This window comes from Rhizobium sp. K33 (assembly GCF_056501445.1).
Genome location: NZ_CP096478.1, coordinates 511024 through 623989 on the forward strand (window position 1 = coordinate 511024; position 112966 = coordinate 623989).

At 62.8% G+C, this 112966-nt stretch carries 113 protein-coding genes and 1 pseudogene (1 of these 114 cut by a window edge); 62 read left to right on the forward strand and 52 right to left on the reverse strand.

Going from position 1 to position 112966, the window contains the following annotated elements; all coding sequences use genetic code 11:
• The first annotated feature begins 396 nt into the window (after positions 1-396).
• From M1E12_RS02390 to M1E12_RS02410, 5 genes are all read left to right on the forward strand, one after another.
• A complete protein-coding gene (locus M1E12_RS02390; RefSeq protein ID WP_479563611.1) occupies positions 397-2175 on the forward strand; it encodes an acyl-CoA dehydrogenase in 1779 nt (592 codons plus the stop codon).
• 155 nt (positions 2176-2330) lie between these two features.
• Positions 2331-3089: a crotonase/enoyl-CoA hydratase family protein gene (locus M1E12_RS02395; RefSeq protein ID WP_479563612.1), complete on the forward strand. Its 759-nt coding sequence runs from the start codon at positions 2331-2333 to the stop codon at positions 3087-3089.
• A 190-nt stretch (positions 3090-3279) separates the two neighbouring features.
• Positions 3280-5370 (forward strand): methyl-accepting chemotaxis protein McpU, encoded by a 2091-nt coding sequence (gene mcpU, locus M1E12_RS02400; RefSeq protein WP_479563613.1) that lies wholly within the window; start codon positions 3280-3282, stop codon positions 5368-5370.
• A 214-nt stretch (positions 5371-5584) separates the two neighbouring features.
• Positions 5585-5890: a hypothetical protein gene (locus tag M1E12_RS02405; protein ID WP_310240798.1), complete on the forward strand. Its 306-nt coding sequence runs from the start codon at positions 5585-5587 to the stop codon at positions 5888-5890.
• A 96-nt stretch (positions 5891-5986) separates the two neighbouring features.
• Positions 5987-6808, forward strand: coding sequence for an alpha/beta fold hydrolase (locus M1E12_RS02410; protein WP_479563614.1), 822 nt, complete (start codon positions 5987-5989; stop codon positions 6806-6808).
• Positions 6809-6847: 39 nt separating this feature from the next.
• Here M1E12_RS02410 and M1E12_RS02415 read toward each other — a convergent pair whose 3' ends face one another.
• The 4 genes from M1E12_RS02415 to M1E12_RS02430 all read right to left on the reverse strand — a co-directional run bounded on the left by M1E12_RS02415 (position 6848) and on the right by M1E12_RS02430 (position 11281).
• The gene (locus tag M1E12_RS02415; RefSeq protein WP_479563615.1) at positions 6848-8353 is read right to left on the reverse strand and encodes a peroxidase family protein; all 1506 of its coding nucleotides are present in this window, start codon (positions 8351-8353) and stop codon (positions 6848-6850) included.
• A 155-nt stretch (positions 8354-8508) separates the two neighbouring features.
• Positions 8509-9759, reverse strand: coding sequence for a class I SAM-dependent RNA methyltransferase (locus M1E12_RS02420; protein WP_479563616.1), 1251 nt, complete (start codon positions 9757-9759; stop codon positions 8509-8511).
• Positions 9756-10562 (reverse strand): TlyA family RNA methyltransferase, encoded by an 807-nt coding sequence (locus M1E12_RS02425; RefSeq protein WP_479563617.1) that lies wholly within the window; start codon positions 10560-10562, stop codon positions 9756-9758. The genes M1E12_RS02420 and M1E12_RS02425 overlap by 4 nt, the downstream gene beginning before the upstream one ends.
• A 317-nt stretch (positions 10563-10879) precedes the next feature.
• Positions 10880-11281 (reverse strand): acyl-CoA thioesterase, encoded by a 402-nt coding sequence (locus M1E12_RS02430; RefSeq protein ID WP_136542205.1) that lies wholly within the window; start codon positions 11279-11281, stop codon positions 10880-10882.
• Positions 11282-11458: 177 nt separating this feature from the next.
• Here M1E12_RS02430 and M1E12_RS02435 point away from each other — a divergent pair, with 177 nt between their 5' ends.
• Together M1E12_RS02435 and M1E12_RS02440 are read left to right on the forward strand one after the other, a co-directional pair.
• Positions 11459-12394 (forward strand): histone deacetylase family protein, encoded by a 936-nt coding sequence (locus tag M1E12_RS02435; protein ID WP_479564803.1) that lies wholly within the window; start codon positions 11459-11461, stop codon positions 12392-12394.
• Between the two features lie 2 nt (positions 12395-12396).
• Positions 12397-12648 carry an exodeoxyribonuclease VII small subunit gene (locus M1E12_RS02440; RefSeq protein ID WP_479563618.1) on the forward strand — a complete coding sequence of 84 codons (252 nt, stop codon included), beginning with the start codon at positions 12397-12399 and terminating at the stop codon, positions 12646-12648.
• Between the two features lie 96 nt (positions 12649-12744).
• Here the strand turns inward: M1E12_RS02440 and M1E12_RS02445 are convergent, their stop codons facing one another.
• Entirely contained in the window at positions 12745-13716 is a 972-nt protein-coding gene (locus tag M1E12_RS02445) for a TerC family protein (RefSeq protein ID WP_479564804.1), read from the reverse strand.
• Between the two features lie 429 nt (positions 13717-14145).
• Here M1E12_RS02445 and M1E12_RS02450 point away from each other — a divergent pair, with 429 nt between their 5' ends.
• From M1E12_RS02450 to M1E12_RS02460, 3 genes are all read left to right on the forward strand, one after another.
• Entirely contained in the window at positions 14146-15102 is a 957-nt protein-coding gene (locus M1E12_RS02450) for a TAXI family TRAP transporter solute-binding subunit (RefSeq protein ID WP_479563619.1), read from the forward strand.
• 92 nt (positions 15103-15194) lie between these two features.
• On the forward strand, positions 15195-17327 hold the full coding sequence (locus tag M1E12_RS02455; protein ID WP_479563620.1) for a TRAP transporter permease: 2133 nt from the start codon (positions 15195-15197) through the stop codon (positions 17325-17327).
• Positions 17324-17698, forward strand: coding sequence for a DUF1850 domain-containing protein (locus M1E12_RS02460; protein WP_479563621.1), 375 nt, complete (start codon positions 17324-17326; stop codon positions 17696-17698). The genes M1E12_RS02455 and M1E12_RS02460 overlap by 4 nt, the downstream gene beginning before the upstream one ends.
• Positions 17699-17735: 37 nt before the next feature.
• Here the strand turns inward: M1E12_RS02460 and M1E12_RS02465 are convergent, their stop codons facing one another.
• A complete protein-coding gene (locus M1E12_RS02465; protein WP_113460694.1) occupies positions 17736-18101 on the reverse strand; it encodes a response regulator in 366 nt (121 codons plus the stop codon).
• 243 nt (positions 18102-18344) lie between these two features.
• On the opposite strand from M1E12_RS02465, the gene M1E12_RS02470 reads away from it, so the two are divergent.
• From M1E12_RS02470 to M1E12_RS02480, 3 genes are all read left to right on the forward strand, one after another.
• Complete coding sequence (locus M1E12_RS02470) at positions 18345-19271, forward strand: pirin family protein (RefSeq protein ID WP_479563622.1); 927 nt, start codon at positions 18345-18347, stop codon at positions 19269-19271.
• A gap of 89 nt (positions 19272-19360) precedes the next feature.
• A complete protein-coding gene (gene dxs, locus M1E12_RS02475; protein ID WP_113460623.1) occupies positions 19361-21280 on the forward strand; it encodes a 1-deoxy-D-xylulose-5-phosphate synthase in 1920 nt (639 codons plus the stop codon).
• Positions 21281-21347: 67 nt separating this feature from the next.
• Positions 21348-21659 (forward strand): helix-turn-helix domain-containing protein, encoded by a 312-nt coding sequence (locus M1E12_RS02480; protein ID WP_479563623.1) that lies wholly within the window; start codon positions 21348-21350, stop codon positions 21657-21659.
• On the opposite strand, the gene M1E12_RS02485 is transcribed toward M1E12_RS02480, so the two are convergent.
• Positions 21656-21997, reverse strand: coding sequence for a type II toxin-antitoxin system RelE/ParE family toxin (locus M1E12_RS02485; RefSeq protein WP_479563624.1), 342 nt, complete (start codon positions 21995-21997; stop codon positions 21656-21658). The two genes, M1E12_RS02480 and M1E12_RS02485, sit on opposite strands and share 4 nt — an antisense overlap.
• A 154-nt stretch (positions 21998-22151) precedes the next feature.
• Here M1E12_RS02485 and M1E12_RS02490 point away from each other — a divergent pair, with 154 nt between their 5' ends.
• The gene (locus tag M1E12_RS02490; protein ID WP_479563625.1) at positions 22152-23336 is read left to right on the forward strand and encodes an MFS transporter; all 1185 of its coding nucleotides are present in this window, start codon (positions 22152-22154) and stop codon (positions 23334-23336) included.
• 4 nt (positions 23337-23340) lie between these two features.
• Positions 23341-23682: a YkgJ family cysteine cluster protein gene (locus M1E12_RS02495; protein ID WP_479563626.1), complete on the forward strand. Its 342-nt coding sequence runs from the start codon at positions 23341-23343 to the stop codon at positions 23680-23682.
• Between the two features lie 4 nt (positions 23683-23686).
• Here the strand turns inward: M1E12_RS02495 and M1E12_RS02500 are convergent, their stop codons facing one another.
• Positions 23687-24016 (reverse strand): hypothetical protein, encoded by a 330-nt coding sequence (locus M1E12_RS02500; protein ID WP_479563627.1) that lies wholly within the window; start codon positions 24014-24016, stop codon positions 23687-23689.
• Between the two features lie 195 nt (positions 24017-24211).
• Here M1E12_RS02500 and M1E12_RS02505 point away from each other — a divergent pair, with 195 nt between their 5' ends.
• From M1E12_RS02505 to M1E12_RS02515, 3 genes are all read left to right on the forward strand, one after another.
• Positions 24212-24814, forward strand: a complete 603-nt coding sequence (locus M1E12_RS02505) for a superoxide dismutase (RefSeq protein ID WP_479563628.1) — start codon at positions 24212-24214, stop codon at positions 24812-24814.
• A gap of 156 nt (positions 24815-24970) precedes the next feature.
• Complete coding sequence (locus M1E12_RS02510; protein ID WP_136538351.1) at positions 24971-25294, forward strand: hypothetical protein; 324 nt, start codon at positions 24971-24973, stop codon at positions 25292-25294.
• 9 nt (positions 25295-25303) lie between these two features.
• Positions 25304-25561: a DUF2188 domain-containing protein gene (locus M1E12_RS02515; protein ID WP_479563629.1), complete on the forward strand. Its 258-nt coding sequence runs from the start codon at positions 25304-25306 to the stop codon at positions 25559-25561.
• An 82-nt stretch (positions 25562-25643) separates the two neighbouring features.
• On the opposite strand, the gene M1E12_RS02520 is transcribed toward M1E12_RS02515, so the two are convergent.
• The 7 genes from M1E12_RS02520 to M1E12_RS02550 all read right to left on the reverse strand — a co-directional run bounded on the left by M1E12_RS02520 (position 25644) and on the right by M1E12_RS02550 (position 33599).
• Entirely contained in the window at positions 25644-27488 is a 1845-nt protein-coding gene (locus tag M1E12_RS02520; RefSeq protein WP_479563630.1) for a methyl-accepting chemotaxis protein, read from the reverse strand.
• A gap of 171 nt (positions 27489-27659) precedes the next feature.
• The gene (locus tag M1E12_RS02525) at positions 27660-29669 is read right to left on the reverse strand and encodes a methyl-accepting chemotaxis protein (protein WP_479563631.1); all 2010 of its coding nucleotides are present in this window, start codon (positions 29667-29669) and stop codon (positions 27660-27662) included.
• Between the two features lie 223 nt (positions 29670-29892).
• The gene (locus M1E12_RS02530) at positions 29893-30921 is read right to left on the reverse strand and encodes a DUF4424 domain-containing protein (protein ID WP_479563632.1); all 1029 of its coding nucleotides are present in this window, start codon (positions 30919-30921) and stop codon (positions 29893-29895) included.
• Positions 30922-31002: 81 nt separating this feature from the next.
• Positions 31003-31566, reverse strand: coding sequence for a biotin transporter BioY (locus M1E12_RS02535; RefSeq protein ID WP_479563633.1), 564 nt, complete (start codon positions 31564-31566; stop codon positions 31003-31005).
• A gap of 29 nt (positions 31567-31595) precedes the next feature.
• Entirely contained in the window at positions 31596-32201 is a 606-nt protein-coding gene (locus M1E12_RS02540) for an energy-coupling factor transporter transmembrane component T family protein (RefSeq protein WP_479563634.1), read from the reverse strand.
• Complete coding sequence (locus tag M1E12_RS02545) at positions 32195-32875, reverse strand: energy-coupling factor ABC transporter ATP-binding protein (protein WP_479563635.1); 681 nt, start codon at positions 32873-32875, stop codon at positions 32195-32197. The genes M1E12_RS02540 and M1E12_RS02545 overlap by 7 nt, the downstream gene beginning before the upstream one ends.
• Positions 32876-33131: 256 nt before the next feature.
• A complete protein-coding gene (locus M1E12_RS02550; protein WP_479563636.1) occupies positions 33132-33599 on the reverse strand; it encodes a hypothetical protein in 468 nt (155 codons plus the stop codon).
• A gap of 56 nt (positions 33600-33655) precedes the next feature.
• Between M1E12_RS02550 and M1E12_RS02555 the strand changes: the two genes are divergently transcribed.
• The 4 genes from M1E12_RS02555 to M1E12_RS02570 all read left to right on the forward strand — a co-directional run bounded on the left by M1E12_RS02555 (position 33656) and on the right by M1E12_RS02570 (position 36485).
• Positions 33656-34843: a winged helix-turn-helix domain-containing protein gene (locus tag M1E12_RS02555; RefSeq protein ID WP_479563637.1), complete on the forward strand. Its 1188-nt coding sequence runs from the start codon at positions 33656-33658 to the stop codon at positions 34841-34843.
• Positions 34844-34933: 90 nt separating this feature from the next.
• A complete protein-coding gene (locus M1E12_RS02560) occupies positions 34934-35293 on the forward strand; it encodes a GNAT family N-acetyltransferase (RefSeq protein WP_479564805.1) in 360 nt (119 codons plus the stop codon).
• 61 nt (positions 35294-35354) lie between these two features.
• Positions 35355-35786, forward strand: a complete 432-nt coding sequence (locus M1E12_RS02565) for an antitoxin Xre-like helix-turn-helix domain-containing protein (RefSeq protein WP_479563638.1) — start codon at positions 35355-35357, stop codon at positions 35784-35786.
• A gap of 21 nt (positions 35787-35807) precedes the next feature.
• Positions 35808-36485: an RES family NAD+ phosphorylase gene (locus M1E12_RS02570; protein WP_479563639.1), complete on the forward strand. Its 678-nt coding sequence runs from the start codon at positions 35808-35810 to the stop codon at positions 36483-36485.
• A 278-nt stretch (positions 36486-36763) separates the two neighbouring features.
• Here the strand turns inward: M1E12_RS02570 and ribB are convergent, their stop codons facing one another.
• The 3 genes from ribB to M1E12_RS02585 form a co-directional block, all read right to left on the reverse strand.
• The gene (ribB, locus tag M1E12_RS02575) at positions 36764-37864 is read right to left on the reverse strand and encodes a 3,4-dihydroxy-2-butanone-4-phosphate synthase (RefSeq protein ID WP_479563640.1); all 1101 of its coding nucleotides are present in this window, start codon (positions 37862-37864) and stop codon (positions 36764-36766) included.
• Between the two features lie 11 nt (positions 37865-37875).
• Complete coding sequence (gene aroC / locus M1E12_RS02580) at positions 37876-38970, reverse strand: chorismate synthase (RefSeq protein WP_479563641.1); 1095 nt, start codon at positions 38968-38970, stop codon at positions 37876-37878.
• A gap of 175 nt (positions 38971-39145) precedes the next feature.
• On the reverse strand, positions 39146-42199 hold the full coding sequence (locus tag M1E12_RS02585) for a bifunctional diguanylate cyclase/phosphodiesterase (protein WP_479563642.1): 3054 nt from the start codon (positions 42197-42199) through the stop codon (positions 39146-39148).
• A gap of 307 nt (positions 42200-42506) precedes the next feature.
• On the opposite strand from M1E12_RS02585, the gene M1E12_RS02590 reads away from it, so the two are divergent.
• Entirely contained in the window at positions 42507-42767 is a 261-nt protein-coding gene (locus M1E12_RS02590) for a DUF1344 domain-containing protein (protein WP_113460690.1), read from the forward strand.
• A gap of 43 nt (positions 42768-42810) precedes the next feature.
• Here M1E12_RS02590 and M1E12_RS02595 read toward each other — a convergent pair whose 3' ends face one another.
• Both M1E12_RS02595 and fabI read right to left on the reverse strand, forming a co-directional pair.
• A complete protein-coding gene (locus tag M1E12_RS02595) occupies positions 42811-43401 on the reverse strand; it encodes a histidine phosphatase family protein (protein ID WP_479563643.1) in 591 nt (196 codons plus the stop codon).
• A gap of 16 nt (positions 43402-43417) precedes the next feature.
• A complete protein-coding gene (gene fabI / locus M1E12_RS02600; RefSeq protein WP_113460604.1) occupies positions 43418-44236 on the reverse strand; it encodes an enoyl-ACP reductase FabI in 819 nt (272 codons plus the stop codon).
• A gap of 244 nt (positions 44237-44480) precedes the next feature.
• Here fabI and M1E12_RS02605 point away from each other — a divergent pair, with 244 nt between their 5' ends.
• The gene (locus tag M1E12_RS02605) at positions 44481-45269 is read left to right on the forward strand and encodes a DUF2243 domain-containing protein (protein WP_479563644.1); all 789 of its coding nucleotides are present in this window, start codon (positions 44481-44483) and stop codon (positions 45267-45269) included.
• An 18-nt stretch (positions 45270-45287) separates the two neighbouring features.
• Here the strand turns inward: M1E12_RS02605 and M1E12_RS02610 are convergent, their stop codons facing one another.
• Together M1E12_RS02610 and M1E12_RS02615 are read right to left on the reverse strand one after the other, a co-directional pair.
• A complete protein-coding gene (locus M1E12_RS02610) occupies positions 45288-46559 on the reverse strand; it encodes a DnaJ domain-containing protein (protein ID WP_479563645.1) in 1272 nt (423 codons plus the stop codon).
• 222 nt (positions 46560-46781) lie between these two features.
• Positions 46782-47237 (reverse strand): RT0821/Lpp0805 family surface protein, encoded by a 456-nt coding sequence (locus M1E12_RS02615; protein ID WP_167494874.1) that lies wholly within the window; start codon positions 47235-47237, stop codon positions 46782-46784.
• Between the two features lie 65 nt (positions 47238-47302).
• Here M1E12_RS02615 and pdxH point away from each other — a divergent pair, with 65 nt between their 5' ends.
• Entirely contained in the window at positions 47303-47917 is a 615-nt protein-coding gene (pdxH, locus tag M1E12_RS02620; RefSeq protein ID WP_136538368.1) for a pyridoxamine 5'-phosphate oxidase, read from the forward strand.
• Positions 47918-47932: 15 nt separating this feature from the next.
• Here pdxH and M1E12_RS02625 read toward each other — a convergent pair whose 3' ends face one another.
• Positions 47933-48979 carry a polysaccharide deacetylase family protein gene (locus M1E12_RS02625; RefSeq protein ID WP_479563646.1) on the reverse strand — a complete coding sequence of 349 codons (1047 nt, stop codon included), beginning with the start codon at positions 48977-48979 and terminating at the stop codon, positions 47933-47935.
• Between the two features lie 79 nt (positions 48980-49058).
• Positions 49059-50537 (reverse strand): MFS transporter, encoded by a 1479-nt coding sequence (locus M1E12_RS02630; protein ID WP_479563647.1) that lies wholly within the window; start codon positions 50535-50537, stop codon positions 49059-49061.
• 77 nt (positions 50538-50614) lie between these two features.
• On the opposite strand from M1E12_RS02630, the gene soxR reads away from it, so the two are divergent.
• Entirely contained in the window at positions 50615-51088 is a 474-nt protein-coding gene (gene soxR, locus M1E12_RS02635) for a redox-sensitive transcriptional activator SoxR (RefSeq protein WP_479563648.1), read from the forward strand.
• A 171-nt stretch (positions 51089-51259) separates the two neighbouring features.
• Complete coding sequence (locus M1E12_RS02640; protein WP_479563649.1) at positions 51260-52579, forward strand: serine hydrolase; 1320 nt, start codon at positions 51260-51262, stop codon at positions 52577-52579.
• Between the two features lie 50 nt (positions 52580-52629).
• On the opposite strand, the gene M1E12_RS02645 is transcribed toward M1E12_RS02640, so the two are convergent.
• The 5 genes from M1E12_RS02645 to M1E12_RS02665 all read right to left on the reverse strand — a co-directional run bounded on the left by M1E12_RS02645 (position 52630) and on the right by M1E12_RS02665 (position 55811).
• The gene (locus M1E12_RS02645; RefSeq protein WP_479563650.1) at positions 52630-53028 is read right to left on the reverse strand and encodes a type II toxin-antitoxin system VapC family toxin; all 399 of its coding nucleotides are present in this window, start codon (positions 53026-53028) and stop codon (positions 52630-52632) included.
• A complete protein-coding gene (locus M1E12_RS02650) occupies positions 53025-53276 on the reverse strand; it encodes an AbrB/MazE/SpoVT family DNA-binding domain-containing protein (RefSeq protein WP_113460596.1) in 252 nt (83 codons plus the stop codon). Before M1E12_RS02650 ends, M1E12_RS02645 begins: the two co-directional genes overlap by 4 nt.
• Positions 53277-53328: 52 nt before the next feature.
• Positions 53329-53751 (reverse strand): bleomycin resistance protein, encoded by a 423-nt coding sequence (locus M1E12_RS02655; RefSeq protein ID WP_479564806.1) that lies wholly within the window; start codon positions 53749-53751, stop codon positions 53329-53331.
• Complete coding sequence (gene tldD / locus M1E12_RS02660) at positions 53751-55166, reverse strand: metalloprotease TldD (protein WP_479563651.1); 1416 nt, start codon at positions 55164-55166, stop codon at positions 53751-53753. Before tldD ends, M1E12_RS02655 begins: the two co-directional genes overlap by 1 nt.
• Positions 55167-55280: 114 nt before the next feature.
• On the reverse strand, positions 55281-55811 hold the full coding sequence (locus tag M1E12_RS02665) for an invasion associated locus B family protein (protein ID WP_113460688.1): 531 nt from the start codon (positions 55809-55811) through the stop codon (positions 55281-55283).
• A 326-nt stretch (positions 55812-56137) separates the two neighbouring features.
• Here M1E12_RS02665 and coxB point away from each other — a divergent pair, with 326 nt between their 5' ends.
• The 15 genes and pseudogenes from coxB to M1E12_RS02740 all read left to right on the forward strand — a co-directional run bounded on the left by coxB (position 56138) and on the right by M1E12_RS02740 (position 66827).
• On the forward strand, positions 56138-57025 hold the full coding sequence (gene coxB / locus M1E12_RS02670; RefSeq protein ID WP_136538377.1) for a cytochrome c oxidase subunit II: 888 nt from the start codon (positions 56138-56140) through the stop codon (positions 57023-57025).
• Positions 57026-57039: 14 nt separating this feature from the next.
• Entirely contained in the window at positions 57040-58707 is a 1668-nt protein-coding gene (gene ctaD, locus M1E12_RS02675; RefSeq protein WP_113460593.1) for a cytochrome c oxidase subunit I, read from the forward strand.
• Between the two features lie 90 nt (positions 58708-58797).
• Positions 58798-59754: a heme o synthase gene (locus tag M1E12_RS02680; protein ID WP_136538379.1), complete on the forward strand. Its 957-nt coding sequence runs from the start codon at positions 58798-58800 to the stop codon at positions 59752-59754.
• Positions 59754-59888, forward strand: coding sequence for a hypothetical protein (locus M1E12_RS02685; RefSeq protein WP_113460591.1), 135 nt, complete (start codon positions 59754-59756; stop codon positions 59886-59888). The genes M1E12_RS02680 and M1E12_RS02685 overlap by 1 nt, the downstream gene beginning before the upstream one ends.
• Positions 59889-59902: 14 nt before the next feature.
• A complete protein-coding gene (locus M1E12_RS02690) occupies positions 59903-60511 on the forward strand; it encodes a cytochrome c oxidase assembly protein (protein WP_113460590.1) in 609 nt (202 codons plus the stop codon).
• Positions 60512-60566: 55 nt separating this feature from the next.
• Entirely contained in the window at positions 60567-61442 is an 876-nt protein-coding gene (locus M1E12_RS02695; protein ID WP_113460589.1) for a cytochrome c oxidase subunit 3, read from the forward strand.
• A 140-nt stretch (positions 61443-61582) separates the two neighbouring features.
• Positions 61583-61966, forward strand: coding sequence for a DUF983 domain-containing protein (locus tag M1E12_RS02700; protein ID WP_113460588.1), 384 nt, complete (start codon positions 61583-61585; stop codon positions 61964-61966).
• 7 nt (positions 61967-61973) lie between these two features.
• Positions 61974-62717, forward strand: coding sequence for an SURF1 family protein (locus M1E12_RS02705; RefSeq protein WP_479564807.1), 744 nt, complete (start codon positions 61974-61976; stop codon positions 62715-62717).
• 73 nt (positions 62718-62790) lie between these two features.
• Positions 62791-63156 (forward strand): DUF1304 domain-containing protein, encoded by a 366-nt coding sequence (locus M1E12_RS02710; RefSeq protein WP_113460586.1) that lies wholly within the window; start codon positions 62791-62793, stop codon positions 63154-63156.
• 10 nt (positions 63157-63166) lie between these two features.
• The gene (ispH, locus tag M1E12_RS02715) at positions 63167-64165 is read left to right on the forward strand and encodes a 4-hydroxy-3-methylbut-2-enyl diphosphate reductase (RefSeq protein ID WP_479564808.1); all 999 of its coding nucleotides are present in this window, start codon (positions 63167-63169) and stop codon (positions 64163-64165) included.
• A gap of 84 nt (positions 64166-64249) precedes the next feature.
• Positions 64250-64437: pseudogene (locus M1E12_RS02720) on the forward strand (type II toxin-antitoxin system HicA family toxin).
• Between the two features lie 3 nt (positions 64438-64440).
• Positions 64441-64875, forward strand: a complete 435-nt coding sequence (locus M1E12_RS02725) for a type II toxin-antitoxin system HicB family antitoxin (protein ID WP_479563652.1) — start codon at positions 64441-64443, stop codon at positions 64873-64875.
• A gap of 116 nt (positions 64876-64991) precedes the next feature.
• Positions 64992-65957: a homoserine kinase gene (locus M1E12_RS02730; RefSeq protein WP_479563653.1), complete on the forward strand. Its 966-nt coding sequence runs from the start codon at positions 64992-64994 to the stop codon at positions 65955-65957.
• On the forward strand, positions 65954-66424 hold the full coding sequence (gene rnhA, locus M1E12_RS02735; RefSeq protein ID WP_113460582.1) for a ribonuclease HI: 471 nt from the start codon (positions 65954-65956) through the stop codon (positions 66422-66424). The genes M1E12_RS02730 and rnhA overlap by 4 nt, the downstream gene beginning before the upstream one ends.
• 94 nt (positions 66425-66518) lie before the next feature.
• A complete protein-coding gene (locus tag M1E12_RS02740) occupies positions 66519-66827 on the forward strand; it encodes a Dabb family protein (protein ID WP_136538387.1) in 309 nt (102 codons plus the stop codon).
• Positions 66828-66894: 67 nt separating this feature from the next.
• On the opposite strand, the gene M1E12_RS02745 is transcribed toward M1E12_RS02740, so the two are convergent.
• A complete protein-coding gene (locus tag M1E12_RS02745; protein ID WP_113460580.1) occupies positions 66895-67386 on the reverse strand; it encodes a peroxiredoxin in 492 nt (163 codons plus the stop codon).
• A 69-nt stretch (positions 67387-67455) separates the two neighbouring features.
• The gene (locus tag M1E12_RS02750; protein WP_479563654.1) at positions 67456-68286 is read right to left on the reverse strand and encodes a protein-disulfide reductase DsbD domain-containing protein; all 831 of its coding nucleotides are present in this window, start codon (positions 68284-68286) and stop codon (positions 67456-67458) included.
• A gap of 205 nt (positions 68287-68491) precedes the next feature.
• Between M1E12_RS02750 and M1E12_RS02755 the strand changes: the two genes are divergently transcribed.
• Positions 68492-69097 carry a YqgE/AlgH family protein gene (locus M1E12_RS02755; protein WP_136538389.1) on the forward strand — a complete coding sequence of 202 codons (606 nt, stop codon included), beginning with the start codon at positions 68492-68494 and terminating at the stop codon, positions 69095-69097.
• A gap of 30 nt (positions 69098-69127) precedes the next feature.
• Here the strand turns inward: M1E12_RS02755 and M1E12_RS02760 are convergent, their stop codons facing one another.
• The 4 genes from M1E12_RS02760 to thrC form a co-directional block, all read right to left on the reverse strand.
• Positions 69128-72040, reverse strand: coding sequence for an EAL domain-containing protein (locus tag M1E12_RS02760; RefSeq protein WP_479563655.1), 2913 nt, complete (start codon positions 72038-72040; stop codon positions 69128-69130).
• The gene (locus M1E12_RS02765) at positions 72037-72648 is read right to left on the reverse strand and encodes a GNAT family N-acetyltransferase (protein WP_113460576.1); all 612 of its coding nucleotides are present in this window, start codon (positions 72646-72648) and stop codon (positions 72037-72039) included. Before M1E12_RS02765 ends, M1E12_RS02760 begins: the two co-directional genes overlap by 4 nt.
• A gap of 61 nt (positions 72649-72709) precedes the next feature.
• Positions 72710-74008 carry a M16 family metallopeptidase gene (locus M1E12_RS02770; RefSeq protein ID WP_479563656.1) on the reverse strand — a complete coding sequence of 433 codons (1299 nt, stop codon included), beginning with the start codon at positions 74006-74008 and terminating at the stop codon, positions 72710-72712.
• Between the two features lie 20 nt (positions 74009-74028).
• Positions 74029-75435 carry a threonine synthase gene (thrC, locus tag M1E12_RS02775; RefSeq protein ID WP_479563657.1) on the reverse strand — a complete coding sequence of 469 codons (1407 nt, stop codon included), beginning with the start codon at positions 75433-75435 and terminating at the stop codon, positions 74029-74031.
• A 303-nt stretch (positions 75436-75738) separates the two neighbouring features.
• On the opposite strand from thrC, the gene M1E12_RS02780 reads away from it, so the two are divergent.
• A complete protein-coding gene (locus M1E12_RS02780; RefSeq protein WP_136538393.1) occupies positions 75739-76299 on the forward strand; it encodes a hypothetical protein in 561 nt (186 codons plus the stop codon).
• A 37-nt stretch (positions 76300-76336) separates the two neighbouring features.
• Here M1E12_RS02780 and M1E12_RS02785 read toward each other — a convergent pair whose 3' ends face one another.
• Entirely contained in the window at positions 76337-76735 is a 399-nt protein-coding gene (locus tag M1E12_RS02785; RefSeq protein WP_310240902.1) for a hypothetical protein, read from the reverse strand.
• Between the two features lie 84 nt (positions 76736-76819).
• Positions 76820-77413, reverse strand: a complete 594-nt coding sequence (locus M1E12_RS02790) for a helix-turn-helix domain-containing protein (RefSeq protein ID WP_479563658.1) — start codon at positions 77411-77413, stop codon at positions 76820-76822.
• Positions 77414-77529: 116 nt separating this feature from the next.
• Here M1E12_RS02790 and M1E12_RS02795 point away from each other — a divergent pair, with 116 nt between their 5' ends.
• Both M1E12_RS02795 and M1E12_RS02800 read left to right on the forward strand, forming a co-directional pair.
• Positions 77530-78894 (forward strand): LLM class flavin-dependent oxidoreductase, encoded by a 1365-nt coding sequence (locus M1E12_RS02795; RefSeq protein WP_479563659.1) that lies wholly within the window; start codon positions 77530-77532, stop codon positions 78892-78894.
• A 175-nt stretch (positions 78895-79069) separates the two neighbouring features.
• A complete protein-coding gene (locus tag M1E12_RS02800) occupies positions 79070-79990 on the forward strand; it encodes a diacylglycerol/lipid kinase family protein (RefSeq protein ID WP_479563660.1) in 921 nt (306 codons plus the stop codon).
• An 18-nt stretch (positions 79991-80008) separates the two neighbouring features.
• Here M1E12_RS02800 and M1E12_RS02805 read toward each other — a convergent pair whose 3' ends face one another.
• The 4 genes from M1E12_RS02805 to M1E12_RS02820 all read right to left on the reverse strand — a co-directional run bounded on the left by M1E12_RS02805 (position 80009) and on the right by M1E12_RS02820 (position 82523).
• Positions 80009-80698: an HAD family hydrolase gene (locus M1E12_RS02805; RefSeq protein WP_136538397.1), complete on the reverse strand. Its 690-nt coding sequence runs from the start codon at positions 80696-80698 to the stop codon at positions 80009-80011.
• Positions 80699-80818: 120 nt separating this feature from the next.
• A complete protein-coding gene (locus M1E12_RS02810) occupies positions 80819-81409 on the reverse strand; it encodes a TetR/AcrR family transcriptional regulator (protein WP_479563661.1) in 591 nt (196 codons plus the stop codon).
• Positions 81409-81753 carry a DMT family transporter gene (locus M1E12_RS02815; RefSeq protein ID WP_185809428.1) on the reverse strand — a complete coding sequence of 115 codons (345 nt, stop codon included), beginning with the start codon at positions 81751-81753 and terminating at the stop codon, positions 81409-81411. Before M1E12_RS02815 ends, M1E12_RS02810 begins: the two co-directional genes overlap by 1 nt.
• Before the next feature lie 83 nt (positions 81754-81836).
• Positions 81837-82523 (reverse strand): ArsR/SmtB family transcription factor, encoded by a 687-nt coding sequence (locus M1E12_RS02820; RefSeq protein ID WP_479563662.1) that lies wholly within the window; start codon positions 82521-82523, stop codon positions 81837-81839.
• Between the two features lie 168 nt (positions 82524-82691).
• On the opposite strand from M1E12_RS02820, the gene M1E12_RS02825 reads away from it, so the two are divergent.
• The 5 genes from M1E12_RS02825 (at position 82692) to M1E12_RS02845 (ending at position 85895) form a co-directional block, all read left to right on the forward strand.
• Positions 82692-83021: an NIPSNAP family protein gene (locus tag M1E12_RS02825; protein ID WP_136538401.1), complete on the forward strand. Its 330-nt coding sequence runs from the start codon at positions 82692-82694 to the stop codon at positions 83019-83021.
• Positions 83018-83362 (forward strand): antibiotic biosynthesis monooxygenase family protein, encoded by a 345-nt coding sequence (locus tag M1E12_RS02830; protein WP_113460564.1) that lies wholly within the window; start codon positions 83018-83020, stop codon positions 83360-83362. Before M1E12_RS02825 ends, M1E12_RS02830 begins: the two co-directional genes overlap by 4 nt.
• A gap of 74 nt (positions 83363-83436) precedes the next feature.
• The gene (locus M1E12_RS02835; RefSeq protein ID WP_136538403.1) at positions 83437-84117 is read left to right on the forward strand and encodes a GntR family transcriptional regulator; all 681 of its coding nucleotides are present in this window, start codon (positions 83437-83439) and stop codon (positions 84115-84117) included.
• A gap of 687 nt (positions 84118-84804) precedes the next feature.
• The gene (locus M1E12_RS02840) at positions 84805-85395 is read left to right on the forward strand and encodes a biotin transporter BioY (protein ID WP_479563663.1); all 591 of its coding nucleotides are present in this window, start codon (positions 84805-84807) and stop codon (positions 85393-85395) included.
• Between the two features lie 26 nt (positions 85396-85421).
• Positions 85422-85895 (forward strand): DUF1284 domain-containing protein, encoded by a 474-nt coding sequence (locus M1E12_RS02845; protein ID WP_479563664.1) that lies wholly within the window; start codon positions 85422-85424, stop codon positions 85893-85895.
• On the opposite strand, the gene M1E12_RS02850 is transcribed toward M1E12_RS02845, so the two are convergent.
• The gene (locus tag M1E12_RS02850) at positions 85882-87099 is read right to left on the reverse strand and encodes an SEL1-like repeat protein (protein WP_479563665.1); all 1218 of its coding nucleotides are present in this window, start codon (positions 87097-87099) and stop codon (positions 85882-85884) included. The genes M1E12_RS02845 and M1E12_RS02850 overlap by 14 nt on opposite strands.
• Before the next feature lie 283 nt (positions 87100-87382).
• On the opposite strand from M1E12_RS02850, the gene M1E12_RS02855 reads away from it, so the two are divergent.
• On the forward strand, positions 87383-87724 hold the full coding sequence (locus M1E12_RS02855; protein WP_479563666.1) for an MmcQ/YjbR family DNA-binding protein: 342 nt from the start codon (positions 87383-87385) through the stop codon (positions 87722-87724).
• A gap of 33 nt (positions 87725-87757) precedes the next feature.
• Here M1E12_RS02855 and M1E12_RS02860 read toward each other — a convergent pair whose 3' ends face one another.
• The 3 genes from M1E12_RS02860 to M1E12_RS02870 form a co-directional block, all read right to left on the reverse strand.
• Positions 87758-88693, reverse strand: a complete 936-nt coding sequence (locus tag M1E12_RS02860) for a sensor histidine kinase (protein WP_479563667.1) — start codon at positions 88691-88693, stop codon at positions 87758-87760.
• 404 nt (positions 88694-89097) lie between these two features.
• On the reverse strand, positions 89098-89391 hold the full coding sequence (locus M1E12_RS02865) for a type II toxin-antitoxin system RelE/ParE family toxin (RefSeq protein WP_136538409.1): 294 nt from the start codon (positions 89389-89391) through the stop codon (positions 89098-89100).
• Positions 89388-89636, reverse strand: coding sequence for a type II toxin-antitoxin system ParD family antitoxin (locus M1E12_RS02870; RefSeq protein WP_136538410.1), 249 nt, complete (start codon positions 89634-89636; stop codon positions 89388-89390). The genes M1E12_RS02865 and M1E12_RS02870 overlap by 4 nt, the downstream gene beginning before the upstream one ends.
• A 262-nt stretch (positions 89637-89898) precedes the next feature.
• On the opposite strand from M1E12_RS02870, the gene M1E12_RS02875 reads away from it, so the two are divergent.
• A complete protein-coding gene (locus M1E12_RS02875) occupies positions 89899-91029 on the forward strand; it encodes a DNA methyltransferase (protein ID WP_479563668.1) in 1131 nt (376 codons plus the stop codon).
• Between the two features lie 179 nt (positions 91030-91208).
• Here the strand turns inward: M1E12_RS02875 and M1E12_RS02880 are convergent, their stop codons facing one another.
• Both M1E12_RS02880 and mutY read right to left on the reverse strand, forming a co-directional pair.
• Positions 91209-91820, reverse strand: a complete 612-nt coding sequence (locus M1E12_RS02880) for an HAD family hydrolase (protein WP_479563669.1) — start codon at positions 91818-91820, stop codon at positions 91209-91211.
• A gap of 3 nt (positions 91821-91823) precedes the next feature.
• Complete coding sequence (mutY, locus tag M1E12_RS02885) at positions 91824-92900, reverse strand: A/G-specific adenine glycosylase (RefSeq protein ID WP_479563670.1); 1077 nt, start codon at positions 92898-92900, stop codon at positions 91824-91826.
• Between the two features lie 77 nt (positions 92901-92977).
• Here mutY and M1E12_RS02890 point away from each other — a divergent pair, with 77 nt between their 5' ends.
• The 4 genes from M1E12_RS02890 to M1E12_RS02905 all read left to right on the forward strand — a co-directional run bounded on the left by M1E12_RS02890 (position 92978) and on the right by M1E12_RS02905 (position 99434).
• Entirely contained in the window at positions 92978-94204 is a 1227-nt protein-coding gene (locus tag M1E12_RS02890) for an O-antigen ligase family protein (protein WP_479563671.1), read from the forward strand.
• Positions 94185-94688, forward strand: coding sequence for a DUF721 domain-containing protein (locus M1E12_RS02895; RefSeq protein ID WP_136538417.1), 504 nt, complete (start codon positions 94185-94187; stop codon positions 94686-94688). Before M1E12_RS02890 ends, M1E12_RS02895 begins: the two co-directional genes overlap by 20 nt.
• 190 nt (positions 94689-94878) lie before the next feature.
• Complete coding sequence (locus tag M1E12_RS02900) at positions 94879-97149, forward strand: SulP family inorganic anion transporter (protein ID WP_479563672.1); 2271 nt, start codon at positions 94879-94881, stop codon at positions 97147-97149.
• A 14-nt stretch (positions 97150-97163) separates the two neighbouring features.
• Positions 97164-99434 (forward strand): SulP family inorganic anion transporter, encoded by a 2271-nt coding sequence (locus tag M1E12_RS02905; protein WP_479563673.1) that lies wholly within the window; start codon positions 97164-97166, stop codon positions 99432-99434.
• A gap of 5 nt (positions 99435-99439) precedes the next feature.
• Here the strand turns inward: M1E12_RS02905 and M1E12_RS02910 are convergent, their stop codons facing one another.
• From M1E12_RS02910 to M1E12_RS02920, 3 genes are read right to left on the reverse strand one after another with little or no spacing between them, the layout of a single operon-like run.
• Entirely contained in the window at positions 99440-101638 is a 2199-nt protein-coding gene (locus tag M1E12_RS02910) for a CHASE2 domain-containing protein (protein ID WP_479563674.1), read from the reverse strand.
• A gap of 8 nt (positions 101639-101646) precedes the next feature.
• Complete coding sequence (locus tag M1E12_RS02915; protein ID WP_479563675.1) at positions 101647-104196, reverse strand: FecR family protein; 2550 nt, start codon at positions 104194-104196, stop codon at positions 101647-101649.
• 7 nt (positions 104197-104203) lie between these two features.
• The gene (locus M1E12_RS02920) at positions 104204-105553 is read right to left on the reverse strand and encodes a tetratricopeptide repeat protein (RefSeq protein WP_479563676.1); all 1350 of its coding nucleotides are present in this window, start codon (positions 105551-105553) and stop codon (positions 104204-104206) included.
• Positions 105554-105954: 401 nt separating this feature from the next.
• On the opposite strand from M1E12_RS02920, the gene M1E12_RS02925 reads away from it, so the two are divergent.
• Together M1E12_RS02925 and M1E12_RS02930 are read left to right on the forward strand one after the other, a co-directional pair.
• A complete protein-coding gene (locus M1E12_RS02925; RefSeq protein ID WP_113458303.1) occupies positions 105955-106704 on the forward strand; it encodes a thioredoxin domain-containing protein in 750 nt (249 codons plus the stop codon).
• 435 nt (positions 106705-107139) lie between these two features.
• Positions 107140-110604: a chromosome segregation SMC family protein gene (locus M1E12_RS02930; RefSeq protein WP_479563677.1), complete on the forward strand. Its 3465-nt coding sequence runs from the start codon at positions 107140-107142 to the stop codon at positions 110602-110604.
• On the opposite strand, the gene M1E12_RS02935 is transcribed toward M1E12_RS02930, so the two are convergent.
• Positions 110605-110871, reverse strand: coding sequence for a hypothetical protein (locus M1E12_RS02935; protein WP_479563678.1), 267 nt, complete (start codon positions 110869-110871; stop codon positions 110605-110607).
• 103 nt (positions 110872-110974) lie between these two features.
• Between M1E12_RS02935 and M1E12_RS02940 the strand changes: the two genes are divergently transcribed.
• Genes M1E12_RS02940 through M1E12_RS02950 form a run of 3 tightly spaced genes read left to right on the forward strand, consistent with a single transcriptional unit; the run spans position 110975 to position 112086 of the window.
• Complete coding sequence (locus tag M1E12_RS02940) at positions 110975-111283, forward strand: type II toxin-antitoxin system HigB family toxin (protein WP_479563679.1); 309 nt, start codon at positions 110975-110977, stop codon at positions 111281-111283.
• Positions 111284-111292: 9 nt separating this feature from the next.
• Positions 111293-111670 (forward strand): helix-turn-helix domain-containing protein, encoded by a 378-nt coding sequence (locus M1E12_RS02945; RefSeq protein ID WP_479563680.1) that lies wholly within the window; start codon positions 111293-111295, stop codon positions 111668-111670.
• A complete protein-coding gene (locus tag M1E12_RS02950) occupies positions 111670-112086 on the forward strand; it encodes an Ivy family c-type lysozyme inhibitor (protein WP_479563681.1) in 417 nt (138 codons plus the stop codon). The genes M1E12_RS02945 and M1E12_RS02950 overlap by 1 nt, the downstream gene beginning before the upstream one ends.
• Positions 112087-112089: 3 nt before the next feature.
• On the opposite strand, the gene M1E12_RS02955 is transcribed toward M1E12_RS02950, so the two are convergent.
• A protein-coding gene (locus M1E12_RS02955; protein ID WP_479563682.1) for an MFS transporter crosses the window boundary here: on the reverse strand, positions 112090-112966 show its 3' portion. It continues 287 nt past the right edge of the window; the window shows 877 of its 1164 coding nt (coding positions 288-1164); its start codon lies beyond the right edge, outside the window; it ends in the stop codon at positions 112090-112092.

The window sequence follows — 112966 nt, forward strand, 5'->3', positions numbered from 1 at the left end:
GCCTCCTTTGGTTGAAGTCCACCCTCCGACTAGTCAGCCCTGATAACAGTGATGTGACGAAATCCGGGCAGAGCGCTAGTTGTGAAAAGCCTGAATTAGGAACTCGCAGCGGTCACTTCCCGCCTTGCAGATGTAAGTCCTTGGCCCGCCTAAGGCTTTGGTAAGCCGCCCCGAATATCGTTGCACCGCGGGTGTCCTGCAGTTCACACAGCTTTGTCCCGTGTCTGGCCCGATCCCTGTTCAAGCCTGGATCCGACCGTGGGGGAGGCCTTCTGCCCAATGCAAAAGATTTGACGTTTACGTAAAAATCAATTAGCCAGAAGGAGAATGAGCCGCGCCTCCTGGGTGGGAGTCTGGGCGTGGCCTTGAACCATACGCCAGTTGGAGGAGCACGTCATGTACAAGGCGCCCGTTGAAGAGATCGCGTTCACCCTGAAGCACGTCGCGGGCCTGACCAAGGCCATCGAAGACGGCAAGCTGGGCGAATTGAGCGACGACCTTGTCGATGCCATTCTCTCCGAAGCCGGACGTTTTGCCAGTGACGAAGTCGCACCGCTCGCCGAGATCGGTGACCGCCAGGGCGCACGCTTGGTCGACGGCAAGGTCATCGTGCCCGATGGCTGGGACACACTCTACCGCGCCTGGGCCGAAGGCGGCTGGAACTCCTTGACGGCATCGGAAGATTTCGGCGGGCAGGGGCTCCCCCATATGCTCAACGTGGCAGCGCTCGAAATGTGGAACTCCGGCTCCATGGGCTTTGCGCTCGGCCCGACGCTCACCATGGGTGCCGTCGATGCCTTGACGGCCCACGGCGCTGAAGAATTGAAGGCGAAGTACCTGCCGAAGATGGTCTCCGGCGAATGGACCGGCACCATGAACCTGACGGAGCCCCATGCCGGTTCCGATCTCGGGGTCATGAAATCCCGCGCCGAGCGTCGTGATGACGGCACCTACCGCATCTTCGGCCAGAAGATCTATATCACCTGGGGCGAGCACGACATCACCGAGAACATCATCCATCTCGTTCTCGCGCGCCTGCCCGATGCCCCTGCCGGCACCCGCGGCATTTCGCTCTTCCTCGTGCCGAAATATCTCGTCAACGACGATGGGTCGATCGGCGCTCGCAATGACCTCTACTGCCATTCGCTGGAGCACAAGGTCGGCATCCATGGCTCGCCGACCTGCACCATGATCTACGGCGACGGCAAGTATGGCGACGAAGCCGGCGCGATCGGCTATCTGATCGGTGAGGAAAACAAGGGCCTCGCCTGCATGTTCACCATGATGAACAATGCCCGTCTCGCGGTCGGCATGCAGGGTGTCGCCATCTGCGAGGCCGCCACCCAGAAGGCCGTGCAGTATGCGAAGGAGCGCACCCAGGGCAAGGCGCCCGGTTGGACGGGGCAGGGTATGTCGCCGATCATCGAGCATCCGGATGTCGCCCGCATGCTGGTGACGATGAAGGCGCTGACTCAAGGGTCCCGCGCGATCTGCTATGTTTGCGCCCACGCCACCGACATGAGCCATCATGCCGAAGGCGACGAGGCCCGTCACTGGGCCGAACGCGCCGCCTTGCTCACCCCGATCGCCAAGTCCTTCGCCACCGATGCCGGCGTCGATGTCGCCTCGCTCGGCATCCAGACCCATGGCGGCATGGGCTTCATCGAGGAAACCGGTGCTGCTCGCTTCTGGCGCGACAGCCGCATCGCCCCGATCTATGAGGGCACCAACGGCATCCAGGCCGCCGACCTCGTGACGCGCAAGCTGCCGCTGTCGAACGGCAACCATGTCCGCGGCTACATCACCGAGCTGAAGCAGGTGGTCAACGCCGTGCGCGCTTCCAACCTCGAGGCTTTCGGCGAAACCGCCGCCCGTCTGGATGCCAGCCTGTCTGATCTGGAAGACACCACCGAATGGCTGCTCTCCCAGCTCGCCGCCGGCAATGCCTCGGCAGCGCTCGCAGGCGCAACCCCTTACCAGCGTCTCTTCGGCCTCGCTCTGACCGGCGTTTACCTCGCAAAGGGCGCCCTTGCCGACGAGGAACAGGGCCGCGACAACCGCCTGGCGCTCTGCCGCTTCGCCGCCGAGAACCTGATCGCCGAGACCGCAGCCCTCAAGGACCGCGTCATCAACGGCGAGGCAAGCCTCAACGCAGCGAGAGCGCTGTTCGCCTGATCTCCCACCTCCCCCTCGAGGGGGGAGGTCGCCGCAAAGCGGCGGGTGGGGGTGACCCTACCAAAACCAGCATATGTCGTTGTTCACCCCACCCCGGAGCTTCGCTCCGACCCTCCCCCTCAAGGGGAGGGTGGGGACCACCCGAGGAAGCCGAGATGACCGACCACATTGAGATCACCCGCCCGGAAGCCCATCCCGGCGTGCTCGTCCTGCGCTTCAACCGGCCGGACAAGAAAAACGCCATCACACAGGCGATGTACGAGAAGCTGACCGCTGGGCTGCTCGAAGGCGAGAATGACGAAGCGATCCGCGCCATCGTCTTCCTCGGCACCGAGGGCTGCTTTTCCGCCGGCAACGACATGGCCGATTTCCTGAGCTTCGCCATGGCCGGCGCGGTCGGCGAACCGGCGGCCTTCGGCCTTCTCAAGGCGCTGACCGAAGTCACCAAGCCGTTGGTCTCTGGCGTGGACGGTCTGGCAATCGGGATCGGCACGACGCTGCACATGCATTGCGACCTGACGGTCGCCTCCGACCGCAGCCTGTTCAAGACCCCCTTCGTCGATCTGGCGCTGATCCCGGAAGCCGCCTCCAGCCTGATCGCCCCGCGCATCATGGGCCACCAGCGCGCGTTCGCCATGCTCGCCGCCAGCGAAGGTTTTTCCGCCGTTGAGGCGCGTGAGGCCGGCCTTATCTGGAAGGTCGTCTCGCCGGATCAGGTCGAGGCCGAAACCCTGAAGCTCGCCTCCTCGCTTGCATCCAAGCCCCCGGCCGCGATGAGGATCGCCCGTGCCCTGGTCAAAGGCAGCGCCGACGAAGTCCGCGCCCGCATGCAGGAAGAGCTTCAGCACTTCGTCTCCCAGCTGAAAAGCGCAGAAGCACGTGCCGCATTCGAAGCGTTCATGATGAAACGCTGAAAAAGCGATGTGTCGTATGTGAGGCCTACTTATTTTTCGGTCTTCGCTTAAGTACCCATTAAATCCTGCAGGGTATTCGTGGGGTAGCGGGATATCCACCGCTTCCTCACCATGATGGTGCCGTGATCGCACAATGCCCCATGACATCCCCGCGCCGCAGTTGCGCGGAGAGTTTTTGCAGGACCGTACCGTGAAGACCAGTTCCAACCTGATGACCAAGATCCTGGTGGTCGCCTCCCTCGTGGTGGTCGCCGCCCTGTCCGGCTTCTCCTTCTATATTGACAGCCTCCAGCGCAACGCGACGAGTGCGGCCGTCAAGAGCGAGATCGATAGCTCCGGTCTCCAGGCCTCGCAGAGTATCGCGAACTGGCTCGGCGCCCGCGTGATGCTGACCGAGCTTGCCGGCAATGCCGCGGCTAAGGCGCCCGATGCGGCTGCCATCACCGCCGCTTTCGACAACCCGGTCCTGATCCGTGAATTCATGTCGACCTATGTCGGCGACGAGCAGGGCGTGTTCACCAGCGTACCGAACCAGCCCTTGCCGGAAGGTTATGACCCCCGCAAGCGCCCGTGGTATCAGGACGCAGTCAAGGCCGACAAGATGGTCCTGACGGACCCCTATGCCGACGCCTCGACCGGCAACCTGATCATCAGCGCCGCGATCCCGGTGAAGAAGGACGGCAAGCTTTACGGTGTGGCCGCTTCCGACTTTTCGCTCACCTCGCTCGTCGACATGGTCAATTCCGTCGACATGGGCGGCAAGGGCTCCGCCTTCCTCGTCAAGCAGGACGGCACTATCCTCGTCCATCGCGATGGCAACCTCGTCACCAAGACGCTGAAGGACGCCTTCCCGACCAACACGCCATCCGTCGGCGCCGGCATCACGGAAACCACCTTCGCCGATGCCAACGTGCTGGTCTCCTTCCTGCCGATCAAGGGCCTGCCGCGCGACGACTGGTATCTCGGCGTCCAGATCAACCGCGATCTCGCCTTTGCCGCCATCGGTGAATTCCGCACGGCCGCAGCCGTCGCCACCCTTGTCGGCGTTGTCGCCATGATCGGCATTCTCGCTGCCCTGCTGTCGCGCCTCGTGGTTCGTCCGGTGGTCGAGATGACCGGCGTCATGGGTAAGCTCGCCGGCGGCGATGTCTCGGCAGAGATCCCGGGCACCGCTCGCAAGGACGAGATCGGCCAGATGGCCGCTGCCGTCGCCGTCTTCCGCGACAACATTATCGAGCGTGGCCGCCTGGCCCGCGAAGCGGATGAAACCCGCACGATGACAGAACAGGAGCGCCGTGAACGCGAAGCCGCCAAGGCGCGTGAGGCCGAGCAGGTGTCCTTCGCCGTGCATTCGCTGGCCGATGGCCTCGGCCGCCTCGCCAATGGCGACCTCGTCTCGCGCATCGAAACCCCGTTTGCCGGTGACCTCGACCGCCTGCGCGTCGACTTCAACGCCTCCGTCGAAAAGCTGCATGATGCGCTCGCCACCGTCGGCCGCAATGCCCGCGCCATCGACGGCGGTGCTGCGGAAATTCGCTCGTCCGCCGACAACCTCGCCCGCCGCACGGAGCAGCAGGCAGCCTCGGTCGAAGAGACGGCCGCAGCGCTGGAAGAGATCACCACCACCGTCAAGGACAGTGCCCGCCGTGCCGAGGAAGTCGGCCAGCTGGTGACCCGCGCCCGTGCCGGTGCGGAGAAGTCCGGCGAGATCGTCGAACGCGCTGTCGATGCCATGCAGGGCATCGAGAAGTCCTCCGGCGAGATCTCGAACATCATCGGCGTGATCGACGAGATCGCCTTCCAGACCAACTTGCTCGCGCTCAATGCCGGCGTTGAAGCCGCACGCGCCGGTGAAGCCGGCAAGGGCTTTGCCGTCGTTGCCCAGGAAGTGCGCGAACTCGCCCAGCGTTCGGCGACTGCCGCCAAGGAGATCAAGGCCCTGATCAGCGCCTCGGGCGACCAGGTCAAGCATGGCGTCGAACTCGTCAACGAGACCGGCAAGGCGCTCGACGTGATCGTCCGCGAGGTCCAGGAGATCAACGGCCACGTCAACGCCATCGTCACCGCCTCGCGCGAACAGTCGACCGGCCTGCAGGAGATCAACACCGCCGTCAACACCATGGACCAGGGCACTCAGCAGAACGCCGCCATGGTTGAAGAACAGACGGCGGCAAGCCATGGCCTGGCCCAGGAAGCGGCAGCGCTGACAGCGCTCCTCAACCAGTTCCGCATCGATGATCGGGCTGCTGGAAGCTCCGCAGGCCAGCGTCGCGCCGCCTGATCCGGCACACGAACGACCTACATGGGAACGGCGCCGCTCTGGCGCCGTTTCTGTTTTCGAGCTGGACGGTGGTTCAGCCTGTGTTCAGTCTTTGACGCTAATCTCTGCAACCATGTTGGCGCTCGGCTGTTCGGGTCTTATCCGTGGTGGCCCGAGGGTCGTCGTTTTCTTCGAAGTCCAGCTGTCAGCTGTCACCTGTTTTGCCGAGGTTTTTATGTTGCGTTTGTTCTGTGTCGCACTCAGCCTGCTCGTCATCGCCGCACCGGCTTCCGCCGAGATGGCCGTAAGCCCTTCGCTCCCGCTCGTGCTCGTCAACGACTCCAACGACGTGATCAGCGAGACGCAGAACACCCCGCGTCAGAACCGGCCGGTCCGCCCCCAGCGCTATATCTGCGTCATCGACCAGTCCGGCAGCATCGGCGGTGGCGGACAGGTGTCCTGCCCGGCAAACCCCGGTCGGGTCGGCGGTCGCTGCCGTTGCTCGAACGTCACTGGATCGGGCACGCTTCTGACCTACTGAGGCCTGCCAGCTCTCTTTCGTCGCCGTGAGCGCCTTGGCGCGGAACCGCTGCGAGCGTCACCCGTTCCCTGTTCGCAACAAGCGAAAGGTGACGCAATGCCCCGTATCAAAACCCGCGATGGTGTCGAGCTCTATGTCAAGGATTGGGGCGAGGGCCGTCCGGTTGTCCTTCTGCATGGCTGGCCTTTGACGGCAGACACCTTCGATGATCTTTCCAAGGCCATCGCCGATGCGGGCATGCGGGCGATCTCCTATGATCGCCGTGGCTTCGGCCGTTCCGAACAGCCCTTCGACGGCTACAATTACGACACGCTGTCCGACGATCTCGCCGATGTCATGAGCTGGGTCGGCGCCACGGACGCAACCCTTCTCGGCTTCTCCATGGGCGGCGGCGAGGTGGCCCGCTACATGTCGCGTCATCGCGGTGCCAATCTGCGTTCCGCCATCCTCGTGTCATCCGTGGTGCCCTACATGCTGAAGACCGAGGACAATCCGCAAGGGACCCCGCAGGAAACCTTCGATCAGATGACCGAGGGCATGGTCGAAGACCGCGCCCATTTCTTCGCAGGCTTCTTCAAGGACTTTTTCGGCGTGGCCATGTTCGACAAGGCCGTCAGCGACGAGATGCTCGAATGGGCAGAACGCCAGGCGATGATGGCAGGGCTCGAGCCGACGCTGGCCTGCGCCAAGGCCTTCGCGACGACGGACTTCCGCCCTGATCTCGCAAGCTTCAATGTCCCGACCCTGGTCATCCATGGCACGGACGACAAAACGGTGCCGATCGATGCCGCCGGTCGCGCCGCGGCCAAAGGCATCGCCCAGTCGACCCTGATCGAATATGAGGGCGCCCCCCACGGGCTGTTTGCCACCCACAAGCAGCGCTTCATCGAGGACGTGGTGAACTTCCTGCGCCGCTAAACGTCGAAGGCCTCCCCGGTTTTGCCGGGGAGGCGGAAATCAAGCCTCCCCTTTGCCATCCCCCACCGGGTTGATGTCATCGACGAATTTGACCAGGTCCGCCATGGTGAAATCACCGGGCGTGTCTCCCAGATGCGGCGTCCAGTTCGAGCGTTTTTGCATGAAAGAGTTTTGATCGCCATGGACGAGGCCGAGGAAGGTTTCGGCGATGATCGTTGACCCGACGGGACCGAGCCTCGTTCCGCTGTGCAGCTGTTCGGCTTCTTTTAGGATGTAGTACCAGAGCGGCGTTGCCTTGTGGAAACCAAGCCGCGCGGCCGTCTCGCCGTCATCCCCCATGGCCAGCTTTGCTTCGCTCAATGGTTCGAAACCCATGGCGCGCGCCACGTCCTGTCCTGACGGAAGACCTATTTGCGAACCGCGCCTTAAGTTGCGGAAAGGCAGCACAAACCGCCGTGCGGCTACGGTCGTCATGTCCGCCGGATGGTCGGGGAGCGTGTGCAGGGCGGGCACGATGAGCGGATCGATCCGGCGGGCGCGATTGAGTGTGAAATCGTCTTGAGGAGGCGTGTTAAGGTCGAAAAAGCGTCGCCAGTCGATGACCCAATTGGAGGGAAGAGCACGCAGGGGGCCGAGCGGGGAAGGAGGTGTCTCCGGTGCCAGCTCGCCCGCGATTTGCCCGGATTTGCCTGTGAAAATGAACATGAGGTCCAAAGTGCCATCCGTGAACCCGCCCGGTCGGAAAACGGCATTGTGGCTGTAGCTCTCGCGAACCATGGAATGCCCCAGCCGATAGGCGGCCGCAGCGAACTCCGCCGGCATATAGGGCCGACTGCGGAAGCGATAGAATCGTCGGCCTTCATGCTTGATCCGTCGGATCAGCCCGCGCTCGGTCAGGCGCTCGACGAAATCAAAGAGCACGATCCACTGGTAGTGCCAGGTGACGATGCGCCGAGCTTCGGTAAACAGTTCCTCGTCGGACAGGCCTTTGGTCGTCTTTTTCACATGCTCGACCACGGCATTGTGGAATTTAAGCATCAGCAGGTGAAACTGCGCCACCAGCAGGTTTTCGTCATTGCGCTCGTCGAAGATCAGCGCGCGGCCGTGGGCGTTGCGCGGCAGGTCGTTGCGCAGTTCCGGGATTGTCCCATTGAAGCCCGCGGAGGCCACGGCCTTCCCGATGAGGAATTTCGGGCCCGGTTGCTTGCGGATGTCCTCCTTGGCGTAAAGATAAGGGTGCAGGCCTGGTCCGTCGCCATAAAGCGAATCGAGATCCAGCGCTGGGGTGCGGAAGTTTTGCGTCGCGAGCGGATCGGCGCGCTGCTTGTCTAGCGGCGTCGTGTCGAGCGTGATGTCGTGATCGACGAATTGGCCAAGATAAGTGTAGCCGGCGGGCAGCTCCGGATGATCATCGGTGTCGCCCCTGGTATCGCGCATCGCCTTTGCCAGCTCAAAAAGCGCGTCGTCCTCGGCATGAAGCGACCGAAGCCGCGGAAACATTTTGCCGAACTTTCCGGGATCGCCATTGCCGGCGAGCGCCTGCAAGGATTCACGGCTCATGCCGCGAACGCCATGTCCGTGGGCTGCGACTTCAGACATCGTCATTCCCCCTCTGATGACATACTTCTCTAGCAAGCCATCAGAGATGAATATCTTGGGTGGCGCAAGAAACTTAACGCAACCCAAAGGCGCATCAATTGCTATTTCTTGCTGAGGGTGGCCACAGCCTCGACATGCGGGGACCAGAGGAACTGGTCGATCGGCGTCACCTGATCGATGCGGTAGCCGCCGGCAGTCAGGATCGCGAGATCGCGTGCCAGCGTCAGCGGATTGCAGCTGACCGCCACAATCTTCTTCACCTGGCTTTTCGCAAGCTCTGCACACTGAGCCTCGGCACCCGCCCGGGGCGGGTCGAAGACGACGGCGTCGAAGGCCTTGAATTCGGAGGTCATCAACGGACGCCGGAAAAGGTCGCGCCGCTCCACGGTCAAGGGCTTCAGGCCTTGCGTGTTGCGGGCGGCAAAGTCGAGCGACTTCACGGCCTTTTCATCCGATTCCACCGCATGCACGGCAGATGAGCGCGCCAGCCGCAGGGCAAACGTGCCGATGCCTGAGAAGAGGTCCGCGACCTTCTTCGCCTTGCCGATATGGGCAATCGCAAGGGCTGCCATGTGGTCCTCTGCCTCGCGCGTCGCCTGGGTGAAGCCGCCGGGCGGCAGCACGACGCGGGCCCCGGCAAAGTCGAGCAGCGGCTTCTGCGGCTCGATGACGATTTCGCCATTGGCCGAAACGCGGGCAATGCCCTTCAGCTTGATCACCGCATTGGTCACCGCGCGCCGCGCCTGATCGCCAAGCCCGCCCCGCAGGCCATCGAGCGAGATGTCGAGGCCGGTGGTCGTTTCGGTGACCGTGATGCGGAAGTGTTCCGCCCCGCAGGCATTGGCTATGATCTTGATCGCGTCTAGGCGGGAGATCAGCCCGTCCGATGCGATGGGACATTCCTCGACCGGCACGACATGATGGGTCTCTGCCTGCATGAAACCCATGACCAAGCCGTCACCGCGACGTCGTGCCGTGAAGACGAGGCGCCGCCGCTGATGCGGATGAGCCTCGAAGATCTCGCCCACCGGCGCCTCGATCCCCTTCGACTTCAAGGCATCGATCAGCACCTGCCGCTTGAAGGTATTGTAGGCGGGCTTGGCCATATGCTGGAGCGAACAGCCGCCGCAGACACCACCGACGCCATCGGGCCCGAAATGCTTGCAGGGCGGCTGAACCCGGTCGGGTGAGGGGCTCGCGATCGACATGATCGTGCCCTCGTTCTTCACCCGCGCGATGGAAACGGTCTCGCCCGGCAGCGAGAAGGGCACGAAGACCGGGCCATCCGAGCCATGGGCAATGCCATCGCCCTTGGCGCCGAGACTGGAAATGGTGACGGTTTCGGCGCTCATGCCTCGTCCTCTTCAGCGTCGAGATCATCGTCGTCGTTCCGGTCCCCGTCGAGCGGCTTGACGCCGGCAAGCAGGAATTCCTCGTTGCCATCGCCGCCAGCGATCGGGGAGGGGATGAGACCAAGGCTCGTCCAGCCCATGTCTTCCGTCAGCCAGCGCTCGAGTTCGGCCGCCACGAGCGGTGCCGTCTCCGGTTCTTTCAGCAGGCCCGCCTTGCTGATCGCCTCGCGACCGGCCTCGAACTGCGGCTTGACGAGCAAGAGGCAGTGCGCACCGGGCTCGGCCTGCTCGAGCGCAGGGGCCAGTGCCAGCTTCAGCGAGATGAAGGAGACGTCGGAGACGAGGAAGTCGAAGGGCTCCTCGTCATAATCTTCCGGCTCGAGATAACGGGCATTGAGCCCTTCGAGATTGGTCACGCGCGGATCGCTGGCCAGTCGCGGGTGCAGCTGATCATGCCCGACATCGATGGCCGTCACATGGGCAGCACCACGCTTCAACAGCACTTCGGTGAAGCCGCCGGTGGAGGCGCCGACATCGAGACAGTGGCAGCCCTCCGGCGACAGGCCGAAATGATCCAGCGCTGCAACGAGTTTGAGGGCCGCGCGCGAGACGTAATCCTGCGCAGGATCGTCGATTTCGAACTGATGGGTGGCGGCAAAGACGAGGCTGGGCTTCGACACCACCTTGCCGTCCACCTTGACTGTGCCGCGCTGGATGGCGTCACGGGAGCGGGATCGGCTGGCGAAGAGGCCGAGGGCGACCAGGAGCTGGTCGAGGCGCTGGGGTTCAGGGAGCTTTTTCATGCACCGTCAATGCGGTGAGATCCGCCGCCGCGCAAGTGTTTTTCGCCGCATCGACCCATCACCCGACCTTACGCTCACAGGAGAGTTGCGATTTTCAATCGGCCGTCCATTCAGGGTTTCATTAGCGATGCTTTAAGCAATTGGTTCTAATGTTCACAGGCCGGCGCGATGCGATCCTCCCTCCCAAGAAGCGTGCTCCGACAAAGACTGCAGGCCTCCTCCTCCTTCTGGCCCGCAGGAATAGAAGCCCCCCGGTTTCGGGCCCGGGGGGCTTCATTCGTTTTTGGGGCTATCGTTGAGAAGCGGGTGCCCAGGGGCTAGGGCACATACCGATACAGCCAGTCGCGGATGTCTTCGGGCAGCGCGACTGGTTCTGCCGTTTCGCCGTCTCGCGCCGTCCAGGTGATGTCGACTTCGGCCACGGTCTGGCCGTCCTTCTCCATCTGCACCTCGAAGCCGACTGATTTGCCGCCAATCTTGTCGACCTGCACGATCATGCGCACTTCATCTTCGACGCGCAGCGGCTGGTGCAGACGAACCTCGAACTTGGTCGGGCTGTATTGCGGCTCGTCTTCGAGCGGCGGGCGGTAGCGCCAGAAATGCCGGACCGCCTCTTCGGCGTGAACGACATAGGCCGCGGCCTGCATCTCGCCGGTCGGGCCGATATCGCGATAGGCAACGACAAGCCCGCTCACCTCCACCCGCTCGATCTCGTCCATGCCCTCTCCCGAAATCTTCTTCTGTTGCCGGCATTTAACGGCATCGCGGCCGGCTTCACAAGGGAGCGCCGTTTCGACCGCTGGGTGAGGAGCGCACGCAACTGGGTAAAACCGGGATGCGAGGTGGAAGATGACATGGCAGAGCATTATGTTCTGCCGGACCCCGGAAGGATCCCCATGGCCACCCGTCTTTACGAGAACCCGATCTTCCTCGAGCACAACACGCCCGAAGGCCACCCGGAAAGGGCCGATCGGTTGCGCTCGCTCAACATTGCGCTGGAGCATCCGAACTTCGCCCGGCTGGAGCGGATCGAGGCAAGCCAGGCGAATGAGGACCTGGTGACGCTCGCCCATCCCGAAGAGCATCTCACCGCCGTCATGCGCGAGATTCCGGAAGAAGAGGATCGCATCAACCAGCTCGAGGCAGACACCTATGCCTCGCAAAAGAGCCTGCAGGTTGCGTTGACCGCCATCGGCGGCGCGATTGCAGCTGTCGACGACGTGATGACCGGCAAGGCCGACAATGCCTTCGTCGCGGGGCGCCCACCCGGCCACCATGCCGAAAAGACCAAGGCCATGGGCTTTTGCCTGTTCAACACGGTGGCAATCGCCGCCCGCCATGTGCAGAAGACCTACGGCGTCGAGCGCGTCGCGATCGTCGACTGGGACGTGCATCATGGCAACGGCACGCAGGACATTTTCTGGGATGATCCGTCCGTGCTCTTCTGCTCGACCCACCAGATGCCGCTTTATCCCGGCACGGGCGCCAAGGATGAGACGGGTAAGCACCGCAACATCGTCAACGCGCCGCTCTCGCCCAATGTCGGCTCGGACCATTTCCGCGAGGCCTTCAAGGGCCGCGTGCTTCCTGCGCTGCAGGATTTCGCGCCCGACTTCATTCTGATCTCCGCCGGTTTCGACGCCCATCACCGCGATCCCTTGGCGCAGATCAATCTGGTCGGCGAGGATTTCGACTGGGCGACGGGCAGGCTGCTCGAAGTCGCCGACCGTTTCGCCCATAACCGGGTCGTCAGCCTGCTCGAAGGCGGCTATGATCTCGAAGGCCTCGCCGAATCGGCAGGCCTGCACATCTTGAGACTGATGAAGGGTTGAGTATGTCCGACGCCGTAACCGCCGATCTCTCCGGCTATTCCTTCGAAAAGGCCGTGGCCGAGCTCGAAAGCATCGTCGCCCGCCTCGAACGCGGCGACGTGGCGCTCGACGAATCCATCGCGATCTACGAGCGCGGCGAACTGTTGAAGAAGCATTGCGAGACGCTCTTGTCGGCCGCTGAAAACCGCATCGAAAAAATCCGCCTCGACCGCGCCGGCAAGCCGACCGGCACCGAGCCGCTCGACGGCGCCTGATCAGCGTGCGGGTTTCCGCCCGCTTTTCTCCGCTGACATCACACGCAAATGGCCCCTTTCGGGGCCATTCGTCGTTTATGGATGTCAGTTTGCGGATCACTCGGCCGGGTTCCTGACTTCGACGGTCTTGGGCTCTGCCTTAACTGCACCGGTCCCGGTCTTCCACAGCGAATAGCCGACTCCGACACCGAGGATCAGGAAGGTGATGCCGAGCGACCACTCCGGCGGGAACTTCTCCCAGCCCATGCCCCAGGCGATGAAGATCTTCGAGCCGATGAACATCAGCAGCACCGAGAGCGCATATTTGAGATAGGCGAAGCGGTGCAGGATGGCATCCAGCGCGAAATAGAGGGCGCGCAAACCCAGGATCGCGAAGATGTTCGAGGTATAGACGATGTAGGGGTCGGTCGTGATCGTGAAGACGGCCGGTACGGAGTCGACGGCGAACACCAGGTCGGCGATCTCGATCATGACCAGTGCCAGGAGGAGGGGCGTCGCAAACCGCCTGATCTTGCCCGTCACGGGATCCGGCTTCTTCACGATGAAGTCGTGGCCATGGATCTCTTCCGTCACGTTCATCCGGCGCTTCAGGAAGCGGATGAGGCCGTTCTCCTCGATCTTGTGCTCCTTGTCGGCAACGAAGAGCATCTTGATGCCCGTGAGGATCAGGAAGCCGGCGAAGAAGTAGAGAACCCAGTGATACTGGTCGACGATGGTGGCACCGAGCCCGATCATGATGCCGCGCAGCACGATCACGCCCAGAATGCCCCAGAACAGCACGCGGTGCTGGTATTCGCGCGGGATGGCGAAGAAGCTGAAGATCAGCGCGATGACGAAGATATTGTCCATCGCCAACGTCTTCTCGACGACGAAGGCGGTCAGATACTGCGCCGTCGCGGTCGTATCCATCTGCCAGTAGATGAAGCCGGAGAAGGCGAGACCCAGGGTGATATACATGGCCGAAAGCTTGAGGCTCTCGGCAATGCCGATTTCATGGTCGTTCTTGTTGAGAACGCCGAGGTCGAAGGCAAGAAGCGCCACGACCAGCAGGATGAACAGCAACCACATCCACAGTGGCTTGCCGAGAAACAGAATGAGCAGGAGTTCCAAGTGTTTGACCTCTGTTGCATTGATCCGGCTCGATGCAATGCACGCACGGGTTCGCGAAGGAGAGGTCCGGTCCGGGCATGACATCGAGCGTGCTCGATGCGGTCCGACATCACGAGGGTAATCCGTCGTCAGAGGGGCCCGGTCCGCTCGCGATAGATCGTGATACGCCTCCAGTCTTTCAAGGGTGCCGGACAATAAAATGCACAAGAAAGCCACAATTGGCTTTTGCCGATATCTCCAGCCGTCCCAGCGGATGTCGGTTGCAAAACAGACTGTTCGGGTCGTGAGCCGGGCGGCCATTCGCCCGAACTGTCAATTTGTCGATTGACGCCCCTGTCTCGCCTCACCATGATGTCGCAATTGCAAACATTGTTTGGGAGGACAATCATGCATTTTTCAAGACTTAGCACCTTGGCCGCTGCCGCTCTGGCCGCGTCTGTCGCATTTGGCACATCCGGCGCGCGCGCCGAGCAATTCGTCAACGTGCTGACCGGCGGCACCTCGGGCGTCTATTATCCGCTGGGTGTCGCACTGTCGAAGATCTACGGCGAGAAGATCCCGGATGTCCGCACCCAGGTGCAGGCGACCAAGGCGTCGGTCGAAAATCTCAATCTTCTGCAGCAGGGCAAGGGCGAAATCGGCTTCTCGCTCGGCGACAGCGTCAAGCTGGCGGCCGAGGGCAATGCCGATGCCGGCTTCAAGGCGCCGCTCGACAAGCTGCGCGGCATCGCGGCCATCTATCCGAACTATATCCAGATCGTCGCCACCAAGGATTCCGGTGTCACCTCGCTGGCCGACCTCAAGGGCAAGAGCCTGTCGGTCGGTGCGCCCAAGTCCGGCACCGAGCTCAATGCCCGCGCCATTCTCGGGGCGGCCAGCATGAGCTACGAGGATCTCGGCAAGACCGAATATCTGCCCTTTGCCGAATCCGTCGAACTGATCAAGAACCGCCAGCTCGACGCGACGCTGCAGTCCGCCGGTCTCGGCGTGGCCTCGCTGAAGGACCTGTCGACCTCGCTGCCGGTCTCGCTGGTCGCCGTTCCCGCTGAAGTCGCCAATGCGCTGGGCGCTCCCTATATCGCCGCGACCATTCCGGCCGGCACCTACGAGGGCCAGACGGAAGACGTGCCGACGGTTGCCGTCGTCAACTTCCTGGTGACCCATTCCGAGGTGTCGGATGATCTCGCCTACGAGATGACCAAGCAGCTCTTCGAGAACCTGCCGGAGATGCAGGCTGCGCATAATGCGGCCAAGGACATCAAGCTGGAGGACGCCACCAAGGGCATGCCGATCCCGCTGCATCCGGGCGCCGAGCGCTATTACAAGGAAAAGGGCATGCTGTGAGCCCGCGGGCCTCTAAAGCTTTCTGAAGGGACTGGGCGGGTGCCATGCCGCCCGGTCCTTTGCCCTCGGCTTACCTTTTCGGACGGATATCCATGAGCGCCTCGACTGCGGACCAGACCCTGTCGCATGAACCGAACACCCACGAGCAGCATTTCCCGGCCAGCGCCGAAGGCAAGCTGCTCTATGGCATTGCGGTTGCCTTTTCGCTGTTCCAGATCGCGACCGCCGCGCATCTGATCGACATGCCGAGCCAGTTGGTGCGCTCCACCCACGTTGCCTTCCTGCTGCTTCTCGGCTTTCCTCTGGTTGCTGCCAATGTCCGCAAAGGGGCCTTCTACACCGCGGGCGCCTGGGCGCTGGCGACGGCGGGTGTCGCCGTTGCCGTCTACCAATATGTCGAATACGAGCCGCTGATCCTGCGCGCCGGCGATCTCATCACCCTGGATCTCTATGTCGGCGTGGTGGCCATCGCGACCGTCTTCATCGGCGCCTGGGTGATCATGGGCCCCGCATTGCCGATCATCTCGGGCCTTTTCCTGGCCTATTGTTTCTTCGGCCAGTATCTCCCGTCGCCGCTCAATCACCGCGGCTATGACTTCGCCCAGGTCATCGACCACATGGCCTATGGCACCGAAGGCATCTACGGCGTCCCGACCTATGTGTCCTCTTCCTACATCTTCCTGTTCATCCTGTTCGGCTCCTTCCTGGAGCGCGCTGGCATGATCAAGCTCTTCACCGACATCTCGCTCGGTCTCGTCGGTCACAAGCAGGGCGGCCCGGCCAAGGTCTCGGTCATCTCGTCCGGCCTGATGGGCACGATCTCCGGCTCCGGTGTCGCCAATGTCGTGACAACAGGCCAGTTCACCATCCCGCTCATGAAGCGCTTCGGCTATCGCCCGGCCTTTGCCGGCGGCGTCGAGGCGACGTCGTCGATGGGCGGTCAGATCATGCCGCCCGTGATGGGCGCTGTCGCCTTCATCATGGCCGAGACGCTCGGCGTGGAATATGCCGAAATCGTCAAGGCAGCGCTGATCCCGGCGATCCTCTATTTCGCCTCGGTCTTCTGGATGGTCCATCTCGAAGCCGGCAAGCGGGGCTTGAGCGGTCTCGACCCCAAGGACTTGCCCTCCGCCTCCGCCGCCATCCGCCGACAGTGGTATCTGCTGCTGCCGCTCGCTGCCCTCGTCTGGCTGCTCTTCTCCGGCTACACGCCGCTCTTTGCCGGAACCGCCGGCCTCGCCCTCACCATGCTGCTTATCCTCGGCAGCTCGATCGCCATCGGTATGTCGAATACGGCCATCCGCACCATCTTCTGGATCGGTATCGGCATCGCCGGTGCCTCCTTCTTCCAGTATGGCTTCCGCGCTGTCTTGATCGCCATCCTGGTGCTGATTGCCTGGAATTTTCTGGTCAAGGGCGGCCGGCAGGCGCTGAAGCTCAGCGTCGACAGCCTCGCCGATGGTGCCAAGACCGCACTTCCCGTCGGCATCGCCTGTGCCGTCGTCGGCATCATCGTCGGCACCATGACACTGACGGGTGCGGCCAACACCTTCGGCCAGTTCGTCGTCGCGGTCGGCGAGCACAGCCTTTTCCTCTCGCTGATCCTGACCATGCTGACCTGCATCGTGCTCGGCATGGGCATTCCGACAATCCCCAACTACATCATCACCTCGTCGATCGCCGGGCCGGCACTGCTCGAGCTCGGCGTGCCGCTGATCGTCAGCCACATGTTCGTCTTCTATTTCGGCATCCTCGCCGATCTGACGCCACCGGTGGCGCTCGCCTGTTTCGCCGCCGCACCGATCGCGCGGGAATCGGGGCTCCGCATCTCCTTCGAGGCGGTGAAGGTGGCCGCTGCCGGTTTCGTCATTCCCTTCATGGCGGTCTACACGCCGGCCCTGATGCTGCAGGACGGAGGCCCGCTGGCCGAGGCTATTGGCTATCCGCTCGCCGTCCTCTACATCGTCGTCAAGGCCAGCCTGTCGATCGGTCTCTGGGGTGTGGCGGTCATCGGTTATCTCAACCGTCCGCTGCCGCTGTTGCACCGTCTGGTCGCTGCGGCCGCCGCCTTCTTCCTCGTTGCGGCCTTGCCGATTACAGACGAGATCGGCGGCGCACTGGTGCTGCTCTTCGGCCTGCTCGTATGGAAATTCCCCGGCAAGGCGCCCGCGCCGGTCGGCAACGCGCCACCCAAGATCGAGACTCCCAAGATCGAGACGTCATGAGCCTCTGCATCGCCCTTGCTGCCACCGTCCTAACGATCCCGACCACGAGCTTCACGCTGTCCTGGGTCCACTCGGTCGAAAAGGTCGAGTGGCGGGAGGAGTGGGCGGTGACGTCTGACGGGCTGCAGCTGAAGCAGGCGAGCGTCAAGGGATCGGGGGCCGGCATGGAGCCGGGGGAGGGGGCAATCCTCGAAGACGGCTGGTGGCGCTGGACGCCGCCACTGCCGCCACTTCCAGAGCTGCGGCTGGCCGCGTCTGGAAAAACGCCTGGCGGTTGGACACTTTGCCACGACGCTGGATGCATGACCTTGGGCATGAAGGCTGGCGAGGACAGCGTGATTACCGCCTGCACCCCGTCTGCCTCTCCCTGAGGTGTACCGCGTCGCAAGCAAGCTTCGCGCGGCCTCCTCAGCCACTCAACCGTCCCACGGTGTCGACAAGTTTGGCCGCTTCGAACGGCTTGACGATCCAGCCAGTTGCACCGGCCTTGCGGGCGCGCTCCCGCTTCTGAGGATCGTTTTCCGTCGTCAGCACGAGGATGGGAATGGCTCGGTAACGATCGCTGCGGCGGATACGCTCGATGAAGCCGAAACCGTCGAGCCTTGGCATGTTGATGTCGGTGATGATGAGGTCCGGAGCATTGCCTTCCAGAACTTCCAGCCCCTGAATGCCATCTTCTGCCTGCAGCGTCTCGTAGCCGGCGTTTTCAAGCGTCTGGGTCACCATGGACAGGATGGTCCTGGAATCATCAACGGCCAGAATTTTCTTCACCAAGATTGCCTCGCTTTCGTCGCGCTTCGCTGGAGCCATACTCAACCGTTCGAGAGGCTGCGACGACAATAGTTAGATATGCCTTATTTAGGATTAATTGACTTGAGTGCCGATCCAGACGCTGTAGCGCGATGGATGCCGCTGATGGGCTGAAAGTGAACGATGCGTCACCCGCGGACCGTCGATCCGTCCTATGATCCGGCCGGAGACCTGATAACCTGAGACGATCTAAAACGGAGGTTTCCCATGTCCTTCTTCCCCGGCAATGACCCGGTCCCCGGTGATGCCTTTGCCTGCGACGCGATCGAGCACCTGATCATCCCCCGTTCAAGCGACATCGGTGGTTTTGCCGTGCGCCGCGCGCTTCCCTCCGTGCGCCGCCGTTTGGTCGGTCCCTTCATCTTCTTCGATCGCATGGGGCCCGCCGTCCTGAAGGCGGACGAGGCCATGGACGTGCGTCCGCACCCGCATATCGGTCTGTCCACCGTCACCTATCTCTTCGACGGCGAGATCAAGCATCGCGACAGTCTTGGCACAGAACTCGTGATCGCACCTGGCGACATCAATCTGATGACCGCCGGCTCCGGCATCGTCCATTCCGAGCGCACGCCGGAAAATCTGCGCGGCCACCCGCTTTCCATGTCCGGTCTCCAGACCTGGATCGCGCTTCCGGATCACCTGGAGGAAATCGATCCATCCTTCGCCCATACGGCCAAGGCGGATCTGCCGACCTTCAATGATCGCGGTGCTTCGGGCCGTGTGGTGATCGGGGGATTGGGCGGCCTGCGCTCACCGGTCACGACCTTCTCCGAAACACTTTACGTGGATCTGACGCTCGAGCCCGGCGCACGCTTTCCCTTCGACGCGAGCCAGGAGGAGCGCGCGCTCTACATTCTCTCCGGCGAGATCGAGGTCGCCGGCGATCGCTTCGCGCAGGACCAGCTTCTGGTCTTCCGCCCCGGAGACGAGATCACTCTGATCGGGGGCGCCGCCGGCTGTCACGTCATGCTCTTTGGTGGCGCGGCGATGGAAACGAAGAAACATATCTGGTGGAACTTTGTTTCGTCGTCCAAGGAGCGCATCGAACAGGCCAAGGAAGAGTGGAGAACCGGCCGTTTTGATATCGTTCCCGGTGACGAAGACGAGTTCGTGCCTTTGCCGGAGGGCCGTTGACAGCTATATAAGCGCTTGATGACGTGGAATTGCCCTGATCGTCGGGGGATGGTATCGCGCATCCAAACAGACTGAAGAGGCATCAGCCCGTGACATCCCTGCCCGATACGCCGCTCCTGGACAAGGTCAAGTTTCCCAAGGACCTGAAGACCATCGAGGATCGCGACCTGCCGCAGCTGGCGCGCGAGGTCCGTGACGAGATGATCGACGCGGTGTCGAAGACGGGTGGACATCTGGGCGCCGGCCTCGGCGTCGTCGAGCTGACGATTGCCATCCACAAGGTCTTCGAGACGCCGGATGACCGGCTGATTTTCGACGTCGGTCACCAGTGCTATCCGCACAAGATCCTGACCGGCCGCCGCGAGCGCATCCGCACGCTGCGCCAGGAAGATGGCCTGTCCGGCTTCACCAAGCGCGCCGAAAGCGAATACGACCCCTTCGGTGCCGCCCATTCCTCGACCTCGATTTCCGCCGGCCTCGGCATGGCGGTCGCAGCCGAGCTTTCGAAGTCGGACCGCAAGGTGATCGCCGTCATCGGCGACGGCGCCATGTCGGCGGGCATGGCCTATGAAGCCCTGAACAACGCCGGTGCGCTCGACGCCCGCCTGATCGTCATCTTGAACGACAACGACATGTCGATCGCGCCGCCGACGGGTGCCATGAGCGCCTATCTCGCGCGCCTTGCCTCCGGCCGGACCTATATGGGCTTCCGTGAATTCGGCAAGAAACTGACCGCCTATCTCGGCAAGGGTTTTGACCGCGCGATCACCCGCGCCGTCGAGCACGCCCGCGGCTATGTCACCGGCGGCACCATGTTCGAGGAACTTGGCTTCTACCATATCGGCCCGATCGACGGTCATTCCTTCGACCATCTCCTGCCGGTGCTGCGCAATGTGCGCGATAACCAGAAGGGCCCGGTGCTGATCCATGTGGTAACGCAGAAGGGCAAGGGCTACCCGCCGGCAGAAGCCGCAGCCGACAAATATCATGGCGTCAACAAGTTCGACGTGATCACCGGCACCCAGGCCAAGGCCAAGCCGAATGCCCCGGCCTACACCTCCGTTTTCGCCGAGGCTCTCGTCGAGGAAGCCCGCCACGACGAGAAGATCGTCGGCATCACCGCGGCCATGCCCTCGGGCACCGGCCTCGACAAGTTGCAGAACCTGTTCCCTGAGCGCACCTTTGACGTCGGGATCGCCGAGCAGCATGCGGTGACCTTTGCAGCCGGGCTTGCCGCCGAAGGTTACAAGCCCTTCTGCGCGCTCTATTCGACCTTCCTGCAGCGTGGCTATGACCAGGTCGTCCACGATGTCGGCATCCAGAAGCTGCCGGTTCGTTTCCCGATCGACCGCGCCGGCTTCGTCGGCGCCGATGGCCCGACCCATGCCGGTTCCTTCGATACCGGCTTTCTCGCAGCCCTTCCGGGCTTCGTGGTCATGGCCGCCGCGGACGAAGCGGAGCTGAAGCACATGGTCCGCACCGCCGCCGCCTATGACGAGGGCCCGATCTCCTTCCGTTATCCGCGCGGCGAAGGTGTGGGCGTGCCCCTGCCGGAGCGCGGCGACATTCTCGAGATCGGCAAGGGCCGTATCGTCAAGCAAGGCTCGAAAGTCGCACTCCTCTCCTTCGGCACGCGCCTGGCCGACTGTCTGCTCGCTGCCGAAGACCTGGATGCCGCAGGCCTCTCGACCACGGTTGCCGACGCCCGCTTCGCCAAGCCCTTGGATCACGACCTCATCCGCCAGCTCGCCCGCCACCATGCAGTGGTGGTGACCGTCGAAGAAGGCGCCGTCGGCGGCTTCGGCAGTCAGGTCGTGCATTTCCTCGTCAACGAGGGCCTGCTCGACAACGGCCTAAAGGTCCGCTCGCTGGTGCTGCCGGATGTCTGGATGGACCAGGCCAAGCCCGAAGTGATGTACGCCAAGGCAGGACTGGATGCGGCGGGTATCCTGAAGACGGTGTTCGCGGCGCTGGGCCAGGACGTGCCGGGTGTCATCGCGGCGGGTTGAGGCAGGTTGACACTGCGCCGAGGACGACGGATTATACGTAAATCCGTATAAATCTCACAGGTGCGCGGTGGAACGTCTCGAATACGATAACATCTTTGACGCAATGGCAGAGAGCCCGGCGGAAGCTGCTGATCTCCAGTTTCGCGCCGATCTGATGTTGACCCTCCGCAAGTTGCTTGAGGAAAGAAAGCTGCGGCAGGCAGAGATGGCAGAGGCGCTCGGCGTGTCTCAGCCGCGCGTCAGCGAATTGATGCGCGGCAAGATCGACCTCTTCTCCGCCGACAAACTGATTGGTCTGCTTGCGCGCCTGAATGTACGGCTTCGGCCGTCTGTCGACGCGGATGGTCGAGTTGTTTGTGAGGTCGTTCAGGCGGCTTAAGGCTTTGCTCTCAGCATTTGCAGCATGAGCTTGTATCGTTCCGCAGCCGTTCTCATGGCATGTCTGTCAACGCTGTTGGTGGTCTTGGTAAAGGTGTGTAGGATGTAGACCGTCTCCGCGAACTTGGCGCAGTAGATCGTACGATAAGCATTGGGTGCATTCTCGATCAGTTCTATGGCGCCCGGGCCGACTGTCTCGGTCAGATGCTTCCAGCGTGAAAACGGCGGTTCACCCCTTTGCACTGCCTGCAGGTCGGTGCCGAACTGGCGCTGGATCTCCCTTGGCAGATCGAGAAAGGCGCGTTTGGCCGCTTCGTTGACAAAGACGAACTTCTTCATGCGTCCACCCAACCGCGCAATCCAAATAGACTTCAGGTTGCATCTCCGCATATCCGCGTAGAAACGGCAAGTCCGCCCCACTCTGGACTTCCCCCGATCCCCCCGCTAGACCGGAGCCTCATCAGCAGACCCTCATAGGGGTTCTGGAGGCTTCATGCAGACGGCTCACACCACGGATATCGCACCGGACGTCGCGCCCGACTGGGCGGCGATTGCGGTCGTGATCTTGGGCGTCACGGCCTTTGCGGTGGGGCAGGGGCTCACCTATCCGCTGATCTCGCTGATCCTCGAAAGCCGGGGCGTCTCCTCCAGCATGGCGGGCTTGAACGCCTCGGTCTTTGCGCTCGGCCTCGCCTCCTCGACGCTTCTGATCGGCAGGCTGACGCAGGTTGTGCGCGGCGACAGGCTGATCGTTGCCTCGTTGTGCGGCGTCTCCCTCTGTCTTGCCACCTTCTCCGCCTTCGACAGTCTCACCGTCTGGTTCGTCGCCCGCTTCCTGCTCGGCTTCTGCACCAGCATCATCTACACCGTCTCCGAAGCCTGGTTGAACACCGCCTGTCCGGATCGCCTGCGCGGCCGCGTATCCGGTGCCTATAGTGCCGGCATGTGCGCAGGCTTTGCCGCCGGGCCGCTTGCCATTCCGCTTGTCGGCATCGAGGACGGTTTCGCCTTCGCGATGACGGCGGCCTATGTCGCGCTCGTCGCCTTTGCTTCGGTCATGCTGGGGCGTTATGCCAAGACGAAGCCGGAAGCTTCGGAAGCCGGCGGGCTCCTGACCTTCGTCAGGCTCGCCCCGGTGCTGACGCTGATGGTCGTCGCCTTCGGCTTTTCGGATATCGCGGCGATCTCGATGATCCCGCTCTATTTCGTCGAGCGTGGCTACAGCCAGAATTTCGCAGCCTTCGTCGTCACCATGGTGGCGCTGCCGACGGCGCTCGCCCAGCCCTTCGTCGGCTGGCTCCTGGATCGCCTGTCGCGGCCCGTGATCGCCGTTTGCGGCTCGCTGGTCACGGCGGTTGCCTTCCTGGCGCTGCCCGTGATGACGTCGCAGGCAGCCCTGCTGATCACCATCTCGATCCTCGGTGCCGCGAGCTTCTCACTCTACACGGCGGCCCTCACTTTGCTCGGCGAACGCTTTCGTGGTGGCCTGCTGGTCTCAGGCGCCGCCGTCTTCGCGCTCGCTTACGCGATTGGCAGTGCCGCCGGCTCCGGCAGCACGGGCCTCACCATGGATCTCGTCTCTGTCGATGCGGGGCCTGCCTTCGTCGGCCTGCTGATGCTGGGCTTCACCGGCTTCTTCGCCCTGAACCTGATGCGCATTCGCGCCTCGAAGGGCTGAGCTCATGCTCGAGACATCGCCGCCCGAGATCTTCGATTGCCAGACCTGCGGCGCCTGCTGCGCCTATTCTGCCGACTGGCCGCGCTTTTCCATGGAAAGCGACGAGGAAATCGCCGCCATCCCCGAAGCGATGATCGCCAGGGATGAGAGCGGCATGAAGTTCGAGAACGGACGCTGCGCGGCCCTCACAGGCGGGGTTGGCAAGCATGTCGGCTGCGCCGTCTACCTCGTTCGGCCGCATGTCTGCCGCACCTGCATGCCCGGCGACGAGGAATGCAAGATCGCCCGCGCTGGATTTGGCTTTCCGATCGACGACTTGCCGGAACCGGAGGCCTACGAGGCCTGACACGTCAGGGAATGGTGATCGTCACCTGGTCGGACGGCAATTCTCCTCCGATTTCAGCCGTTTGCGTCTTCTTGTCATAGACGCAGATCGAGCTGACGACTGCACCCGCCCCGACGGCCTTGCCGGTCAGGATGGCCACGCCATAGCTCTCCGTCCCGAAGGGATCGACGACCACTTTCGGCTGCTCCATGCGGCCTTCGGCGAGCGCTGTGCATTTGGCCGCAACATCCTTAGCGAACTCCTCCCAGGCGGCATCGGAAGAGGCGAGCGCCGCAAAGCCGCTGGGCAGGCTCAGCAGGACAGAGGCAAGGACGAGGCGGGGAAAACGGGACATGGCGAACCTTTGCGTGACGGGCAGGGTGCAGGCAAGATCGGGCGCAAACCGACTGCCTTCAAGTCCAAAAACGAAAGACATTTCTTTCGCCGACAGGCCGGATTTTGGAAGGGCAACGGTTGCCTGAGCGATGTTCCGCACCTATGTTCCCGTCACCTGCCAAAACGCAATCCATTTGCCAAAAGGAGATCTCACATGGCCTTCGAATTGCCCGCCCTCCCGTACGCTTACGACTCGCTGGCACCGTTCATGTCGGCTGAAACGCTCGAGTTTCACCACGACAAGCACCACCAGGCCTATGTGACGAACGGCAACAACCTCCTGAAGGATTCCGGTCTCGAAGGCCTGTCGCTCGAAGAAGTCGTCAAGCAGTCCTATGGCAAGAATGCCGGCCTCTTCAACAATGCCGGCCAGCACTACAATCACATCCACTTCTGGAACTGGATGAAGAAGGACGGCGGCGGCACCAAGCTGCCTGGCAAGCTGCAGGCTGCCATCGACAGCGACCTCGGCGGCTATGACAAGTTCAAGGCCGATTTCGTTGCAGCCGGCACCACGCAGTTCGGCTCCGGCTGGGCCTGGCTCTCCGTCAAGGACGGCAAGCTCGAAATCTCCAAGACCCCGAACGGCGAGAACCCGCTGGTCCACGGCGCGTCCCCGATCCTCGGCGTCGACGTCTGGGAACACTCCTACTACATCGACTACCGCAATGCGCGTCCGAAGTATCTGGAAGCCTTCGTCGACAGCCTGATCAACTGGGACTACGTGCTCGAAATGTACGAAGCCGCAACGAAGTAAGCGGTATCGCCACTTCATGAGTTCGAAACGCCCGGTGCCCAGCGCCGGGCGTTTTGCTTTGCAGCAACATTTGGCCCAACGGTTCTAAGCAGTGGAACCATCGCGCGTCGCTCACGTTTCTTGGGCAAGATCCCGAAACAAGAAAAGGAGCCGACCATGGCGACGTCCAACCTGCAGGCAGAACTGCGTGAACTGCGCGAACAGATGACCGAGTTGAAGGATGTCATCGGCCGCCAGGCCTCGCGCACCGGCTATGATGCGCGCCACCGCGCAGCCGAAGCATGGCATGGTGCCGCCCGTGCGGCAGGCACTGTCGCCGATTATGCCCGTGACGGTGCAGACAGCGTGGCCGGCGTCGCCCGCCGCCATCCGGCCGCCACCTCCACGGCACTCATCACACTCGGCATCATCGGCGGTGTCATCGGTTATCTCGTTGCCACCTCGACGCCGGCACGTGACAACCGTTGGCGCTGGCACTGAGGTCGCCGCATGGTAAAGGTGACCTATCACGTTGTCGCTCACGACGAAGGCTATGCCTACCGCCTGGGTGACGTCTATTCCGAGCCCTATCCGACACATGACGAAGCGCTTGCCGCCGCAAGGCAGGCAGCCGGGGCTCAGCAACTCGCAGATGGCGATGCCGAAATCAGCTGGCAGGACGCCGAAGGTGAGTGGCATCACGAACATGCGGACGGTGCGGACCGCCCCATGACGGACGTCGTCGACGATGTCGAGGACGACCGGTAGCCTGACTGTTCTGAGTCCAGGCAAAAGGGAAAGCCCGTGGCGCGAGCCGCGGGCTTTCTCGTGTTCATATGGCAGAGAGATCTCAGGCCGCGCGGCGATAGGCGTGGCTGCTGCCGGGTAGCTTGAAGCGCTGGATCATCTCGCTCAGGGAGCCGGCTTCCGCGGCCAGCCGGTTGGCTTCACTGCTCGACTGTTCGGACACCTGGGCATTCTGCTGCGTGACGATATCGAGCGTATCCACCGCGCCACCAATATCGCGCAGATTGCTCGCCTGATCGCGTGTGAAGTCTGCGATCGCGTCCATATGCTCGTTCATTTTCTGGATCAGATCACCGATCTGCAGCAGCGTCTCGCCGGTGCCATGGACCAGCTGTACGCCATTCGCCACCTGAGCGGTCGAATTCTGGATCAGGGCCTTGATCTCCTTCGCGGCATTTGCCGAGCGCTGGGCAAGTTCACGAACTTCCTGAGCGACCACGGCAAAACCTTTGCCGGCTTCGCCCGCACGCGCGGCTTCGACGCCCGCATTCAGGGCGAGCAGGTTCGTCTGGAAGGCGATTTCGTCGATCACACCGATGATGTTGGAGATCTGCTGCGCACTCTCCTCGATCCGGTGCATGGCGTCTTCCGCTTCGGTCACGACCTTGCCGGAGGCGAGAGCGCTGTCATTGGCCTTCTTGGCAACGCTTTGCGCTTCCGCAACACGCTGATTGGCGGCCGAAACCGTCGAATTGATCTCCTTCAGGGACGCGGCGGTCTGCTCGAGCGATGCCGCCTGGCTTTCGGTCCGTCGGGCCAGTTCACGTGCGCCGTCGGCGATGGTCGCGCTACCACCGTCAATCGTGCCGGCAGTCTCGCGGATCCGGTCCATCGTCGCCGCCAGTTCGCGGACCGACGAGTTGAAGTCGTGCCGCAGCGTTTCGAAGTTCTCCGCAAAGGGCTGGTCGATCTGGAAGGCGAGGTCGCCGGAAGCGAGCCTTCTCAGACCACCGGCAAGACCTGCAGTGGCGACACGCAAACGCTCGGCGGCTTCTTCTTCGGCGCGGCGCTCGACGTCCAGCCGATGCGCCTCCGCCTTCTGCCGTGCCTGTTCGGCTTCGACTTCCAGCGACTTGTTGCGCCGCAGGTTGTCGCGGAAGACTTCGAGCGCGCGCGCCATGATGCCCAATTCGTCGCTGCGCTCGCGATTGCCGATCTCGATGTCGAGATGGCCATTGGCCAGCTTTTCCGTCGCCTGGGTCAGGTTGCGCAGCGGGTTGATGGCCGTCAGACGCAGCATGGCAACGACCAGAACGATCATGAGACCGATCGCACCGGCTCCGATACAGATGCGGGTCCAGACATTGTCCCGCCAGGCGGCGAGCTCCGGTGCGAGATCCACTTCGGCACTATAGACGCCGATCACTTCACCCGGATTGATGTTCATCTGCGCGGTATGACAGGTCGCGCATTTCTCGTCGGAGGCGCTGCCCTGACCAAGGACGACAGGGCGCGTCATCCGGAATGTCTCGCCTTCGAGGCTGTTCAGCTTCTGCAGCTTGTCGATCGTCTGCTGGTCGAGTGCGTCACGCGGGCTCTCGAACTCCGTCTCGCCCTGCGCCTTCTGGAAGTCGATGACCTTCGGCCCCATCACCAGCCAGATTTTGACGCTGCCACCGGCATTGGAGAACTGCTCCATCGTGCCATCGAGAGTCTCGATGGCGGGATCATCTTCTCCGACTTCCTTGCGGTTCAACATCGCCTGCGTGTGCACCGACTCGAGCATGTCGAGGGCCGCATCGCCGCGCTTGGCTGCCTTGTCGGTCAGGCTCAGGCGCTCGGCGGAAATTTCATAAGCCGCGGTTCCCGCCTGAATGGCGGCCACCGCGATCCCGATCCCGAGCACCATCTGCACCGAGAGCGGTATTCTCTTCAACGATTTCAACATTTGTGTCCCATCCCCACGGCTGCGGGCGCAGCCCTGTCAATGGCGCGAGAATGGGGGACATTGGTTAATTCTTTGGCTGAAAACTATTAGATTTCGCGGCTGACTTTAAGTTTTTGTTCTCACGTCGCCGGGGCTGGGATCAAAGCCGGGCATTGCTGCCCGGCCCGAGCATCAGAATTCCGTCCAGTCCTGCTTGGCTGGTTCCGCTTGCGCCGCCGATGCCATCCCGAAGGCACGGCCGAGCTTGCCGGCAAGAGCCCGGGCCGGCGAGGGAGCCGGCGCATGCCCCGCGGATGCGGCCGCCGGTTGGCGCGGTGCAGCTTTCGGTCCTGCAGTCACCCCAGCGGGCGATGCCACCCGATGAGGCTGCCCGGAAGGTGCCGGGATGGCATTCCCCTGGCCGAGGCGGAACTGGGCAAGCAGCGTGTTGAGCGAATCCGCTTCTGCGGCAAGCGTGTGCGACGCTGCCGTCTGCTCTTCGACCATGGCGGCGTTCTGCTGCGTGCCCTGATCCATCGCCGTCACCGCAAGATTGATCTCCTGCAGACCGGTGGACTGTTCGCGGGCCGCAACCACGATCGCGCCGACATGATGGCTGATCTCCTGCACGGCGCTGACGATCTTCTCGAGTTCAACGCCGGTTTCGCCGACAAGAGCCACGCCGTTGCCGACCTGTGCGGTCGACCGCGAAATGAGCGACTTGATCTCCTTGGCGGCATTTGCCGAGCGCTGCGCCAGTTCACGCACCTCCTGCGCGACGACGGCAAAGCCCTTGCCGGCCTCGCCCGCGCGAGCGGCCTCGACGCCGGCATTCAGCGCCAGAAGGTTCGTCTGGAAGGCGATATCCTCGATCACGCCGATGATGCTGGAAATCGACTGCGAGGACTGCTCGATCTCGGTCATTGCCGACACCGCATTGCGCACGACCTCGCCGGATCGCTCGGCGCCGGAACGGGTGCTTTCGACCAGCTGCCCGACATCTTCGGCGCGCTTGGCGGTATCGCGCACGGTCTTGGTCACCTGTTCGACGGCGGCTGCGGTTTCCTCGACGGAGGCCGCTTGCTGTTCGGTGCGTCGGGCAAGGTCATCGGCGGAGGCGCGAATTTCGGCAGCACCCGCATGGATGGCATGCGCGTTGGCGCCGACGGTTCTGAGAGCCGCGTGCAGCTTCTCAAGCGAGTCGTTGAAGTTGCCGCGCAGGCTGTCGAGATGGGCCGCAAACGGCTTCTCCAGCCGGAAGACCACGTCGCCATCGGAGAGTGCGGCGAGACCCTTGGCCAGTTCGGTCATGGCAAAGCGGACTTCCTCTGCCTCGCGGGCCTTCTCGGCCTCGGCCTTCTGGCGATCCGCCTCGGCCTGTTCGCGCATCGTGCGACGTTCTTCGGCCATGCGGGCGCTGTCGATCGCTGCGTCCTTGAACACCAGCACGGCCTTCGCCATGCGGCCGACTTCATCCCCACGGTCGACGGCCGGCACTTCCACGGCATGATCGCCGGCGGCGAGACGGCTCATCGCATTGGTCATGCCGGTGATCGGCGTGACAATCGAGCGGGCAAGCAACCAGATCAGGCCGACGGCAAAGACGCCCGCGACGCCAGCGCCAAGCACCAGCGCCATTTCAAGCGCAAAATGCGCGCCGTCCACGCGGGCGCGGGTCGCGGCCGTTTCGGCGGCAAGGGCAGTCTTGATGTCGGCGGCGGCAGCCCGGAAGGCATCGAGAGCGCCAGCTGCGCCAGACGCGCCAATGGTTGCGATCTCTTCGAGAGAGGTCTGGCCGGCCTTGCGGGCGGCAATCTGCGGATCCGCGACTTCGGTTGCATAGGTCTGAGCGGCCGCGCGCATGGCATCCAGGCGCGCCAGGAGCGCACTGTCATCGGCCGCCAACGTCCGGGCTTCGGTGATGGCAGCATCGAGCGCCTGCCGCTCGGTTGTGACGGCGGCAAGCGTGCTTTCGCTGCCGAACAGCAGATAGCCGCGTTCGTTGGCTGCCTGCTCGGCCATAGCGGTTTTTGCGGCGTCGACGAGAGTGACGATGCGCTGGGCGCGGTCCTGGTCGATCAATGCGGTCTTGGCCGTATAGGCCTGAACGAAGACCACGACGGAGGCCAGGAAACATCCGGCCATGATGGTGCAAAAGGTAAGGATCAGCTTCTTGCTGAGAGAAAGGTTCTTGAGAAACATGTCTGGACTTTCGGGCGCGCGAAGAGGGCAGGACAGCCGGAGAGACGGCGTCGCACTGCTGCGATGACATGATCCGTTCGGGCGTTTGCGTCTCCATCATGGAGCGCTCAGGGGGACACCGGAAGCGACCGATCGCGGTGATCCTGTCGGAAACGATTTTACAAGCCGTTACCGCGACAAGGCAGAATTGTCGCAGTCGATGATTTAGTCGCGGTTGCGACCGTCACTCGGCATCCTGCATGGCGACCTTGTTCGACACGACGAGCAGGACGTGGAGATCCTGTTCCGGGTAGTAGTCCTTGGCGCGCATCTCGAAGGTGGTCGGGCCGGTCTTCTTCACCCCTTGGCCGCAGAAGCTGACGATCGTTTCGGTGTTCAGCTTGTCGACGGTCAGGCGAAAATCACCGATCGGTCCAAACCAGTTGTTGCCGGTGGTGAGGATGTAGGAGAGCCACTGCTCGAAATAGTAGATCCCGGCATCGGGGTTCTGCCTCTTTTCGAGCTTGGTCGCGGCGTTGAGGAAAGCCTCGTCGGCGCAGTAGCGCTTCTGAACCTCTGCGAAATACTCCGTCGGCTTTCCATCCCAGACAAAGCTGAGACCGGAAATGCCGCCAACGCTTGGCTTGTATCTGTGCTCGACCGCGACATCGGCACCGGCCGGGAAGGTCGTCTCCCACCAATAGATCGATTCGAGTTCCCAGACAGGCGCGTATTCGGGCTCCACGTCGCTGCCCGACCCGGCATTGATGTCGACGATCAGGCCCTTGGCGAGCCAATCCTCGATGACATCAGGCTGAAGCGTCTTCAGCGCCTCCGTCGTTTCCCCCGCGAGCGGTTGAAGCGGGATCTCCTGGTCTTCCACCTCGGTGGTGAAATCGATGCCGCGCACCAGCACCCGCTGCTGCAGGTTCGGCTCGATCTCCTCGCCGTCCTGCGTCACGGAAAAGTCCATGAAGTTGTCGCTCTGTTCGTCCGGCACCGCCGACATGATCTCGACCGAGCCGCCGATCTTCGGCATGGGGAAGGCGACGATGGTGCTGACCGGCTTGTCGCTGGTGTTGCGATAGAGGTATTTCACCTCCACTTTTTCCGGCGAGATATAGAGATCCTCCCGCGCCATGGTGATCTCTTCGCTGCGGGTAAAGACCAGGCCGCCGGCCTCCAGCGTCGCCATCGTGTCATTGGCCAGCACGGATGTCGTGGCAAGCGCCGGCAAGGCGCAGGCGAGCAGCAGTCTCGGCAGTGTCGTCACGGTCCAAATCCCCCGGAACCTGAAACAGAAAATGCCACCTTAGCGGTGGCATTTCGATTCTTGAACGACGCTTTCTGGGTGTTATGCGCGGGCCGGCAGAAGCGGGTAGCCGGCAATCACGGCGCGGGCTGCAAGCGTGGCAATCGCCGCCTTGACTAGGTCGCCCGGAATGAAGGCGAGCGAGCCGAGAACCACCTTGTCGAAAGGCGTGCCGGCCACGACCGAAAGCCACGGCATGCCGCAGAGATAGACGACGCCGATGCCCCCGACGACGGAGGCGATGAAAAAGCCAGCCATCTGCCTGGCCGCCGACTGGCCTTCGCGCACGAGCTTTTCGGCAAGGAAGCCGGTGACGAAGGTGCCGATGATCCAGCCGAAGATGTAGCCGCCCGTTGGGCCCATCAGCACGTTGAGGCCGCCACGACCACCGGAGAGAACCGGCAGACCAACGGCGACGAGCACCACGAGCAGCGCATAGGCGGCCGCACCGCGCTTGGCGCCGATGATGCAGCCGGCAAGCATGACGCCCATGGACTGGGCGGTGATCGGGACCGGCAGCAACGGGATCGGCACGGGCGGAATGAAGCCCAGGACGATGATGATGGCAGTGAAGAGGGCGGAAAGGACGATGTCTCTGGTGGTCATGCAAGGGGTCCCCGGTAACTTTGAGGGTTTTAGTGACCCCTAATCCCCCGCGCGTCAATCGCCTCGGCGATCCGGTCCGCATCCTTCAACGTCGAAATGATCAGCGGGCCCAGCATGCGCGACAGCCTGACCGGGATGCCGCGCGCGGCATGCGCTTCTTTCAGCGCCTCATAACGCGCGGCAATCTCGGGCACGAAACGCAAGACCAGCCCAAGCGCCAGCCCGAGATCTGAAGCCTTGATCAGCCCCAGCCGCTCCAGCGGCCGGGCGAGATCCGTGATCGCGGCCATGAAGTCGGCAATGGTGGTTGAAGCCGTAACGGCAGCCGCGAGGAAAACGATGGCAACGAGCCGCAGCGTGATCACGAGCGCCTCGAGCGGCGGCAAGAGCAGCAGATTGACGGCGGCGAGAAAGGCGATGGTAAAGAGCACCGGCTTCAGCCGCCGCAGCCCTTCGAGAAGACCGACACCCGTGGAGAGATAGAAGAGGCCGGACAGGGCGAGCGCGGCGCCCAGCACCCATGGCCGGTCGACGAAATAGAGCGCGAGCCCGAAGGCCATCAGCCCTGCAAGCTTCGGCTTCACCGAAAGACGATGCAGCGGGCTTGTACCCTCGATATGCAGGCTCGTCAGCATCCGGCGATCTCCCGGTAGCGTGTGATGGCCGCTTGGCCAGCACCATCGAAGGCGAGCGCTCCCTGATCGAAGACCAGCACCCGCTCGAAATCTGCGACGAGGTCGAGATCGTGGCTGATGACAACGGCCTGCTCGGCCAGCCCCTCGATCGCGGTCTTGACGCGGGCGCGGTTTTTCAGATCCAGCTGGTTGGTCGGTTCGTCGAAGATCACCAGCTCCGGACGGTTCACGCAGACGGCAGCGAGTGCCGCGAGCTGCAACTCGCCGCCGGAAAGCTCATGCGGCCGCCGCGCGCCAAGCGCGCGGATGCCGAACCTGTCCAGCGCCACATCCACCAGGCGCTCGACCTCGCCCGCGGCAAGTCCCCGCGACTTCGGCCCGAGTGCGATATCCTCGCGAATATTGGGCAAGATGATCTGGTTGCCCGGGTTCTGGAAAATGAACCCCGTCTTCGCCCGCGCTTCCTTTTCGTCGGCAACGGTATCCAGCCCATCCAGCGTCACCTGTCCCGACGTCGGCTTGGCGAGCCCCGCGATCAGCCGCGCAAAGCTCGTCTTGCCCGAACCGTTCAAGCCGATGACGCCGATGCGTCGCTCCACCAGCGACAGCGTCAGCGGCAAGAGGGCCACGCGGTCGCCGAAGCGCAGCTCGGTCTGGTCGAAACGGATATGCAAGGCGGATGGTCTCCGGGAGCAAGAGATGCCTCTATAGCGATGGGGACCGCGGAGGGGAATGTCCAAGGCATCCGGTTCAGCCGGAAATCAGTTCGATTTCTTGACATCTGGCCGCAGATTTCCGATATTTATGGCATAAGTTTCGAGGTGGGAACGGCCTCCCCACGCACCCGCAAGGGTCAGTAGCCGCAAGGTGAAGAGATCCGGGCTTTGGCGCCCCGGCGAGAATGGAAAGCCCCGCTTCACGCGGGGTTTTCTATGAGGTCTTGATCAGGTGCCCTTTGCGCAGACGGTTGGCGAGTTTGTTCTGGTCGATCGGATAGACCGATTTGACGAGGTAGACGCCCCGTCGGCTCGGCCTGATCAGCACTGCTACGAGAATGATGAGTTCGGATTGTCGAGCTTCCCGTATCAGCTCGAAACCCTCCGCCGCATGTTTCGGTGACTGGCCGACATGGCTGGGGTCGACAACGGCCTGAGAAACAAATGGCAGGCAGGACATGAAGGTGTCCGGGTGAGACTTGAAAGCGTGTTTCTGAGCCGGGATGGAGAAGCTGACGAGGCCGGGATTAAGGTCCAGGCCGAAACGGCGAAGTTGATGAACCGGTAGCTCTCCCAAGATCAATGGCTTGAAACGTGGCCAATGTCTCGGCTCCTTCAACGCTATCGCCTCCAGACTGAAAAAGTAATTTCTCTCATGAGTTGTATCCGGTTTTTTCGGCACGGACTAGACGGCCAGAACCCATTGAACAAATCGCGAACGTGTCCTAGCCTCATGCCATGTCGATTCCCGTCCCCAATGCTCTCGCGCGCAAAATCTTCCTCGAACGGCAGGGCCTGTCGCGCTCGCCGACCAAGGCGCTCGGGCGTGAGGGGCTCTACGACCTGATCCATGATCTGGGCTTTGTTCAGGTCGACAGCATCCAGTGGGTCGAGCGGGCGCATCACCAGATCCTCTTTTCGCGCAATCAGACCTATCGAACGAAGGATCTCCAGCATCTCCTGGAAAAGGACCGCACGCTCTTCGAACACTGGACGCATGACGCCTCCGTCATTCCTTCAGCCTTCTTTCCCTATTGGAAGCACCGCTTCGTCCGCCGCGAGGCGCGCATCCGGCAGAACTGGGCGAAGTGGCAGGGGGAGGGCTTCGATCAGGCCTTCGAGGAGACCTATGCCCGCATCCGCGACCATGGCCCCGTCATGGCCCGCGACGTGAAGGCCGAGGATCACAAGTCCGGCGGCTGGTGGAACTGGCACCCCTCGAAGACGGCGCTCGAATTCTTGTGGCATACCGGCAAGCTCTCCATTGCCCGCCGCGAGGGTTTCCAAAAGGTCTATGACCTTTCTGAGCGCGTCATCCCTGCCGAACATCACGCGGCCGAAGTCGAACACGAGAGCTTTGTCGACTGGGCCTGCCGGGCGGCTCTCACCCGTCTCGGCTTTGCGACCTCGGGCGAGATCGCCGCCTTCTTCGATATCGTCACCCCCGACGAGGCCAAGGCCTGGGTGACGTCCCATCGCGATGAACTCGAGGAGCTGCAGCTCGAAACGGTCGACGGCAAGCCACGCGCCTCCTTCGCCTTCGCCGACCGGGTCGCAAGCCTTCTCGACGCGCCCGAGCCACCGGCACGCATCCGCGTACTCTCGCCCTTCGATCCCCTGATCCGTGACCGAAACCGCACCGAACGCCTCTTCGGCTTCTTCTACCGCATCGAGGTCTTCGTGCCCGAGCCGAAGCGGCAATACGGCTATTATGTCTTCCCGCTCTTGGAAGGGGACCGGCTGATCGGCCGGATCGACATGAAGGCCGAGCGCAAGGACGGTGTGCTCGATGTCCGCCGCCTCTGGCTGGAGCCGGGCGTCAAACCCTCTGCCGGCCGCATCGAAAAGCTGGAAGCCGAATTGCAGCGCGTTGCCCGCTTCGCCGGCATGGAGGCCGTGCGCCTTCAGCCCGGCTGGCTCGCCTGATCATCAGCAACACCGACGAGAAAGTCTCCTGACGTGACCGACAACAGTGCCTACCGCATCGAACTCCGAGTGCCCGCCATAGACGATTACATGCGGCTACGCCTCGAATCCGGGCTGACACCCTTTTCCCGTGAAGCCGCCGAGAAAGGCCTGCCGAACTCGATCTTCGGCGTCAGCCTGATGCTGGGCGACGAGACCGTCGGCATGGGCCGCATCATCGGCGATGGCGGCTGCTTCTTCCAGGTGACCGACATCGCCATTCTGCCGGGTCATCAGGGCAGGGGCCTCGCAAAATGGATCATGCAGGCGCTGTCGGACTTCATCGCGACACTGCCGAAGACGGCCTATGTCAGCCTCATCGCCGATGTCCCGGCCAATCGCCTCTACAGCCAGTTCGGCTTCGACGAGACGGCACCGCGGTCCGTCGGCATGGCGCGCCGGGTTTTGTAGTCGCCTTGAAAAACACCTTCAAATGACGTATATTGTCACTGTCAACTGAAGGAACTTGATCGTGCTTCACGCTGCTGAAAATCCTCTGGTTTCGGTTCCGCGATCGGCGGGCTTTGCCGACGAAGCCGATCGCAGGCGCCTGTCGCAGACGGCGCTCAAGGCCTTTCGCCGCCTCGTCACCCACTGGGACCTCACCAGTCAGCAGTCGGCGGCTCTACTGGGCGTGTCGCTCAGCACCTGGGAGCGCTTGAAGCCGGATACTGCGACCAAGACCCTGAGCCAGGACCAGATGACCCGCATCTCCGCACTCACGGGCATCTACAAGGCGCTGCACCTGCTCTTTGCCGATGCCATGGCCGATCGCTGGCCGATGCTGGAAAACAGCGGCCCGCTCTTTGATCGCCGCACGCCCGTGGCCGCGATGATCGAGGGTGGCATCCCGCATATGCTTGAAGTCCGCCGCTATCTCGATGCGGTGCGCGGAGGTCTCTGAGTGGAGGTGTCAGGCCTCCCGGTGGTGACTGTCGCTCATCCGAGGACGGTGCGGCTTGTCTCCACGGCTCGCCTTCGCGCGCCGGTGCTCGCGCCGCTGGCCGATAGCGATGACGAACTCTCTGAACTCGCGGAGATCGAGGCGGCGACCTCCAGCCGCATGCAGGCGCAGGTGACGGGCATCTCAGGTCTGGCGGCCAATGAACTCGTCTATGACGTGCCGCACGCCCATTTCATCAATGCGAGCTTCGCCTATGCCAAGCCCCGCGAGCCGAACCGCTTCAATGGCGAGACGCGTGGTGCCTGGTATGCGGCGCTCGCCGTCGAGACCTGCCTCGCCGAAATCACCTTTCACATGACAGACTTCCTCGCCCGCACCGGTGTCTTCGAGGCGGTGGCCGAATATGCCGAGATGTTCTGCAGCGTTTCCGGCGAGTTTCTCGACCTCAGACCGATGCCTGCCCATCCGGCGCTGTCGGCGGACAAGACCCGCGGCTATCCCGAGGGCAATCGCCTCGCGCTGGAAGCAAGACGGGCCGGGCTGAACGGCATCGTCTACCCATCCGTCCGCCATCCCGGCGGCACCTGCTTTGCCATCCTGCGCCCGGCGGCGGTCCAGTCCGTGCGGCAGGGCGATGTCTGGCGGCTGACCTGGAAGGGCAGGCCGGAGCCGGTGGTGGAGGGGCCGGTCGGGTCTTGATCGTTGTCTACGTATTTGTGGGAGGCCTTTAAGCCTTTTGCCCTTCCCACAGCACCGGGTCACCCCCACCCGACGCTCCGCGTCGACCTCCCCCCTCTAGGGGGAGGTGGGAGGCCGCCGGTTGCGGCGATGACATACGTGAGGGGCGGCGGGAGCCCTGCCGCATTTTCCACCCTCCCCTTAAGGGGGAGGGTCGGACCGAAGGTCCGGGGTGGGGTGATCAGGCGGCTGCAAGCCGCCGCCACAACATCGATGGATCAAGGAAGACCCACAAAGCCTTAGACGATCTCCGTCGCCGCAATCCGAATCCCGAAGCCTTCGAGACCGACATAGTGGCGTTCGCGCGACGAAAACAGCCGGATCGAGGTAACCCCGAGATCCTTGAGGATCTGGGCACCCAAACCGATCTCCAGCCATTCGCTTTCACGCGCCTGGGCTTCCGAATGATCTTCGCGATCCTGCTTGCCGCTGCGCGCCGTGGTCGAGACACCAACGCCGACAGAGCCTTCCCGCAGATAGACGATCACGCCGCGGCCCTTGTCGGCGATCCGCTTCATGATCCCGTCGATCTGCCTGTCGGTCCCGAACACGTCCTTGCCGACATGCTCGAGATGCAGGCGCACCGGAATGTCCTCGCCATCGCGGATGTCCCCGAAGACGACGGCGAGATGCTGCATCGGATCCCAGGGCAGCGAATAGGCATAGGCCTTGGCCGGACCATAGGGCGTCTGCAGGTCGAACTTGGAGACGAGCTGGATCAGCGTCTCCTTGCGCTGGCGATAGGCGATGAGATCGGCGACCGAGACCTGCTTGAGGCCATGCTTCACCGCGAAGTCCGCCACCTGCTGGCCACGGGTCACGGTGCCTTCATCGTTGACGAGTTCGCAGATGACGCCGATCGGCGGCAGACCGGCGAGCTTGCAGAGGTCGACGGCCGCTTCCGTGTGGCCGGAACGCATGAGAACACCGCCTTCGCGCGCGACCAGCGGGAAGATGTGACCCGGGCGCACGAAATCGGAGGGGCCGACATTCGGATTGGCGAGGTTACGCACCGTCAGCGTGCGGTCGTCAGCGGAAATCCCGGTCGTCGTGCCATGCTTGAAGTCGACGGAGACCGTGAAGGCCGTCGTATGGGCACTGTCGTTTTCCGCAACCATGGCCGAAAGGTTCAGTCGCTTGGCCTCTTCCTTCGGCATCGGGGCGCAGACGATCCCCGAGGTATGGCGCACGATGAAGGCCATCTTCTCCGCCGTGCAGTGGACCGCGGCGACGATCAGGTCGCCTTCGTTCTCGCGCCCGTCATCATCGGTCACGACGACGATTTCGCCGGCTTCGAAGGCGCGGATCGCCTCGACGACGCGCTTCTGGTCATAGCTCATGGGGCAAGTCCTTATCTGGTCCGGCCGTTCTGGCCGCGGTCTCTCAGGATATGATCGAGCAGGATGCAGGCGAGCATCGCTTCGCCGACGGGCACGGCGCGGATGCCGACGCAGGGGTCGTGGCGGCCCTTGGTGCGCACATCGACCTCATTGCCGTCGGCATCGATCGAGCGCTTTTCGGTCAGGATCGAAGACGTCGGCTTGATGGCAAAGCGCGCAACGATCGGCTCGCCGGTCGAGATCCCGCCCAGCACGCCGCCGGCATGGTTGGACAGGAAGACCGGCTTGCCATCGGCGCCGATCCGCATCTCGTCCGCATTTTCCTCGCCGGTGATTTCGGCAGCCTGGAAGCCATTGCCGACTTCGACGCCCTTGACGGCGTTGATCGACATGAGACCTGCGGCGATATCCTGGTCGAGCTTGCCGTAGACGGGCGCACCGATCCCGGCCGGAACACCCTCTGCGACCACTTCGATCACCGCGCCAACGGAGGAGCCGGCCTTGCGGATGCCGTCGAGATAGTCCTCGAACACGGGCACCATCGCCGCATCAGGGCAGAAGAACGGGTTCTGGTCGACCTGCGCCCAATCCCAGTTGTCGCGATTGATCTTGTGCGTCCCGATCTGCACCAGCGCGCCGCGAATGGTCACACCAGGCATGGCAAGCCTTGCCAGCGCACCGGCCGCAACGCGGGCTGCCGTCTCGCGGGCAGACGAACGTCCGCCGCCGCGATAGTCGCGGATCCCGTACTTCAGATCATAGGTGTAATCGGCATGGCCGGGGCGATAACGCTTGGCGATCTCACCATAGTCCTTGGAGCGCTGGTCGGTGTTCTCGATGAAGAGCGACACGGGCGTGCCGGTCGTGATCATCGTCCCGTCTTCCTGCGGCATCACGCCGGACAAGACCTTCACGATGTCGTCCTCGCGCCTCTGCGTCACGAAACGCGACTGGCCGGGCTTGCGCTTGTCCATGAAGACCTGCAGGTCCTCCTGGGCGAAGCGGACGCCGGGAGGGCAGCCGTCGACGACCGCGCCGAGCGCCGGCCCATGGCTTTCGCCCCAGGTGGTGACGCGGAAGAGGTGACCGAAGGTATTGTGCGACATGCGTGAGCTACCGTTCCATTCTCGTCCACCGGAACGTCTTCCGGCGGGCCCTGCCTTGGATGGCGTCACTCATAGAGCAAATCCGCGAAGGCTGTGAAGCGCTTTTGCGCCCGTTGCCGCCGATTTGCGACAACACAGTGTCACCGCAGGCGCAATGATCCGAAGCCGGGGAGCCTTACGAGGCCTTGCGCTGCGGCAAGCGGTCGACGAAGCGGGTGAAGTCCTCGAAGGAAAGCGGCTTGGCGAAGGCATAACCCTGGAGATAGTCGCAGCCGAGCTGCCGCAGGATGCCGGCATGCTCGTGTGTTTCCACGCCTTCTGCAACCGTTTCGATGCCGAGTGACCGGGCGATCTCGACGATGTTGCGCACCAGGCTGCGCTCCTGCGGCTGCTGGGTCACCGGCATCACAAGCTGCCGATCGATCTTCAGCCGCTTTGGCTTGAGCTTCAACAGCGAGACGATCGAGGTATGGCCGGTGCCGAAATCGTCGATTTCGATGTCGATCCCGAGCGCCTTGATCTTCTCGATATTGTCGGATGCCAGCGTATCGCTCTCGTCGAGGAAGATGGATTCCACCAGCTCGAAGCAGATCGAACCGGGCGTGATCGCAAGCCCTGTCAGCTGGTCGATCAGATTGTCGTCATGCAGGCGCCTGGAGGACACGTTGACGGAAATGCGCGGCACCTGCATGCCAAGCGCTGTCCAGCGCATCTGGTCCTTCAGCGCCGTCTGCAGCACCAGTTCGTCGATGCGGGCCATGACGTTCAGGTCTTCCGCCACTTTCAGGAAGTTGCCGGAGGCGAGAATGCCGCGGTCGGGATGGCGCCAGCGGATGAGGGCTTCCGCACCGCAGAGCTGCATGCTCGAGGCGTCGAATTGTGGCTGGTAGAAAACGACGAATTCATCCCGGTCGAGCCCGGCCAGCATGTCGTCGGCCATGCGCTTCTTGGCAACGATATTAGCCTGCAGGTCCGGCGTGAAGAACTCGTAGCAGTTTCGGCCCTTTTCCTTGGCCTGATAGAGCGCGATATCGGCATTGATCAGGACCTTACGCGCATCCGGCGCGGGTCCATGCGCCTGCGCGATGCCGATCGACACGCCGCAGCGACAGTCGAATCCTTCGAAGTCGAGCGGCTGGCGCATTTCCTCGATGATCTTGTTCGACAGGGTTGCGAGTTCATCCACCGTCGTCTGGCGGCGGGCCAGAACCACGAACTCGTCGCCGCCGATACGTGCCACGAGATCACCGCGCGGTACATGCTTCATCAGGATGCGAGAGGCATGGACCAGCATCGCGTCGCCCGCGGCATGGCCCAGCGTGTCGTTGATTTCCTTGAAACGGTCGAGGTCGAGATGGAGGATCGCGAATTTGGCGGACTGACGGTCGCCGCTGCGCGCCAGCGTGTCCAGCTCGAGATCGAGCTTGCGGCGGTTTGCCAGCGAGGTGAGCGGATCGTGCAGCGCGTTGAATTCGATCCGGTTCTTGGCCAGTTCCAGTTCGATGTTGCGCATGTCGGCTTCCGCCTTGGCGGTACGCAGCTGTTCGGCAAGCAGCGCATCGGCGGTCACGTCGAAGGCAATCCCGATCAGCTTCTTCTTGCCGTCACGGCCGACATGCGGCTGCCCGACGGAGCGAATATAGCGCATCTCGCCATTTTGCAGCACCACGCGCTGGGTGGTGTTGATGACCTGGTCGAGGGTGACAGCGCGCTTGGTGGCGAGCTGGATCTCGCCCCGGTCGTCGGGATGAAGGCGCGAAAGCCACACATGTTCGGGAACGGCCTTGTCGCTGAAGGGCACGCCATAGAGCTGGTGCATGCGCTCGTCCCAGATCGCGCTGCGCGTAACCGGATCGCCTTCCCAGGTGCCGCAATTGTAGGAGCCGAGTGCGAGGTCGAGACGCTGTGACGCTTCGGCAAGCTGATGCTCGCGGCTGGAAAGCTCCTCGAGCGCGAGCTCGAGTTCGGCATTCTTGATGTCGCTGTTTTCCTTCGCCTTGCTGAGCGACTGGGTGACGAGGGTATCGGTCGTGACGTCGCAGACGATACCGGTGATGTTGCCGTCCAGCGTTCGTGCACCCACGGAGCGAAGATAGCGGAAGCTGTCGTCGGATAGGGGAACCCGATAGTGGATGTCCCACTGGTCGGCGGACGCGGCGATGACACAGTCAAAGTAAAGCTGCTCGGCGCGCCCGATATCATCCGCATGCAGCGAAGCGAACCAGTCCGCGAGCCTGTCTTCGTCTTCGGCGAGACTTTCGGGAAGACCGTGCAGTCCGGCGCTGCGGCTATCCCAGATCAGGGCATGGGTTACCGTGTCGATCTCCCAGATGCCGATATTGGAGGTTTCAAGCGCCAGCTGAAAGCGCTCCGACAATTCGAGCAGGCGCTGCTCGCGCCCCCTCAGGCGGGCAATGTTGAGATTGCGCTCGCGCAGCAGGTAAACGGCAAGAAGGACCGAGATCATCATCGCGACCACGCCGGCTAGGACCAGAAGGCGGCTCGGAAGCAGACGGTTCATTGCCGCATCCCAGCCGTCTGTGGGTACGCCGTAGATCCGGAACGGCAGTCCATCCACCGTGAAGGCCAACGATACCGGCTGCTCATCGAAAAGCGAGGCGTCACCGAAGACGATATCATTGCCGCTCGTCGACGGCAGTGTCACCGCCAGCTTCGTGTGGTCATGGTCTTCCTGGCCGGGCAAGACCTCTTCTGCGAGAAGCCGATTGGTGCCGAAAAAGCCATCTCCGTCGATGTCGACGATCAGCGAAATCCAGCTTTGCTGGCCTTGCCAAGGCAGGGGAGGCACGGGGATGTCGATCGTGAAGCCGCGTTCTGCCTGGCTGATCAGGGCCGTGAACGCCATGCGCTTGGGGTCGGTCAGGGGCGCGAAACGGATGGAGCGGAAATGGCTGTTGACCTTCAGCATCCGTTCGATCGTGCGGTTCAGCTCCGGCGGCGACATCATGCCGTCGTCCGCGATGTCATCGGCCAGCGCCAGCGCCAGATCAATGTCCCGCGCGATCTGCGTCTCGATTTCGGACTTCGCATGTTGCAGACGCTCAAGCACCGTCTGCTCCACCCGGCCGCGTTCGCTGAGCGCCGTCTGCCGGTCGATCATGAACCCTGCGGAAACGATCAGGACGCTGAGTAAAGCGCCGCCGATCAGCCAGAGCATGCCGTTGCCCCACCTGCTATCGGCCCGCGAGTCCTTCATCAATTTACGCAAGTCTAGGTATCCCCTGATCCCGTTCCCGCTAAGTCTATGGCCCGGCGGTTAATTTAGGATTTCGGGAGACGCTGGCTTTTTTCCGTCGCTCTACTTTATCGCGGGCACACCAGTTGCTTGTGGATCACGGCAAAGAAATACAATCGAGGTCTATTCACCCAAGGATAACCCGAGCGCAGCGCTTGATCCGGGGCTCCATTCGGGTCAACAATCCCATTGAAAAGTCATGATCGCGGGCGAATTCCGCCACATTCGGGAGGCTAGTTTGAAGTCGTTTTCAGCATTGATTTGGTCGAAGGTGGTTCGCATGCGTGTCGTGATATCCCTGCTTCTTGCCACGGCAAGCTTCCTCTCCCCCGTCGCCGTCCTCGCCGGCAGCGCCGATGTCGAAGCCACGATCCGTGACGTGAACATCGAAGGCATGAGCCTCGAACTCGATGACGGCAAGAGCTATGCCGTCCCGGCCGAATTCAACTTCGAGGGTCTGGAGCCGGGTCAGAAGGTCATCGTCTTCTACACGGAAGTGGACGGCAAGCGCGTCGTCGACGATCTGGAAGTCCTGCAGTGACTTGAAGCTCGGGTTGCTGATCTCCGGCAGCCCGCAGTCGCGATCAGATCCAGCCGATGCGCTTCTGGTCGCGATCGATCTTCAGAATACGGTCCTGCGGAATGTTCATCTCGCAGGCCTCGTCTTCACCGACATCGCCGATCAGCCGGAAGCAACTGCGGATGACGCCGCCATGGCTGACGCAGACGGTCGGCATCTCCACTGATTTCAGCCAGGCCCCGATCCGCCAGGACAGGATCTCGTAGCTCTCGGCATCGTCGCCGGGCGGAATGAAACCCCATTTCTGCCGTGCCCGCTCCGCCACGCGCTCCGGCGACACCTGCGCCAGTTCCGGCAGCGTTGAGCCTTCCCAGTCGCCGAAGGAGAGCTCCTTCAGCCGATCATCCATGCGGTATTGGGTGGGGTCGAGGCCCATGGCGGCACGCAGCCGCTCCATGGTGTCACGGGTCCGCCCCAGAGGCGAGCTGACAAAATCGAAATCCCCGGCGCTGTCGCCAATGATCTGTGCGAGTTTGCGGCCGTTTTCGCTCGCCTGCTGGCGGCCGATCTCGTTGAGGCCGATATCCTTCTGGCCCTGCATCCGGCCTTCGGCATTCCAGTCGGTCTGGCCGTGGCGGATCATGTAGATGAGCACGGCGCAGTCTCCGATGTCAGTCCTTGCCGAGAACGATGTCGGGCGCGTCGACCGACTTCATGCCGACGGTGTGATACCCGCAGTCGACATGATGCACCTCGCCGGAAACCCCCGTCGAAAGATCGGACAAGAGATACATGCCCGACTTGCCCACCTCGTCGGTCGTGACGTTGCGCTTGAGCGGCGAGTGATACTCGTTCCACTTGAGGATATAGCGGAAGTCGCCGATGCCGGAAGCTGCCAGCGTCTTGATCGGGCCCGCCGAGATCGCGTTGACGCGGATACCGCGACCGCCCATGTCGACGGCAAGATAGCGAACAGAGGCCTCGAGCGCGGCCTTGGCGACACCCATGACGTTGTAATGCGGCATGACCTTTTCGGCGCCGTAATAGGTCAGCGTCAAAAGCGAGCCGCCGTCGTTCATGATTTTTTCAGCGCGCGCTGCGACTGCCGTGAATGAATAGACGGAGATGTCCATGGTGCGCGCAAAGTTGTCGCGCGTCGTCTCGATGTAGCGGCCGGTCAGCTCGTCCTTGTCGGAAAATGCGATGGCATGCACGACGAAGTCGATCTTGCCCCACTTGGCCTCGATATTGTTGAAGACGGCGTCGATGCTGTCGAGATTGGTGACGTCGCAGTCTCCGGCGAGGAAGGCATCGAGTTCCTGGGCGAGCGGCTCGACACGCTTTTTCAGCGCGTCGCCTTGCCAGGTCAGAGCAATCTCTGCGCCCTGATCGCGGCAAGCCTTCGCGATGCCCCAAGCGATGGAGCGATTGTTGGCAACACCCATGATGACGCCGCGCTTGCCTGCCATAAGGCCGGAACCCTGAACCATATCGAGACCCTTTGAGACTTTCGGTGGACTTGCCTATGGCATAGGCCGTTCCGGCGTTCAAGATTGAAGCAGATCATCGAAAGGCCGACAGGGAACATTGGCTGTATACTTCAAAAATCCCTCATAAATCAGCGAGCAAGCTTCCGGCACTTGCCTGTGTCGCGTCGCAACGCTCCGCGCATTCGACGAATCTGGAACTCTCCGTCGCTCCTGCTGTTGGGGTCTCCTTGCAGGAGGGCATGAGATGAACAAGATATCGAAGGCAGGACGACAGGCGGGTTACGCGGCCATGGCGTCCGGTGCCTTGGGCTTTGCGCTTGGAGGCTTCTTCGACGGCATTCTGTTGCACCAGATCCTGCAATGGCACCATCTCCTGAGCGGCCTGCCGCAGGCGGCGGCCGACCTGCGCTTCCTGATCCTGACGGACGGGCTCTTTCATCTCGCCATGTATCTTGTTGCAGCTCTCGGGCTGTTGTGGTTGTGGCGCGGCCGGGCGGCGGTCCTTGCGCCGGCTGCCGGTCGCCTCGGCCTCGCCTGGGGGCTTATCGGCTTCGGCTCCTGGCACATCACCGATGCCCTCCTCTCCCACTGGCTTCTCGGCATTCATCGTATTCGCATGGATAGCGATATGCCGCTGGTCTGGGACCTTCTCTGGCTGTGTCTCTTCGGTCTCGCGCCGGCTCTTCTAGGTGTCTGGCTCAAACGCGGGGGCAGGGGGAGCGGTTTCCATGCAGCACCGCTCGCTCTGGCAGTGATCACCGTCGCCGCGGGCGCGGTCCAGGCCTTTCCACCGGCCTCCGAGGGCCCGGTTGTCGTTCTCTTTCGATCGGGCATGGATGAGACGGGCGTGATGGCGGCGATCGCGGCCGTTGACGGATCGCTTGCGGGCCGAGACCCCTCCGGCACGCTCTGGGCCGTCGCTTTGCCCGAAGGCGCTCCTGCAAGCAGCCTTTATGCTCATGGTGCGCTGGTGGTGAGCGGCGCCGGTTTGCCGGCGGGCTGCCTTGATTACACGCTGCCCGAAGAGGCCTGAGGCGCGCTCAGGGCGAGATCAGATGTAAAGCCCCTCGCGCATCAGGCGCATGAGGTCCGTCACCTTCTCGTCCGGCTTTTCCCACAGCATGACGCGCAACTCGACCACAAGCGCACCGCGCCCGCCTTCGCCATTGGGAAGGCCGAGTTCGTCGATGCGGATCACCTGATCGGAATTGGACCATGCCGGAACCGTCACGGGCACCATGGTGCCGTCGGGGCCTTCCACCTGGCTTTCGCAACCGAGCACGGCATTTTCGAGCGTGATCGGCAGCACGGTGCGGATGTCGAACTGGTCAACGAGGAAACGCTCCGCCTTTGCCACCTTGATGGTCACGGCAACATCGCCCCGCTGCAGACCCTGGAATTTTAGGCCCTGGTTCTTCAGGCGAACGACATGGCCGTCGGTCACCCCTTCGAGCGGCACGCGCACTTCGCGACCGTCGTTCAGCGTGATCGGCACGGATTTCTGGTCGAGCAGATCGGTAATCGCAACCACGGCCTCGGCAAAGATGTCAGGGGCCTTTTCCGGCAGCGGTGGCGGCGCGCCCCGCAGGCGACGGACAAGCGAGCTGAAGAGTTCGATCGGCGCGAGCAGCGGCGAGGCAGCAGGCTTGAGGGGCAGCCCCTCGGAAAGATCCGCCGCCTCCTGTTCGCGCCGCAGGTTCTCCGCGGCTGCAGCCGCTTCGGGGCTGTCGCCGAAGATGCGAGAGACCGTTTCCTCGGTGCCGGACGCCGTCCCTCCGACCGATGCCGTCGCCCCTTGTGAGGCGCCGGCAGAGGCGCCGCCTGCTGCCGCCTTCTGAGCGCCGGAGGCAGCGGTCGTCTCGGCGCTGTCGCTCGACGTGCTGGCCTGTGCCTGCGCTTTAGCCTTGGCCTCGGCGGCCTGATCCTTCGCGGCCTTGGCTTTTGCCGCCTGAGCGGCCTGCGCGGCATCTGCCTTGGCTTTCTCCGCCTCGGCGCGGGCGAGTTCTTCCAGCACGCGTTCGGCATTCGCCTTGGCCTGCTTCGCCTTTTCGGCTGCCTCGCGCGCTGCCTGGCGCTGCTGCATGATCGTCTGTTCGCGTTCCAAGGCTTCGACCTTCATGCGTTGTTGATCATACCGGCTGCGTTTGGCCGGATCCTTGAGCACTTCATAGGCACGGCCGATCTCGGCAAAGCGGTTATGCGCCTGCGGATCGTCCCGGTTCTGGTCCGGATGCACTGTCTTCGCCTTGGTCCGCCAGGCGGCCTTGATCTCATCTGCGCCGGCATCGCGCTTCACGCCGAGGATCGAGTAGAAATCACGCATCGAGGACACCAACACACCTCATGCGGAAGAGCCCGATCATGGCGCCCATCCGCGAAATTTTACGCCGCTCCGCGAAATTCATGCGGAGACGATTGCTACAGTTGGAAGGAGCGTCGCACGGGAGTTGCTAATCGAAGGTTACGCCGCATCAGGGCGGGGCGGGCTATTTCTTCGAGTTTGCTTAAGCAAATCTTTCGAATGCGACCGAAATCGATCCGCCGTTTACGATTGGCGGTCGAAGCTCATGAGCTGCCAGTTGCCGGTGCCGGAGGTGCAGGTCTTGCCGGAGAAATAGGCGATGCCCTCATAGGAATGGCGCGTGGTGGAGAAGTTGCGGCAGATGACGCCGTCACCCTTTTCCTCCTGGATCGCGGTGACCACGCCGGCGCTGCCGGTCGTGGCATTCGCCCAGGGCAAAGGCTTTCCGTCCGTCTTGGAAAGGTCGGCCGAAGACACCGCGCTCTGCACCGTGAGTTCGTCGGAATGACTCGTGCCATTGCCCTTCTTGGCGATAGTGGAGGTGGAAATCGAGCTGTCGACGGTATCTGAACCAAAGAGGTCCATGCTGCTGCCGAAGCACCCGCTGAGCGGAAGTGTCGCAGCGATGACGAGCAAGATCGAGCTTCTACGCATGCACCAACCCTTTGTACGCTCGACCGACTTTGCTATGTCTTTCAACGGGCCTAGGATCCAGTGCTTCGTCATCCGCGGCCAATATGCATATCGGGAGCATTTTACACAATATGTCAGATATCGGGTTAACAAGTGGTGACTTCACCGAAGAGAGCGAACCCTTTGCCCTCTTCGCGACCTGGCTAAAGGATGCCGAGGCCTCGGAGATCAACGATCCCAATGCGGTGGCGCTCGCTACCGTGGATGAGGACGGGCTTCCGAATGTACGTATGGTGCTTCTCAAGGGGTTCGATGCTAGAGGCTTTGTGTTTTACACGAATTTCGAGAGCCAGAAGGGACAGGAAATTCTCGGCCAGAAGAAGGCAGCAATGTGTTTTCATTGGAAATCACTGCGCCGCCAGATCCGCCTGAGGGGTGATGTCGAGGTGGTTTCCGACGCCGAAGCCGACGAATATTACCAGTCCCGCCCGCTCGGCAGCCGCATCGGTGCCTGGGCGTCGAAGCAGTCGCGCCCGCTGGAAGGCCGGTTCGCGCTGGAAAAGGCAGTCGCCGAATACACGGCGAAATACGCGCTCGGCAACGTGCCGCGTCCGCCCCATTGGTCGGGCTTCCGCATCATCCCGCGATCGATCGAATTCTGGCACGACCGCAAGTTCCGCCTGCACGACCGCATCGAATTCCGCCGCGACGGCGACGGCTGGTCGAAGGTCCGGATGTATCCTTGAGCAGAGGGCAGGGGCTCAGCCGCCGACGAGCTTCGACGGCAGCCCGGATGCCAGCGCCTCGACATAGCGGGGCTTCTGGTAGAGCCCGTTGAGCGAGATCCGCGGCAGAAGCTGCGGGCTCGCCATGGCAGCCGGTGTCAGCGTACCCGGCCGGGTCGTCACTGAGAGCTTGAAACCTGCCCAATCGGCGTATCCCGCCGTCCGCACCGTTGCGCTGCGCGCATCGCCGTAGGGGTAGGCGAAGGTGACGGGCCGCGTGCCGGTGATGCCGGCCACATATTCGGCGCTGTCATTGTATTCTCTGAGCAGGTCTTCGTCGTTCAAGTCGGCAAGACCGCGATGGCTGACGGTATGAGCGCCGTAGGAGACGAGCGGGTTTCGGCCAAGCGCTGCCAGTTCCTCCCGGTCCATCACCGCTTCGGAGACCAGCGCATGCGGATTGATGCCCGCGGCATTGGCTACCGCATCGAGTTGCGCCACACCCTTCGCCTCGTCTCCCGCCATCAGCAGGCGGGCAACCGCATCGAACGCCGCCGTCTTGGCCTTCAGAGAACTGCAATCGAGGTCGATCCGCCCCGCCGGCAGGCAAAGCGCCACCCGCGGCCGGGCTGCAATCAGCGCGGCAAGCGTATCCCACCACATCGTATGGCTGCGTTCGGAAAGCCCCTTGCAGACGAAGATCGTAAAGGGCACGCCATGCCGCTCGAAGACCGGCAAGGCATGGTCGCGGTTGTCGCGGAAACCGTCATCGAGCGTGAAGACGGCGAAGGGCTGAGCCCCATCCGGCTCGGCAAGGGCGGCCGGCACCTCATCCAGGCGGATGAAACGATAGCCGCGCCCGGCCAGGGTGCGGATCGCGGCATCGAGAAAGTCCGGCGTGATGGAAAGATGCCGGTTCGGCTGAAAGCTGTCGTTCGTTTCAGGATGAACGTGATGGAGCGTAAAAATCACGCCACGCCCTTGAAGACTGCGCGTGGCGCCGAGCCTGGACAGCAGGAAGGAAAACTCCAACCCAGCCGTGATCGACGCTCGCTTCAGCGCCTGTTTGAACCGTCCCGCCATGACCCCGCCTGAAACATCATTGTCCGCAATATCAGGCAGGCTACCCCTCGAGTCCTTAAGCGAGGTTCAACACATCGCCTCAATATTGTGGGGAATGCGGCAGCTCCGCAGCCAGTCGGGTGGCACGCCGGGCCAGCAGCATGGCAGGGATCGTCCACAGCACCGGAATGAGGAATGTTGCCGAGAACGCGACCCGCGACGTGTCGCTTGCCGTCGCCTCTGCCAAGCCCAGACTGTTGCCCGCCAGACCGGCAAAGGCCGCACCGATCGCAAAGCCCGCCGATTGAAGCGTCGGAATGAGCCCCGACGTCTTGTCGCGCTCGCCAGGAATGCTCGCTTCCATCAACATCTGGCTGAGAAAGGCCCAGCTTGCGCCGAAGGCCGCGCCCACGACGATCTGCCCTGCAACGAGGAGCGGCAGCGTGCTCCAGTGGAACCCTGCAGCAACGATCACCATCCCGGCAAACTGCAGCACCGGACCCGCCTCGATGGCCCGGCGGCGCGCGCCTGCGGTCCCGACATGGGCAATGAGAACCGCAACCAGGCTCCAGCTCATCGCCATGATGGCCCCAAGACCGCCGGCGGCGAGCGGACCGAAACCGAAGCCACGCTGCAGACCGAAGACGAAATAGACGCCGCTTGTGGCCTGCGCCACCGGCATCAGCAGCACCAGCCAAAGCCCGGCTCCGACCGTGGACGTCAGGCCAAACGCGGTATGCGGCATCAGGCTTGAGCGCGATCTCCGATCCTGGCGAACACTGAGGCCAAGCAGCGCGAGTCCGAAGACCACCAGCATGGCGGAAAGCCATGCTTCCTGGGCTACACCGGATGACAGGATCATGAGCAGACCCACAGCGAGCATCACCAGCGGAGCGATCGGCACCGGCGACTGCTCGCCAAGGCTTTCGCGTGTACGCGCTGTGATCAAAGCGAGCAGCAAGAAGACGAGCCCCAGGGGCAAGTTGATCAGGAAGGCGGTCCGCCAGGAAAAGCTTTCGGCAAGCCAGCCGGCCGCAAACGGTCCGCCGAACGAAGCGCAGGTCCACACGATGGCTTCGACACCGAAGACCTTGGGCACCAGGCGCGACGGATAGAGCGCCGGGATGAGCGCATAGCAGATGGCGGCAACCACCCCTTCGCCGAGCCCCTGTCCGACCCGCCCGAGGAGGACTTGCTCCATGGTTTCGGCAAGAGCGGCCGTCAGTGTTCCGCCAAGAAAGACAAGGGTCGCGACAACAAGCACGCGACGCGCACCGAAGCGCTGCTTGAGCCGGGCAGCCGTCACGCCTGCGACGATCGAGCCGATCAGATAAAGCGACACCGACCAGGCAATGAGATGACCACCGCCGATCTCGGCGATCGCACTTGGCAGTACGGTCGAGACGAAGAAGCTGTTGAAGGCGAAGAGGGCGACACCCATGCTCAACATCAGGGTCGTTGCAAGATGCGCTGGCTGAAGCAACTCGTGCCATCCGCCATTGGTGCGGATCGCTGATGGAGGCTCCGCGCTGCCGTTTTCGGAAAGGTCGACAACGGTGCCGGTGGCGGTTTCGGTCATGGAGGCTCTCTCTGCAGACTGCGATTGGACGCGATTTCGGGTCATGCTACAACCTCAACCGAAGTTGAGGTAAAGCCATGGGCACACAAAAAATGCGTCTGACCGTCGGAGACGTTGCCAGACGCACCGGTCTCGCCGTTTCGGCCATCCATTTCTACGAGCGAAAGGGCCTGATCTCGGCCGACCGGACCGGCGGAAACCAGCGTCGCTACAGCCGCGACGTGCTGCGTCGGCTCGCCCTGATCCGGGCCGGGCAGGAAGTGGGGCTACCGTTGTCGGAGGTCGCGGATGCCTTGTCGGCACTTCCGGAAGGCAGAACGCCGACAGCGGAAGACTGGCGGCAGATTGCGACGGGATGGGCGTCGAAGCTCGATGCGCGCATCCGGGTACTCGAACGGCTGCGCAATGATCTCGACGGCTGCATCGGTTGCGGCTGCTTGTCGATGCAGCGCTGCCAATTGATCAATCCCTCGGACGTACTCGCCGGGCAGGGTACCGGTGCCGTCACGCTGACGGTCCCCGACACTGTCAGCATTCGCCCAGGCGATTAACCTTCCATTCACCATGTTCGAGCGACGTTATGTGGAATGACGGTCGCATTTGATCCCGATCGGCTGATTGTCGCCCCATTCTTGCCATAGGGCCTCAACCTCAAGACGGCGGATCGATCGAATCGAGCCTGTCACAGTCATCATTGAAATCCGGGCGGCATTGGAGTTTTCATGAGCAAGTTGTTGATCGCGTTCTCGTTTTGCGTGGCGATCCTCTCCCTCTCGAGCGCAGCTCACGCAGGCAGTGCCCAACTCCTTCTCGATGCCCGCACCGGCGAAGTTCTTGCCTCCGAAAATCCCGACGTGCTCAATCATCCGGCCTCTCTCACGAAGATGATGTCGGTCTACATGGTCTTCGACGCCATCAAGGCAGGCAAGCTCAGCTGGGACAGCCCGGTTCCCTTTTCGAAACATGCCGCCTCTCGCCCGCCGACCAAGCTTTTCGTGAAGGCCGGTGACTCGATCACCGTGCGCGAGGCGGTTCTCGCCATGATCGTGAAGTCTGCCAACGATGCGGCGGCCGCCGTCGGCGAAAAGCTGGGCGGCAGCGAGGAAGGCTTTGCCGCGCTGATGACGCGCAAGGCCCGTTCGCTCGGCATGATGAATACCACCTTCTTCAATGCCTCCGGTCTGCCGCATGACCAGCAGTTCACCACGGCCCGCGACATGTCGACCCTCGGTGTCGCCCTGATGCGCGACTTTCCGAAGGAATACGAACTCTTCGCCACCAAGAGCTTCAAGTTCCGCGGCAAGACGATCAGTGGCCACAACAACCTGATGTATCGCTACAAGGGCATGGACGGCATCAAGACCGGCTATACCAATGCATCCGGTTTCAATCTCGTGAGCGCCGTGGAAAAGGATGGCCGCCGGGTGATCGGCGTGGTGATGGGCGGTCGCACTGCCGCCAGCCGCGACAAGATCATGGAGCGGCTGATCGACGCCAACATCAAGAAGGCCTCGACCGGCAGCCAGCTCCTCGTTTCCCGCTCGACGGGCGTTCAGATGGATCTCGCCCGTCTCGGCGATGAAGTGCCGGTTCCGGCGTCGCGCCAGTCGGCACTTGCCGCAGTCCAGAGCCTGGCCGGCGTCACCGGCGTCGCCGCGCCCGAAACCGCATCGGCTTATGCTCCCTCGGCGGGCACGCCTGTCCCGGCAGACCTCGTGCCCACCCCGGCAAGCCGTTTCGCCCCTGTCGATCCGCAGCACACCGCAAGCACGCTCCCGGCCTCGACCGAGCGCAAGTGGCAGATCCAGATCGCCGCCGCGACCTCCGCCCAGGCAGCGATGGATCTCCTCTCCCAGGCCCGCCAGAAGGTCGGCGGCCCGCTGCAGGACCTCGACACCTATACCGAAATGGTCACCCGCAACGGCATCACCTTCTACCGCGCCCGCTTCACCGGCTTCGACAACAAGGAAGAAGCCCGCACCGCCTGCGACAAGCTGGTCCGCCAGCGCTACGACTGCGTGTTGATGCCGGCACGGGGGTGAGTGTTCGGCCCACTCGGATCGTCATTTGACAGCTTGGTCCGATCAGCAGGTTAGTCAGGGATGTCTGCAGGCTGACCGATCTTCGTCAGCAGTGCGACCGCGTCCTTGTCGAACGAATAGAACAATTCGCCGCCTAGCCATCTGCCCTCATGAGCGATCACGCCATCGGCGAAATCGCCGCCTGCCTCCAGCATGGCCAACCCGGCCTCGACTGCCGGACGGTTCATCGCAACATTCTCCGTTTCCAGGAGATCGCGGATCGACTGCCCCACTTCGATCACAGAGAGTTTCGCACCGCGTCTGAGAACCCAGACGAATTCGCAGAGGCAGGGCAGGGAGATCGCGATCAGCGAGGCCTCGGACATGATCCTGGCTGCAGCCGCTCCCTGAACGGGGTCATCTTGCAGAACGGCGCGGATCAGGACATTCGTGTCGACCGAAATGTTCATTTCTCGCCGGCCCAGCCGGACGCTGCAATCTCATTGATCTCGTCAACAGTGAGCGGCTTCTTCATCTTGCCGGCGTGACGACCGATAAACGATGAGATGGTTCCTGCTGGACGTTCAGCTCGAACACGCAACTCACCCCCCGGCAACTTCTCCAGCGCGATCCTCTCTCCCGGCTTGATCCCGAGATGCTGCAGAAGCTCCCGCTTCAGCGTAACCTGACCCTTCATGGTGACCGTAAGCGATGTCATGGGACACTCCTTCACCCGAATTGTAATGGAAAATTACATTCCGGCAAGCTGCTCAAGGCAGGGCACGGGGTCCCATGTCCTCGAACAGCCGCAGCAAGTAGCCATCCGGATCCGCAACGACGAATTGACGGTTGCCGATTTCGTGGTCGTCGCGCCGATACCATTTCTCTTCGAGCGGCAGATAAAGCGGCACCCCTGCCGCAGCGAGGCGGGTGAGGATGTCATTTACGTTCGGCACCAGGATCTGCAGATTAAGCCCGCGCCCGAAAGGCCGTTCCAAAGGCGCCTCATCGATCTCGAACGTGCGCCCAATGCCGATCTGATCGATCATCAGCTGTGCCTCACCAAGCGTCAGGTAGCTGAAGCCTTCCTCCGGCCGCTCATAGGCGACGTCGAAGCCGATCAGATCGAGATAGAAGGCGCGGCTCGTGCGCCAGTCGCTGACGCCAAGCTCGGGAACCAGCGCATTGTCGATCAAGCCTTAGTCCCGCCAACCGTGATCTGGTCCATCCGGAGATGCGGTTGACCGACACCGACGGGCACCCACTGGCCGGCCTTGCCGCAATTGCCGATGCCCGTGTCGAGCTTCGTGTCGTTGCCGATCATGGTGATGCGCTTCATGGCGTCGGGCCCATTGCCGATCAGCATGGCGCCCTTGACCGGCGCGCCGATCTTGCCGTTTTCGATCAGATAGGCCTCGGTGCAGCCAAAGACGAACTTGCCGGAGGTGATGTCCACCTGGCCGCCGCCGAAGGAAACGGCATAGATGCCCTTCTTCACGGACGCGATGATCTCTTCCGGCGTCTTGTCGCCCGAGAGCATGTAGGTGTTGGTCATGCGGGGCATCGGCTGGTGGGCATAACCCTGGCGGCGGCCATTGCCGGTCGCCTTCATGCCCATCAGGCGGGCATTCTGCCGGTCCTGCATGTAGCCGACGAGTTTGCCGTTCTCGATCAGCACGTTATAGCCGGAGGGTGTGCCCTCGTCGTCCACGGTGATCGACCCGCGCCGATCGTTGATCGTGCCGTCGTCGACGACGGTCACGCCGGGGGCGGCCACCATCTCGCCCATCAGCCCGGCAAAGGCCGATGTCTTCTTGCGGTTGAAGTCGCCTTCCAGCCCGTGGCCGACCGCCTCGTGCAGCATGACGCCCGGCCAGCCATTGCCGAGCACGATGTCCATCGTACCAGCAGGCGCTTCCTCGGCTTCGAGATTGACCAGTGCCTGCCGCAGCGCCTCGTCGGCACCGCGACGCCAGCTCTCTTCGGTCAGGAAATCCTGAAAGCCCATGCGCCCGCCGACCCCGAAGGAGCCGCTTTCCTGGCGGTCTCCCGTACCCGTGACGACCGAAATGTTGATGCGAGTCATCGGGCGGATGTCGCGCACCCGGTGTCCGTCGGCGCGCAGGATCTCGACCACCTGCCAGCTGGCGCCGACGGTCGCCGTCACCTGCCGCACCTTGGGGTCCTTGTCGCGCAGATAGGCGTCGATCTCGGACAGGAGCTTCACCTTCTCCTCGAAGGTCGGCGAGCCGATCGGGTTGCCGTCGCCATAGAGCTTGGCGTTGGTCCGCTGCGGCGCCGTTGCATAGGAGCCGGAATAGCCATGTGTCACCGCGCCAACAGCATCGGCCGCCCGGGAGAGGGCAGAGAGCGAGAGTTCGCCAGAATGGGCATAACCCACGGCCTCATCGGCGACAGCCCGCAGGCCAAAACCCTGGTCGGTGTTGAACGAGCCACCCTTCAGGCGCCCATTGTCGAAGGTGAGCGATTCCGCCTGCGCATGCTCGACGAAGAGCTCGCCGTCGTCTGCGCCCTTGAGTGCATCGGCGACGCGGCGCGTCAGCGTGGCTTCGTCGCAATCGAAGAGGGAGAGAAGGTCCTGGGTCATGCAAGTCTCCTTGGGCGCGGGTCCCTGCATGTAGGCGCGCCACGAAAAAGGGGCAAGCCTGCCGGACTTGCCCCTGGATAGAATGTCATCACGATCCGGCGACCGGATGCGGCTTCAGGGCAGCTTGTCGTAACCTTCTCCGAAGCCCGCCAATTCGATCGGGATGCCGACGCGGTCCTGGTCAGCAGATTCGCGCAGCGCAAAGACCGCGGCCTTGCCGGCGCGCAGGATCTTCATCAGCTCCTCGTCGATCTCGACCTCGACATAGCAGCCTTCCGAGAAGCAGCGGGTGAAATAGGCGCGCCCGATATTGTTGCCGTCGACGAAGAGCTCCATCCCGTCCTTCAAGAGCACGCCGAGCGGGGCGAGAATGCGCAGGATGCGGGCCTTGCGGTCGGCCGTCTTCAACACGACGACCGAGAGACCAACCTCCGGCCGGTCTTCGGCGATGACGTTCTGCATCAGGGCGCACTGCTCTTCGGCAGCGCCCGCCGGCTTGTCGCAGATGACAGACCAGGCGCCATGATTGGAACGGATCGAGCCCGGCTGTTGTTGGGGTTGCTGGCTCTGGGCTGGTGTGGCGAGTGCAGCGATCAGCACGGCGCTCGCGGTCAGGCTGGACCAGGCAAGTCTTGGCAGACCCATGAAAACCTCTGGAAAACGAATCATTGCCGACATTCTTGTCGCCGGGGGGTGCAAATGGGAAGCCCCGATGCCTGTTTTAAGGCCGAGTGCGGCATAATTGGGACTTCGCATGTCGGGTGGAAGCGCAATCATGCGCCTCCTGCGGGTGCATCTGGGGAAAGCCTGTGCATCACGGGCGCATGTATTTGATGAAGCGCAAAAATGCCGCACCGGCTTTCGCGCGGGCGTATTGCGATTGCGGCCAATCTGTGATTTGAAACGGCGACACTAGCATGATTTTTGCGCTATGGTTTGATGTGGATCAAGCGCTTGTGGGAGACCAAACCGTGATGAAGAGAACCTATGCAGCCTTGGCCGGCTTGGCCTGTCTGCTTTTCGCTTCTGTAGGCTTCGCCGATCAGCCGAGGCCCTGGCAGATGGGTATGCAGGAACCAGCGACCTCCATCATGGAGTTCAACAGCTGGTTCGAGCAGTACACTCTGTGGTTCATCGTTCCGATCACCATCTTTGTTCTGATTCTTTTGATCCTCGTGGTCGTGAAGTTCCGCGCCGCCGCCAATCCGGTGCCGTCGAAGACGAGCCACAACACGGCGATCGAAATCGTCTGGACGGTGGCTCCTGTCCTCATTCTCTTCGCCATCGCGATCCCGTCCTTCAACCTGCTGACCTATCAGTTGAAGATGCCGGAAAATCCCGACGTCACCATCAAGGCGACCGCCACCCAGTGGCTGTGGTCCTATGAGTATGAAGGCGAGCAGGCCGTCTCCTTCGACAGCTACATGCTGAAGGACACCGACCGTGCAGCCATCGGCAAGGAAGACGTCGCTCGCTATCCGCGTCTCCTGGCTGTGGACAACGAAGTCGTCGTACCCGTCGGCAAGACGGTTCGCCTCCTCGTGACCGCTGCCCCGACAGACGTTATCCACGCCTTTGCGATGCCGGCTTTCGGTATCAAGATCGACGCCATCCCGGGCCGTCTGAACGAGACCTGGTTCCGCGCCGATCGCGAAGGCCTCTACTACGGCCAGTGTTCGGAGCTGTGCGGCAAGGACCATGCGTTCATGCCTATCGCCATCCGCGTGGTCTCCGACGAGCAGTATGCGACCTGGCTCCAGGCCGCGACCTCGGATCTCTCCGGCGCCAACCGCGCTCTTATGGCTGCTGTCGATGGCGCTCCCGCCGCCGTCCAGACGGCTGAAAACATCACGAACTGAGAGGAGTGAGGTCAATGGCTGGCTCTGTTGCCCACGACGAACACGCGCACGGCGCACATCACGACCATAAGCCGAGCTTCTTTGCTCGCTGGTTCCTGTCGACCAACCACAAGGACATCGGTACCCTCTATCTGATCTTCGCGATCATGGCGGGTATCGTCGGTGCCGCTCTCTCGGTTGCCATGCGCATGGAGCTGCAGGATCCGGGCATCCAGATCTTCCACGGTCTGGCGTCCATGGTCTACGGCTTCGAAGGTGACGCTGCCATCGATGGCGGCAAGCACATGTACAACGTCTTCACGACGGCGCACGCCCTGATCATGATCTTCTTCATGGTCATGCCGGCGCTGATCGGCGGCTTTGCCAACTGGATGATCCCGATCATGATCGGCGCTCCGGACATGGCTTTCCCGCGCCTCAACAACATCTCCTTCTGGCTGATCGTCCCGGCCTTCCTGCTGCTTGTGCTTTCGATGTTCGTCGAAGGTCCGGCAGGCGCCTATGGCGTCGGCGGTGGCTGGACGCTCTATCCGCCTCTTGCGACCTCGGGCCAGCCCGGGCCGGCCGTTGACCTTGCGATCTTTGCGCTCCACGTCTCCGGTGCGTCCTCGATCCTCGGTGCGATCAACTTCATCACCACGATCCTGAACATGCGCGCTCCGGGCATGACGCTGCACAAGATGCCGCTCTTCGCCTGGGCTGTTCTGGTCACTGCCTTCCTTCTGCTGCTGTCGCTCCCGGTTCTCGCCGGCGGCATCACCATGCTCCTGACCGACCGCAACTTCGGCACGACCTTCTTCTCTCCTGAAGGCGGTGGTGACCCGGTTCTCTACCAGCACCTGTTCTGGTTCTTCGGTCACCCGGAAGTCTACATCCTGATCCTCCCCGGCTTCGGCATCGTCAGCCACATCGTCTCGACCTTCTCGAAGAAGCCGGTCTTCGGCTACCTCGGCATGGCCTATGCCATGGTCGGCATCGGCGCCGTCGGCTTCGTCGTCTGGGCCCACCACATGTATACGGTTGGCCTGTCGCTTGCCGCCCAGCGCTACTTCCTCTTCGCAACCATGGTCATCGCGGTGCCGACCGGCATCAAGATCTTCTCCTGGATCGCGACGATGTGGGGTGGTTCGCTGAGCTTCAAGACCCCGATGGTCTGGGCGATCGGCTTCATCTTCCTCTTCACCGTCGGTGGCGTCACGGGCGTCCAGCTCGCCAACGCCGGTCTCGACCGCTCGCTGCATGACACCTACTACGTCGTGGCTCACTTCCACTACGTTCTGTCGCTCGGCGCCGTCTTCGCGATCTTCGCCGGCTGGTACTACTGGTTCCCGAAGATCACCGGCTACATGTACAACGAGTTCGTCGGCAAGCTGCACTTCTGGATCATGTTCATCGGCGTCAACCTGGTGTTCTTCCCGCAGCACTTCCTCGGCCTCGCCGGCATGCCGCGCCGCTACATCGACTATCCGGATGCCTATGCCGGCTGGAACTATGTCTCGTCGATCGGCTCCTACATCTCGGCCTTTGCGGTTCTCGTCTTCCTCTACGGCGTCTTCGAAGCCTTCGCCAAGAAGCGCGTCGCCGGCGACAACCCCTGGGGTGAAGGTGCGACCACGCTGGAATGGCAGCTGTCTTCGCCGCCGCCGTACCACCAGTGGGAACAGCTGCCGAAGATCAAGTAAGCAGCACCGGATCTGCCCAATGATATCGGGCGCCGCGGTCTTCAAGGATCGCGGCGCCCGCAAAACCAACGAAAGACGGAATTCGAAAGCATGACGGTCATCGACAATCGCGACGTATTCGGCATCGAAGGCGAAGTCCGCCTGTCCGAAGCCGGCCCGCGCGATTTCTTCGCGCTCCTCAAGCCGCGTGTCATGTCGCTCGTCGTCTTTACGGCGCTTGCAGGCCTTGTCCTCGCGCCGGGCGAAATCAATCCCATCATCGGCTTCATCGCCATTCTCTGCATCGCGGTCGGGGCAGGGGCCTCCGGCGCGCTCAACATGTGGTACGATGCCGATATCGATGCCGTCATGAGCCGCACGGCGACCCGCCCGGTTCCCGCAGGCCGCGTCACGCCGGAAGAGGCGCTTGCCTTCGGTCTCGTTCTCTCGGTCTTCTCGGTCGGTCTGCTTGGCCTCGCGGTCAACTGGTTCGCAGCCGGCCTGCTCGCCTTCACGATCTTCTTCTACGCCGTCGTCTACACGATGTGGCTAAAGCGCTCGACGCCGCAGAACATCGTGATCGGCGGTGCGGCCGGGGCCTTCCCGCCCATGGTCGGCTGGGCCTGCGTCACCGGCGGCGTGTCGCTCGACAGCTTCATCCTGTTCATGATCATCTTCCTCTGGACGCCGGCGCATTTCTGGGCGCTCGCGCTCTTCAAGATGAAGGACTACGGCGCGGTCGGCGTGCCGATGATGCCGAATGTCGCGGGCATCCCCTCGACCAAGCGCCAGATCGCGGTCTATGCCGTGCTGACCGCCGTCACCGGCGTATTGCCGACCTTCACCGGCCTGTCCTCGATCGGGTACGGCATTGTCGCAGCCCTTCTCGGCGCCGTCTTCATCCACTGTTCCATCGCCGTCTGGCGCATGGCCGACGGCGATGAAAAGATGGTCCCGGCCAAGAAGCTCTTTGCCTATTCGATCTTCTATCTCTTCGCGATCTTCTCGGCTCTGATGATCGACTTCTATGTCGCGCCGCTCGCGGCAAGCTTCGGAGGTGCCGCCTGATGGACACCGTGGAATTGAACGAGAAGCAGAAGAAGTCGCGCCGCGGCCGCAACATCGCGCTCGGCGTGGTCCTCGCAGCGCTGGTGGTCATCTTCTATGTCGTGACCATCATCAAGATCGGTAACGTGGGTTAACGAGGCTTCGCACCGTGACTGTACAGAACGACAACACGAAGGTTTCGAACCGCCGCAATATCGGCGTGGCGACCGCTTGCGTCGTCTTCGTCGGTGGCATGGTCGGCATGGCCTATGCGGCCGTTCCGCTCTATCAGCTCTTCTGCCAGGTCACCGGTTATGGCGGCACGACTCAGCGCGTCGAGCAGATGTCGGATGTGGTCCTGGATCGGACGATCAACGTCACCTTCGACGCCAATGCCTCTTCCGGTCTGAACTGGGATTTCAAGGCGGTCGACAAGAAGGTCACGCCAAGGATCGGCGAGACCGTCCAGATCATGTACACCGCGACCAACAATTCCTCCCACCCGGTCACGGGTGAGGCGATCTTCAACGTCACCCCCGGCGAAGCCGGTGCCTACTTTAACAAGGTCCAGTGCTTCTGCTTCACCGAGACCACGTTGCAGCCGGGCGAGACACTCGAAATGCCTGTTGTCTTCTTTGTCGATCCCGCCATTGTCGAGGCGGAGGAGACCAAGGGCATCGGCACGATTACCCTGTCCTACACCTTCTACCCGCGCGATGATCAGGAGCCGGTGGCCGCATTGTCGGTCGGGGAAGACAAGGAACAGCCGAAACTGTGAGAGGGCTCCGGTTCGCCGGAACTCGTAATGAAATTGACATTCGGGGATTGCTGAAATGGCCGAAGCGCACCAGAAGAACCACGACTACCACATCATCGACCCGAGCCCCTGGCCGCTTCTGGCCTCGATCGGTGCCTTCGTCCTTACCTTCGGTGGCGTCGGCTACATGCGCTACCTCAACGGCGGCTCGCTGAACCTGTTCGGCATCGATTTCGCCACGCCGTGGCTCTTCTTCATCGGCCTTGCCATCGTGCTCTTCACGATGTTCGCCTGGTGGGCCGACACGATCAAGGAAGCCCACGACGGGCACCACACCCGCGTCGTGTCGCTGCATCTGCGCTACGGCATGATCATGTTCATCGCTTCTGAAGTGATGTTCTTCGTTGCCTGGTTCTGGGCCTTCTTCGACGCCAGCCTCTTCGCCAACGAGGCGATCCAGGCCAGCCGCGTCGAGTTCACCGGCGGCCAGTGGCCCCCGGTTGGCATCGAAGTTGTCGATCCCTGGCACCTGCCGCTCTACAACACCGTCATCCTGCTGCTGTCGGGCACCTGCGTGACCTGGGCGCACCATGCGATGCTGCACAACGACCGCAAGGGCCTCGTTTCCGGCCTCGTGCTGACCGTTCTGCTCGGCATCCTGTTCTCGTTCGTCCAGGCCTACGAGTACATTCACTCGCCGTTCGACTTCAAGAACTCGATCTATGGCGCCACGTTCTTCATGGCGACCGGCTTCCATGGCTTCCACGTTCTGGTCGGTACGATCTTCCTGATCGTGTGCCTGTTCCGCGCCATGGCCGGCCACTTCACCCCGCAGCAGCATTTCGGCTTCGAAGCCGCTGCCTGGTACTGGCACTTCGTTGACGTCGTCTGGCTGTTCCTCTTCTTCGCCATCTACATCTGGGGCGATTGGGGTGCACCGCTCGCCCATTGATCCGGGTGATGAAAGTCTTGGAAGGGCGGCGAAAGCCGCCCTTCATGCGTTAAGGCCTGCGACGATCCGGCGCTCGCCGGGAACCCCGGCTTCCTCTAAGGGTTGGCCGGGGACGAGAAGCAGCATGAAGGAGAGGTCTGATGACCGAAGACAACGCGAAATTTCCGCCGGTAGATCCGGTCAAGGCGGCGCTGACGGCGTCCTGCCCGCGCTGCGGCAATGGCAAGCTCTTTGACGGTTTCACCAAGCCGAAGGCTCGCTGCAATTCCTGCGGCCTTGACCTCTCCTGGGTGGATGCGGGCGACGGCCCAGCGATCTTCGTCATTCTGCTCGCCGACCTGCTTGTCGTCGGATTCGCCGTCTGGGTGGAGCTCACCTACCAGCCCTCCGTCTGGCTCCACATCCTGGTCTTCGCGCCACTCGGTGTGGCGCTCACGCTCTGGCTCATGCGTTTCCTCAAGGCGTTGCTCATTGCCCTGCAATACAAGCACAACGCCTCCCAAGGGGTAATCGACCGTGGCTGACACGCGGCTGACCGGGGAAAAGGGTGCCGAGAACCGCCGCACCTGGCGCTTCTGGGCAGGCTTGGTGCTTGTGCCCATTGCCCTCGTGATCCTGTTGTCGCTCGGCACCTGGCAGGTCAACCGGCTGCACTGGAAGGAAACCCTGCTCACGGACATCCAGCAGCGCAGCACGGCTGCTCCGGTGGATGTCGCCGAGCTGGAACGCCTGATCGCAGCAGGAGAGCCCATCGACTACCGCCATGCCACGGCAAGCGGTGAGTACCTGCACGACAAGGAGCGCCACTTCCTCGCGACCTTCAAAGGCCAATCAGGCTTCTATCTTTACACGCCGCTGCAGCTTGCCGACGGCCGCTACCTCTTCGTCAACCGCGGCTTCGTGCCCTATGACCGCAAGGATCCCGCCAGTCGTCCGGAAAGCCTGGTGGCGGGCGAGCAGACCGTTACAGGTCTCGCGCGGGCGGAACTTCAGGAAAAGCCTTCGTCCCTGGTGCCCGACAATGACGAGCGGGCCAACATCTTCTACTGGAAGGACCGCGCCCGAATGGCAGCCTCCGTCGACCTGCCGGAGGGCCGCGTGCTGCCCTTCTTCCTGGATGCGGACGCAAGTCCGGTCGCAGGTGGTCTGCCGAAGGGCGGAGTGACGCAGATCGACCTGCCGAACAACCATCTGCAATATGCGATCACCTGGTACGGCCTTGCCGTCGCGCTGGTCGCGGTCACCATCGCGGGCCTTGTTAAGCGCAGAAGCTGATGGTCGCTCGCGAGCTTTTCCGCTAGAGACATCGGACAGACCGCCGGAATCGCAGGCGGGCAGGGGGAACTGCATGTCCTATATCGCATCGACACTGGTCGCGCTCGTCGCGCTCGAACACATCTACATCCTCGTCCTCGAGATGTTTCTCTGGACGACCCCGACCGGCCGCCGCGCCTTTGGCCTGAAGCCGGAACAGGCAGAGGCCACCAAGGTGATGGCTGCGAACCAAGGTCTCTACAACGGCTTCCTCGCCGCCGGCCTGATCTGGGGCCTGCTGCATCCCGATCTGGCCTTCGGCTATCAAATCCAGTTGTTTTTCCTTGGCTGTGTGCTGGTCGCGGGCCTATATGGGGGTGCAACGGCCTCGCGGAAGATCTTCGTCATCCAGGCGCTTCCGGCGGCCATCGCCATCCTTGCTGTCCTGATTGCCGGCTGACCACATGAACATGCACATGAACCGCCCCCCTCTGACGATCAGGCTTTGCGGCCCGCGCGGCTTCTGCGCCGGCGTCGACCGCGCCATCCAGATCGTCGTTTTGGCTTTGAAGCGCTACGGAGCGCCGGTTTATGTGCGTCACGAGATCGTCCACAACAGGTATGTCGTGGAGGGGCTTGAGGCCAAGGGCGCAATTTTTGTCGAGGAGCTCGATGAGATCCCCGCCGAGCACCGGGAGCAGCCGGTCGTCTTCTCGGCGCATGGCGTTCCGAAATCGGTTCCCGAAGATGCGGCGAGCCGGAACCTCTTTTACCTCGACGCCACTTGTCCTCTGGTCTCCAAGGTGCACAAGCAGGCCATGCGGCACCAGCGCCTCGGCCGTCACGTGATCCTGATCGGCCATGCCGGTCATCCGGAAGTGATCGGCACCATGGGCCAGCTGCCGGAAGGTACCGTCTCGCTGGTCGAAACCGTCGAGGATGCCGCTGCCTATCAGCCCGCCGATCCTGACAATCTCGGTTACGTCACGCAGACCACGCTTTCCGTCGACGACACCGCCGGTGTCATCGCCAAGCTGTCGGAGCGTTTCCCCAATCTCACGGCCCCCTCGGCCGACAGCATCTGCTACGCCACCACCAATCGCCAGGAAGCGGTGAAGCACGCGGCTCCAGGCTGCGACCTCTTCATCGTCGTCGGTGCGCCGAATTCTTCGAATTCCAAGCGTCTCGTCGAGGTGGCCTTGCGGGCCGGAGCCACCCGCTCGCTCCTCGTGCAGCGCGCCTCGGAAATCGATTGGGCCGAGATCGGCGAGATCAAGACGCTCGGCATCTCCGCCGGCGCCTCGGCGCCGGAGGTCATCGTCGACGAAATCATCGACGCCTTCCGCGAACGCTTCGACGCCAGGGTCGAACTGGCGATCACGGCGGAAGAGAACGAGCATTTCCTCGTCAATCGCGAACTGCGCGACGTGGAGCTCACCCGCGAGGACATGGCCTGGGTAAATGGCTGAGGCATTGCGGATGGCTGTCCGCCGTCCGTGACTCTCGCAGCGACGCGTTTGCAGAATCCACACTGAGTGTGTATTATCTTCGGCATGAAGAGCGCTGATGTCATTGCGGCATTGAAGGCGGATGGATGGTTCGTGTCTCAACAAAAGGGAGCCACGTGCAGTTCAAGCATGCTCAGAAGCCCGGTCGGGTTACCGTCCCTCATCCAAAGCGGGATCTGCCGATCGGCACGCTCAAGAGTATCGAGAGACAGGCAGCTTTGAAGCTGAGGTGAACCATGCGCAGCTACATCGGATTGATTCATAAGGAGCCGGAGAGCGACTACGGCGTATCCTTTCCAGATTTTCCTGGCATCGCGACTGCCGGTACCAGTCTGGACGATGCACGCCAGATGGCAGAGGAGGCGCTCGCCTTCCATGTCGAGGGCATGGTCGAGGACGGTGAAGCAATCCCGGAGCCTTCCTCACTAGAGCAGATCATGGCCGACCCGGCCAACATGGATGCTGTTGCGGTCCTCATTCCGCTCAAGAGCCAGGCAAGAAAATCCGTCAGGCTGAATATAACGCTGCCCGAGGATGTCCTGCGGGAAATCGACGCCTATGCCGAAGCTCATGGCCTCACGCGTTCGGGCTTTCTTGCCCAGGCCGCAAAACGGCAGATGAAAGACGATGGTAATCCCGGCAATGCCAAAGGCTATGCACTTTCTGCATGAAACTGCTCTGCCGGTGACGCCCCATTTCCTGTGCCCCATGTCGTTCCAGGGCTGGCACAGTCGGCCGGCCCGTTATAGGACTCGGGACCTTATCGAAGCGGCACGGAACCTCACCTGTGGCAGTTTATACGGATATCAACGAAGTCGACCTCAAGGCCTTCCTGGCTGAGTATGATGCCGGCGAGCTCCTTTCCTACAAGGGCATCGCGGAAGGTGTCGAGAACACCAATTTCCTGCTCCACACGTCAAAGCAGCCGCTGATCCTGACGCTCTACGAAAAGCGGGTCGATCGCAATGATCTGCCCTTTTTCCTGGGGCTGATGCATCACCTCTCCGAGCGTGGGCTGTCCTGCCCGCTGCCTCTGCCGCGCAAGGATGGCGAATTGCTGGGCGAACTCTCCGGTCGCCCAGCTGCGCTCATTTCCTTCCTGGAGGGCATGTGGCTGCGCAAGCCCGAAGCCCAGCACTGCCGCGAAGTCGGCAAGGCGCTCGCCGGCATGCATGTCGCGGGCGAGGGGTTTGAACTCACCCGCCCGAATGCCCTGTCGCTTGAAGGCTGGCAGACGCTTTGGGCCAAATCCGAGGCGCGTGCCGACGAGGTGGAAACCGGGCTTGAGGAAGAAATCGGCGCCGAACTCGATTTCCTCGCCGCCCACTGGCCTGGGGATCTGCCGGCAGGCGTCATCCATGCCGATCTCTTCCCCGACAACGTCTTCTTCCTCGGCGATGATCTCTCGGGACTGATCGACTTCTATTTTGCCTGCAACGACTTCCTCGTCTACGATCTCTCGATCTGCCTCAATGCCTGGTGCTTCGAGAAGGACGGTGCCTACAACATCACCAAGGGCAAGGCGATGATCGAGGGCTACCTCTCGGTCCGCCCGCTTTCGGCCGAAGAGATCGCGGCCTTGCCCGTGCTCTGCCGTGGCTCGGCCCTCCGCTTCTTCCTCACCCGCCTCTACGACTGGCTGACGACGCCGGAAGGGGCGCTGGTGGTGAAGAAGGATCCGCTCGAATATCTGAAGAAGCTGCGCTTCCACCGCGCGGTGACCAATGCCTCCGAATACGGACTGATTTCATGAAACATGTCGAGATCTTCACCGATGGCGCCTGCTCGGGCAATCCCGGTCCCGGTGGCTGGGGCGCGGTGCTGCGTTATGGCGAGGTTGAAAAGGAACTCTCCGGCGGCGAAGCGGATACCACCAACAACCGCATGGAGCTGCTTGCCACCATCACGGCGCTCAACGCGCTGAAGGACGCTTGTGAGGTCGATCTCTACACCGACAGCAAATACGTCATGGACGGCATTTCCAAGTGGATCTTCGGCTGGAAGAAGAACGGCTGGAAAACCGCCGACAAGAAGCCGGTGAAGAATGGCGAACTCTGGCAGGCGCTCGACGCCGCCAACCAGCGTCACAAGGTCAAGTGGCACTGGGTCAAGGGCCATGCCGGCCATCCGGAGAACGAACGCGCCGATGAACTCGCCCGAAAAGGCATGGAGCCGTTCAAGAAGTCGGGCGGCTTCCCGAAGTCCCTGATGGTGAAGTGATCGAAGGGGCGGGGGAGCGCGCCACGCATCATCCCCTTGCCCTTTCCCCCGATGCCCCTATGCTCCCGTCAAAACAACATCACGGGAGACATCCATGATCCAGCACTGCGTGTTCCTGCGCTTCAAGGCCGCCGTTCAGGAAGCCGAGAAGCAGGCGATCTATGCGGCCATCGCCGACCTGAAGGATGTGGTGCCGGGCATGATCGAGGTGAAGTCAGGCTCGAATGTCTCGCCCGAGGGCCTGAGCGGCGGCTATAATGACGGCTTCATCGTCACCTTCGAGGACGAGATGGTGCGCGACTATTATCTCAAGCATCCGAAGCATGTCGAAGTGGGCGAACGCATCGTCAGCGCCACCGATGGCGGCCTTGCCGGTATCCTCGTCTTCGATCTTGCCCACTGACCTCGGTCTGAAACGAAAAGAGGCCCGGTTTCCCGAGCCTCCACAATCTGTAGCGTAAGACGGCGCCTCAGGCGCCGAGCTGCTCGATCATCGTCGCGGCAGAGGAAACGGTCGCCTGGCCCGGGTTTTCCTCGACATTCAGGCTCTTCAGCACGCCGTCTTCCACCAGCATGGAATAGCGCTTCGAGCGGACGCCGAGACCGCCTGCCGAGAGATCGGCATCGAGGCCGAGCGCCTTGGTGAAGGAGGCATCCCAGTCGGCGAGGAAGTGGATCTTGCCCATGCCGCCCGAATGCTGGGCCCAGGCGCCCATCACGTGCCAGTCGTTGACGGCAACCACGGCAATGTCGTCCACGCCACGCGCCATCAGCGCATCACGGTTTTCGAGATAGCCGGGCAGATGGTTCAGCGTGCAGGTCGGGGTAAAGGCGCCGGGAACGGCGAAGACGACGACCTTCTTGCCGGCAAACAGCTGCTCCGTGGTGATCTCTACCGGACCGTCAGCGGTCTTTTCCTTGAAGGTGGCCTGCGGAAGCTTGTCGCCAATGGCAATGGTCATGAAACTCGTCCTCGCTTGGTTGCGCCATCCAGAACCCCTCGGGATGGATGACGCGAATATAGGAACGGGTCATTCAAAGGCAAGCGTGGTTTCCATCGCCCGATCGCCGCTGACCACCAGAATGCCCCATGTCTTCCCGGCGATCCTGTACTTCTTCGGCAGCTTGCCGATCGGCAGTGTCAGAAGCGTTTCACCGTCCGCGTCTTGGGACGCGGCGGCGTCGATGAAAACATGGCCGCTCGGCCCGCTGACAAAGGCCTTCGGAGTGGCTGCGCCCTTGGGCATCTTGAGCCGCACCAGCAATTCCTTCTGGTCGCTACTCAGCCGATGGTCGACGACATGGAAGTCGGCTGACGGCCCAGGCGGCACCTGCGCCTCGGCCGAGCGCACGAGCGCGGCCTCGACGGGATTGGCCACCCCCGCAGCATCCGGCGCTACGCTGAGATCGGCCTGGAACGGGATGCAGATATTCTGGCAGACACCGACAAAGGCGCTCAAGGTCACCGCTTCACCGTTCGGCGCTCCCTTGAGTGTCAGCGGCAGCGTGACCGGGTGATCGTAGCCGACATCCATCATGTCGCCGCTCATGAGCACCTTGGGCACGGGGAAACCCAAGCTCTGGACGGTATACTGCGCCCCCGGCGCAGGGGTGATGGCCGGCGGAATGCCGACATCGCCGGGCTCCTTCCAATAGGTGATCCAGCCCGGCTTCGGCTCGACGACCAGCGCACCGTGCCTCAGACCATCGCCGTCTTCCGGCAGCAGGATCAGCCGCATCCGGCCGCCTTCGTTCACGGCCCAGTCGCTGCTCGCAGCCACAGCCGGATCGGTGGGCAACAGCGAGACGAGAGCAACGGCCGCTGACAGCGCCAACACTGTCAGGCGGGAATTCGTCCGCAACAGGGCGGAACAAGACGGTTGTTTTCGTGTTTTCAAGCTCATGCTTTCGGCTCTAGAAGATCGCCGTGACCTTGGCCAGTCACGCTTGCTTCATGGTCATCATTTTGGGTTGATCGGAACCTGCTTCTGCCCCATCTTGAATAAGAGACCACATCTGAACCACGCATGAAGCCGATTGCCCACGAGGCAAACCAGGGAGGCAGGCATGGCATTGTCGTCGAAAACCGATCTGAGAGAACGCGGCTTCCTGGATGGCCAGTTGCTGATTGCCATGCCCGGCATGGCCGACGGCAACTTCGCCCGCGCGGTCGTCTATATCTGCGCCCATTCCGACGCCGGCGCCATGGGCTTCATCATCAACCGGTCGCAATCCGTGACCTTTGCCGATCTGCTGCTGCATCTGGAACTGATCGACCGAAACGACGCGATCATGCTGCCCGATCACGCCCGCCATTTCCCCATTCAGTGCGGCGGCCCCGTTGAACAGAACCGCGGCTTCGTCCTCCACTCGGACGATTATCTGTCCGACAGCTCCATCCCCGTCAGCGACGACATCTCGCTCACCGCCACCCTCGATATAGTCCGCGCGATCTCGGATGGCCGTGGCCCGCGCCACGCCACCATGCTGCTCGGCTATGCCGGCTGGGGACCCGGTCAGCTGGAAGAGGAAATTGCCCAGAACGGCTGGCTGCATTGCGCGGCCACCGAAAGCCTGATCTTCGACCGCAGCCTCGACAACAAATACGACCGTGCTCTGGCCCTGATGGGTATCAACCCGGCCATGCTGTCGATGGATGCAGGACACGCGTGAGGCTGACGGAAGAGGCGCCTGAGCGCCTCGTCACGCCCGCTTCATCAGCGGAAAGCGCTCCTTGAGCAACCTCAGAACCGACTCGGCGCCCAGTGGCGGGCCGAAGAGGTAGCTCTGGCCGTAGTCGCAGCCCATCATCGCGAGGTCTGCGGCGTCCTGGTCGCTCTGGATACCCTCGGCCACGACCTGCATGTCGAGCCCGCGCGCCATCGAGACGACGGAGCGCAGGAGAACCGAACGCTTGTCGGACTGGTCGCAGACCAGCGCCTTGTCGAGCTTGATCGTGTCGAAGGGGAAGCGGGTGAGATAGGCGAGCGACGAATAGCCGGTGCCGAAATCATCGAGCGCCAGGCTGATGCCGGTGTCCTTCAGCTTTTCCAGCATCAGGCGCGCCTGCTCCGGATTTTCCATCACGACGCTTTCCGTCAGCTCCAGCTTGATCCGCCTTGGATCGCATTGCGTCTTCACCAGCATGGCGCGGATGTCGTTGTAGATATCGCTCGAGATCAGCTGGGCCGAGGAGAGGTTCACGGAAACAAAGATCGGCAGTTCGCCGGTCTGGCGTTCCCAATCCATCAGGTCGCTCGAGGAGCGTTCCAGCGCGAACATGCCGAGCGGCTCGATCAGGTCGGACATCTCGGCAATCGGAATGAATTCCGTCGGCGAGATGTTGCCGCGCTTGGGATGATCCCAGCGCATCAGCGCCTCGAAACCGGCGATTTCGCCATTGGCGAGCTTGACGATCGGCTGATAGGCCATCGACAGCTCCTTACGCTCGATGGCGCGGCGAAGATCGGTTTCGAGCTGCAGGCGATCGGTGCTGACGGTCCGGAAGGCCGGGCGGAAGGGCTCCACGCGGTTCCCACCGGTCCGTTTTGCCCTGAACATCGCAAGCTCGGCATCCGCAAGCAGGCTCGCCGCACTTTCCTGCTGATCGACCCAGGAAACCAGCCCGATCGAAGCGGTGAGGCTGATCTCGCGATTGGCGAAGTTGAGCGGCACCATGATCGCCTTGGAGACGGCATCGGCGAAGTCGGCGATCTTGGCGGGATCCTTTTCTGACACCAGGATCAGACCGAATTCATCGCCGGAAAGCCGCGCAAGCGTATCCTGTGGCTTCAGGAGCCGGCGCAGGCGGCGCGTGATCGCGATCAGGATGTTGTCGCCGGCCGCAATCCCGAGTGCATCGTTCACCTGCTTATAGCGGTCGATATCGATCGCCAGCACCGTCGGTCGAACGCTCTCGGATGAACCGGCGAGCGAGAGGATCGCCTGGAGGCGATCGAGGAAGACCTCGCGGTTCGGCAGGCCCGTCAGATTGTCATGCATGGCGTCGACGAGGAGCCGGTCGATCGAGTTCTTCTGCTCGGTTACGTCGATGATCGTGCCGACGCAGCGGATGACTTCGCCGTTCGAACCGAGCACGGGCCGCGCGCGGATCTTCAGCCAGTGGAAGTGGCCATCCTCGGCGCGAATGCGGAATTCGTGGCTGAGCCGCCCCTTGCGATGTTCGAGAAGCACGTCGAGCGTGGCGCGAAAACGGTCGCGATCGTCAGGGTGCAGGCGCGGCAGCCAGTTGCGCGCCGGTCCATGCATCGTTCCAGGTGACAAGCCAAGCCGCAGCGACACATCGGGGCTTGTGACGACACGGTCGCGCGCCACGTCCCAGTCCCAGACGGTGTCGCCGGAGCCGGTGAGCGCCAGCGATTGACGCTCGAGATCGGAGAACAGGCCCTGCTGATAGGCGCCGCCGGCAAAGGCGTGCTGCATGACGGTAAAACCGATCAGAAGAACGATGAGAACGAGACCACCGCCCAGCGCCGGCTGGATGATGTCGTTGTCCAGCTGACCCGTCACCGTCATCCAGCCGCCGAACAGCCAGACAAGGATCAGCGCCCAGGTGGGCACCAGCAGCACCGCACGGTCATAGCGGTTGATGCCGAGATAGATGATGAGGCCGATGCCGACCACGCCCGTCAGCGCGAAGGACACGCGCGCAATGCCGGCTGCGATCGACGGATCGAAGATCGCCACCCCGAACAGCACCGAAAGCCCCAGCATCCAGGCAAGCGTCGCATAGCCCAGATGCACGTGCCATCGGTTGAGGTTGAGATAGGTGAAGAGGAAGATCACGAGCGAGGAGGCAAGCGCAACTTCAGCCCCGGCACGCCATATGCGCACATCGGACGAGGTGAGCGAGATCAGCTTTTCAAGGAAGCCGAAGTCGACGCAGATATAGGCGAGCACCGCCCAGGCCAGTGCCGCTGCCGCCGGTAGCATCGAGGTGCCCTTGACCACGAAGAGGATGGTGAGGAACACCGCCAGCAGGCCCGCAATGCCGAGCACGATGCCGCGATAAAGGGTAAAGGCGTTGACCGTATCCTTGTAGGCGTCGGGTTCCCACAGATAGATCTGCGGCAGTTCCGGCGTCGCGAGTTCGGCCACGAAGGTGATCACCGTGCCCGGGTTCAGCGTGATGCGGAAGACATCTGCATCCGGGCTCGCGACGCGATCGAGTGCAAAGCCTTCCGAGGGCGTGATCGCCATGATCCGCTGCGACCCCAGGTCCGGCCAGAACATCCGGGACCCGGAGAGGCGGAAATGCGGAGCTACGATCACGCGCTCCAGCTGCTCTTCGGAGACGTTGGCAAGCGCGAAGACGGCCCAGTCGCCCTGATGCTCCGGCGAGCTCGAGCGCACCTCGATGCGCCGGCGAATGCCGTCGGCCCCGGCGGCTGTGGAAACCTGGAAGGCCTCGCCCTGGTTCGTATAGATCTCGGTGGTCGCGGTCAGGTCCAGCGCATTGTCGTCGCGCGCAATCTTGACGGGCTCGACGGCCAGAGCCGCAGACGCGGCGAGCGAGATCGTGAGCGCAGTGAGGGCCGCGAGACAAAAGGCAGCGAGGCGTGACAGGGCGCGCCAGGAGGTTTCTGTACTGGTCATAAGGGCGTCTTGCCGTTCCGCGCCCGATGGCCGCCGATCAGGGAATAGAGCAGGTGATCGCGCCATTCCCCGTTGATTTTCAGATAATCCCGCAAAAGACCTTCCCGCTCAAATCCCGTTTTTTCGAGTAGCCTCAGGCTGTTGACGTTGTCCGGAATACAGGCTGCTTCGATACGGTGCAACTCGAGTGGCCCGAAGATGTACGGAATTGCCAGTTGAAGTGCGGCAAACATGTGGCCTTGGCCCGCATGCCGCTGCCCCATCCAGTAGCCGATCATGCAGCTTTGCGCGGCTCCACGGCGGATCAAACCGATCGTAAGCCCGCCGAGCAAGGCGCTTTCCTCCCGATCGAAGAGAAAGAAGGGCACCGCCATGCCGGAGTGAAATTCCTGTTCATTACGCAGAACGCGCTGCCGGAAGGCGCGCTCGGTCAGCTCGTCGGCGCGCCAGGTCGGCTCCCAGGGCTGGAGGAAGGCGCGGCTTTCGCGGCGCAACTGGTGCCATGGCTCGAAGTCGCGAAAACGCGGGAGGCGCAGAAGATGCCGGTCGCTGTGAAGCTCCGGCATGTCCGGCTGCCGGGACAGAAACCGAAAGACCGAGCGCGTCATCTTCAATCCCCGAGCGACAACCGGCGAGGATGCCGCCGGTAGAATTCAATGGATGCGGCGATCAGCCGACAGCCTTGCGGGCACCAGCCGGCTGATGGGTGAGGGCGCCTGCGATTTCATTCAGCGACACCAGCTGGTCGACAGGGCCGATCGCCGAAAGCGTCGGGGCCGTATCGAAGAACAGGCGTCCGGCAAGATCGGTGAGCCGCTGCGTCGTGATCCCGGCAATGCGCTCCATCATTTCCTGGTTCGGAATGGTGCGACCATAGAGCATCATCTGGCGAGCGATCTGGCCGGCGCGGGCGGCAGGGCTTTCCTGGCCCATCAGGAGCTGGGCGCGGATCTGCGCCCGCGAGCGCTCGATTTCCTGACCGTCGATATGCTCCGACGCCTTGCGCAGCTCCTCGATGATCACAGGCACGAGCTCCGGCAGGTTTTCGCCCCCGGTCGCAGCGTGAATGCCGAAGATGCCGGTATCTGAAAAGCCCCAATGAAAGGCATAGACCGAATAGCAGAGACCACGGATCTCGCGCACTTCCTGGAACAGACGCGACGACATGCCGCCGCCCAGAATGTTGGCGAGGATCTGCGAACAGTAGAAGTCCCGCATGTGATAGGCCTTGCCCTCGAAACCGAGCAGGACCTGCGTGTCCATGAGATCACGTTCGACGCGGGACTCACCGCCTGTGTAACGAGCCGCGTCCATCACCGGTGTCGAAGACGGGGTCGTCGGGAGCGAAGCGAAGCGCTGCTCGACCTGCTTGACGAAGGCGTCGTGGTCCACCTTGCCGGCGGCAACGACGAACATCCGGTCGGTCGTGTAATTGCGCGAGAGATAGTTGCGGATCTGGCCGCTGGTAAAGGACTGAACCGTTTCCGGCGTCCCGAGAATGCTGCGTCCGATCGTCTGGCCCCAATAGGCCTGCTCGGAGAAGCGGTCGAAGACGACATCGTCAGGCGTATCATCGGCCGCGCCGATTTCCTGCAGGATCACGTGTTTTTCGCGCTCCAGTTCCTCTTCGTCGAAGACGCTGTCCGTCAGGATGTCGGCGAGTATATCGACCGCGAGCGGGACGTTGTCCTTCAACACGCGGGCGTAATAGGAGGTCGTCTCGGTCGAGGTCGCGGCGTTCACTTCGCCCCCGACATTCTCGATTTCCTCGGCAATCTGTCGGGCGGTCCGCTGGTTGGTGCCCTTGAACGCCATGTGTTCGAGCAGATGCGCGATGCCATGTTCGGCTTCCGTCTCGTTGCGCGAGCCGGATTTGATCCAGGTGCCGAGTGCCACGCTTTCCAGATGCGGCATGTTCTCGGTTACGACAGTCAAACCCGATGGAAGCCGGGTGCACTCAACATTCATGGTCCGTCTTTCCGCGCTTCCTACCTGACTGCCCTCGCATGTTCACTGATAAAGCCTTCGACGGCTTTCAGTTCCGCGGGCAGGACTTCGAAGCGCTCCTCCCTGTCCATCAGATCAGCAAGCCACGCCGGAAGCGCGGGGTCAATACCGGAGGCCGATTTTACTGCCGCCGGGAATTTCGCCGGATGGGCAGTGGCGAGCACGACCATGGGGCTCTGCGGCTTCTCGAATTTCTTCGCGACATGCACGCCAACCGCGGTATGCGGGTCGAGCAGATAGCCGGTCTGGTCGAGCACGGCCCGGATCGTCTTGGCGACCTCCTTTTGCGTTGCGCGGCCGGCGCGGAAGTCCTTGCGAATGAACTTGAGTGCCTCCGGCTTGATCTCGAAGGCGCCGGACTGCTTCAGGCCCTCCATCGAGGAGCGGATGGCGGAGGCATCGCGGCCGTAGGCCTCGAACAGCAGGCGTTCGAAGTTCGAAGAGATCTGGATGTCCATCGAAGGCGAGGTGGTGGCAGACACGCCCTTCATCTCGTAGCGGCCGGTCTTCATCGTGCGCGCCAGGATGTCGTTGTCATTGGTGGCAATCACCAGCTTGTCGATCGGCAGGCCCATCTTCTTGGCGACGTAACCGGCAAAGATATCGCCGAAATTGCCGGTCGGCACGGTGAAGGAGACCTTGCGGTCCGGCGCGCCGAGCGCGACGGCAGAGGTGAAGTAATAGACCACCTGCGCCATGATGCGCGCCCAGTTAATCGAGTTGACGCCCGAAAGCCCGACGCGATCGCGGAAGGGCACGTCGTTGAACATCGCCTTCACCAGGTTCTGGCAGTCGTCGAAATTGCCCTCGACGGCAATCGCATGCACGTTTTCATCCTTGGACGAGGTCATCTGGCGCTGCTGCACCGGCGAGACTTTGCCATGCGGGAAGAGGATGAAGATGTCCGTGCGCGACCGTCCGGCAAAGGCGTCGATTGCGGCGCCGCCGGTGTCGCCCGACGTCGCGCCGACGATGGTCGCGCGCTCGCCACGCTTTTCCAGAACATGGTCCATCAGGCGGGCGAGCAACTGCATTGCCACATCCTTGAAGGCGAGCGTGGTGCCGTGGAAGAGTTCGAGCACGAAGGCGTTGGGTCCGGTCTGCACCAGCGGTGCAACGGCCGGGTGCTTGAAGGTCGCATAGGCTTCGTCGATCATCGTCCGGAAAGTGTCGGGCTCGATCTCGCCATTGGTGAAGGGCAGCAGAACCTCGAAGGCGACCTCTTCATAGGTTTTGCCGCGCAGTCCGCGGATTGCCTTCTTCGACATCTGCGGCCATTCGCGCGGCACATAAAGGCCGCCGTCACGGGCGAGACCCGCCAGAAGCGCGTCACAAAAGCCGAGGCTCGGAGCCTCGCCGCGGGTCGAGATATATTCCACGTCGCTCATCCCTATAGTTCAAGAAGTCGGAGCCGAAGCCGCCGTCAAACCTATGGCGTTTCCGATAAAGAGGTTTGCCCGTTTGCGCCAGTGCGCCGGCCAGGATTTCGCAAGCCCGGCAATTGGCTGTGGCCTCGTCGATGTCGGCCAGTGTGCCGGCTGTTGCGGAGCAATCGAATTTTGACTCAAATTGCCGGCTACCCAATCGATTTTTGTCTTGGCCGCTGGTATAGACCATCCGCGAGGGCGCTGAAAAGCCTCAAGTTTGACTGTTTTTCGGCCTCTGGCCGAGCATGCGGAAGGTGAAGTCTCGTGTCTGTAAACGTGTCGCGCGGTGTTGTCGCCGTCTCGCTGATGATGGTTCTTTCAGGTTGCAACGCCGGCGGTCTCGGCAGCGGCCTTGGCCTTTCTTCGTCTCAGCCCGCCGCGGCGACCCCGGCAGCAGCACCCGGGCAGGCGGCTTTCGTCCAGGGCTTCTGCCCGCAGATCGCATTGCGTGACGGCACCTCCTTCTACCGCAGCTATGTTCGCGGCAAGGACGGCGACGCCGAGCAGGTGATCTTCCAGGCCTCGCTCGCCGACACCACGCGCTCCTGCGCCCGCACCGAAACGACACTCACCATCAATGCGCTGGTTCAGGGCCGCCTCGTTGCCGGTCCGCAGGGCAAGGCCGGCACGATCAACCTGCCGGTGCGCGTCACCGTCATGGATGGTGATCAGGAAGTGTTCAATGAGGTCGAGCAGTATCCGGTGACGCTTGCCGATGTGAACCTGCCGACGCAGTTCATCTACAGCAAGGCCGTGAACGTCCCCGGCAACGTCTCGGGCACGACCCGCGTCACGATCGGCTTCGAACAGCCGAAGAAGAAGTAAGGTCTCAGACCAAGTCAGGCATGCGTGCCCGCCGGCGTCAGCCGAGGGAGAGCTTTCTCTCCACGGCGCTGAGCCGTGCATCCACGTCTTCTGCAATTCTAAACGCGTTTGACGCATCCTGAAGTGCGGTCAGGACCTCGTTGTACTGACCGACGACTTCGATCTGTGTTCTCTTGATGTCGCGGGAGCGCTCATCGAGAAGTGACTCGGTTTCGTCGATTCTGGAGATGATCGCTTCGAGTCGGCTGGATGTCTCGCTGTGCTGCCGAGACGAAAGCTCGTGCAGAGAGTTCATCTTTCGATTGAGCTTGGTGATCTCGGTCTCGACTGTGCTGAACTTCTCGATGGCCGCTTCGACCATGGTCAGCGTCCGCTTCTGCCCGTTGAAGAGCGCTTCGATGAGTGCGAGCAGTTTGGTCTCGTCCGAACCGGTCATGCCAAAGATCCTCAATCTCCGGCACAATATGGCATCCTCTTGGTTCAACCACAAGAATTGCTGCCTCGTTGCTGACGATCGCAGCTAAGCCCGCCGCGTCAGCGCCACCAGATAGGTCGTTGCGCGCCCGCTTTCATTGACGAAAACACAGTCGGCAGGCGCGCCGAGTTGCAGGCAGTCGCCCGCCGAGAGCCGATGGCTGCGCACTCCTTCGACGAATTCGAGTTCGCCGTCCAGCACGTAGATCTGCTGGTGCTGGAAGCTGAAGGCTGAGGCCGGATAGGGGATCCTGACGCCCGCGGGGAGCACCACTTCCAGCAGTTCCAGCTGCCCGCCATTCGCCGGCGAAAGCGTGCGTCGCGTGTAACCGGTCTCCGGATCGGTCCAGACCGGCTGCTCGAGACGTCGAGCCAGTCTCTCGCCTTCACCCTCCGCCAGAGCCAGCAAGACCGAGAGCGGCAGGCCGAAGGCACCCGACAGTCGACCGAGCACCGTCGCCGTCGGGCTTGCCTCGCAACGCTCCACCTTGCTGATCATCGCCTTCGAAACGCCGGACCGCGCCGCGAGCTCGGCAAGCGACCAGCCCCGATCCTCGCGTTCGCGCCGGATCCGATCGGCGATGGCGCGCGCCTGGCGATCCTCGTCTCGCGCATCGTGCCTGCGTGCCGTCTCTCTCATCTTAAGCCCTTGCAAAAACCAAAAGGTCCGTCTTCTATAGTGGACAGAAGAATAAGATGGATGACGGGGCGTCCACAAGCCTCGGGTCCGGCAAAACGACAAGAGGGGCTATCATCATGACGCGCGAGATCCGTTTCAACGCCTTCGACATGAACTGCGTCGGTCACATTCAGCAGGGCCTCTGGAGCCATCCCCGCGATCGCTCCATGGAGTATCGCAGTCTCGCTTATTGGACGGATTATGCCAAGCGCCTGGAAGCCGGCCTGTTCGACGGGATCTTCCTCGCCGATGTCGTCGGCATCTACGATGTGTTGAGCGGCAGTCCCGCGCCGGCACTGCGCGGCGCCGTGCAGGTGCCGGTTAACGACCCGATGATGCTGGTCCCGGCCATGGCCTCGGTCACCCAGCATCTGGCTTTCGGTGTCACCGCCAACCTGATGTATGAGCAGCCTTTCCTCTTTGCCCGCCGCATGGCAACGCTCGACCATCTGACGGGTGGCCGAATCGGCTGGAACATCGTCACCGGATACCTGGACAGTGCGGCCCGTGCGATCGGCCTCGACGGCCAGATGGCCCATGACGATCGCTACGATCTGGCCGACGAATATATGGAGGTGGTCTACAAGCTCTGGGAAGGCAGCTGGGAAGAGGGAGCCGTCGTTGCCGACAAGGCGGGCCAGATCTATGCCGATCCGGACAAGGTGCACCCCGTCCACCATCATGGACGCCAATACCGGGTGGACGCCTACCACCTTTCGGAACCGTCGCCGCAGCGCACGCCGGTTCTCTATCAGGCGGGCTCTTCCCCCCGCGGCCGCCAGTTTGCCGCCACCCATGCCGAATGCGTCTTCGTCAACGGTCAGAAGAAGGAGGGCGTGCGCGAGATCGTCACCGACATCCGCAGCCGTGCCGAAGCGATCGGCAGACGGGGCGACGATATCAAGGTCTTTCTCGGTGCCACCATTGTCACCGGCCGGACCGAGAAGGAAGCGCAGGAGAAGTTCGAGGATTACAAGCGTTACGTTAGCTCAGAGGCTGCCCTGACCCACGCTGCCGCCTCCATGGGCATCGACTTCGACAAGTTCGACATGGACGAGCCGGTCGAGACCGGCAAGAGCCAGGCGATCACCTCCAACATCAAGGCCATGGACCGGGCCGCCGGACCGCAATGGACCAAGCGCAAGTTGCTCGAGCAGATGGTGCTCGGTAGCCGCCAGCCGCCGCTCGTCGCCTCCGCCGATCAGGTGGTGGACTGGCTCAAGGACTGGGTGGAGGAAACCGGCGTCGACGGCTTCAATCTCTCGCGCACCGTCGTTCCGGAATGCTTCGACGATATCGTCGAACTGATCGTGCCACGCCTGCAGGAGCGCGGCCTCTACAAGACGGAATATCGCGAGGGACCGCTGCGCGAAAAGCTCTTCGGCGCGCCCCGCCTGAGCGAGCGCCATGTTGCATCGAGCCACCGGTGGGGACGGAGCTGACGCATAGAGATCGCCGTGCACGGGCGCGCTCCCTTGAGCGGCCTGCCTTGCCCTCCGCGCGGGCCAAGTGCTAGCGTGGCGCAAATCCGGCGATGGCGCGACAGGCGTCACGACGTCCGGGACAAAATGAGCGGGAGGCATTGCGTCGATCATGTCTCTCTCGGGGGAGGCCTGATTGAGAATTGCAGTCGTGAGAAACCCCATTGCGGGTGGCCGCGCAGGTCAGAAGCAATGGGCCCCTTTGCGTGCCGCCTTCAGCAACCGCTTCCCCGATCTGGAAATCCACGAAAGCCGCTCAAGCGGAGACGCCCGCCGGCTTGCGCGCGAGCTGGCTGCGGGCCCCTATGATCTCCTGGTGGTCGCCGGCGGCGACGGCACGATCAGCGATGTCGTCGATGGCGTCTTGATGTCGACCAACCCGGACATGCCGCTCGCCTTCCTGCCGACCGGCACAGGCTGCGATTTCATCCGCAACTTCAATCTTCCGAGCGATCCGGCAGCCCTGGCCGAACACATTGCGCAGGCACCTCTGCGCAAGATCGACGCCGGGCTGCTGATCTCCCGTGATGCCGGGGGCAACGAGCAGCGCCGTCACTTCGCTAACATCACCAGCGTCGGCATATCCGGCGAAATCGTCGAGGCCGTCAACGCGCCCGGCAGAAGGCGCATTCTCAACGGACCCATCCGTTTCCTCTTCCATTCCGTCCTCGCAATCCTGCGCTACCGGCCCTATGATTTCGAAGTGCTGATCGATGGCATGCGCGTGCATCACGGCAAGCTCGCTTTGACGGCGATCGCCAATGGTGGCTGGTTCGGCGGCGGCATGCACATTACGCCGGACGCCGATGTCGCCGACGGACGGTTCGAAATTGCCGTCATGCGCGAGGAGAAGGTTCTGGGCCTTCTGAATTTACTGGGACGCCTGCATAAGGCCGGTCATGTCGGCCATCCGCTCCTGAGCTTCCACAAGGGGCGCCGTGTCGAGCTTCGCCCGCGGGATCCTGCCCGTTTCCCGGTCGACGTCGATGGCGAGACCGCCATTCGCGGCGGCTTCATCGCCGAAATCCTGCCCGGGGTCCTGACCGTCAGGACCTGAGATCTGAGGCCTTTCGCCTCAGAATGCGCCTTCCCATTCCGCCATGGCGGCGATCACGCCCGGCAGATCGTTCATGCGCGAAATGACGGTTTCCGCGCCGGCATCCGTCAGCTTGTCGGCATGCGACGGATAGGTGTGCGAGGCGCCGGTGAAGCCGACCACGCGCATGCCCGCCTCACGCGCGGCATGAACACCATGCACGGAATCTTCCACGACGATGCATTTGCTGGGGCTGACGCCGAACTGGCTGGCGGCATGCAGGAAGATGTCCGGCTTCGGCTTCACCCTGTCAGCACCGAGATCCTTGGCCGAATAGATATGCGGCGCGAAGAACTCCTTGAGCCCGACCTTGGTGAGCATCATGTCCAGGCGATGCGCCGAAGAGTTGGAGCAGATGCAGCGCGGACCTGAGATCCGCGACAGCGCATATGGCACGCCCTCGATTGCCTTCACTTCCCGTGCGAGGCGCTGGTCGAGAAGCTGCTCGGACTTGTCGATCAGGCTCGCCGAGAGCGGAATGTCGATTTCCTTCTCGATCGAGAGCAGGATGTTCTTCCAGGTCATGCCGGCGAAACGCTCGCCCATTTCCTCGACCGAAATCGGGTAACCGGCTTCGGTCAGAAGCTTGGATTCGACCTTGGCCGCGATGATCTCGGAATCGACGAGCACGCCGTCGCAATCGAAAAGGGTGAGGTCGAAGCCGCTCATGAAAATATCCGTCGTGTCGTCCAGAAGAAGGCGGCTTCCTACACGATCGAGGTGGCGAGGACAATCGCGGCGCGCGCAGAGCTGCCGTGCCGAACGCCCAAGGACACAGGCCGCCGCGCTTCAGCTCTCTGCCATCGCCAGTAGCACTGCCTCGAAATCTTGGCCGTAGCGTTGCAGCCCGCCCGCCTTTTCCATCATGTCGGCCAGCCAGACGCCGTCGGCGGCGAGCCTGACGGCAATGAGCTTCGGGTCGCCATCCGTCTCGGCGTGCCGTGCCATGCGCCCGTCGAGCCAAGAAGACCAGAGAGCCCGCAGCGCCGGCTCCGAGACAATGGCGACCGACAGCGCCGCCCAGAGGCTGCGCTCGCCGAGCAGCCGATCGGAAAAGCAGGCGCGCACATAGGCGCGGGTGAAGCGCCCGCGCGCCATGGGATCACCGGCCATGGTGCGGTCGATCTCGCGGTCCATCTGCTCGAGCAGGTCGGAAAAGACGGCGGCCAGCAGCGCCTGCTTGCTGTCGAAGTGGTGCAGCAGCCCGCCTTTGGTCACCCCGGCGCGGTCGGCGACCGCCTGGATGGTGATCGCTTGCGCCCCCTGTTCGGCGGCGATCTGGGCGGCGCAGTCGAGAAGCGCGCGCCGCACCTGCTCCGGCTGCTTTTTGCGGTGATGGGCGGAGATCGGCGCGCCGGCCAGCGAGGAAGCCGCAGCCATCAATGCGAGACCGTGTTCGACAGCGTGTTCATCACGATTACGCCGGCGACGATCAACGCGATACCGGCGAGGGCGGCAAGGTCGAGGCTCTGCTTGAGATAGAACACGCTGATCAGCGCCGTCAGCACGATGCCGAGCCCGCCCCACATGGCATAGGCGATGCCGAGCGGCATGCCCTTCAACGCCTGGGACAGGAGATAGAAGGACGCGACATAGAACATCACCATGCCGGCCGTCGGCAGGAGCTTGGTGAACTGAGCCGACTTCTGCAACAGCGTTGTGCCGATGACTTCGAGCACGATGGCCGCGGCCAGCGCGCCATAGGCGGTGAGGGTGGGGTTCATGGGCGGAGCTCCGAAAGAGAAGCTCAAAACATACCGTACGGTCGGTTTCTTTTCAAGGCGTCCGACACCGCCTGCCGAACGCTTCAGCCGGGCAGGGGAAACCACGTCAGAAACTGCCTTTCCCCCTCGGGCGAAAAGCGAATGATCCGGCTCTCTTCGACCCGTCGGGCAAGGCCGCGTTCGAGAAAATGGGTGAGCAGAGCAGCCCCAAGGCTTCCCGCGAGATGTGTCCGCCGTTCGCTCCAGTCGAGGCAGGCGCGGCAGAGCGGACGGCGCTTGGCGCGGAGCCTGCCGATATCGAGACTCCGCGTTTCGAGCAGCGCCGCACCCTCTGTCGTCAGCGTCAGCGCCTCGTCCTCCGCCCGGATCGCCCCTTGCGCGACGAGACTGTCAAGCATCCGCACGCCATAATCGCCGGCCAGATGGTCGTAGCAGATCCGGGCTTTTCGCAGTTCCGGCTCCTTCGGCCCGGTGCGATGACGCAGATGCCCGCGCGTCGCCGAAAAACTCATCAGGCCTTCGATCATTTCGCCGACATGACCATCGGCCAGCGCGAAATAGCGGTGCCGCCCCTGCTTGCGCTGGGCAAGCAGCCCGCCCTCTTCGAGCTTCGACAGATGCGAACTCGCCGTCTGCAGCGTCACGCCCGCAGCCCCCGCCAGCTCCGTCGCCGTCAGCGCCTTGCCGCCAAGCAGCGCCAAGAGCATGTTCGAGCGCGCAGGATCGCCGATCAGCGAGGCGATGCGTGCAATGTCGGGGCCTTCCGCCATGTGATCCTCTCCGGGTTTCAACCGCAGTCTGCCTCGCCAGTGTAGCCAAAGCTTCGATCCCGGTCGAACTGTCAGTGGCGAGGGTGGCGAGCAAAACTTCGATCCCGATCGAAGCATCCCGTCTTTCCTTCATGGCAAACCCGCCTCGCAACCAACGAGGAGCTTCCCGTGATCACCTGCATCATCCGCTACCGCATCGATCCCTTCGGTCGCGAGGACTTCGCCACTTATGCCCGCAACTGGGGCGAGGCGATCCCCCGTTGCGGCGCCGATCTCGTCGGCTATTTCGCCCCGCATGAGGGCTCGGCCACCACGGCCTACGGCATCTACCACATCGAGAATTTGGCGGCCTACGAGGCCTACCGCGCGAAGCTCGCTGCCGATCCGCTCGGCAAGGCGAATTACGAATTCGCCAGAAATGCCCGCTTCATCCTGGAGGAGGACCGCCTCTTCCTGAAAAACGTCTCCAACCCGGTATCCTCGAAGGTCCAGCCATGATCGCCGTCATCTTCGAGGTGACGCCCTTCCTCGGCGAGCGTCACCGCTATCTCGACCTTGCCGGGGACCTGCGTGCCCATCTGGAGGCGACCGACGGCTTCATCTCCGTCGAGCGCTTCGAGAGCCTGACGACGCGCGGCAAGCTGCTCTCGCTCTCCTTCTGGCGCGATGAAGAAGCAGTTCGCCGCTGGCGCGAGACGGAAGAACACCGCGCCGCCCAATCCGCCGGCCGTGGCGGCGTCTTCGCCGCCTACCGCCTCCGCGTCGCCGAAGTGCTGCGCGACTATGGTCTGGACGACCGCGCCGAGGCGCCGGAGGACAGCCGCGCCCGGCATGGGTGAGGGGAGGGTTTTGGGGGTGAGGTCAGAAGTCCTCTCCCTCGACAAGCCATGCCCCGCTCTCTATGCATGACCGCATGCCCAAGACGCGCGACGATTCCTTGAAGGACACGGTGGCGAGCCGCATCAGCCGCGCGCTGGCGGAGCGCATCATCCATGGGGAACTCGTGCCCGGCGCGCGTCTGGCCCAGGATCATATCGCCGAGGAATTCGGAGCAAGCCACGTGCCGGTGCGCGAGGCCTTCCGCCGGCTGGAGGCGCAGGGGCTTGTGATCTCTCTGCCCCGCCGCGGTGTGCGCGTCGCAAGCTTCGACCTGAAACAGGTGCGCGAAGTCGCCGAAATGCGCGCGGCCCTCGAGGTGCTGGCCCTTCGCCACGCCGCCCCCAACCTCACGCCCGAGGTTCTGGCCGCCGCCGAGCAGGCCGCAGCCGATGCAGACGACGCCAAGGATGTCCGCACCTGGGAGGAGGCGAACCGCCGTTTCCACCGCCTGATCGTCTCCACCTGCGGCATGCCGCGGCTGCTCTCGGTCATCGACGATCTGCATGCCGTCTCCGCCCGCTTCCTCTTCGTCGCCTGGCGCGCCACCTGGGAAGCCCGCACCGACCACGACCATCGCGCCATCCTCGAAGCGCTGAAGTCCGGCGACGCGGCCGAGGCTGCCCGCATTCTCGAGCGTCACGTCCAGTGGATCGGCCGCGCGCCCCTGCCGGTGCCGGGACGTACAGAGACCGAGGGTTTCGCGATCGTCGGCTGAGTATCGCCAACGGGCTGTGCTGCACTCCACCTCCCCCTTGAGGGGGGAGGTCGCCGCAAAGCGGCGGGTGGGGGTGAACCCCGCGGACCTGTCCGACTTCCGCCACCGGCCGCTTCTTTGAATCGAAAAACCACCTCGCCATCGTCTCCGGCAAGCATCGCCGTCACCCCGCCCCGGACCTTCGGTCCGACCCTCCCCATCAAGGGGAGGGTGTTGGCGGCGCCTGCCATACGCCAGCCCTCATCCTGAGGTGCGAGCGAATACTCCCCTCGAAGGACGAGGGCGGATGTGATCTCTGTGGCCTTGCCCTTCGAGGCCTGCTGGCGCAGGCCCCTCAGGGTGAGGCTTCGAGCGCTCCGCCCGTTGAGCGCCACTTGCCTGCCGCTGGGAGAGGACCCTTGCTCCGCCCGCGGGGAAACCGAAGTCTGCCCGCGGGCAAAGCCTAAGCGCCGACGGCGCATGCCTCCCTCTCCCGCTGGTGGGGAGAGGGCAGGGGTGAGGGGCTGGTTCGTAATCCTGGTAAAAATTATAGATAAATACAAGCGCGCGCTTCGACTAAGTCGACAGTTTCCACCCCTTTCGTGGCGCTCCGCCTAAGATTCCTGATTTGCCGATCTTGGCATTCACGGATTCCATAGATAAAAGATTCTATGCCACTTAAAATTATCTATAAAACGGAGATTGCCCATGACGACCATTCTCGCACCCGCCGTCCGCGGTTTCGATCCTCTCGGCATTTCAGGCCGTTCGCTTCCCGTGCAGGCCGCTCTTCTCCTCTTCGGCACCGGCGTGCTGGCGCTTGCCTCGCAGATCTCGGTGCCCATGGTGCCGGTGCCTATCACCATGCAGACCTTCGCGGTCACCATGATCGGCGTGCTCTATGGCTGGCGCCTCGGCGCGCTGACCGTGCTCGCCTGGCTCGGCGAGGCGATGATGGGTCTGCCGGTGCTGGCTGGCGGCAGCGGTGGCCTCGCGCCCTTCGTCGGCCCGACCGCCGGCTACCTCGTCTCCTTCCCGATCATCGCGGCACTGGCCGGTTATCTCGCCGAAAAGGGCTGGACGGGAGCGCGCGTGGTCAAGAGCTTCCTCGCCCATCTCTCCGCCAACATCCTCTGCCTCGTCATCGGTGGCGCCTGGCTTGGCTATTTGATCGGTGCCGAAAAGGGCTTGGCACTCGGCGTCACACCCTTCATCCTGGGTGCCGTGCTCAAATCCGCACTCGCCGCCGCGCTGCTTTTGGCGCTGGCCCGCCGCCAGACACGCAAGCGCGACCTCTGAGACACTGACAACCGACGAAAGCAAGAATGACCGTCCGGCTCCGCGCCCACCACCTGCTCTGCATGCTGACCTATGTCGGCAAGGGCTATTCGCCCGCCTTCGTCGAGAACTACGAGGTGATTGCCTCAAGGCTTTCGGGTGGCGAGGAGATCGAGCTGGTGGCGGGGCCGGACGATATCTGCGTCCCGCTGACCGCAGACCCTGACGCCCATTGCCATGGCGCAAGCGTCATAGAGCGGGACCGGGCAGCGGCAGACGCTGTCGCCCGCCTGATCGGCAGCCCGCTTGCGCCGGGTGCCGGCATTGTCCCGAGCGCAGCCTTGCTCGCCCGCCTGAGAAAAGCGTTCGCCACCGGCCAGATCCGCACAGCCTGTTCCGGCTGCGAATGGGCAAGTCTCTGTGACGGCGTCGCCGAGGGCGGCTATCTCGGTGCACGCGTCGATCCCGTGGACCAGGATGCGCGAAAGCGGCGGGGAGGGGTGGAGATCACGGATCGATGAACTGAAGGAAATACTGTCCTTCCGCGGCGTTCCCCGCCAGGGTTTTCAGTTCCTCGGACCGTGTCGCATTGCCGAGCTTCTGCTGAATGACGCTGCGCCTTGCGAGATAGGGAGCCCAGTCCGCGGCATTCTCTGAGGCCTTTTCCAGCAGGGCGTCGGCCTCGGAAAACTTGCCGTCTGCGGCCATGAGAGCGGCCCGGCTATCGAGAACGATGGAATCCTCCGGCAACAGAGCAGAGGCGCGGTCGATGAGATCGGCCACTTCCGCCTTCGGCGCGCCAACGAGGAGCCCCAGCTGCCCCTTGAGCGCCAGCGCCTGCGCGCGCAGCTCGTTGTCCGTCCCCTCGGCCATTGTGTCCAGCAGCTGGCGCAGTCTGTCCGCCGCCTGCAGGTCACCGTCCCAGCGGGCGATCTCGATCAGCGCCAGATAGATCCCGGCCCAGCCTTCGCCGAGATCATAGCCTCTCTTCAGATGCACGGAGGCGGCGATCGGATCCACCGGCAGTCCATACTGACCGTTGAGATAGGCATAGCCGAGATCCGCGCTGCCAATTCCATCATTGCGTGACGCGGCCTCCACCAAGGCGGCGACCAAGGGCTTCGGATCGTCCCCCTCCTTGTAGAGCTCCGCCAGCGCCATGGCCTTTCGGCCGAGGGCCGATGTATGGCCGCGCGCAATCGCCTGCTCGTAAAGCTCCAGTGCCTTCTGCAGATCCTGCTCGACGCCCAAGCCGAGGCGGTAGAGATCGCCCAGATTGGACATGCCCACGGCCCAGCCGTCATCGGCTGCCTGCTTGTAAAGCTCTGCCGCCTTGTTGAGATCGGCAGGCACACCCCGGCCGACATCATAGATCAGGCCGAGTTCGACGGCGGCGAGCATGTAGCCCTTGCTGACCGCTTCTTCCAGAAGCGTCTTGGCGCGCTCATGGTTTCCCAGTTTGACTTCGGTGCGGGCGAGCTGAAACGCAAGCCGCCCCATGTCGGGGTTTTCACGATAGGCGGCCTCGCAGGCGGGCTTCGCCTTTTCGGGGTCCAGATCCTTGAATTTGATGCCCGCCCGGCCGGCCGTGGTGCCCGTGTCGTTGTTGCTGGCGGCATAGCGGTCACAGTCGAGAACCGATTGTGTCTCGGCCTGCGCTGCGGAGAACAGCAACAGAGAGAGCCCGGCAGAGCCAACAAGTCGACGGATAGAAATCTGGACCATGCGCATTCGAACCCCTTCGTCATCCCAGCCCGGTAGTGCAGCGAGATCACAGGAGAGGAGCATTCCCGTCAACCAGCGCGAGCGGCCAAAACTGGAGGTATCCTGGAGGAGAGGGTGACAAAAAAGTTATTGCGATACAGTGATTTAATTGCGCACATCGGTGTCGGCTTGGGCCACAGGCCGCGAGCCTTAAAGATCCCGCACGGCTGGCATTCGACCGCAGGAACGCACGCCGTGACAGCTCGCTCCATCCATGGCAATTTTGCCTGACGGAGGCCGCTCGATGATCACCCTCGACATGCTGCGCCAGATTATTCTCGCTCTGCCAACGACGGAGGAAACCACCTCCTGGAACGCCGTGTCCTTCAAGGTCAACGGCAAGGCCATGCTGTTCTGGAATCCGACCCACGACTGCCCGGTCTTCAAAGTCCCCTTCGAGGAGCGCGACCACCTGATCGAGATGGACCCCGACACCTTCTTCACCACGGATCACCACCGGCCTTACCCCATGGTGCTTGCCCGTCCGGACAGGCTCGATAGCGAATGGGCGCGCGAAAACCTCATCCGCGTCTGGCGGGCACAGGCGAAGAAGGCGGTGGTGAAGGCCTGGGATACGAAGCGGTAGCGGACCCGGTCGCGTCCTCCGGCGCAGTCCAGATCACAGCGCCAGCAGCGCCGACAGTGGCCCGCGCACCTCTGCCACCAGACCGGTCGGTGCATAGGTGATGCTCGCCGCGCCGTTGATATAGCCGACCAACGCCTTCTCGATCATCCGCGAGCCGAAGCCCTTGCGTTCCGGGGGCACGACCACCGGTCCACCGTGCTCTTTCCACTGGAAATGCAGCTCCGGCTCACCATCGCCCGGCTCGACGGACCATGAGATGGCGACCTTGCCCTCGGCATTCGATAGCGCGCCGTATTTCACGGCGTTCGTCATCAGTTCATGCAGTGTCAGCGCAAAGGCCAGGCTGCTTTTCGAAGACAGATGCACGTCCGGACCGCTGACCTCGACGCGGCTCGGATCTTGGATCGAGATCGCCGACTCGACCAGATGCGACAGTGTCGTCGACACCTGATTATGGCTGCTGAACAGATCCTGGGCATGGCTGAGCGCATGCAGGCGTTCCAGAAACGCCATCCGCGATGTTGTCATGTCGCTGTCGTTTCGCAGCGTCTGGTTCGCGAGTGACTGGACGAGCGCCAGGATGTTCTTGATCCGATGGGAAAGTTCGCTGCGCAGCAGTTCCTGTTCGGTCTCGAAATTCTTGATCGCGGTGATGTCGCGCGACACCGAGAGGATACTCTCGACGCTGCCGTCTTCGGCGAAGATCGGGCTCACCTTGACGTCCCAGAAACGTCTGGTTCCCTTGACCGTATCGGCATAGCCGGTGAAGCGGGAGTCGCGGCCCTCACGCGCCGCTTCGATCGCGGCGACAGCCGCCCGATTGCCCTCGTCACGCCAGAAGTCCGGCCAGGGGCAACCCTTGATGGCGTCGAAATCATCGACTTCCATCACACGCCGTCCACCATCGGTCATGTATTGCAGGCTGCCGTCCAGGCCGATGATCTTGATGCAGTCATCAGATGAAGCCAAAGCAGCCTGGACGAAACGATGATGTTGAATTTCTCTGGGAGACATAGGCATCCGGCACGCGTGACAAGGCTAGGCTGTTCGACTGAAGCTGTTGGCGACCGAATTTTTCAAACGCGCCCGACTGGCGCCTGTCCGATCCGATGTCTCCTATATAGCTCGCAACATCGTGACAGGACAGGGGCTGTTTTTAAAGGCACGGCGCGACGTGCCGCCCCTCGACAAGCTCCGTCAGATCGTCCTGATGTTGCCGAGCAGGAGGAACAGGGCCTTCGGACTTCCCATGTCCTTCATGGTCAACGGCAAGGTCTGGTATACGTAGCAACGAGGCGCCTTTCTTTTCTCAGCGATAGAAGGTGGCGCGTATCGCTGAGGAGAAACCTTTTGCGTCAGGGATGCAGGGGGTCTCAGTTCGCCAAGTTCCGGCTGACATCCTGCTTCTGATGCAGGACGCGAAGGACCTCGATCCGGTCTGGCTTGTCTCGGAAATAGATCACATGCGACCCAATCGACTGTTTCAGATAGCCTGCACGAACATCCGCCGGACGACCTCGTAAGGCGCCAGAAGCAAGCTGCACACAGGCCGTGCGGATATCATCCGTATAGGCGTCGGCTTGGTCCACGCCCCAAGTCAACGCTGTGTAATCCCAGATCTGGTCAATATCGGCTTCTGCGGCTGGCGAAAGCGCGAGCGCCTTCATTGGCCTTTGAACTCGGCTCGCTTGCGTGCCTTGAAGGCTTCGAAATCGAAGGGTCGAGGCTCGCCGGACTGCTCGCCTTCAATCAAGGCATCCTGCAGCGCCTTTACCTTGGCTTCGTGTTCTTCGAGCAGCCGAAGTCCCGCCCGCATCACCTCGCTGGCAGAGCCGTAACGCCCGGTCTCCACCTGCTCATTGATGAAACTGGTAAAATGGTCACCAAGCGTCACGGACGTATTGCGCGGCATATGCACGTCTCCTTGCTTGTACCAACATATAATACCAGGTGTGGGAAGACAAGTTTAGCGCCGTGAGTGGCTTGATAATGAGTTTGCTGAGCTTACTGCAGTTCTCAACTTCGCTGCTGTGAGCTTTGCGGCTTTCGCCTCCGCAAAGGCCCCAAATCCCACCCCCGCACAAAATCTCAGTCCCTCTTCACCCTTCGGTAACCAACTTCGGTAACCATAAGCATCGTGTTCCGTGCTGCGTCAGCGTAAGAGTGAGTAACCGATGGCTTCTGTGTTTCCGATTGCCGAACTCCGCCGTTCGTCCGACCCCTTTGCCTGGGTCGACAGCATCATCAAGGGCGATTGCGTTTCCGCCCTCGAAGCCCTTCCCGACAAATCCGTCGATGTCATCTTCGCCGATCCGCCGTACAATCTGCAGCTGGGCGGCGCTCTCCACCGTCCCGATCAGTCGCTCGTCGATGCCTGCGACGACGAATGGGACCAGTTCGCCTCCTTCGAAGCCTATGACGCCTTCACCCGCGCCTGGTTGCTCGCCTGCCGCCGCGTCCTGAAGCCGACCGGCACGATCTGGGTCATCGGCTCCTATCACAACATTTTTCGCGTCGGCGCGACGTTGCAGGATCTCAACTTCTGGATCCTCAACGACATCGTCTGGCGCAAGACCAACCCGATGCCGAACTTCAAGGGCCGTCGTTTCCAGAACGCTCATGAGACGATGATCTGGGCCTCGCCCGATCCCAAGGCCAAGGGTTACACCTTCAACTACGATGCGCTGAAGGCCTCGAACGACGACGTGCAGATGCGCTCCGACTGGCTCTTCCCGATCTGCTCGGGCGGCGAGCGGCTGAAGGGCGACGACGGCAAGAAGGTCCATCCGACCCAGAAGCCGGAAGCTTTGCTCGCCCGCGTCATCATGGCATCCACCAAGCCGGGCGACATCGTGCTCGATCCCTTCTTCGGCTCCGGCACCACAGGGGCCGTTGCAAAACGTCTCGGCCGTCATTTCGTCGGCATCGAGCGCGAGCAGGATTACATCGACGCCGCCTCCGCCCGCATCGCCGCCGTCGAGCCTTTGGGCAAGGTCGAACTGACCGTCATGACGGGCAAGAAGGCCGAGCCGCGTGTCGCTTTCAACGTGCTTCTGGAAGCAGGCCTGGTGAAGCCCGGTCAGGTCCTGACCGACGCCAAGCGCCGCCACTCCGCCATCATCCGTGCCGATGGCACCCTGACGGCAAATGGCGAGGCGGGTTCGATCCACCGCGTCGGCGCCCGCGTTCAGGGGCTGGATGCCTGCAATGGCTGGACCTTCTGGCATACAGAGGAAGAGGGCGCCCTGAAGCCGATCGACGATCTGCGCGCAATCATCCGCAGCCGCATGGGCGGCCTGGAGTGACAAAAGAGGTTTCGGCGCGCCATGTGCCGAAGCCAATTTTCTCCAATATTAGAATAACTTCACATAAAAGTGATCAGCTTCGAGCAAGTCGAAGCCGTTAATCGGGCTGCATTCGATCTTCAGGGATCGATCTGGCGCGGGCAGGGGTCCGCCAACTCCACCCGCGCCAGCATCCAACCTCAGGCAGAGACGCCCAGCGCCGCCAGATCCGCCTTCAGCTTGTCCGCTCCTGTGAAATGCACCGCCTGCCAGCCGGCAGCGCGCGCGCCTTCGACATTGGCCAGGCTGTCGTCGATGAAGACGGAATGTTCCGGCGAAAGCCCGAAGTCCTTTGCATGCCGCTCGTAGATCGCCACGTCAGGCTTGATCATGCCCACTTCGCCTGAAACGGTGACCCCGCGCGGCAGGTTGAGGAAGGGATATATCTGGCGGGCTTCCGAAAATGTGTCGGCGGCGAAATTGGTGAGCATGGTCACGTCGCGGCCCGCATCGATGAGCCCGGTCATGATGGCGACGCTGTCTTCATAGGCATAGGGCACCATCTCGGCCCAATACGTCCGGAACGCCCGGATATGCGCTTCCTTTTCCGGGAACTGCTCGATCAGCAGCGCTTCGGCATCGTGCCAGCTGCGGCCGCGATCCTGCTCCAGGTTCCAGTCATGGCTGCAGACCTTGGCGAAGAACTCCGCTCTTTCGTCGGCGTCGGGAATGATCCGGGAAAACGGGAGGTTCGGATCGTAATGGATGAGCACCTTGCCGATGTCGAAGACGATATGGCGGATTTCGGTCATGTCTTATCCCTTGAGAGTTGAAAAGGCCGTCGGAATAGCGGCTGCAATTGCCTTCTTCATGACAGTCGGCAGCGCTTCCCCATCAAGTTCGGTGACCGGCACCCAGAAACCGTGATCGCCGGCAGGACGGTCGATCGGGCCGGTGCGGAAGATCGAGAGCCTGAGCTTGAAATGCGTGAAGACATGGGAGATCGCGCCTACCGGCTGCCAGTCGGCCGGGAAAGGCGCGGCCTCGATGCCCGTTTCCCCGTCCTGCCGTGAGGTCCAGTCCGTCGTCGGCACCTCCGTCATGCCACCCAGCAGCCCGCTCTCCACCCGTTTGCGCAAGAGGAGCTGCCCGTCGCGATCGACCGCGATGAAGGCAGCCCCGAGCCGCACCGGCTTTGCCTTCTTGGCGGCCTTGACCGGAAAGCGCTCCGGCTCGTCACTCGCCAGGGCCACACAGACGTCGTTGAACGGACAGAGCGCACAGGCCGGGCGTTTAGGCGTGCAGATCGTGGCGCCGAGATCCATCATCGCCTGGGCAAAGTCGCCTGGCCGGTTGACCGGCGTGAGTTCCGCGACCTTCGCCTTCATCTGCGGCTTCGATCCAGGAAGCGGCGCTTCGATCGCGTAGAGCCGCGAGATCACGCGCTCGACATTGCCGTCCATGACAGCAGCCGGTCGGTTGAAGGCAATGGCCGCAACCGCGGCCGACGTATAGTCGCCGATGCCGGGCAGCGCGCGCAGTCCCTCTTCGGTATCGGGAAAGACGCCACCATGCTCAAAGGCCACGGCCTCCGCACATTTCTTCAGATTGCGGGCGCGGGCGTAATAGCCGAGCCCCGCCCAGGCCGCCATGACATCCTCGCTCGGCGCTCCCGCCAGATCCTTAACCGTCGGCCAGCGCGCAATGAACTTGGCAAAGTAAGCCTTCACGGCCGCAACCGTCGTCTGCTGCAGCATCACCTCGGACATCCAGATGTAATAGGGATCCGACTTCACCCCGCGTTTGGCAGCCGAGGGCGAGATCCGCCATGGCAGATCACGGTGATGCCGGTCGTACCAGGCGAGGAGATTGGCGGTGATATCTTTTATCATTGGTTGAACGGTGAACCCGATGCAGTTAGATCATCGCGTGACGATAGCACCTGGCAAATCGATGCTCCGGAGATTGAATGCAGCTACAGTCCTCTGCCTTGAGGCGCAACACGATCCTGGCACTATTTGTCATATTGAGCCTTTCGGCGCTGGACAATGCGATCTTGCATCTCACCTTCATTGCTTCTGCTGCCCTTGCGCTGATTTACTTGGCGATCGGAAGGCTGGCTCCTAGGCTCGATGGTGCGATTGGCTTGTTCGTTGCCATGTCGGCTCTCTATTTCTTCATCCACGTTGCATACTTCCTCCTGCACTACGGCACCTATTTTACCCCTGCCGGCAAAGAGTGGAGCCAGCCGCTCAAGCACATCATATTCGTTCTGCCCTTCTTCGTAGCTGCGAGGCTGGCCGTGGTGCCGGGTGAGAGCTTGCTTCGGACCATATGGATCGCTTCGGCCGCATGGGGACTCGTGACACTGCCGATCGCTCTCTATCAGGGGCTCATTCTCGGCATGCGTGTTGAAGCGGGCACCGGTAACGCAATCCCCTTCGCTGCGATGGGGGCAATCTTTTCGTCGTTGGCCCTCTTGGGATTGAATGACACCGACAAGCGCTATCGCTGGCTCGCTGTCGCAGGATTCGGCGCCGGCTTTCTGTGCGTGTTCTTTTCACAGACCAAAAGTATCATGCCGGTCCCGCTGATCGGGCTTGCTCTCTTCTGGTTGATCTTCCTTCGTGGCCGGCTGAAGATCTGGCATTTGTGTCTGATAGCTGTGGCGGCGCTGCTCTTCGCAGGTCTCGGATTTTACGTTTCCGATAGTTGGAGACGCTTTGCGGATCTCTGGTCCGTCTTGGTGGAAGGTGACAGCACTGCGCAGCTCGGCGGATCCTACACTGAGCGTCTTGCCATGTGGTCTCATGGTTTCGCTGGCGTGCTGGACGCGCCACTCTATGGGCATGGATTTCAGAACCGGCGTCATTTCATCGGTTTACTAGGTTACAATTACAATCACTGGCACAATGGCTTTATCACGGCTGCCTTTGACAACGGGATACCTGGCTTGGTGGTAATGACCCTGCTGCTTGTGGCACCCGTTTGGATCGCGTGGCGTTGTCCGCGGGATCACAACTTCTATCCACGACTGTACATCGCATTGGTCCTGGTTTTCGTTTACATTTGGGGTGGGTCCGTCAACCAGATCTTCGGCCACGCGATTTATAACGCCCTTTTCCTTTGGATCGGGCTCGTTATTGCCGTATCGGCCACGCCGAAAGTGAGTGACGATGTCGAAGGATCAGCCTAGCCGCTATGGCGCAAACCAGATCGCCGAGATTGCCAATGGCATCGTCGACCCGGTGCTGGCGCGCCGTGCCGGCATCAACACGGCCCTGCTCGGCTCCTGGGAAGACATTGTCGGCGAAAGCTTTGCCGATTGCACGCGGCCGGAGAAGATCGCCTGGCCGCGGCGCTCCGATCTGCCGGAGGAGGGGGGGCACCGTCCAGGCGTGTTGACCATTGCCTGCGAAGGTGCGCGCGCTCTCTTCCTCTCCCATGCCCAGGGCGAGCTCATTGCCCGTATCAACGGCTTCTTTGGCTATCCCGCCATCGGCCAGGTCCGCATCGTGCAAAAGCCGGTCTCGGTGGCAAGCGCAAGGCCGAAAATTCGCAAGCTCGAAGGCGAAAAGGCGCGCCGGCTCCAAGCCATGATGGATGGTATCGAGGACGAGAATCTGCGCCGCGCGGTCGAACGGCTCGGCACGGCGGTGCTGCAGGCCAGGCGCAAATGAGATCGGCGGCCCGGCGGTCTCCAACCCTTCGAAACTGAAGGGGTCTGGCACTTCCCTGCCGTCCGACGCTGTTCCGAGAGACCAAGTTTGGGCCAATCTTGGGCCTCGCGTTGCTCCTCCTCGATGCCGCGGCTACCAGTCATGCGGGGGCCTTTGCTGATCGCAGGCCTGTTGAGCAGCAGGAAAAGCCGTGAACATCCACAATCCAGCGCCAGCTCCGGATCGACAGGTCGCGACCGGGAACACCGCAAACCCGCGAAAATGGCGATACCCGGTCCCCCGCGCCGCAGCACCCTATGTCGCGCCGGTCTTGTTTGCGATCATCGCCGGCATTGACGGCCTCGGCACCAGCATCGCCTTTGCGGCACTGATCTTCGCCGGTCCGCTGGCCGCAGGTTTTAGCATGGGCGTCGGGGCCATCCTGCTCTCCAGCATCATCATCGCCTTGTGGATCGCGCTGCGCAGCCGCTATCCCTCCAGCATCGGTCAGGTGCAGGAAGCAAGCATCGCCATCCTCGCCACGGCAATTGCGGCAGCCACCGTGCAGCTGGAATTCGCACCCGGTGAAATAAAGGTTGCCACCGCCTTCGCCATGCTCGGCACCAGTGCCGTGCTGACCGGGGTGGTCTTCTGGCTGTTCGGCCTCTTCCGGTTCGGCCGTCTGGTCCGCTTCATGCCCTATCCGGTGGTGGCCGGTTTCCTCGCGGGCTCCGGCTGGCTGCTCATCCAGGGCGCCGTCATGATGATCATTGGCGAGCGCGGTTTCGTCGATCTCCTGGTCCGCCCCGAAGGCCAGCAGGCGGTCGCCAATCTCTATGTGGCGGTTGTCTTTGCCATCGTCATGGTCTTTGCCCTGCGCCGGTCGACAAGCCCGCTCACCATGCCGCTTGTCCTCCTGGGCGGCGGGCTCGCCTTCTATGCCATGCTTGCGGTCATCGGCGTCGAAACCGAGCAGGCACGAGCCCTGCAATGGCTGCCTGCTCTGCCGGCTGACGGCGGATTTGCCTTGCCGCAACCGATCGAGATCGTCACGTCGGCGGATTGGGGCGTGGTGCTCCAGGGGCTGCCGGCGATCGTTTCCGTGGCGCTGCTCGGCATGGTCGGGCTCCTCCTCAACACCAGCGGGCTCGAGGTCGCGACGCGTCAGGAGATCGATGCCGATGCGGAACTGCGCACCACCGGCATCGCCAACATCGTCGCCGGCGGCTTCGGCGGAGCGCCGGGCTTCACCGGGCTGTCGATGACCCTGCTCGCCAACCGTATGGGCGCAAAGGCCCGTTCGGTCGGCATCGCCACCGCCGTCATGCTGGCACTGATGCTGCCCTTTGCCGGAGAACTCGCCGGTGCCATGCCGACCTTCGTCGCGGCGGGTCTGATGATCGCACTCGGTGTGGAGTTGATCCACGATTGGCTTTGGCGCACCCGCACGCAGCTTCCCCGCATCGAGTGGCTTGCGGTGCTCGCCATTCCGCTCGGCATGGCGGCCTTCGGCTTCATGGGGGGCATGGCGCTTGGCCTCGCGCTTTCCATCGCCACCTTCGTCTACAATTACGCCCGTCTTTCGGTCATCCGCATCAATGCCACCCTGCGCGAGCGCAAGAGCAGCATCGACCGCCCGCCGGCCGAAAACAGCCTCATCGAACTCGAAGGCGAACAGGTCCAGGTGCTGGAGCTGCAGGAGTTTCTCTTCTTCGGCACGGCGGAACAGATTATCGAGGCCATTCGTCGCCGTCTCCTGGATCGCAGCCGTCTTTCGCTGCGCTTCGTGATCCTGGACTTCCGTCGCGTCAGCGGTATGGATGCCGCCGCGGCCGCCACCTTCGTCAAGATCCGCAACCTACTGGTCGGCAGCGAGGTCGAACTCGTCTTCAGCAGTCTGTCGCCCGAGATCGAGCAGGCTCTGACCCGAAACGGCATCGATTTTTCGTCTGATCCTTCAGTCGCCAGAGAACGCGATCTCGACCACGCCCTGGAGCGTTGCGAAGAAAAGCTGATCGCCGCGATCAGCCGTGAAGAGACCTGGCAGGACATCGAGGATTATTTCGCCCAGACGATCGGCCCCAGCGCGCGGTTGAAGGATCTCGTGGCTTCGATGGAGGAGATCCGTCTGCAGCCGGGCGACCGTTTCATCCGGGCCGGCGAACCCGGAGAAGATCTGTTCCTCCTGTGGACCGGTCGCGCCAAGGTGGAAGCCGTGCTCGCCAATGGAAAGCGCCTGCGTCTCAGAACCGTGAAGCCCGGCGTCGTTTTGGGCGAGATCGCCATCTACCGGGGCGGACCGCGCACGGCGGATGTCGTCGCCGAAGTGCCCTCGACAGTCTATCGCCTGGCGCGCCGCCAACTGCGTTATCTCGAGCAGGCCGATCCGGAGCTTGCGCTCCTCGTTCACCGTCTCTGCGCCACCACGCTGGCTGAACGGCTGACCATCGCCAATCGCGTGGTCCAGTCCTTGCACGAGTGAGGTCGGGAAGCGCTGTGACCCTCCAGGATACCTCTCTTCCGCCGAAACCGAACGTCTTGCGCGGCAGCCCGTCCACCAGCGCGTCGCCTCTTCGCCCCGCAACTTTGACTGCGCTGCTGGCGCCGCTGCTCTTCGCTGTGATTGCCGGCATCGATGGTCTTGGCACCAGCATCGCCTTCGCCGCCCTCATCTTTACAGGCTCCGTCTCGGCCGGTTTCGGTATGGGGGTCGGGGCCATCCTGATGTCGAGCATCGCGCTCACCCTGGTGATCACGCTCGGCAGCCGTTACCCCGCAAGCATTGGCCAGGTGCGCAAGCCCAACGTCGCGATCCTCGCGGCCGCAATAGCCGCAGCGCTGGCCTCGCCGGCACTCATGGATGCGCCCGATGAGGTCCGCATCATGACGGCCTTTGCCATTCTCGGAACGAGTGCCGCGGCGACCGGCCTCGTATTCCTCGTCTCCGGTGCCTTCGGCTTCGGCAAGCTCGTCCGCTTCATGCCCTTCTCGGTCATCGCCGGCTTTCTCGCCGGATCCGGCTGCCTGATGATCCAGGGGGCGGTGAAGATGCTGCTCGCGGACCATGCGCTGTCGGATCTCTTGATGGCCGCGGAGGGGCGCCAGGCGCTCGCCAATCTCCACATCGCGCTGATCTTCGCCTTCATCCTGAACTTCTCGTTGCGTCGATCGAAGAGCCCGCTCGTTGCACCCGGCATCATGCTTGCAGCCGCGCTTCTGTTTTACGCAATGCTTGCCGCGCTCGGCGTGGATGCCGAGGCTGCCCGCAGCTTTCACTGGCTTCCCGCCCTGCCGGTCGAGGCGGGCCTTGAACTGCCGTCTCCGGTCGCAGTCCTGACGCATGCCGACTGGTGGGCCGTGGCCGATGCGGCGCCCGCCATCGCCTCCGTCGTGCTGCTCAGCATGGTGGGGCTGTTGTTGAACACCAGCGGCCAGGAGGTCGCCACCCGTCGCGAGATCGACGCAGATTCCGAGCTTCGCACGACCGGCCTCGCCAATCTCCTTGCCGGTGGTTTCGGCGGCGCACCCGGCTTCAGCAGCATGAGCATGACCTTGCTTGCAACCCGCATGGGTGGCGCAAGCCGCCTGCCGGGTCTTGCAACCACTTTGGTCCTGGTCCTGATGTTGCCGTTTGCCGGGCAGCTGGCAGGCGCGATGCCGACCTTCGTCGCCGCCGGCCTGATGATCACGCTCGGCTATGACATGGCGGAGGAATGGCTGTGGAGCGCCCGCCATCAACTGCCGCGCAACGAATGGCTCGTGGTGCTGGCCATCCCCTTCGCCATGCTCGTCCTCGGCTTTCTGACCGGCATGGCGATCGGCCTCGCACTCGCCATCATCTCCTTCGTCTACAACTATGCGCGCCTCTCGGTCGTTCGCAGTGACACCTCCTTGATCGCCCGCCGCAGCAGCGTTGACCGACCACTGGTCGAAACCAGTCACCTCGAAGGCAGAGGCGATCAGGTTCAGGTGCTCGAGCTGCAGGAGTTTCTGTTTTTCGGTACGGCCGAACAGGTGGTCGCAGCGGTGCGCAACCGCCTGCAGCATCCGGAACGCACGAAGCTGCGCTTCGTCATCATCGACTTCCGCCGCGTCAGTGGCCTCGACGCTGCCGCAGCGGCAGCCTTCGTCAAGATCCGCAATCTGCTGGCTGCAGCCGGCGTCGAACTCCTGCTCAGTGGCCTGTCATCGGACAAGCGGATGACGCTCAGGCGCAACGGTCTGGATGGGCTCGGCGATGCTGCAACACGCTTCGAGCCCGATCTCGATCACGCCATCGAATATTGCGAGCAGCGACTCCTAAGCGATGCCGGCAGCGGCGAGAGCTGGCGGCGGGTCGAGGATTATCTGGCCCAGACCATCGGCCCCAGCGCCCGCCTGCAGGATCTCGTCGCTTCGATGGAGGAAATCCGTTTGCAGCCCGGCGACCGCTTCATCCGGGCGGGCGAACCGGGGGAGGATCTCTTCCTGCTCTGGGCCGGTCGCGCCAAGGTGGAAGCCGTGCTCGCCAACGGCAAGCGCCTGCGCTTGCGCACCGTGAAGCCCGGTGTGGTGCTCGGCGAAATTGCCATCTATCGCGGTGGTCCCCGCACGGCCGATGTCGTGGCGGAAGAACCCTCGATCATCTACCGGCTCGCCCGCCGCCAGCTCCGCTATCTCGAACAGGCCGATCCGGAGCTTGCGCTCCTCGTCCACCGCCTCTGCGCCACCACGCTGGCGGAACGCCTGACCATCGCCAACCGCGAGGTCAAGGCCCTGCATGAATGATCAGCTTACTTGCTGCTTGCGGTGAAGACCCCGTCCCAGCCGGACGGTGCCGTTTCCGGCAGTTCCGCCAGCCTGTCGCGGTAGAGCGCGTGGGTGCCGGAGAGCGGGTTCGGCGACCGTTTGAGCAGGCCGTCCAGGTAGAGGCGTGCAGAGGAAAAGTCGCCTTCCTGCCAGGCTGAGATAAACATGGCATGGGCGGACAGCAGATCTGCATCGGCTACGATCTTTCCCTCCTCTCCGATCAGCGCATGAAGCGTCACCGGGGCATTTCGTCCCACGACACGCACGCGGTCGACCTCTGCGAAGACGAGGCCGCTGGTTCTTGCCCGCACATCCTCTGTCACCAGGACCGAGACCTCATAGAGCTTGGTCATGCCCTCGACACGCGAGGCGAGGTTGACGCTGTCGCCGAGGCAGGAATAGCTGAAGCGCTGGTCGGATCCGAGATTGCCCACACAGGCCATGCCGGTGTTGAGCCCGATGCCGATCTTGAGGTTCAGGCCGCTGTCGCGGTTGAGCCGCTCCAGCCCGGAGACCATGTCGAGCGCGGCGAGACACGCTTTTTGCGGATGGTCGGCAATGTCGAGCGGCGCGTTCCAGAAGGCCATGATGGCGTCGCCGATATATTTGTCGATCGTCGCCTCGCGCTTGAGAAGCACGTCCGTCATGGGCGTCAGGAAGTTGTTGAGCAGGCCGGTGAGCTCGGTCGGCGACAACCGCTCGGAGAGCGTGGTGAAGCCGCGGATGTCGGAAAAGAGCACGGTCAGTTCCCGGTCCTCGCCGCCGAGCGTCAAACCTTCCGGGTTTTCCGAAAGCCGCTCGACAAGCGTCGGCGACAGATAGCGTCCAAAGCTCTCGCGCACGAACCGCTTCTCGCGGTGAGTGAGCATCAGAAGCAGGGGCAGGGCGGTCAGAAGCACTGCCGCGAGGCTCGTGAGCGGCAGCAGCGGATCAAACAGCGTCAGAGCGCGGGAAAAGGCAAACCACGAGCCACCGGTGATCAGAGCTGAGAGCACCAGGGCAACCAGAACGGACAAGGCCGGGGTGGCGGTCGCCAACACAGCAAGCAACACAAGTCCGGCGACAACGGCGGCTGCCCGCTCTGCGCCCACGATCCAGTCCGGCCGCTGCAGGAATACCCCGCTCGCGATCTGATCGATGATCTCGGCATGCACCTTCACGCCCGCCATCGCGCGATCGACCGGTGTCGCCACGATATCGCGCAGACCCACGGCACTCGTTCCGACCAGGAGAATGCGCCCCTGGATCTGCGCCATCAGCCTCGCCGCCTTGGCGGGATTGAAGAAGTCGGCTGCGGAAATGACGGGCATGTGCGGCAGGCCCGAATAATAGATCCAGATCTCGCCATCGGCGGAGAGGGGAATGTCGAGCGCGCCGACCCTCAGATCCGTCATCGCCGAACCCTCCGCCGTTCCGGCAGAGCGCAGGACAAAGGACCCGGCCTGCTGCGCGATCCTGAGCGTCTCGATCGAAAGCGCCGGATAGAGCTGGTCACCGCTTTTCGCGATGAGCGGGAAGGTGCGAATGATGTTGTCGGCCGTCGGCGGGAAGGAGAAATAGCCGAGAGCCGTTGCCCGCTTCGTCAGATCGGGCAGGTTCGACAATGCGCCGGAATAGGGGACGAGGCGTGCGCGCGGATCCGGTCCGACGAAGGAAAAGCCCGCCTTCGGCTCCGGTGCCGGCGAAGAACTCTCGTTGGTGAGCGCAATTCCAAGCGCCACAGCATTCGAGGCAACGGCCTCCGCCAGCCGCGCATCCGGATCCGGCAGGCCAGATCCCACCTCGATCGAAATCCCTTGGGCGCGCATCTCCTCGACCAGACGGCCAGGCGCTGTCCTGTCCGGCTCGGAAAACACGATGTCGAAGCCGATGGCGGCAGCCCCGAGCCCGCTTGCCCGCTCCACGATCTCCGCCACCGTGCGGCGCGACCACGGCCACTGCCCGAGCTGTCCGATCGAGGTCTCGTCAATATCGATGACGGCGACCGGCGGATCGGTCGCCTCGCGCGGCTTCAGCGTCTGATAGGTGTCAAACACCAGCGCCGTCAGCCGGAAGGCCTGGGGGGCGAAAGCGGCATGGGCTGTGAGAATGGCAAAAAGTGCAGCCGCTCCAATCAGCGAGACGCCGAGCTTGCGTCGTTGCGAGGACGACAGTCGGCGCCGAGGGGTGTGGGCTGCGGCCATCGCGCGGCTTAACGGCTGCCGGCGAAGATGCCGGACGAGGACCAGGTGCCATCGACGGCACTGAAGTTCCCCATGATGCCCTTGACCGGGTCGGTGCCGTTGGAGGCAAAGGCGCCGGTGACGGTGCCGGAGGCCACGCCGCTCGTGACGCTCCCGCTGAAGGTAGGCGTATTGCTGCCGAAGTTCACGCCGGCGCTGAAGCTCTTGCTGTCGTAGTTGGAAACGGAAACTGTCCCGGTCCGCGTCCCGAAATTCATCGTCGAACTCATCGTGCCTGTGGCGATGTATTGCGCGCCGGCATTCACGACCGTTCCGACAGCATTGCCGGTATAGGTCGCAGTGCCTGAGGTCGGAACGGCGCTGTTTTCCGGCTGATTGCCGATGATCCAGTTGCCGAGATGAACTTCGTAAAGAACCTCGCCGACGCTGTTGCGGCCCCACCAGCCCCAGGTCATGAACTCACAGGCATTGCAGATCTGGTTGGGTTGGCTGCCGCCGAACAGGTTTGACGGCGCCACTTCGGACGAGACCATGTAAGACCCTTGGTCTGAGTTCGTAGCCGCCATCAATTGGTCCGAGAGATAGGTGGAATTGGCGTCCTCGGTGTAGAAATCCGCATATTCGTCACCGCCCATCGAGGTGAAACGACCTTCGAAGGAGGCGGATGCGGCGTCTGCGGTGACGACAGCACGGCCGGTCATCAGGACGTCAGATCCGTATTGAGTGTAGACCCCCGAAATGAATCCCGTCGCCTCCTGTCCGCTCAGCGAAGTCGTTTTGCTCAATGAAACGCTGTCATCGCGTTTGGCGACGTGAACCTGTTCATAGCCATCGAATTCGGGCGCCTCATAGCTGAAGTCCATGGTCTCGATCGAACCGGACCCGATCACGAGATACTCGCCGTCAGCGCCTAGAAAGTGATCCTCGCCCGCCGTCGATCCAATGCTGCCGCCGATGCCCTGATTATGGGTCGAGGAGTAGAGGGCGTCGGTGCGGCTTGATCCGGCGGTCGATGCCACGAGACCATATCCGCCGCCGGTCAGGGATTTCACACTGCCAGTGAAGACATTGATCGCGCTGGACTGGCTGCTTCCTGAGCCGCTGATGACCAGAGATGCCTGAAGTGCACGGCCGGCCACGCCACCGGTCGTGTCGCTCACCCCGCCGATCAGCAAGTCGCTCGCAACGGCCGCCGCGCTCGCTTCGCCATTGAAGCTTCCGGTGAAGGGAATTGTCTGCCCTCCGCTGTTGACGAGTGCGGCGAGCAGATCCGGCTCCAGCGCATAGGACAGGATCTCACCGGACGACAGCGTGTCGCGTGCATCCGCAGGCGTCCCGCCGATCACATAAAAGGCTTCCGGGTCGTCATCCTCCGCTGCCAGCATATAGGTGAAGAAGCCGCCCGAACCGGTATAAGCCGTGCCGCTCACGGCGACGCCATTGACCTCTGCGGTGACCGACTGCTCGGTGAAGACATTGGTTGCCGCAAGAGCCGGCAGCGTGAAGGCATTGCCGGCCGCGTCGGTCCCGCTCAAGGTGCCGTCGGCATTGCGAGTGAGCGTCCCAGTCGACTGGTCCAGTCTGACGCCGTCGGAACCGCCAAAATCGGGAACCTCGGGCATCTCGCCCTCGTCGCCAGACGCCTTGGGCGAGAGCACGGACACTGCGATTTCGTCGTCATCACCATCGCCGTCGCCGCCGTCATCCGGCACCTCCGGCCGCGTGCCCACATCCCGCTGAGACTCACCCGCCACCTCTTCCACCGGCGTGGTCACGATCGGACGCGGTTGCGGCACGGGGATGGCGTTTTCGGACGGGAGCTGTGCCGAATTCGTCTGGCTGACGGCGCTGCTGGCTACTGTCTGGTCGGTGGGCGTATTGCTGGCGCCACCACTCTGTCCGGGCCGGCCCGCAAGGAATTGCTGCAGCCCGCTCACCCATTGCGGCGGCGTGCGCTGGATGCGCGGCTGGCCGTCGCCGGCAACGATGGAAAAGCCCTGCTTGAACAGCCGCTGCGGCGCGCCGTTTCCGGTGAGCTGGACTTCCTTGCCATAGACCAGCGTCATATGCGGCGGCAAAGGCTGGCCATCCGGCGTCTGGCCGTTCAGGTTGATGTCGACCACGGCGCCACGAATGCCGGCGGTGCCGATCGGCGTATCGATCTTCACGTCGCCGCTTGCCTTGGAGGCCTTGCCGCCGATGAAGCGCAGCGCGCCCTTGGTCATGGTGGCCGCGAGCGAGGCCGTGTTCTTCTCGGGATCGTAGACGAAGCTGTCGATCACCACGGAGGAATTGGGGCCAACGGTGAAGGACGTGCCGTCGGCGAGCAGGATCTGCACCAGCCCCTGGCCGCTGGTCTCGATCCGGTGGTTGCGGATTACCGGGTCCCCGAGCGAGATCAGCTTCGGTTTGCCACCCGCGTCGAAGGACCGCGCATCCGGATTGACCGCAGCAGTCACCCCGGCAATGTTCCTGTCGGCCTGCGCTGGAGCGGATGTCAGCAGGAGCAGCGCAGCGGAAGCGCAGAGCAGGGCGTGACGGCTGTTCGTCTTCATCATTGTGCTCCTAGAAAGCGGCCTGGATGCCGATCGACATCGAGATGTTGTCGAAAGCCTTGATGTCGTAGTTCGACCAGACCTTGCGGTAGCCGGCCTCGGCCACGAGCGCCACCCGCTCGTTGAACGGCGTGATCTGACGCAGGTTCAGGCTGAATTCCCGGTCACGCTGGCTTTCGCTGGCGTTGATCATGGCATCCGCATCGTCGTAGCGGCGACCGGCCACGGCGGCTTCCAGCCCGATGATCCAGGCCGGTCCGTCTCCGATCAGCGCTGCGTAGCGATAGGTGCCCGAAAGCGCAGCCCCCAGTTCGGTGGAGGAGAGATAGCCCGTCTCGGCATCGCGCCGGGTCGCCAGCAGGCGGCCGGTCAGGCCCAAATCCTCGCTGACATTGTGCGACCAGGAGAGCTGCCCGTCGTACCGGTTGCCGCTCTGAAGCTCCGCGGTCTGGCGCGATTTGGTGTTGGAATAGTCCTCGTAGCGGTATTGCAGGCTGGCCGAGAGACTGTCGACCGGGGTCACCTGCCAGTCGAAATTGGTGGAGACGCCGGCCGAGGCCAGATAGCGGTCGCCCTCGATCAGCACGCCGCTGGTCAGCAGCATCACGGAGAGCGACCGATCGTCGAGGCCGAAGCGGCCGAGGTCGAAGACGGGCCCTGCAGAGGCCTCGACGGCGGCCGTGTTCAGCGTGTCCCGATCGCGATAACCGGCACCATAGCCCGAAATCCCGGCCTCCAGCGCAATTCCCTGCAGATCGGTGTCGTGACGATAGCGGACGGCGCCGTTGATGAAGGCGTTCAAGTCGTCGCCGGCGACACTGAGATCGTCGAGTGTGTAGGACAAGCCGTTCAGCGTGACGGTCGAATTGCTCGGGCCCGCGTTCGCGTTGCTCTGATAGCGGATCCCGGTCCGCACCATGCCCGACAGCTGCGAGGGCGCCCCGCGCTGATCGATGGCGGCGAGATATTGATCGACCTTCGCGAGAACCTCCGGCGGAACGTCACCGGCCGCCTTGGCTCCGTCGAAATACTGCCGCGCCGTTTCATAGGCACCGAGGCGATAGTAGAGCACGCCGAGTTCCAGCTGCAGCCGCGGAAGGCCGGGGGCGTAGATCAGCATGCGCTCCAGCGTCGAGATTGCCCCTTCCAGATCGCCCGCCTGCGAGGAGAGCGCTGCATATTCGAAGGCCGTGTCGAGATCGTCAGGGGCGGCCATCATACGGTCGAACAGCGCCTTCCGCTTGGCTTCGATCTCGTCAAGCGATGCGGCTCCCGTGCGCGGCGCGACATTCTGCGACTGTTGCGCCGCGGCTGGAACGGTGGAGAAGGTCAAGCCGAGCGCCAGAAATGCCAGGCTCAATGGATGTGCAGCGGAAGGGAATACTCCCGGGCTCTTTGGCAAGGGCATCTGAAAACTACTCGGACCAGAAAAGGATGAAAGTCTTTAAAGCAGGTTAAGCTTTTGTTTGAAGCGGAGAAACCGGACATCACCGGCCAAGTTTGGGTTTTTCCCCGACTTCGGTTCGCTCGGCTTTTACCGTCCACGGGCCTGCACAGATCAAGCCGTGCGCTCGGCAACGAGTCCCGGTCGTCACTGCCAGTGCTGCGATCTCCCCCTCGTTCTCGGTCTGAAATCGCGCGGGGGAGGCGGGAAAAGGTCACAGAACTTTGATTTTTCGAGGGGGTGCCTGCCTTGTTTGCCGCTCTTTGCCGTTATAACGGTGGACCCATCCAAGACCCTTGCAAGCAGGTAACTGACCCATGTCGACTTCCGAACTCTCGATCACCAAGCGCCGGCTCCTCGGCGGCATCGCCATCGCCGCCGTCTCCATGGCTCTCACCGCCTGCAGCGATGCCGAGGACAAGGCGGCGAGCGCTGAAGCCAATCCGGCCGTCAGCAACGAGACCACAGCCTCGACCACGCCGGCCGTCGAAATCCCGACCGCTGATCGCGATGTCGACATGGAAGCGGCCCTGAAGCCTGGCCCGCTCAAGGAAATGGCGCTGGGCGACCCGAACGCGCCGGTCAAGGTGATCGAATACATGTCGATGACCTGCCCGCACTGCGCCCATTTCCATGAAAACACCTTCGAGGCGATCAAGACCAAGTATGTCGACACCGGCAAGGTCTATTTCGTTCTGCGCGAATTCCCGTTCCCGCAGGACACCGCATCGCTCGCAGCCTTCATGCTGGCGCGCTGCACGACCGAAGACAAGTTCTTCCCCTTCGTCTCGATGTTCCTGAAGCAGCAGCGCACCTGGGCGGCTCCGTCCGATGGTGACGTGCGCAACGCCATGCTGCAGCTCTCCAAGCTCGGTGGTTTTACACAGGAGACCTTCGACGCCTGCTTGACGAACGCCCAGCTTGCCGGTGATGTGTCGGCAGTCCGCGATCGCGGCGCCCAGGAGTTCGGTGTCCAGTCGACGCCGACCTTCCTGATCAATGGCAAGGCCTATTCGGGGGACATGTCGGTTGACACCATGTCGGCCCTCATCGACAGCCTTCTCTGATCGACGTTCCGTTCTGACGACGGGCGCCGGGGAAACCCGTGCGCCCGTTCGTTTGTCCGGTGTTCGGATGGGTGAGGGCGGCGTTGATCGCACTTCTCCCCGCCTGCGGGGAGAAGGTGGCGGCAGCCGGATGAGGGGCAATCCTTTCAGCGTCAGCCAGTCGCTACCCCCCTCTGTCCTGCCGGACATCTCCCCCTCAAGGGGGGAGATCGGAAACCCGCAGGACTCTCGCTTCGGGGACCGATTTTCACCGAACGCACCATCTGCCCCGAACTCGACGCCAATGGCGATCGCAACGATAACCGCGCACCGCTCTCCCCCCTCGTGGGGGAGATGCCCGGCAGGGCAGAGGGGGGCGCTCTCGCGTAACGTTGGCGTCATCACCCCACCCCGGACCTGCGGTCCGACCCTCCCCCTGAAGGGGAGGGTAGAGCCATGAAATTCAACCGCCTCCGCCTCGTCGGCTTCAAGTCTTTCGTCGAACCCTCCGAATTCGTCATCGAGCGCGGCCTGACCGGCATTGTCGGGCCGAATGGCTGCGGCAAGTCGAACCTGGTCGAGGCCCTGCGCTGGGTCATGGGCGAGAACTCCTATAAGAACATGCGCGCGTCCGGCATGGACGACGTCATCTTCTCCGGCTCCGGCAACAGGCCCGCCCGCAACTCGGCGGAAGTCGGCCTCTATCTCGACAATTCCGACCGCACGGCACCTGCCGCCTTCAACGATGCCGACGAGATCCAGGTGACGCGCCGCATCGAGCGCGGAAATGGATCGGTCTATCGCATCAACGGCAAGGAAGCCCGCGCCAAGGATGTACAGCTTCTCTTCGCCGATGCATCGACCGGTGCCCGCTCGCCTTCCATGGTCGGTCAGGGCCGCATCGGCGAGCTGATCCAGGCAAAGCCCCAGGCCCGCCGGCAATTGCTGGAAGAGGCCGCCGGCATTTCCGGCCTGCATTCCCGCCGCCACGAGGCGGAACTCAGGCTGCGCGCCGCCGAAACCAATCTGGAGCGCCTCGAAGACATCACCGCCCAGCTCGAAAGCCAGATCGAGAGCCTGAAGCGCCAGGCCCGCCAGGCCAACCGCTTCAAGCAACTCTCCGCCGATATCCGCGCGCACGAGGCCATGCTCCTGCACATCCGCTGGGCGCAGGCCAAGCAGGCGGAAGGCGAGGCGGAGAGCGCACTCAACCAGGCCATGTCGATCGTCGCCGAAAAGGCGAACCACCAGATGGAGGCGGCCAAGCTTCAGGCCGTGGCGAGCCTGAAGATGCCGGAGCTGCGTGAGGAAGAGGCGAAGGCCGCCGCAGCCCTCCAGCGTCTGCAGATTGCCCGCTCGCAGCTCGACGAAGAAGCCAGCCGTATCCTGCGCCGCCGCGACGAGCTTACCCGCCGTCTCGCCCAGCTCGACGAGGACATCCGCCGCGAGGAGCGTCTGGTCTCGGAAAACGCCGAGGTCATCCAGCGGTTGGCCGAAGAAGAGGCGGAACTCGAGGAAATCCTCGCCGATGCCGGACGCTTCGGCGAAGAGGCCAAGGAAGCCTTCGATGCCGCCGCCGCCACACTCGCTGACAGCGAACGCGATTTCACCCGCCTGACCGCCGAGCGCGCCGAAGCGGCCGCCGGCCGCAACCAGCTGGAACGCGCCATCCGCGATCTCGCCGATCGCCGTGCAAGGCTGGAGCGTCAGGTCTCCGACGCCTCCCGCGAGGTCTCCGAGATCTCCGACCGCATCGCCGCTCTCCCCGATCCGGACGAAAAACGCGAAATGGTCGAGATCGCCGAACAGGCGGTGGCCGATGCCGAAAGTGCGGCCATGGAAGCCGAGGCCGCGCTGACCGAGGCCCGCCGCACGGAAAGCCATCTGCGCCAGCCGCTCGAGGCCGCGCGTGCCCGCGTCAACGGTCTGGAGACCGAAGCCCGCACCATCGCCCGCATCCTCGCCTCGACCACGACAGGCGACTTCCCGCCGGTCGCCGAAGAGCTCTCGGTTGATCGTGGTTATGAAACCGCTCTCGGTGCCGCCCTCGGCGACGATCTCGACAGCGCACTCGACCCGCAAGCGCCTGCCCACTGGCACGGCAATGGCGACGGGGCAGGGGATCCGGCCCTGCCGTCCGGCGCGAGGCCGCTCATCGCCCATGTCCGCGCCCCTGCCGCGCTCACCCGCGCGCTCCGCCAGATTGGCGTCGTCGAGGAGGCCGATGCGCTGCGCCTGATGGCCGATCTCGCCCCCGGCCAGCGCCTCGTCACCCTGAACGGTGCCGTCTATCGCTGGGATGGCCATGTCACCGGTGCCGACGCTCCGAGTGCCGCAGCGCTGCGCCTTGCCCAGAAGAACCGCCTGGCCGAGATCGAGCGCGAAACTGAGGAGGCCCGCGACCAGATGGTCGAGGCAGAAGATCGCCTGGCCGAAGCCGCAGACGCCATCCGCACCAAAGAGGCCCGCCTCACCGATGCCCGTGACCGCAGCCGCCTGACGGTCCGCGCGCTGGCCGAAGCCCGCGACGCCCTTGCCCAAGCCGAACGCGCCTCGGGCGATCTCATCCGCCGCCGCGAGGTGATCGAGGAAGCGGTGAACGGCTTGAAAGCCCAGATCGAGGAGATCGTCGAGCAGGAGGAAACCGCCCGCATCGAGATGGAGGAGACGCCCGACCTCTCCGCCCTCGACGCCCGCCTGCGGGAGGCTGAAAGTCTGGTTGCCCGCGATCGTGGCCTGCTCGCCGAGGCCCGCGCCCGCTTCGAGGGGCTCGCCCGCGAAGACGAGATGCGCCGCCGCCGCATTCTCGCAATCCGCCAGGAAAAGCAGAACTGGCAAAACCGGGCGAAATCCGCCGAGGAGCACATCGCGACGCTGCGCGAGCGCGAGGCGGAAGCCCGCGACGAGATCACCGATCTCGAAATGGCGCCCGATGAATTCGAGGACAAGCGCCGCAACCTGATGACGGCACTCGACAAGGCCGAGAAGGATCGCCGCGAGGCTGCGGACCGTCTGGTCGAGGCCGAAACCCGCCAGCGCGAGGCCGACCAGAAAGCGGCAGCGGCGCTCGCCGAACTTGCAGAAAGCCGGGAAAAGCGCGGCCGCGCCGAAGAGCGGCTCGTCTCCGCCCGCGAATGGCGCGTCGATGCCGAGGCCCGCATTGCCGAAGCCCTGAACGTCCCCCCGCATGAGGCCTTCCGGCTGACGGGCCTGAAGGATCCCTCGCAGATCGGGGATCTCCGCGAAGTCGAGCGCAATGTCGACCGGCTGAAGATGGAGCGCGAGCGCCTCGGCGCCGTCAACCTGCGCGCCGAGGAGGAGCAGAAGGAACTGTCCGACAAGCTCGCCGCCATGATCAAGGAGCGCGACGACATCATCGATGCGATCCGCAAGCTGCGCGGCGCGATCCAGAGCCTCAACCGCGAAGGCCGCGAACGCCTGATCGCCGCCTTCGATGTGGTCAACGCCCAGTTCCAGCGCCTCTTCACCCACCTCTTCAATGGCGGCACGGCCGAACTGCAGCTGATCGAAAGCGACGACCCGCTCGAAGCCGGCCTCGAAATCCTCGCCCGCCCGCCGGGCAAGAAACCGCAGACCATGACGCTGCTCTCGGGCGGCGAACAGGCGCTGACCGCCATGGCGCTGATCTTCGCGGTCTTCCTCACCAACCCCGCACCGATCTGCGTGCTCGACGAGGTGGACGCACCGCTAGACGACCACAATGTCGAGCGCTACTGCAACCTGATGGACGAAATGGCCGCCTCCACCGAGACCCGCTTCGTCATCATCACCCACAACCCCATCACCATGGCCCGCATGAACCGCCTCTTCGGCGTCACCATGGCCGAGCAAGGTGTATCCCAGCTCGTTTCCGTCGACCTGCAGACGGCGGAGGCGCTGCGCGAGAGGGAGGCGGTGTGATCAGCCATCGTCTTCTGCCGAACTCTGACACACATTTGTTTGCTCTGGTGGCGCCAAGACTCCTGCTTCACGCAACAGCCTGCCGAGCTTCATATAAAGATTCGGATGGCGACGAAGACTGTTTTCTCGATTGTTGATCGTACTGTGAAACCAGCCTGTATCAGGTGCTGCAAGGTGAATATGTTCGGTTTGTTCATCGTACCAGATCGAGAAGGTGACACTCCGAGTCTTAGTGCCAGGTTTCTCTTTAATCGAACGATCAATCATGGCTTCCTCCAGCTGGGTTGTGGAGGTAGTCTGCCCTCATCTTAGGAGGGTGCAAGTGCATGGATCGCCTTGTTCCCAAAATGGGAACGTGTTAGAGGTGCTGATGCGCGTGATCGCTCGTTCAACCTGGATCGCTTTTTGCGAGAAAATGCCGAAAGCGAGCCGCGCTTCTGCCCGTGCGGCGCTGTTGGAGTGGCACACGGTTGTAGAGACCGCGCAGTGGAATAACTTCGCCGATGTAAAGGCCACCTTCAATTCGGCTGACTACGTGTCGGACGGCAAGATCGTGTTCGATGTCGGCGGCAATAAATACAGGGTCGTAGCCCTCGTGGGATTCAGGACAAAGCGTGTCTTCATTCTGTTCGTAGGCACGCATCAGGAATACGACAAGATCGACGTGAAGAAGCTTTAAGGAGCGATCATGGACATCGGCGCAGTGAGAACTTTGGCGAATGAGGCGGAGTATCATGCCGCACTCGCAGCGATCCGCCCGTATTTTGAGGACGAGCCTGCCGAGGGCACACCTGAGGCAGCTCATTTCGATGCGTTGGCTCTGCTGATCGAAGAGTATGAGGATAGGATCTATCCGCTGCCGAAGTCGACGCCAGTGGATGTGATCAAGGCGGTCATGGCCGCAAAGAATTTCTCGCGAAGCGATCTTGTCGACGTGCTGGGATCGAAGTCTCGGGCGGCTGATCTGCTGAATGGCCGCCGCGAGATCAACCTCGATCAGATCAGAAAGATCAGCCGTGCATGGGGAATTCCTGCGGGCGCGCTGATCGGCGATTTGGCGGCCTGATGAGCGGTTTGATTTGGCTGTTCACCGTGCTCTTTCTGAGCGCCGCCCCCGTTCACGCCCAGACCGCGTCTCCGTCGCTCGCCGGCAACTACCTGCCGAGCGTGCTGGCGACGTCTCCGGCCCATCGCGACAGTCTGATGGAGATGATCAAGGGAAAGCCCGGGCTGCCCTTCTGGGTACGTGCCCTGGTGCGTCAGCCGCGCTACGTCGCTCTCGCCTCCGAAGAGGTGAAGGTCAAGGACAAGCGTATGCAGCTCTTCCGCGCCTGCGAGCCGCGCACATGCGAATCGAGCTGGATAAGGGTGCTTTATTCCGAGGATGGCAAGCGGGCACTGCTTTACGTGTCCGACGCAAAACTCGGCATCAAGATCTTCGGTGATCCGACGCCTGAGGAACTGGCTTTCCTCACCCGTTGAGGATCAGGCGACCGCCTCACGCCGTGCCGGTCCGACCGGGAGCGCACCGCTGGCAAGGATCGAGCCGAGCACCAGCGGCAGGCAGACGAGATAGGCATTGCGGATGCCGAAGGCTTCGGCGACGAAGCCGAGCAGCGGCGGTCCGAGGAAGAAGACGACGAAGGCCATCTGCGCGATCGCCGCGACATTGATGACGGCGGGCCGATCGGTGCGCTGGGCAGCCGCGGAGACGGCCATTGGATAAACGGCGCTGCAGCCGGCTCCCATCAATGCAAAGCCGAGAAGCGCCAGATAGGGGTGCGGCGCAAGCCAGGCCATGGCGATGCCAAGGGCGGCGACGGACAGCAGCACACGGCCCACCAGCCGCGCGCCGTATCGATCGACCACCGGATCGACGGTGAGGCGCGCGAGCGCCATGAAGAAGGCAAAGAGCGTGAGACCGGAGCCGGAGATGAAGGGCGAGACGTCGAAGGCCTCTTCCATGTAGATCGTCGACCAGTCGATGCCGGCGCCTTCGATCAGGAAGGCCGATGTGCCGATGATGCAAAGCGGCAGCAGCGAGAGCGTCGGCAGGGCGAAATGCGGTTGCTTGTCGGTGCTGCCCGCCTGAACGAGATGGGGTGCGTTCTTCATGCCGGCGATCGTGATCGCACCAATGACGAACATCGTGCCGAGAAGCACATGCATATGCGTCTGCATGGGGATGCCGGCCTGGCGCACCAGCGAGGCGGTCACGGCGGTGACGAAGAAGCCCAGGCTCCAGCAGCCATGGGCCCGGTTCATGATGCCGAAGCCCGCCTGCGCCTCGATCCGTCCTATCTCGACATTGAGGCAGATTTCCAGCGCGCCGGCGAGAAGCCCGATGGAAAACAGGGTGACG

Coding starts and splice junctions, on each gene's coding strand:
- soxR (WP_479563648.1), top strand. CDS start 50,615: ATGGGCACACAAAAAATGCGTCTGACCGTCGGAGACGTTGCCAGACGC.
- mutY (WP_479563670.1), bottom strand. CDS start 92,900: ATGATAAAAGATATCACCGCCAATCTCCTCGCCTGGTACGACCGGCAT.
- M1E12_RS02605 (WP_479563644.1), top strand. CDS start 44,481: ATGAACAAGATATCGAAGGCAGGACGACAGGCGGGTTACGCGGCCATG.
- M1E12_RS02755 (WP_136538389.1), top strand. CDS start 68,492: ATGGCATTGTCGTCGAAAACCGATCTGAGAGAACGCGGCTTCCTGGAT.
- M1E12_RS02820 (WP_479563662.1), bottom strand. CDS start 82,523: ATGGCGGAAGGCCCCGACATTGCACGCATCGCCTCGCTGATCGGCGAT.
- M1E12_RS02490 (WP_479563625.1), top strand. CDS start 22,152: ATGCAGACGGCTCACACCACGGATATCGCACCGGACGTCGCGCCCGAC.
- M1E12_RS02880 (WP_479563669.1), bottom strand. CDS start 91,820: ATGACCGAAATCCGCCATATCGTCTTCGACATCGGCAAGGTGCTCATC.
- M1E12_RS02625 (WP_479563646.1), bottom strand. CDS start 48,979: ATGGCGGGACGGTTCAAACAGGCGCTGAAGCGAGCGTCGATCACGGCT.
- M1E12_RS02845 (WP_479563664.1), top strand. CDS start 85,422: ATGACCGTCCGGCTCCGCGCCCACCACCTGCTCTGCATGCTGACCTAT.
- M1E12_RS02935 (WP_479563678.1), bottom strand. CDS start 110,871: ATGATTGATCGTTCGATTAAAGAGAAACCTGGCACTAAGACTCGGAGT.
- M1E12_RS02555 (WP_479563637.1), top strand. CDS start 33,656: ATGTCGATTCCCGTCCCCAATGCTCTCGCGCGCAAAATCTTCCTCGAA.
- thrC (WP_479563657.1), bottom strand. CDS start 75,435: ATGAGCGACGTGGAATATATCTCGACCCGCGGCGAGGCTCCGAGCCTC.
- M1E12_RS02630 (WP_479563647.1), bottom strand. CDS start 50,537: ATGACCGAAACCGCCACCGGCACCGTTGTCGACCTTTCCGAAAACGGC.
- M1E12_RS02495 (WP_479563626.1), top strand. CDS start 23,341: ATGCTCGAGACATCGCCGCCCGAGATCTTCGATTGCCAGACCTGCGGC.
- M1E12_RS02700 (WP_113460588.1), top strand. CDS start 61,583: ATGACCGAAGACAACGCGAAATTTCCGCCGGTAGATCCGGTCAAGGCG.
- M1E12_RS02810 (WP_479563661.1), bottom strand. CDS start 81,409: ATGGCTGCGGCTTCCTCGCTGGCCGGCGCGCCGATCTCCGCCCATCAC.
- M1E12_RS02515 (WP_479563629.1), top strand. CDS start 25,304: ATGGTAAAGGTGACCTATCACGTTGTCGCTCACGACGAAGGCTATGCC.
- pdxH (WP_136538368.1), top strand. CDS start 47,303: ATGTCAGATATCGGGTTAACAAGTGGTGACTTCACCGAAGAGAGCGAA.
- M1E12_RS02645 (WP_479563650.1), bottom strand. CDS start 53,028: ATGAACATTTCGGTCGACACGAATGTCCTGATCCGCGCCGTTCTGCAA.
- M1E12_RS02770 (WP_479563656.1), bottom strand. CDS start 74,008: ATGAATGTTGAGTGCACCCGGCTTCCATCGGGTTTGACTGTCGTAACC.
- M1E12_RS02855 (WP_479563666.1), top strand. CDS start 87,383: ATGATCACCCTCGACATGCTGCGCCAGATTATTCTCGCTCTGCCAACG.
- M1E12_RS02745 (WP_113460580.1), bottom strand. CDS start 67,386: ATGACCATTGCCATTGGCGACAAGCTTCCGCAGGCCACCTTCAAGGAA.
- M1E12_RS02815 (WP_185809428.1), bottom strand. CDS start 81,753: ATGAACCCCACCCTCACCGCCTATGGCGCGCTGGCCGCGGCCATCGTG.
- fabI (WP_113460604.1), bottom strand. CDS start 44,236: ATGGTTCAGGGTTCCGGCCTTATGGCAGGCAAGCGCGGCGTCATCATG.
- M1E12_RS02710 (WP_113460586.1), top strand. CDS start 62,791: ATGTCCTATATCGCATCGACACTGGTCGCGCTCGTCGCGCTCGAACAC.
- M1E12_RS02895 (WP_136538417.1), top strand. CDS start 94,185: ATGTCGAAGGATCAGCCTAGCCGCTATGGCGCAAACCAGATCGCCGAG.
- M1E12_RS02930 (WP_479563677.1), top strand. CDS start 107,140: ATGAAATTCAACCGCCTCCGCCTCGTCGGCTTCAAGTCTTTCGTCGAA.
- M1E12_RS02395 (WP_479563612.1), top strand. CDS start 2,331: ATGACCGACCACATTGAGATCACCCGCCCGGAAGCCCATCCCGGCGTG.
- M1E12_RS02430 (WP_136542205.1), bottom strand. CDS start 11,281: ATGGACGAGATCGAGCGGGTGGAGGTGAGCGGGCTTGTCGTTGCCTAT.
- M1E12_RS02460 (WP_479563621.1), top strand. CDS start 17,324: ATGAGCCTCTGCATCGCCCTTGCTGCCACCGTCCTAACGATCCCGACC.
- M1E12_RS02680 (WP_136538379.1), top strand. CDS start 58,798: ATGACGGTCATCGACAATCGCGACGTATTCGGCATCGAAGGCGAAGTC.
- M1E12_RS02520 (WP_479563630.1), bottom strand. CDS start 27,488: ATGTTGAAATCGTTGAAGAGAATACCGCTCTCGGTGCAGATGGTGCTC.
- M1E12_RS02765 (WP_113460576.1), bottom strand. CDS start 72,648: ATGACGCGCTCGGTCTTTCGGTTTCTGTCCCGGCAGCCGGACATGCCG.
- M1E12_RS02420 (WP_479563616.1), bottom strand. CDS start 9,759: ATGAGCGCCGAAACCGTCACCATTTCCAGTCTCGGCGCCAAGGGCGAT.
- M1E12_RS02440 (WP_479563618.1), top strand. CDS start 12,397: ATGTCCGACGCCGTAACCGCCGATCTCTCCGGCTATTCCTTCGAAAAG.
- M1E12_RS02795 (WP_479563659.1), top strand. CDS start 77,530: ATGACGCGCGAGATCCGTTTCAACGCCTTCGACATGAACTGCGTCGGT.
- M1E12_RS02740 (WP_136538387.1), top strand. CDS start 66,519: ATGATCCAGCACTGCGTGTTCCTGCGCTTCAAGGCCGCCGTTCAGGAA.
- M1E12_RS02445 (WP_479564804.1), bottom strand. CDS start 13,716: ATGTGGTTGCTGTTCATCCTGCTGGTCGTGGCGCTTCTTGCCTTCGAC.
- M1E12_RS02410 (WP_479563614.1), top strand. CDS start 5,987: ATGCCCCGTATCAAAACCCGCGATGGTGTCGAGCTCTATGTCAAGGAT.
- M1E12_RS02470 (WP_479563622.1), top strand. CDS start 18,345: ATGTCCTTCTTCCCCGGCAATGACCCGGTCCCCGGTGATGCCTTTGCC.
- M1E12_RS02785 (WP_310240902.1), bottom strand. CDS start 76,735: ATGACCGGTTCGGACGAGACCAAACTGCTCGCACTCATCGAAGCGCTC.
- M1E12_RS02425 (WP_479563617.1), bottom strand. CDS start 10,562: ATGAAAAAGCTCCCTGAACCCCAGCGCCTCGACCAGCTCCTGGTCGCC.
- M1E12_RS02890 (WP_479563671.1), top strand. CDS start 92,978: ATGCAGCTACAGTCCTCTGCCTTGAGGCGCAACACGATCCTGGCACTA.
- M1E12_RS02835 (WP_136538403.1), top strand. CDS start 83,437: ATGCCCAAGACGCGCGACGATTCCTTGAAGGACACGGTGGCGAGCCGC.
- M1E12_RS02685 (WP_113460591.1), top strand. CDS start 59,754: ATGGACACCGTGGAATTGAACGAGAAGCAGAAGAAGTCGCGCCGCGGC.
- M1E12_RS02650 (WP_113460596.1), bottom strand. CDS start 53,276: ATGACATCGCTTACGGTCACCATGAAGGGTCAGGTTACGCTGAAGCGG.
- M1E12_RS02915 (WP_479563675.1), bottom strand. CDS start 104,196: ATGATGAAGACGAACAGCCGTCACGCCCTGCTCTGCGCTTCCGCTGCG.
- M1E12_RS02910 (WP_479563674.1), bottom strand. CDS start 101,638: ATGGCCGCAGCCCACACCCCTCGGCGCCGACTGTCGTCCTCGCAACGA.
- M1E12_RS02805 (WP_136538397.1), bottom strand. CDS start 80,698: ATGAGCGGCTTCGACCTCACCCTTTTCGATTGCGACGGCGTGCTCGTC.
- M1E12_RS02525 (WP_479563631.1), bottom strand. CDS start 29,669: ATGTTTCTCAAGAACCTTTCTCTCAGCAAGAAGCTGATCCTTACCTTT.
- M1E12_RS02485 (WP_479563624.1), bottom strand. CDS start 21,997: ATGAAGAAGTTCGTCTTTGTCAACGAAGCGGCCAAACGCGCCTTTCTC.
- M1E12_RS02790 (WP_479563658.1), bottom strand. CDS start 77,413: ATGAGAGAGACGGCACGCAGGCACGATGCGCGAGACGAGGATCGCCAG.
- M1E12_RS02940 (WP_479563679.1), top strand. CDS start 110,975: ATGCGCGTGATCGCTCGTTCAACCTGGATCGCTTTTTGCGAGAAAATG.
- M1E12_RS02665 (WP_113460688.1), bottom strand. CDS start 55,811: ATGGGTCTGCCAAGACTTGCCTGGTCCAGCCTGACCGCGAGCGCCGTG.
- M1E12_RS02590 (WP_113460690.1), top strand. CDS start 42,507: ATGCGTGTCGTGATATCCCTGCTTCTTGCCACGGCAAGCTTCCTCTCC.
- ctaD (WP_113460593.1), top strand. CDS start 57,040: ATGGCTGGCTCTGTTGCCCACGACGAACACGCGCACGGCGCACATCAC.
- M1E12_RS02950 (WP_479563681.1), top strand. CDS start 111,670: ATGAGCGGTTTGATTTGGCTGTTCACCGTGCTCTTTCTGAGCGCCGCC.
- M1E12_RS02850 (WP_479563665.1), bottom strand. CDS start 87,099: ATGGTCCAGATTTCTATCCGTCGACTTGTTGGCTCTGCCGGGCTCTCT.
- M1E12_RS02865 (WP_136538409.1), bottom strand. CDS start 89,391: ATGAAGGCGCTCGCGCTTTCGCCAGCCGCAGAAGCCGATATTGACCAG.
- M1E12_RS02405 (WP_310240798.1), top strand. CDS start 5,585: ATGTTGCGTTTGTTCTGTGTCGCACTCAGCCTGCTCGTCATCGCCGCA.
- M1E12_RS02695 (WP_113460589.1), top strand. CDS start 60,567: ATGGCCGAAGCGCACCAGAAGAACCACGACTACCACATCATCGACCCG.
- M1E12_RS02875 (WP_479563668.1), top strand. CDS start 89,899: ATGGCTTCTGTGTTTCCGATTGCCGAACTCCGCCGTTCGTCCGACCCC.
- M1E12_RS02505 (WP_479563628.1), top strand. CDS start 24,212: ATGGCCTTCGAATTGCCCGCCCTCCCGTACGCTTACGACTCGCTGGCA.
- M1E12_RS02455 (WP_479563620.1), top strand. CDS start 15,195: ATGAGCGCCTCGACTGCGGACCAGACCCTGTCGCATGAACCGAACACC.
- ribB (WP_479563640.1), bottom strand. CDS start 37,864: ATGAGCTATGACCAGAAGCGCGTCGTCGAGGCGATCCGCGCCTTCGAA.
- rnhA (WP_113460582.1), top strand. CDS start 65,954: ATGAAACATGTCGAGATCTTCACCGATGGCGCCTGCTCGGGCAATCCC.
- M1E12_RS02500 (WP_479563627.1), bottom strand. CDS start 24,016: ATGTCCCGTTTTCCCCGCCTCGTCCTTGCCTCTGTCCTGCTGAGCCTG.
- ispH (WP_479564808.1), top strand. CDS start 63,167: ATGCACATGAACCGCCCCCCTCTGACGATCAGGCTTTGCGGCCCGCGC.
- M1E12_RS02870 (WP_136538410.1), bottom strand. CDS start 89,636: ATGCCGCGCAATACGTCCGTGACGCTTGGTGACCATTTTACCAGTTTC.
- aroC (WP_479563641.1), bottom strand. CDS start 38,970: ATGTCGCACAATACCTTCGGTCACCTCTTCCGCGTCACCACCTGGGGC.
- M1E12_RS02945 (WP_479563680.1), top strand. CDS start 111,293: ATGGACATCGGCGCAGTGAGAACTTTGGCGAATGAGGCGGAGTATCAT.
- M1E12_RS02540 (WP_479563634.1), bottom strand. CDS start 32,201: ATGCTGACGAGCCTGCATATCGAGGGTACAAGCCCGCTGCATCGTCTT.
- M1E12_RS02450 (WP_479563619.1), top strand. CDS start 14,146: ATGCATTTTTCAAGACTTAGCACCTTGGCCGCTGCCGCTCTGGCCGCG.
- tldD (WP_479563651.1), bottom strand. CDS start 55,166: ATGACCCAGGACCTTCTCTCCCTCTTCGATTGCGACGAAGCCACGCTG.
- M1E12_RS02390 (WP_479563611.1), top strand. CDS start 397: ATGTACAAGGCGCCCGTTGAAGAGATCGCGTTCACCCTGAAGCACGTC.
- M1E12_RS02840 (WP_479563663.1), top strand. CDS start 84,805: ATGACGACCATTCTCGCACCCGCCGTCCGCGGTTTCGATCCTCTCGGC.
- M1E12_RS02560 (WP_479564805.1), top strand. CDS start 34,934: ATGCGGCTACGCCTCGAATCCGGGCTGACACCCTTTTCCCGTGAAGCC.
- M1E12_RS02640 (WP_479563649.1), top strand. CDS start 51,260: ATGAGCAAGTTGTTGATCGCGTTCTCGTTTTGCGTGGCGATCCTCTCC.
- M1E12_RS02435 (WP_479564803.1), top strand. CDS start 11,459: ATGGCCACCCGTCTTTACGAGAACCCGATCTTCCTCGAGCACAACACG.
- M1E12_RS02510 (WP_136538351.1), top strand. CDS start 24,971: ATGGCGACGTCCAACCTGCAGGCAGAACTGCGTGAACTGCGCGAACAG.
- M1E12_RS02535 (WP_479563633.1), bottom strand. CDS start 31,566: ATGACCACCAGAGACATCGTCCTTTCCGCCCTCTTCACTGCCATCATC.
- M1E12_RS02760 (WP_479563655.1), bottom strand. CDS start 72,040: ATGACCAGTACAGAAACCTCCTGGCGCGCCCTGTCACGCCTCGCTGCC.
- M1E12_RS02610 (WP_479563645.1), bottom strand. CDS start 46,559: ATGCGTGATTTCTACTCGATCCTCGGCGTGAAGCGCGATGCCGGCGCA.
- M1E12_RS02830 (WP_113460564.1), top strand. CDS start 83,018: ATGATCGCCGTCATCTTCGAGGTGACGCCCTTCCTCGGCGAGCGTCAC.
- M1E12_RS02725 (WP_479563652.1), top strand. CDS start 64,441: ATGCGCAGCTACATCGGATTGATTCATAAGGAGCCGGAGAGCGACTAC.
- M1E12_RS02925 (WP_113458303.1), top strand. CDS start 105,955: ATGTCGACTTCCGAACTCTCGATCACCAAGCGCCGGCTCCTCGGCGGC.